This is a genomic window from Kitasatospora sp. NPDC001261, assembly GCF_042896795.1.
Classification (GTDB): domain Bacteria; phylum Actinomycetota; class Actinomycetes; order Streptomycetales; family Streptomycetaceae; genus Kitasatospora.
Genome location: NZ_JBIAXP010000004.1, coordinates 57080 through 169837 on the forward strand (window position 1 = coordinate 57080; position 112758 = coordinate 169837).

The 112758-nt window shown below is 73.7% G+C and carries 105 protein-coding genes, 2 pseudogenes and 1 riboswitch (2 of these 108 only partly in view); of the genes and pseudogenes, 75 read left to right on the plus strand and 32 right to left on the minus strand.

Annotation, left to right across the window (positions count from 1 at the left end; all coding sequences use genetic code 11):
- The 7 genes from ACFY4B_RS07120 to rpsD form a co-directional block, all read left to right on the plus strand.
- Positions 1-645: the 3' portion of an MBL fold metallo-hydrolase gene (locus ACFY4B_RS07120; protein ID WP_049651819.1), read on the plus strand. Its footprint begins 63 nt before the window's first position; 645 of the gene's 708 nt are visible here — the last part of the coding sequence; its start codon lies off the left edge, out of view; its stop codon occupies positions 643-645.
- Positions 646-656: 11 nt separating this feature from the next.
- Positions 657-1919 carry a histidine--tRNA ligase gene (gene hisS / locus ACFY4B_RS07125; protein WP_049651818.1) on the plus strand — a complete coding sequence of 421 codons (1263 nt, stop codon included), beginning with the start codon at positions 657-659 and terminating at the stop codon, positions 1917-1919.
- Positions 1916-3706 (plus strand): aspartate--tRNA ligase, encoded by a 1791-nt coding sequence (gene aspS, locus ACFY4B_RS07130; RefSeq protein WP_049651817.1) that lies wholly within the window; start codon positions 1916-1918, stop codon positions 3704-3706. The genes hisS and aspS overlap by 4 nt, the downstream gene beginning before the upstream one ends.
- A gap of 101 nt (positions 3707-3807) precedes the next feature.
- Positions 3808-4308 (plus strand): GNAT family N-acetyltransferase, encoded by a 501-nt coding sequence (locus ACFY4B_RS07135; RefSeq protein ID WP_259316510.1) that lies wholly within the window; start codon positions 3808-3810, stop codon positions 4306-4308.
- A gap of 136 nt (positions 4309-4444) precedes the next feature.
- Positions 4445-5263: a polyphosphate kinase 2 gene (gene ppk2 / locus ACFY4B_RS07140; protein ID WP_117487155.1), complete on the plus strand. Its 819-nt coding sequence runs from the start codon at positions 4445-4447 to the stop codon at positions 5261-5263.
- A 56-nt stretch (positions 5264-5319) separates the two neighbouring features.
- A complete protein-coding gene (locus tag ACFY4B_RS07145) occupies positions 5320-6774 on the plus strand; it encodes a replication-associated recombination protein A (protein ID WP_387966763.1) in 1455 nt (484 codons plus the stop codon).
- Between the two features lie 309 nt (positions 6775-7083).
- Entirely contained in the window at positions 7084-7698 is a 615-nt protein-coding gene (rpsD, locus tag ACFY4B_RS07150) for a 30S ribosomal protein S4 (protein ID WP_030240707.1), read from the plus strand.
- A 103-nt stretch (positions 7699-7801) separates the two neighbouring features.
- Here the strand turns inward: rpsD and ACFY4B_RS07155 are convergent, their stop codons facing one another.
- Both ACFY4B_RS07155 and ACFY4B_RS07160 read right to left on the minus strand, forming a co-directional pair.
- Complete coding sequence (locus ACFY4B_RS07155; protein ID WP_387966764.1) at positions 7802-8128, minus strand: tetratricopeptide repeat protein; 327 nt, start codon at positions 8126-8128, stop codon at positions 7802-7804.
- 48 nt (positions 8129-8176) lie between these two features.
- Entirely contained in the window at positions 8177-10405 is a 2229-nt protein-coding gene (locus ACFY4B_RS07160) for an ATP-binding protein (RefSeq protein ID WP_387966765.1), read from the minus strand.
- A gap of 220 nt (positions 10406-10625) precedes the next feature.
- Here ACFY4B_RS07160 and ACFY4B_RS07165 point away from each other — a divergent pair, with 220 nt between their 5' ends.
- From ACFY4B_RS07165 to ACFY4B_RS07235, 15 genes are all read left to right on the plus strand, one after another.
- A complete protein-coding gene (locus tag ACFY4B_RS07165; protein WP_387966766.1) occupies positions 10626-11105 on the plus strand; it encodes a DUF948 domain-containing protein in 480 nt (159 codons plus the stop codon).
- A 4-nt stretch (positions 11106-11109) separates the two neighbouring features.
- A complete protein-coding gene (locus tag ACFY4B_RS07170) occupies positions 11110-11535 on the plus strand; it encodes a DUF6167 family protein (protein ID WP_053112171.1) in 426 nt (141 codons plus the stop codon).
- Positions 11535-14204 carry an alanine--tRNA ligase gene (alaS, locus tag ACFY4B_RS07175; protein ID WP_049653992.1) on the plus strand — a complete coding sequence of 890 codons (2670 nt, stop codon included), beginning with the start codon at positions 11535-11537 and terminating at the stop codon, positions 14202-14204. Before ACFY4B_RS07170 ends, alaS begins: the two co-directional genes overlap by 1 nt.
- A complete protein-coding gene (ruvX, locus tag ACFY4B_RS07180; RefSeq protein ID WP_049653990.1) occupies positions 14204-14683 on the plus strand; it encodes a Holliday junction resolvase RuvX in 480 nt (159 codons plus the stop codon). The genes alaS and ruvX overlap by 1 nt, the downstream gene beginning before the upstream one ends.
- Positions 14684-14821: 138 nt before the next feature.
- A complete protein-coding gene (gene mltG / locus ACFY4B_RS07185) occupies positions 14822-16093 on the plus strand; it encodes an endolytic transglycosylase MltG (protein WP_387966767.1) in 1272 nt (423 codons plus the stop codon).
- Positions 16094-16281: 188 nt separating this feature from the next.
- Positions 16282-18195 (plus strand): endolytic transglycosylase MltG, encoded by a 1914-nt coding sequence (gene mltG, locus ACFY4B_RS07190; protein WP_387966768.1) that lies wholly within the window; start codon positions 16282-16284, stop codon positions 18193-18195.
- 79 nt (positions 18196-18274) lie between these two features.
- A complete protein-coding gene (locus ACFY4B_RS07195) occupies positions 18275-19105 on the plus strand; it encodes a shikimate dehydrogenase (protein WP_387966769.1) in 831 nt (276 codons plus the stop codon).
- A gap of 223 nt (positions 19106-19328) precedes the next feature.
- Positions 19329-20513 (plus strand): chorismate synthase, encoded by a 1185-nt coding sequence (gene aroC / locus ACFY4B_RS07200; RefSeq protein WP_117487152.1) that lies wholly within the window; start codon positions 19329-19331, stop codon positions 20511-20513.
- Positions 20510-21031 carry a shikimate kinase gene (locus ACFY4B_RS07205; RefSeq protein WP_049653982.1) on the plus strand — a complete coding sequence of 174 codons (522 nt, stop codon included), beginning with the start codon at positions 20510-20512 and terminating at the stop codon, positions 21029-21031. The genes aroC and ACFY4B_RS07205 overlap by 4 nt, the downstream gene beginning before the upstream one ends.
- The gene (aroB, locus tag ACFY4B_RS07210) at positions 21024-22115 is read left to right on the plus strand and encodes a 3-dehydroquinate synthase (RefSeq protein ID WP_074002384.1); all 1092 of its coding nucleotides are present in this window, start codon (positions 21024-21026) and stop codon (positions 22113-22115) included. Before ACFY4B_RS07205 ends, aroB begins: the two co-directional genes overlap by 8 nt.
- 8 nt (positions 22116-22123) lie before the next feature.
- Positions 22124-22552, plus strand: coding sequence for a type II 3-dehydroquinate dehydratase (gene aroQ, locus ACFY4B_RS07215; RefSeq protein ID WP_049653999.1), 429 nt, complete (start codon positions 22124-22126; stop codon positions 22550-22552).
- Between the two features lie 85 nt (positions 22553-22637).
- Entirely contained in the window at positions 22638-23540 is a 903-nt protein-coding gene (locus ACFY4B_RS07220; protein ID WP_387966770.1) for an AAA family ATPase, read from the plus strand.
- 79 nt (positions 23541-23619) lie between these two features.
- Positions 23620-24429: an Fpg/Nei family DNA glycosylase gene (locus tag ACFY4B_RS07225; protein ID WP_049656544.1), complete on the plus strand. Its 810-nt coding sequence runs from the start codon at positions 23620-23622 to the stop codon at positions 24427-24429.
- Positions 24430-24564: 135 nt separating this feature from the next.
- Positions 24565-24891 carry a putative quinol monooxygenase gene (locus ACFY4B_RS07230; protein ID WP_074002386.1) on the plus strand — a complete coding sequence of 109 codons (327 nt, stop codon included), beginning with the start codon at positions 24565-24567 and terminating at the stop codon, positions 24889-24891.
- A 71-nt stretch (positions 24892-24962) separates the two neighbouring features.
- Positions 24963-26969: an AAA family ATPase gene (locus tag ACFY4B_RS07235; RefSeq protein WP_387966771.1), complete on the plus strand. Its 2007-nt coding sequence runs from the start codon at positions 24963-24965 to the stop codon at positions 26967-26969.
- 61 nt (positions 26970-27030) lie between these two features.
- On the opposite strand, the gene ACFY4B_RS07240 is transcribed toward ACFY4B_RS07235, so the two are convergent.
- Positions 27031-28704 carry a hypothetical protein gene (locus tag ACFY4B_RS07240; protein ID WP_387966772.1) on the minus strand — a complete coding sequence of 558 codons (1674 nt, stop codon included), beginning with the start codon at positions 28702-28704 and terminating at the stop codon, positions 27031-27033.
- A gap of 122 nt (positions 28705-28826) precedes the next feature.
- Positions 28827-29210 (minus strand): metalloregulator ArsR/SmtB family transcription factor, encoded by a 384-nt coding sequence (locus tag ACFY4B_RS07245; RefSeq protein ID WP_049656554.1) that lies wholly within the window; start codon positions 29208-29210, stop codon positions 28827-28829.
- A gap of 82 nt (positions 29211-29292) precedes the next feature.
- A riboswitch (cobalamin riboswitch) is annotated at positions 29293-29506 on the plus strand.
- 30 nt (positions 29507-29536) lie between these two features.
- Here ACFY4B_RS07245 and ACFY4B_RS07250 point away from each other — a divergent pair.
- Positions 29537-30652 carry a HoxN/HupN/NixA family nickel/cobalt transporter gene (locus tag ACFY4B_RS07250; RefSeq protein WP_049656561.1) on the plus strand — a complete coding sequence of 372 codons (1116 nt, stop codon included), beginning with the start codon at positions 29537-29539 and terminating at the stop codon, positions 30650-30652.
- Positions 30653-30718: 66 nt separating this feature from the next.
- Here ACFY4B_RS07250 and rpmG read toward each other — a convergent pair whose 3' ends face one another.
- Positions 30719-30883: a 50S ribosomal protein L33 gene (gene rpmG / locus ACFY4B_RS07255; RefSeq protein ID WP_049656556.1), complete on the minus strand. Its 165-nt coding sequence runs from the start codon at positions 30881-30883 to the stop codon at positions 30719-30721.
- A 144-nt stretch (positions 30884-31027) separates the two neighbouring features.
- Between rpmG and rpmB the strand changes: the two genes are divergently transcribed.
- The 10 genes from rpmB (at position 31028) to ACFY4B_RS07305 (ending at position 37638) form a co-directional block, all read left to right on the plus strand.
- Positions 31028-31264 carry a 50S ribosomal protein L28 gene (gene rpmB / locus ACFY4B_RS07260; protein WP_074002388.1) on the plus strand — a complete coding sequence of 79 codons (237 nt, stop codon included), beginning with the start codon at positions 31028-31030 and terminating at the stop codon, positions 31262-31264.
- Positions 31264-31569: a 30S ribosomal protein S14 gene (gene rpsN, locus ACFY4B_RS07265; RefSeq protein WP_375875499.1), complete on the plus strand. Its 306-nt coding sequence runs from the start codon at positions 31264-31266 to the stop codon at positions 31567-31569. Before rpmB ends, rpsN begins: the two co-directional genes overlap by 1 nt.
- Before the next feature lie 5 nt (positions 31570-31574).
- The gene (locus ACFY4B_RS07270; protein ID WP_387966948.1) at positions 31575-32741 is read left to right on the plus strand and encodes a CobW family GTP-binding protein; all 1167 of its coding nucleotides are present in this window, start codon (positions 31575-31577) and stop codon (positions 32739-32741) included.
- 14 nt (positions 32742-32755) lie between these two features.
- Positions 32756-32992 carry a 30S ribosomal protein S18 gene (gene rpsR / locus ACFY4B_RS07275; protein WP_049661328.1) on the plus strand — a complete coding sequence of 79 codons (237 nt, stop codon included), beginning with the start codon at positions 32756-32758 and terminating at the stop codon, positions 32990-32992.
- Positions 32993-33040: 48 nt separating this feature from the next.
- Positions 33041-33214: a 50S ribosomal protein L32 gene (gene rpmF / locus ACFY4B_RS07280; RefSeq protein WP_049661326.1), complete on the plus strand. Its 174-nt coding sequence runs from the start codon at positions 33041-33043 to the stop codon at positions 33212-33214.
- Positions 33215-33429: 215 nt separating this feature from the next.
- Positions 33430-34536, plus strand: coding sequence for a Xaa-Pro peptidase family protein (locus ACFY4B_RS07285; protein ID WP_117487146.1), 1107 nt, complete (start codon positions 33430-33432; stop codon positions 34534-34536).
- Positions 34537-34612: 76 nt separating this feature from the next.
- Complete coding sequence (efp, locus tag ACFY4B_RS07290; RefSeq protein WP_049651352.1) at positions 34613-35176, plus strand: elongation factor P; 564 nt, start codon at positions 34613-34615, stop codon at positions 35174-35176.
- Positions 35177-35180: 4 nt separating this feature from the next.
- A complete protein-coding gene (gene nusB, locus ACFY4B_RS07295) occupies positions 35181-35618 on the plus strand; it encodes a transcription antitermination factor NusB (protein WP_049651353.1) in 438 nt (145 codons plus the stop codon).
- A 142-nt stretch (positions 35619-35760) separates the two neighbouring features.
- Positions 35761-36588 carry a thioesterase family protein gene (locus ACFY4B_RS07300; protein ID WP_049651354.1) on the plus strand — a complete coding sequence of 276 codons (828 nt, stop codon included), beginning with the start codon at positions 35761-35763 and terminating at the stop codon, positions 36586-36588.
- A gap of 135 nt (positions 36589-36723) precedes the next feature.
- Positions 36724-37638 (plus strand): hypothetical protein, encoded by a 915-nt coding sequence (locus ACFY4B_RS07305; RefSeq protein WP_387966773.1) that lies wholly within the window; start codon positions 36724-36726, stop codon positions 37636-37638.
- A gap of 148 nt (positions 37639-37786) precedes the next feature.
- Here ACFY4B_RS07305 and ACFY4B_RS07310 read toward each other — a convergent pair whose 3' ends face one another.
- Positions 37787-38290 carry a transcriptional regulator gene (locus ACFY4B_RS07310; RefSeq protein WP_030056198.1) on the minus strand — a complete coding sequence of 168 codons (504 nt, stop codon included), beginning with the start codon at positions 38288-38290 and terminating at the stop codon, positions 37787-37789.
- Positions 38291-38619: 329 nt separating this feature from the next.
- On the opposite strand from ACFY4B_RS07310, the gene pyrR reads away from it, so the two are divergent.
- From pyrR to ACFY4B_RS07380, 14 genes are all read left to right on the plus strand, one after another.
- On the plus strand, positions 38620-39243 hold the full coding sequence (gene pyrR, locus ACFY4B_RS07315; protein ID WP_049651356.1) for a bifunctional pyr operon transcriptional regulator/uracil phosphoribosyltransferase PyrR: 624 nt from the start codon (positions 38620-38622) through the stop codon (positions 39241-39243).
- A 5-nt stretch (positions 39244-39248) separates the two neighbouring features.
- Entirely contained in the window at positions 39249-40238 is a 990-nt protein-coding gene (locus tag ACFY4B_RS07320; protein WP_049651357.1) for an aspartate carbamoyltransferase catalytic subunit, read from the plus strand.
- Positions 40235-41536, plus strand: a complete 1302-nt coding sequence (locus ACFY4B_RS07325; protein ID WP_049651358.1) for a dihydroorotase — start codon at positions 40235-40237, stop codon at positions 41534-41536. The genes ACFY4B_RS07320 and ACFY4B_RS07325 overlap by 4 nt, the downstream gene beginning before the upstream one ends.
- Positions 41536-42099, plus strand: a complete 564-nt coding sequence (locus ACFY4B_RS07330; protein WP_049651359.1) for a hypothetical protein — start codon at positions 41536-41538, stop codon at positions 42097-42099. Before ACFY4B_RS07325 ends, ACFY4B_RS07330 begins: the two co-directional genes overlap by 1 nt.
- Positions 42096-43253, plus strand: coding sequence for a glutamine-hydrolyzing carbamoyl-phosphate synthase small subunit (gene carA, locus ACFY4B_RS07335; RefSeq protein ID WP_049651360.1), 1158 nt, complete (start codon positions 42096-42098; stop codon positions 43251-43253). Before ACFY4B_RS07330 ends, carA begins: the two co-directional genes overlap by 4 nt.
- A complete protein-coding gene (gene carB / locus ACFY4B_RS07340; RefSeq protein WP_117487143.1) occupies positions 43246-46554 on the plus strand; it encodes a carbamoyl-phosphate synthase large subunit in 3309 nt (1102 codons plus the stop codon). The genes carA and carB overlap by 8 nt, the downstream gene beginning before the upstream one ends.
- 89 nt (positions 46555-46643) lie before the next feature.
- A complete protein-coding gene (locus tag ACFY4B_RS07345) occupies positions 46644-47747 on the plus strand; it encodes a quinone-dependent dihydroorotate dehydrogenase (RefSeq protein WP_117487142.1) in 1104 nt (367 codons plus the stop codon).
- 44 nt (positions 47748-47791) lie between these two features.
- Positions 47792-48625 (plus strand): orotidine-5'-phosphate decarboxylase, encoded by an 834-nt coding sequence (gene pyrF, locus ACFY4B_RS07350; protein ID WP_387966774.1) that lies wholly within the window; start codon positions 47792-47794, stop codon positions 48623-48625.
- 349 nt (positions 48626-48974) lie between these two features.
- Complete coding sequence (mihF, locus tag ACFY4B_RS07355) at positions 48975-49301, plus strand: integration host factor, actinobacterial type (protein WP_030056187.1); 327 nt, start codon at positions 48975-48977, stop codon at positions 49299-49301.
- Between the two features lie 49 nt (positions 49302-49350).
- Complete coding sequence (gmk, locus tag ACFY4B_RS07360) at positions 49351-49908, plus strand: guanylate kinase (RefSeq protein WP_049651364.1); 558 nt, start codon at positions 49351-49353, stop codon at positions 49906-49908.
- Positions 49909-49945: 37 nt separating this feature from the next.
- Positions 49946-50212 carry a DNA-directed RNA polymerase subunit omega gene (rpoZ, locus tag ACFY4B_RS07365; protein WP_030056185.1) on the plus strand — a complete coding sequence of 89 codons (267 nt, stop codon included), beginning with the start codon at positions 49946-49948 and terminating at the stop codon, positions 50210-50212.
- 188 nt (positions 50213-50400) lie between these two features.
- Entirely contained in the window at positions 50401-51630 is a 1230-nt protein-coding gene (gene coaBC / locus ACFY4B_RS07370) for a bifunctional phosphopantothenoylcysteine decarboxylase/phosphopantothenate--cysteine ligase CoaBC (protein ID WP_387966775.1), read from the plus strand.
- 152 nt (positions 51631-51782) lie between these two features.
- Positions 51783-53006, plus strand: coding sequence for a methionine adenosyltransferase (gene metK / locus ACFY4B_RS07375; protein ID WP_049651366.1), 1224 nt, complete (start codon positions 51783-51785; stop codon positions 53004-53006).
- Positions 53007-53146: 140 nt separating this feature from the next.
- Complete coding sequence (locus tag ACFY4B_RS07380) at positions 53147-55231, plus strand: primosomal protein N' (RefSeq protein WP_380778437.1); 2085 nt, start codon at positions 53147-53149, stop codon at positions 55229-55231.
- Between the two features lie 430 nt (positions 55232-55661).
- On the opposite strand, the pseudogene ACFY4B_RS07385 reads toward ACFY4B_RS07380, so the two are convergent.
- Positions 55662-56129, minus strand: a pseudogene (locus tag ACFY4B_RS07385) (hypothetical protein); the annotation flags it as partial.
- A 312-nt stretch (positions 56130-56441) separates the two neighbouring features.
- On the opposite strand from ACFY4B_RS07385, the gene def reads away from it, so the two are divergent.
- The 5 genes from def to ACFY4B_RS07410 all read left to right on the plus strand — a co-directional run bounded on the left by def (position 56442) and on the right by ACFY4B_RS07410 (position 61136).
- On the plus strand, positions 56442-56987 hold the full coding sequence (def, locus tag ACFY4B_RS07390) for a peptide deformylase (protein ID WP_074002396.1): 546 nt from the start codon (positions 56442-56444) through the stop codon (positions 56985-56987).
- 118 nt (positions 56988-57105) lie between these two features.
- A complete protein-coding gene (gene fmt / locus ACFY4B_RS07395; protein ID WP_074002397.1) occupies positions 57106-58044 on the plus strand; it encodes a methionyl-tRNA formyltransferase in 939 nt (312 codons plus the stop codon).
- Between the two features lie 135 nt (positions 58045-58179).
- A complete protein-coding gene (locus tag ACFY4B_RS07400; protein ID WP_074002398.1) occupies positions 58180-59613 on the plus strand; it encodes an RsmB/NOP family class I SAM-dependent RNA methyltransferase in 1434 nt (477 codons plus the stop codon).
- A gap of 329 nt (positions 59614-59942) precedes the next feature.
- Positions 59943-60098 carry a hypothetical protein gene (locus tag ACFY4B_RS07405; protein ID WP_158077698.1) on the plus strand — a complete coding sequence of 52 codons (156 nt, stop codon included), beginning with the start codon at positions 59943-59945 and terminating at the stop codon, positions 60096-60098.
- Positions 60099-60164: 66 nt separating this feature from the next.
- Complete coding sequence (locus ACFY4B_RS07410; protein ID WP_387966776.1) at positions 60165-61136, plus strand: MerR family transcriptional regulator; 972 nt, start codon at positions 60165-60167, stop codon at positions 61134-61136.
- A gap of 79 nt (positions 61137-61215) precedes the next feature.
- Here ACFY4B_RS07410 and ACFY4B_RS07415 read toward each other — a convergent pair whose 3' ends face one another.
- From ACFY4B_RS07415 to ACFY4B_RS07460, 10 genes are all read right to left on the minus strand, one after another.
- Positions 61216-61665, minus strand: a complete 450-nt coding sequence (locus tag ACFY4B_RS07415; protein ID WP_049654244.1) for a hypothetical protein — start codon at positions 61663-61665, stop codon at positions 61216-61218.
- Between the two features lie 173 nt (positions 61666-61838).
- Entirely contained in the window at positions 61839-62174 is a 336-nt protein-coding gene (locus ACFY4B_RS07420) for a sulfurtransferase TusA family protein (RefSeq protein ID WP_387966777.1), read from the minus strand.
- On the minus strand, positions 62171-62857 hold the full coding sequence (locus ACFY4B_RS07425; RefSeq protein WP_117487137.1) for a class I SAM-dependent methyltransferase: 687 nt from the start codon (positions 62855-62857) through the stop codon (positions 62171-62173). The genes ACFY4B_RS07420 and ACFY4B_RS07425 overlap by 4 nt, the downstream gene beginning before the upstream one ends.
- A gap of 158 nt (positions 62858-63015) precedes the next feature.
- On the minus strand, positions 63016-63555 hold the full coding sequence (locus ACFY4B_RS07430; RefSeq protein WP_387966778.1) for a MarR family winged helix-turn-helix transcriptional regulator: 540 nt from the start codon (positions 63553-63555) through the stop codon (positions 63016-63018).
- Between the two features lie 73 nt (positions 63556-63628).
- A complete protein-coding gene (locus ACFY4B_RS07435; protein WP_387966780.1) occupies positions 63629-63985 on the minus strand; it encodes a DUF6204 family protein in 357 nt (118 codons plus the stop codon).
- 142 nt (positions 63986-64127) lie between these two features.
- Positions 64128-65057, minus strand: coding sequence for an aminoglycoside phosphotransferase family protein (locus ACFY4B_RS07440; RefSeq protein ID WP_387966781.1), 930 nt, complete (start codon positions 65055-65057; stop codon positions 64128-64130).
- 78 nt (positions 65058-65135) lie between these two features.
- Positions 65136-66371 (minus strand): serine hydrolase domain-containing protein, encoded by a 1236-nt coding sequence (locus ACFY4B_RS07445; RefSeq protein ID WP_387966782.1) that lies wholly within the window; start codon positions 66369-66371, stop codon positions 65136-65138.
- A gap of 331 nt (positions 66372-66702) precedes the next feature.
- Positions 66703-67392: an alpha/beta hydrolase gene (locus ACFY4B_RS07450; protein ID WP_049654234.1), complete on the minus strand. Its 690-nt coding sequence runs from the start codon at positions 67390-67392 to the stop codon at positions 66703-66705.
- A gap of 32 nt (positions 67393-67424) precedes the next feature.
- Positions 67425-67754 (minus strand): hypothetical protein, encoded by a 330-nt coding sequence (locus ACFY4B_RS07455; RefSeq protein ID WP_074002406.1) that lies wholly within the window; start codon positions 67752-67754, stop codon positions 67425-67427.
- 299 nt (positions 67755-68053) lie between these two features.
- On the minus strand, positions 68054-68851 hold the full coding sequence (locus ACFY4B_RS07460; RefSeq protein ID WP_387966783.1) for a hypothetical protein: 798 nt from the start codon (positions 68849-68851) through the stop codon (positions 68054-68056).
- Positions 68852-69002: 151 nt separating this feature from the next.
- Here ACFY4B_RS07460 and ACFY4B_RS07465 point away from each other — a divergent pair, with 151 nt between their 5' ends.
- Together ACFY4B_RS07465 and ACFY4B_RS07470 are read left to right on the plus strand one after the other, a co-directional pair.
- Complete coding sequence (locus ACFY4B_RS07465) at positions 69003-69611, plus strand: TetR/AcrR family transcriptional regulator (protein WP_074002408.1); 609 nt, start codon at positions 69003-69005, stop codon at positions 69609-69611.
- 41 nt (positions 69612-69652) lie between these two features.
- A complete protein-coding gene (locus ACFY4B_RS07470) occupies positions 69653-71173 on the plus strand; it encodes a carotenoid oxygenase family protein (protein WP_387966784.1) in 1521 nt (506 codons plus the stop codon).
- A 169-nt stretch (positions 71174-71342) separates the two neighbouring features.
- Here the strand turns inward: ACFY4B_RS07470 and ACFY4B_RS07475 are convergent, their stop codons facing one another.
- A complete protein-coding gene (locus tag ACFY4B_RS07475) occupies positions 71343-72119 on the minus strand; it encodes a class I SAM-dependent methyltransferase (RefSeq protein WP_387966785.1) in 777 nt (258 codons plus the stop codon).
- A gap of 218 nt (positions 72120-72337) precedes the next feature.
- Here ACFY4B_RS07475 and ACFY4B_RS07480 point away from each other — a divergent pair, with 218 nt between their 5' ends.
- The 3 genes from ACFY4B_RS07480 (at position 72338) to ACFY4B_RS07490 (ending at position 76310) form a co-directional block, all read left to right on the plus strand.
- Positions 72338-73849 carry a PQQ-binding-like beta-propeller repeat protein gene (locus ACFY4B_RS07480; RefSeq protein WP_387966786.1) on the plus strand — a complete coding sequence of 504 codons (1512 nt, stop codon included), beginning with the start codon at positions 72338-72340 and terminating at the stop codon, positions 73847-73849.
- Positions 73850-73934: 85 nt separating this feature from the next.
- Positions 73935-74744, plus strand: coding sequence for an alpha/beta fold hydrolase (locus tag ACFY4B_RS07485; protein WP_387966787.1), 810 nt, complete (start codon positions 73935-73937; stop codon positions 74742-74744).
- Between the two features lie 171 nt (positions 74745-74915).
- Positions 74916-76310, plus strand: a complete 1395-nt coding sequence (locus ACFY4B_RS07490) for an alpha/beta hydrolase (protein ID WP_387966789.1) — start codon at positions 74916-74918, stop codon at positions 76308-76310.
- An 88-nt stretch (positions 76311-76398) separates the two neighbouring features.
- Here the strand turns inward: ACFY4B_RS07490 and ACFY4B_RS07495 are convergent, their stop codons facing one another.
- Together ACFY4B_RS07495 and ACFY4B_RS07500 are read right to left on the minus strand one after the other, a co-directional pair.
- The gene (locus tag ACFY4B_RS07495; RefSeq protein ID WP_074002410.1) at positions 76399-76965 is read right to left on the minus strand and encodes a hypothetical protein; all 567 of its coding nucleotides are present in this window, start codon (positions 76963-76965) and stop codon (positions 76399-76401) included.
- Positions 76953-78095: a serine hydrolase domain-containing protein gene (locus tag ACFY4B_RS07500; protein WP_387966790.1), complete on the minus strand. Its 1143-nt coding sequence runs from the start codon at positions 78093-78095 to the stop codon at positions 76953-76955. Before ACFY4B_RS07500 ends, ACFY4B_RS07495 begins: the two co-directional genes overlap by 13 nt.
- A gap of 378 nt (positions 78096-78473) precedes the next feature.
- Between ACFY4B_RS07500 and ACFY4B_RS07505 the strand changes: the two are divergent.
- Positions 78474-79184 (plus strand): annotated as a pseudogene (locus tag ACFY4B_RS07505) (vWA domain-containing protein); the annotation flags it as partial.
- A 192-nt stretch (positions 79185-79376) separates the two neighbouring features.
- On the opposite strand, the gene ACFY4B_RS07510 reads toward ACFY4B_RS07505, so the two are convergent.
- Genes ACFY4B_RS07510 through ACFY4B_RS07520 form a run of 3 tightly spaced genes read right to left on the minus strand, consistent with a single transcriptional unit; the run spans position 79377 to position 81141 of the window.
- Positions 79377-79766 carry a roadblock/LC7 domain-containing protein gene (locus ACFY4B_RS07510; RefSeq protein ID WP_074002412.1) on the minus strand — a complete coding sequence of 130 codons (390 nt, stop codon included), beginning with the start codon at positions 79764-79766 and terminating at the stop codon, positions 79377-79379.
- The gene (locus ACFY4B_RS07515; protein ID WP_387966791.1) at positions 79763-80785 is read right to left on the minus strand and encodes a hypothetical protein; all 1023 of its coding nucleotides are present in this window, start codon (positions 80783-80785) and stop codon (positions 79763-79765) included. The genes ACFY4B_RS07510 and ACFY4B_RS07515 overlap by 4 nt, the downstream gene beginning before the upstream one ends.
- Complete coding sequence (locus ACFY4B_RS07520; protein WP_387966792.1) at positions 80782-81141, minus strand: hypothetical protein; 360 nt, start codon at positions 81139-81141, stop codon at positions 80782-80784. Before ACFY4B_RS07520 ends, ACFY4B_RS07515 begins: the two co-directional genes overlap by 4 nt.
- Before the next feature lie 141 nt (positions 81142-81282).
- On the opposite strand from ACFY4B_RS07520, the gene ACFY4B_RS07525 reads away from it, so the two are divergent.
- The 4 genes from ACFY4B_RS07525 (at position 81283) to ACFY4B_RS07540 (ending at position 85869) form a co-directional block, all read left to right on the plus strand.
- Positions 81283-81648, plus strand: a complete 366-nt coding sequence (locus ACFY4B_RS07525; RefSeq protein ID WP_049654214.1) for a hypothetical protein — start codon at positions 81283-81285, stop codon at positions 81646-81648.
- 370 nt (positions 81649-82018) lie between these two features.
- The gene (zapE, locus tag ACFY4B_RS07530) at positions 82019-83095 is read left to right on the plus strand and encodes a cell division protein ZapE (protein ID WP_387966793.1); all 1077 of its coding nucleotides are present in this window, start codon (positions 82019-82021) and stop codon (positions 83093-83095) included.
- Positions 83096-83552: 457 nt separating this feature from the next.
- Complete coding sequence (locus tag ACFY4B_RS07535) at positions 83553-84284, plus strand: hypothetical protein (protein ID WP_387966794.1); 732 nt, start codon at positions 83553-83555, stop codon at positions 84282-84284.
- Between the two features lie 208 nt (positions 84285-84492).
- Positions 84493-85869, plus strand: coding sequence for a pyridoxal-phosphate dependent enzyme (locus ACFY4B_RS07540; RefSeq protein ID WP_074002415.1), 1377 nt, complete (start codon positions 84493-84495; stop codon positions 85867-85869).
- Here ACFY4B_RS07540 and ACFY4B_RS07545 read toward each other — a convergent pair.
- Positions 85866-86651 carry a TetR/AcrR family transcriptional regulator gene (locus ACFY4B_RS07545; RefSeq protein WP_387966795.1) on the minus strand — a complete coding sequence of 262 codons (786 nt, stop codon included), beginning with the start codon at positions 86649-86651 and terminating at the stop codon, positions 85866-85868. The two genes, ACFY4B_RS07540 and ACFY4B_RS07545, sit on opposite strands and share 4 nt — an antisense overlap.
- Positions 86652-86755: 104 nt before the next feature.
- On the opposite strand from ACFY4B_RS07545, the gene ACFY4B_RS07550 reads away from it, so the two are divergent.
- The 6 genes from ACFY4B_RS07550 (at position 86756) to ACFY4B_RS07575 (ending at position 91786) form a co-directional block, all read left to right on the plus strand.
- Positions 86756-87742 carry an ATP-binding cassette domain-containing protein gene (locus tag ACFY4B_RS07550; RefSeq protein WP_259316506.1) on the plus strand — a complete coding sequence of 329 codons (987 nt, stop codon included), beginning with the start codon at positions 86756-86758 and terminating at the stop codon, positions 87740-87742.
- Positions 87742-88581, plus strand: coding sequence for an ABC transporter permease (locus ACFY4B_RS07555; RefSeq protein WP_387966796.1), 840 nt, complete (start codon positions 87742-87744; stop codon positions 88579-88581). The genes ACFY4B_RS07550 and ACFY4B_RS07555 overlap by 1 nt, the downstream gene beginning before the upstream one ends.
- A gap of 70 nt (positions 88582-88651) precedes the next feature.
- Positions 88652-89638 (plus strand): aldo/keto reductase, encoded by a 987-nt coding sequence (locus ACFY4B_RS07560; protein WP_049649295.1) that lies wholly within the window; start codon positions 88652-88654, stop codon positions 89636-89638.
- 155 nt (positions 89639-89793) lie between these two features.
- Positions 89794-90417 (plus strand): TetR/AcrR family transcriptional regulator, encoded by a 624-nt coding sequence (locus tag ACFY4B_RS07565; RefSeq protein ID WP_387966797.1) that lies wholly within the window; start codon positions 89794-89796, stop codon positions 90415-90417.
- 87 nt (positions 90418-90504) lie between these two features.
- Positions 90505-91050 carry a DUF4188 domain-containing protein gene (locus ACFY4B_RS07570; protein WP_387966798.1) on the plus strand — a complete coding sequence of 182 codons (546 nt, stop codon included), beginning with the start codon at positions 90505-90507 and terminating at the stop codon, positions 91048-91050.
- Between the two features lie 61 nt (positions 91051-91111).
- Positions 91112-91786, plus strand: a complete 675-nt coding sequence (locus ACFY4B_RS07575; protein WP_387823041.1) for a C39 family peptidase — start codon at positions 91112-91114, stop codon at positions 91784-91786.
- A gap of 70 nt (positions 91787-91856) precedes the next feature.
- Here ACFY4B_RS07575 and ACFY4B_RS07580 read toward each other — a convergent pair whose 3' ends face one another.
- Positions 91857-92708, minus strand: coding sequence for a hypothetical protein (locus ACFY4B_RS07580; protein ID WP_049649292.1), 852 nt, complete (start codon positions 92706-92708; stop codon positions 91857-91859).
- Between the two features lie 316 nt (positions 92709-93024).
- Here ACFY4B_RS07580 and rpe point away from each other — a divergent pair, with 316 nt between their 5' ends.
- The 5 genes from rpe (at position 93025) to ACFY4B_RS07605 (ending at position 103319) form a co-directional block, all read left to right on the plus strand.
- Positions 93025-93708, plus strand: a complete 684-nt coding sequence (rpe, locus tag ACFY4B_RS07585) for a ribulose-phosphate 3-epimerase (RefSeq protein ID WP_049649291.1) — start codon at positions 93025-93027, stop codon at positions 93706-93708.
- Positions 93709-93865: 157 nt separating this feature from the next.
- The gene (locus tag ACFY4B_RS07590) at positions 93866-94825 is read left to right on the plus strand and encodes a pirin family protein (RefSeq protein WP_387966799.1); all 960 of its coding nucleotides are present in this window, start codon (positions 93866-93868) and stop codon (positions 94823-94825) included.
- 178 nt (positions 94826-95003) lie between these two features.
- Positions 95004-95615 (plus strand): hypothetical protein, encoded by a 612-nt coding sequence (locus ACFY4B_RS07595; RefSeq protein ID WP_049649300.1) that lies wholly within the window; start codon positions 95004-95006, stop codon positions 95613-95615.
- A gap of 259 nt (positions 95616-95874) precedes the next feature.
- Positions 95875-101811, plus strand: coding sequence for a hypothetical protein (locus ACFY4B_RS07600; RefSeq protein WP_387966801.1), 5937 nt, complete (start codon positions 95875-95877; stop codon positions 101809-101811).
- Complete coding sequence (locus ACFY4B_RS07605; protein ID WP_387966802.1) at positions 101808-103319, plus strand: hypothetical protein; 1512 nt, start codon at positions 101808-101810, stop codon at positions 103317-103319. Before ACFY4B_RS07600 ends, ACFY4B_RS07605 begins: the two co-directional genes overlap by 4 nt.
- A 95-nt stretch (positions 103320-103414) precedes the next feature.
- Here ACFY4B_RS07605 and ACFY4B_RS07610 read toward each other — a convergent pair whose 3' ends face one another.
- The 3 genes from ACFY4B_RS07610 to abc-f form a co-directional block, all read right to left on the minus strand.
- Positions 103415-103978 carry a CGNR zinc finger domain-containing protein gene (locus tag ACFY4B_RS07610; RefSeq protein ID WP_387966803.1) on the minus strand — a complete coding sequence of 188 codons (564 nt, stop codon included), beginning with the start codon at positions 103976-103978 and terminating at the stop codon, positions 103415-103417.
- Positions 103975-105666: an ABC-F family ATP-binding cassette domain-containing protein gene (locus tag ACFY4B_RS07615; RefSeq protein ID WP_387966949.1), complete on the minus strand. Its 1692-nt coding sequence runs from the start codon at positions 105664-105666 to the stop codon at positions 103975-103977. Before ACFY4B_RS07615 ends, ACFY4B_RS07610 begins: the two co-directional genes overlap by 4 nt.
- A gap of 85 nt (positions 105667-105751) precedes the next feature.
- Positions 105752-107386 carry a ribosomal protection-like ABC-F family protein gene (abc-f, locus tag ACFY4B_RS07620; RefSeq protein WP_049649298.1) on the minus strand — a complete coding sequence of 545 codons (1635 nt, stop codon included), beginning with the start codon at positions 107384-107386 and terminating at the stop codon, positions 105752-105754.
- Between the two features lie 656 nt (positions 107387-108042).
- Between abc-f and ACFY4B_RS07625 the strand changes: the two genes are divergently transcribed.
- On the plus strand, positions 108043-109659 hold the full coding sequence (locus tag ACFY4B_RS07625; protein WP_387966804.1) for a DUF6351 family protein: 1617 nt from the start codon (positions 108043-108045) through the stop codon (positions 109657-109659).
- A gap of 159 nt (positions 109660-109818) precedes the next feature.
- Here the strand turns inward: ACFY4B_RS07625 and ACFY4B_RS07630 are convergent, their stop codons facing one another.
- Together ACFY4B_RS07630 and ACFY4B_RS07635 are read right to left on the minus strand one after the other, a co-directional pair.
- Positions 109819-110247 (minus strand): hypothetical protein, encoded by a 429-nt coding sequence (locus tag ACFY4B_RS07630; RefSeq protein ID WP_049649284.1) that lies wholly within the window; start codon positions 110245-110247, stop codon positions 109819-109821.
- A 142-nt stretch (positions 110248-110389) separates the two neighbouring features.
- Positions 110390-110746, minus strand: a complete 357-nt coding sequence (locus ACFY4B_RS07635; protein ID WP_387966805.1) for a hypothetical protein — start codon at positions 110744-110746, stop codon at positions 110390-110392.
- Between the two features lie 251 nt (positions 110747-110997).
- Here ACFY4B_RS07635 and ACFY4B_RS07640 point away from each other — a divergent pair, with 251 nt between their 5' ends.
- Positions 110998-111192, plus strand: coding sequence for a hypothetical protein (locus ACFY4B_RS07640; protein WP_049649282.1), 195 nt, complete (start codon positions 110998-111000; stop codon positions 111190-111192).
- Between the two features lie 117 nt (positions 111193-111309).
- Here ACFY4B_RS07640 and ACFY4B_RS07645 read toward each other — a convergent pair whose 3' ends face one another.
- The gene (locus ACFY4B_RS07645) at positions 111310-112251 is read right to left on the minus strand and encodes an ATP-binding cassette domain-containing protein (RefSeq protein WP_387966806.1); all 942 of its coding nucleotides are present in this window, start codon (positions 112249-112251) and stop codon (positions 111310-111312) included.
- A gap of 87 nt (positions 112252-112338) precedes the next feature.
- A protein-coding gene (locus ACFY4B_RS07650) for a cytochrome P450 (protein WP_049649278.1) crosses the window boundary here: on the minus strand, positions 112339-112758 show its end. 834 nt of this gene lie beyond the right edge of the window; the window shows 420 of its 1254 coding nt (coding positions 835-1254); its start codon lies beyond the right edge, outside the window — the gene reads right to left on this strand; its stop codon occupies positions 112339-112341.

Consider the following 112758-nt stretch of genomic DNA (forward strand, 5'->3'; position numbering starts at 1 on the left):
GCCGGCGAGGAGTGCGTCATCGTCGATCCCGGCCACCAGGCGGCCCGCGGCGTCGAGGAGATGGTCCGCGAGCACCGGCTGAAGCCCGTCGCCGTGCTGCTCACCCACGGCCACATCGACCACGTGGCCTCGGTGGTCCCGGTCTGCGGCGCCCGCGGCGTCCCGGCCTGGATCCACCCCGAGGACCGGTACATGATGTCCGACCCGGAGAAGGCGCTCGGCCGCTCCCTGGGCACCCAGCTGATGGGCGAGCTCACCGTCGGCGAGCCCGACGACGTGCGCGAGCTCACCGACGGCGGCGTGCTGGAGCTGGCCGGCCTGAAGCTCACCGTGGACCACGCCCCGGGCCATACCGGGGGGTCGGTGACCTTCCGGACGCCCGGTGCCGAGGACCTCCCCCCGGTGCTGTTCTCGGGCGACCTGCTGTTCGCCGGCTCCATCGGGCGTACCGACCTCCCGGGCGGGGACAGCGAGGCGATCATGAACTCGCTGGCCCGGGTGTGCCTGCCCCTCGACGACTCCACCGTGGTCCTCTCCGGCCACGGCGGTCAGACCACCATCGGCCGCGAGCGCGCCACCAACCCCTACCTCCGACAGGCAGCAGGGGCGGCAGGCGCCCCGGCTTTCCCGCGACGAGGAATGTGACGGAAGAGAAGTTGAGCACCTTCACCGCCCCCAAGGGCACCTACGACCTGCTGCCCCCCAGCTCCGCGACCTTCCTGGCGATCCGCGAGCGCATCGCCGCGCCCGCCCGCCGGGCCGGTTACGGCTACGTCGAGACCCCGGTCTTCGAGGACGTGAAGCTGTTCTCCCGCGGTGTCGGCGAGTCCACCGACATCGTCTCCAAGGAGATGTACACCCTCACCACCAAGGGCGGCGACGAGCTCGCGCTGCGCCCCGAGGGCACCGCCTCGGTGCTGCGCGCCGCGCTCCAGGCCAACCTCCACAAGCAGGGCAACCTGCCGGTCAAGCTCTGGTACTCGGGCTCGTACTACCGCTACGAGCGCGCCCAGAAGGGCCGCTACCGCCAGTTCTCCCAGGTCGGCGCCGAGGCGATCGGGGCCGAGGACCCGGCGCTGGACGCCGAGCTGATCATCCTGGCCGACGACGCCTTCCGCTCGCTGGGGCTGAGCGACTACTCGCTGCTGCTCAACAGCCTCGGCGACAAGCAGTGCCGCCCGGTCTACCGTGCCGCGCTGATCGACTTCCTCTCCGGCCTGGACCTGGACGAGGAGACCCGCCGCCGCGCCGAGATCAACCCGCTGCGCGTCCTCGACGACAAGCGCGAGTCGGTGCAGGCCCAGCTGGTCGGCGCCCCGATGCTGCGCGACTACCTGTGCGAGGCCTGCAAGGCGTACGACGAGAAGGTCCGCGAGCTGCTCACCGCGGCGGGCGTGGCCTTCGTGGACGACCCCAAGCTGGTGCGCGGCCTGGACTACTACACCCGCACCACCTTCGAGTTCGTGCACAACGGCCTCGGCGCCCAGTCCGCGATCGGCGGCGGCGGCCGCTACGACGGCCTGTCCGAGATGATCGGCGGCCCGGCGCTGCCGTCCGTCGGCTGGGCGCTCGGCGTGGACCGCACCTACCTCGCGCTGGAGGCCGAGGGCGTCGCCCTCGACCTGCCGGCGGCCACCTCCGTCTACGCCGTCGCGCTCGGCGAGGAGGCCAAGAACACCCTGTTCGCCAAGGTGGTCGAGCTGCGCCGGGCCGGCGTGGCCACCGACCTCGCCTTCGGCGTCAAGAGCATCAAGAACGCCATGAAGTCCGCCGACCGGTCCGGCGCCCGCTTCGCCCTGATCGCCGGGGACCGGGACCTCGCCGAGGGCGTCGTCCAGCTCAAGGACATGAGCACCGGCGAGCAGACCCCCGTCGCCCTCGACGCACTCGTCACCACCCTGAAGGAGAAGCAGCTGTGATCCGCACGCACGACGCGGGCACGCTCCGCCCGGAGCACGCAGGCACCACCGTCACCCTGGCCGGCTGGGTCGCCCGCCGCCGCGACCACGGCGGCGTCGCCTTCATCGACCTGCGCGACGCCTCCGGCACCGTGCAGATCGTGGTCCGCGACCTCGACTCGGTACACGGCCTGCGCGCCGAGTACTGCGTCAAGGTCGTCGGCGACGTCCGGGTCCGCCCCGAGGGCAACGAGAACCCCGACATCCCGACCGGCGCCGTCGAGGTCGTCGTCAGCGCGATCGAGGTGCTCTCCGAGGCCGCCCCGCTGCCCTTCCCGGTCGCCGAGTACGAGCCGGGCACGGTCAACGAGGAGGTCCGGCTGCGCTACCGCTACCTGGACCTGCGCCGCGAGGGCCCGGCCAAGGGCCTGCGCCTGCGCTCCAAGGTCAACAACATCATCCGCCGGGTGATGGAGGAGAACGACTACCTCGACATCGAGACGCCGTACCTCACCCGCTCCACCCCCGAGGGCGCCCGCGACTTCCTCGTCCCGGTCCGCCTCCAGCCCGGCCACTGGTACGCCCTGCCGCAGTCGCCCCAGCTGTTCAAGCAGCTGCTGATGGTGGCCGGCATGGAGCGCTACTACCAGATCGCCCGCTGCTTCCGCGACGAGGACTTCCGCGCCGACCGGCAGCCGGAGTTCACCCAGCTGGACATCGAGGCCTCGTTCGTCGACCAGGAGGACGTCCTGGCCCTCGGCGAGAAGATCGTCGGCTCCATCTGGCGCGAGGTGCACGGGTACGAGATCCCGAACCCGCTGCCCCGGATGACCTACGCGGACGCCATGGGCCGCTACGGCTCGGACAAGCCGGACGTCCGCTTCGGCCAGGAACTCACCGACCTGACCGAGTACTTCAAGGGCACCGAGTTCCGCGTCTTCCAGGCCCCGTACGTCGGCGCCGTGGTCATGCCCGGCGGCGCCTCGCAGCCGCGCAAGCAGCTGGACGCCTGGCAGGACTGGGCCAAGGCGCGCGGCGCCAAGGGCCTGGCCTACGTGCTCATCGACGCCGAGACCGGCGAGCTGCGCGGCCCGGTCGCCAAGAACCTCTCCGCGGAGCACCTGGCCGGCCTCGCCGCCGCCGCGGGCGCCAAGAACGGCGACGCGGTCTTCTTCGCGGCCGGCAAGGAGCGCGCCTCCCAGGAGCTGCTCGGCGCCGCCCGTCTGGAGATCGGCCGCCGCTGCGAGCTGATCGACGAGTCCCAGTGGGCCTTCCTCTGGGTCGTCGACTTCCCGATGTTCGAGCCGATCGAGGACGACAAGGGCCAGTTCCAGGGCTGGCACGCGGTGCACCACCCGTTCACCGCCCCGACCGCGGAGTCGCTGGCCACCTTCGACACCGACCCGGGCTCGGCGCTCTCCAACGCCTACGACCTGGTCCTCAACGGCTCGGAGCTGGGCGGCGGTTCGATCCGTATCCACCAGCGCGACGTGCAGAAGCGGGCGTTCGACGCGATCGGCCTCTCCGAGGAGGAGGCGGCCTCGCAGTTCGGCTTCCTGCTGGACGCCTTCAACTACGGCCCGCCGCCGCACGGCGGTGTCGCCTTCGGCCTGGACCGAATCGTCACCCTGCTGGGCGGGTACGACACCATCCGGGACGTCATCGCCTTCCCGAAGACGTCCACCGGCGGCGACCCGCTGACCGGCGCCCCGACCCCGATCACCCCGGCGCAGCGCCGCGAGGCCGGCGTGGACGCCAAGCCGAAGGTCCGCGAGGACGCCAAGGGCGAGGCCCAGCCCCAGTCCTGACACCGCGTCATCCGCTAACCTGCAACGGCCCCGGACGGCTCACCCGCCGTCCGGGGCCGGTCCACAACGGTGTGTGACACAGGGAGGGTTGACTCTTGCAGGTGACCACAAGAATCGAATGTCCGGAGGACGCCCCGGCGACCAGACGCGTCCACATGGCCGCGTTCCCCGGCCCGGACGAGGCGGACCTGGTGGACGCGCTGCGCCGCGATCCCGCCTGGCTGCCCGGGCTGTCCGTGGTGGCGGTCGACGGGGCCGGGCTGGTGATCGGCCACGCGCTGCTCACCCGGCTGCTCGTCGGCGACGGCAAGGCGCTGGCGCTCGGGCCGGTCGCGGTGGCGCCCGAGTGGCAGCGCCGGGGCGTCGGCGAGCTGGTCGTCCGGGCCGCGCTGGCGGCGGCCGAGGACGCGGGCGAGAAGCTCGTGGTCGTCCTCGGCGACCCGGAGTACTACGCGCGGTTCGGCTTCGCGCCGGCCGGGCGGCACGAGGTCACCGGCCCGTTCGAGGTGCCGGAGGCGTACTTCCAGGTGCTGCCGCTGCCGTCGTACGACGGCACCCCGCGCGGGCTCTGCCGCTACCCCGAGCCCTTCGTCGCCGTCTGACCTCTCCCGGCACCTCTCCCCAGGGCCGGTCCACGAGACCGGCCCCGGTCGCCACAGCCCCCGCCGACCTGCGGAACCGGCCGTGGGCGCCTACGGTGAGTGCTGATCAGCATTCAGCCGGACGGAGGAACCGAGGGTGGCCGAGCAGCAGCGGACCGGGAAACCGGCGCGACTGGCCAGGAAGCCGTACGAGCGGGAGCTGCTGCGCCTCCAGGAGGAGCTGGTGAAGCTCCAGGAGTGGGTGCGCGTCGAGGGCGCCCGGCTGGTGGTGGTCTTCGAGGGGCGCGACGCCGCGGGCAAGGGCGGGGCGATCAAGCGGGTGACGGAGTACCTCAACCCCCGCATCGCCCGGGTCGCGGCGCTGCCCACACCGACCGAGCGGCAGAAGACCCAGTGGTACTTCCAGCGGTACGTCGAGCACCTGCCGGCCGCCGGGGAGATCGTCCTGTTCGACCGCAGCTGGTACAACCGCGCGGGCGTCGAGCGGGTGATGGGCTTCTGCACCGACGAGGAGTACTGGCAGTTCCTGCACCAGTGCCCGACCTTCGAGCGGATGCTCACCGAGTCGGGCGTCCTGCTGCGCAAGTACTGGTTCTCGGTGAGCGACACCGAGCAGCAGCGGCGCTTCCGGGACCGGCTGGAGGACCCGATGAAGCGCTGGAAGCTCTCCCCGATGGACGTCGAGTCGATCACCCGCTGGGAGGACTACTCGCGGGCCAAGGACGAGATGTTCATCCACACCGACACCCCGGACTCGCCCTGGCACGTGGTGGAGAGCGACGACAAGCGCCGGGCCCGGATCAACATGATCGCCCACCTGCTGTCCACCGTGCCGTACCACGAGATCAGGGAGCCGCGGGTGCAGCTGCCGCCCCGCCCCGCCTCGCGCGGCTACGAGCGGCCGCCGCGGGACCTCCAGAAGTACGTCCCGGACCACGCCGCCGGGCTGGAGTAGGACGGGCCCCGCGCAGCTCTTGGCGGGCTGTCCGAGCCCTCGCATAGGCTTCCGGTGTGGACGAACCGGACCTCTTCACCGCCGCCGCCGAGGAACGCCAGACCAGGGAGCCCGGCCGGGCGCCCCTGGCCGTACGGATGCGTCCGCGCACCCTGGACGAGGTGGCCGGGCAGCGGCAGCTGCTGAAGCCCGGCTCGCCGCTGCGCCGCCTGGTCGGGAGCTCGCGCGGCCCGGCGGCGACCAGCTCGGTGATCCTCTGGGGCCCTCCCGGCACCGGCAAGACCACCCTGGCGCACGTGATCAGCCAGGCGGTCGAGGGCCGCTTCGTGGAGCTGTCCGCGATCACCGCCGGGGTCAAGGAGGTCCGGGCGGTGATCGACGGTGCCCGGCGGGCGGTCGGGATGTCCGGCCGGGAGACGGTGCTCTTCCTGGACGAGATCCACCGCTTCTCCAAGGCCCAGCAGGACTCGCTGCTGCCCGCCGTGGAGAACCGCTGGGTCACCCTGATCGCGGCGACGACCGAGAACCCGTACTTCTCGGTGATCTCCCCGCTGCTGTCCCGCTCGCTGCTGCTCACCCTGGAGTCGCTGACCGACGAGGACATCCGGGCGCTGCTGCGCCGCGCGGTGGCCGACGAGCGCGGGCTGGAGGGCGCGCTGGAGCTGACCGCGGAGGCCGAGGACCACCTGGTGCGCCTGGCCGGCGGGGACGCCCGGCGGGCGCTCACCACGCTGGAGGCGGCGGCCGGGGCGGCGCTGGAGAAGGGCGAGCCGAGCATCACGCTGGCCACCACCGAGACGGCGGTCAACCAGGCGGCGGTGCGCTACGACAAGGACGGCGACCAGCACTACGACGTGGCGAGCGCGCTGATCAAGTCGATCCGCGGCAGCGACGTGGACGCCACCCTGCACTACCTGGCCCGGATGATCGAGGCGGGGGAGGACCCGCGGTTCATCGCCCGCCGGCTGATGATCTCGGCCAGCGAGGACGTCGGCCTGGCCGACCCGACGGCCCTGCAGACGGCGGTGGCGGCGGCCCAGGCGGTGGCCCTGATCGGCTTCCCGGAGGCCCGGATCATCCTCTCCCAGGCGGCCATCGCGCTGGCCCTGGCGCCCAAGTCCAACGCCGCCTACCTGGCGATCGACGCGGCGCTGGCGGACGTCCGGCAGGGCCTGGCGGGCGCCGTCCCGTCCCACCTGCGGGACGCGCACTACGGCGGCGCGGGCAAGCTCGGCCACGGCAAGGGCTACCGCTACCCGCACGACCTGCCGGAGGGCATCGCCGCCCAGCAGTACGCGCCGGACGCGGTGCACGGCCGGGAGTACTACCAGCCGACCAGGCGCGGCGGCGAGGCGCGGTACGCGGAGGTCGTGGAGTGGACGCGCGGGCGGCTGCGCGGGGAGCGCAGGGTGGAGAAGAAGGCCGAGCAGAAGGCGGAGCAGAAGCCCGAGCAGAAGCCGCGGAAGGCGGCCGCGCCGGCCGAGGAGCAGCCCGGGGAAAAGGGCGAGTGATCCACCGGTATACTCGATCGGAGTGCCATGTCCCGGGACGGCGGCGGGGGAGACCCCACCGACCGGCCGCACCAGCGGGACACCGGCCGTAGGCCCCCTCGAGGGGCCCGCACCAGGAGCGTCGCGCACCGTTTCGGTGTCGCGGACGGGCCCGGATTCCGGGCCGGTCCGTGTGACCAGCACTTCCGTGCCCGGCTCCGGAGAGCGGCTGACCGCATCGCCTCGGCGATGGGTTGTCTCCGGGTCGCGAGATGCGACCTCCGTCAACACCTGGTGAAGCCGTATTCGTAAGCAAGGAAGGTTTGGTTCATGGCGAACCAGAAGCGTCCCAAGGTCAAGATCGCGCGTGCGCTCGGCGTGCCGCTGACCCCGAAGTCCGTCAAGTACTTCGAGGCCCGCCCGTACCCGCCCGGCCAGCACGGCCGTGGCCGCAAGCAGAACTCGGACTACAAGGTCCGTCTGCTCGAGAAGCAGCGTCTGCGCGCCCAGTACGACCTGAGCGAGAAGCAGATGGCGCGCGCGTTCGACCGCGCGAAGAAGGCCGAGGGCAAGACCGGTGAGGCGCTCGTCGCCGACCTGGAGACCCGTCTGGACTCCCTGGTCCTGCGTTCGGGCATCGCCCGCACCATCTACCAGGCCCGCCAGATGGTCGTCCACGGCCACATCGAGGTCAACGGCGGCAAGGTCAACAAGCCGTCGTTCCAGATGAAGCCGGGCTTCGTGGTCACCGTCCGCGAGCGCTCCAAGGAGAAGGTCCCCTTCCAGGTCGCCCGTGAGGGTGGCTACGCGGGTGAGGGCCAGACCCCGAAGTACCTCGAGGTCAACCTGAAGGCCCTGGCCTTCCGCCTGGACCGTGCGCCGCAGCGCAAGGAGGTCCCGGTGATCTGTGACGAGCAGCTGGTCGTCGAGTACTACTCGCGCTGACCCGGTTCCGCTCTTCGCGACACCACGAGCGAGCCCCCGCCGCCTTTCGAGGCGACGGGGGCTCGCCCCTTTTCCGCTGTTCCCGCGGTTCCTCCCGCTGCCGTCAGATGCTCTCGCCGGCCATCGCGGCGGCCAGCCGCAGGTGCGGGCGGGCCTCCTCGGCGCGGCCCTGGCGCTCCAGGGTGCGGCCGAGCATCAGCCGGGCGTAGTCCTCGGCCGGGTCGGCCTCCAGGATCCGCAGCAGCTCGGCCTCGGCGCGCCGCAGCTGGGCCGAGTGGAAGTAGCTGCGGGCCAGCAGCATCCGGACCGAGAGGTTGGTCGGCTCCTCGGCCAGGACGCCTTCGAGCATGCGGGTCGCGTCGGTGTACGCCTTGGAATCGAAGTAGAACTTCGCCATGCGGTACTCGTTGGCGGCGTTGTGGACGGCCATGGTGCTCCTTCCGAGCAGTTCCTTGCCTCCTCAAGCAATCGGCAAGTTTCAACTATTCCGCACCGCCGAGGGCGCCGGCGCGGGCGGCACCGCGCGGGGATCCGGCACCGGCTCCGCGCCCTCCGCCGTGCCCCCGCCGCCGAGCGCCCGGGCGACCGCCGCGTCCAGGTCCAGCAGGGTGCCGGCCTCGTAGCACTCCTCGTACTCCTGGGCGCTCAGCCCGGCCAGGGCCCGCTCCGCGCACTCCTGGTGCGGGCCGAAGAAGTTCCGCGAGCCCAGGAACGGGTTGCCGACCGCGCGCCAGATCCGGTGCGCGGCCCCCTGGAGCACCCGCGCCTCGCGCAGGTCGCCCGGCTCGCCCGGGCGGCTCGGCTCGGTCTCCAGCAGCGCCAGCAGGTCGATGCCCAGCACGATGCCGAGCAGGTCGCGGAAGAGGTGGTTCAGCCGCACGCACTCCCGGGCCAGCATCCGGGCGGGCTGGACGGCGCCGTCCAGCCAGTGCGAGTACGCCATCGCGTAGAGCACGTACCCGTAGGCCCACTGCTCGCCGTGCTCCTCGCACAGCTCGCGGGCCTGGCCGAACCAGAGCTCGCCGCTGTCCAGGTCGCCCTGGAACAGGTAGGCCAGGCCCAGCTCCAGCATGGCCATCACCACGTTGCTGTTGAGCTCGCCGATGGTCCGGTAGTGCCAGAGCGCCTCCTCGAACAGCTCGGCGGCCCGGTCGGGGTCGTCGCCGACCAGGGCGACGCAGCCCTGGCGGTGGACGGCGTGGGCCAGGGCCCGGTCGTCGCCGGTGTTCAGGGCCTGGCGGCGGCACTCCTCCAGCGCCGGGCGGGCGAAGCCGAGGTCGCCCTGGAGGGTGGCCGTGTAGCCGGTCACCCAGAGCGCCTTGGCCCGGGCCTCGGTGGGCTCGCGGTCCAGGGCGAGCGCCCGGTCCAGCCAGTGCCGGCCCTCGCCGAGGTGGCCGCAGCCGATCCAGTAGAACCAGAGGGTGCCGGCCAGCAGCAGGGCGATCTGCTCCTCGCCGGGCTCGGCGAGGCAGAACTCCAGCGCCGCGCGGAGGTTGCCGTGGGCCAGCTGGGTGCGCTCGGCGGTCTCCGCCTGCCGGGGGCCGAACCACTCGACCTCGCCCCAGGTGGCGACGCCCAGGTACCAGTCCCGGTGGCGGCGCAGCAGCCGCGGCTCCTCGCCGGCGGCCCGCAGCCACTGGCCGCCGTACTCGCGCAGGGTGTCCAGCAGCCGGAAGCGCACGCCGAAGGCGCTGTCCTCGCGCAGCACCACGGACTTGGCGACCAGCTCGTCGAGCAGGTCGAGCACCTCTTCGGCCTCGATGCCCTCGCCGGCGCAGACGTACTCGGCGGCCTCCAGGTCGAAACCGCCGGCGAAGACCGACAGGCGGGCCCAGAGTAAACGTTCCTGCACGGTGCAGAGCTCATGGCTCCAGCCGATCGTCGTGCGCAGCGCCCGGTGCCGGGGCAGGGCCGTCCGGGAGCCGCCGGTGAGCAGCCGGAAGCGGTCGTCCAGCCGGGCGGTGACCTGCTCCACCGACAGCGCGCGCAGCCGGCCGGCGGCCAGCTCCACGGCCAGCGGGATGCCGTCCAGCCGGCGGCAGAGCAGCGCGACCGCCTCCGCGTTGTCCGCCGTCACCTCGAAGGACGGCAGCACCGCCCGGGCCCGGTCGGCGAACAGCCGCACCGCGTCCGGCAGCGCGCCCGACCGCGCCGGGCCGGCGGGCGCCGGGCCGACCGGCAGCGGAGCGAGGGTCAGCAGGTGCTCGCCCGAGGCCCGCAGCGCGGTGCGGCTGGTGGTCAGCAGCCGCAGCTCGGGCAGCGCCCGCAGCAGCGCGTCGGCCAGTTCGGCGCAGGCCTCCACCAGGTGCTCGCAGCCGTCCAGCACCAGCAGCAGGCGCCGGCCGTCCAGCCGGTCGGTCAGGACGTCCAGCGGCGGACGGGCGCCGCCGTCGGTGAGCCGCAGCGCCTCCAGGACGGCGTGGCCGAGCAGCAACCGGTCCTGTACGGGGGCCACGTCCACCAGCCAGGTGCCGTCCGGGAACGCGTCGGCCGCCCGGGCCGCCGCGCGCAGCGCCAGCCGGCTCTTGCCCACGCCGCCGGGCCCGGTGACCGTCACCAGCCGGGCCGTGGCCAGCAGGCCGGCCAGCTCGGCCAGCTCGCCCCGCCGCCCGACGAAGCCGGTCAGCTCGGCCGGCAGCCGGCCGGGCTCCGGCTCGGGCGGCCCCGCCTCGGGCTCCCCGGGCTCCGCTCTCCAGTCCCCGGCCAAGGGCTGCTCCCCGTGCTCCAGGCCGGACCGTCGCGGTCCGGACGTGCGTCGGGCCGTACGGGCGACGGCCTGCCAGGCAGAACGAGGTGACCGGCCGGTAGGTTACGCGCGCCGATCGCACACCCGACCGGATCGCCGGGGAGAGAACCCGGTCCGGAAACCGGGCGTCGGCGCGATAGGGTTCCCTCTGAAGAGCTGCAAGGCGAGGGAGCGCGCAAAGGTGTCCGTGGGAGAGCTGGCCGGATTGCTCGTCGCCGTCTTCTGGGCGGTCCTGGTCACCCTGCTCGCCGTGGTGCTGGTCCGCCTCTCCCGGGTCCTCAAGGAGGCCGCCGTCCTGGTCTCCGCCGTCACCGAGCAGGCCGTCCCGCTGCTGACCGACGCGGGCGCCGCGGTGCGCAGCGCCAACGAGCAGCTGGAGCGGGTGGACGAGATCACCGCCAACGTGCAGGACGCCGCCGCCAACGCCAACGCGCTCTCCTCCACCGTGGCCGCCACCCTGGGCGGACCGCTGGTGAAGGTCGCGGCGTTCAGCTACGGCGTGCGCAAGGCCGTCGCCCGGCAGCAGGGCGGCGTGCCGCCGGCGCCCTCGCAGGCCGGCGAGCGCGAGGAGCTGGCCCGGCTGATCCGGGCCGAGGTCCGCGCCGCGACGGCGCCCAGGAACGGACTGTTCTCCCGGGTCCGGCGCGCGGTGAGGGGCTGACGGCATGGTGCGACGCATCTTCTGGATGGCGGTCGGCGCCGGCGCCACCGTCTGGGCCATGAACAAGGCCAACGAGGCCGTGCACCGGCTGACCCCGGACAGCCTCTCCGGCACCGCCGCCCGCGGTGCGCTGCACCTGGGCGACCTGGCCAAGCAGTTCGCCCAGGACGTGAAGGCCGGCATGGCCGAGCGCGAGGAGCAGCTGAAGGACGACCTCGGGCTGCACGGCACCGCCGTGGTGGAGCCCCGCGGCGACCGCCGGGTCCTGCGCGGCGAGCCGCAGTACCGAGCTATCTCGGCGGCGCCCGGTAGCCCGGCCGCCGCCCTGCCTCCGTCCCGCAGCGCCCGTACCACCCCCCAGACCACTGAAGAAACGCCCCGCCGCGCCCTGCCGCCGCGGGGCGGCACCCCGAACCGGAAGGACCACTAATGGAGTCGGCTGAGATCCGCCGCCGCTGGCTGCGCTTCTTCGAGGAGCGCGGCCACACCGTCGTTCCGTCGGCGTCCCTGGTCGCCGACGACCCCACCCTGCTGCTCGTCAACGCCGGCATGGTGCCGTTCAAGCCCTACTTCCTGGGCGAGGTCAAGCCGCAGTTCTCGCGCGCCACCAGCGTCCAGAAGTGCGTGCGCACCCTGGACATCGAGGAGGTCGGGAAGACCACCCGGCACGGCTCCTTCTTCCAGATGTGCGGCAACTTCTCCTTCGGCGACTACTTCAAGGAAGGAGCCATCAAGTTCGCCTGGGAGCTGCTCACCACTCCCGTCGCGGACGGTGGCTACGGCCTGGAGAAGGAGAAGCTCTGGATCACCGTCTACAAGGACGACGACGAGGCCGAGCAGATCTGGCGTGACGTCATCGGCGTGCCCTCGGAGCGCATCCAGCGCCTGGGCATGAAGGACAACTTCTGGTCGATGGGCGTCCCCGGCCCGTGCGGCCCGTGCTCGGAGATCAACTACGACCGCGGCCCCGCGTACGGCGAGGAGGGCGGCCCGGCCGTCAACGGCGAGCGCTACCTGGAGATCTGGAACCTGGTCTTCATGCAGTACGAGCGCGGCCACGGCGACGGCAAGGACGGTTTCGAGATCCTCGGCGACCTGCCGAGCCGGAACATCGACACCGGCCTCGGCCTGGAGCGCCTCGCCGCCATCCTGCAGGGCGTCGACAACCTTTTCGAGATCGACACCAGCCGGATGATCCTCGACCGCGCCGCCGAGCTCACCGGCCACACCTACGGCGCCGACCACAAGGCGGACGTCTCGCTGCGCGTGGTCACCGACCACATCCGCACCGCGCTGATGCTGATCGGCGACGGCGTCACCCCCGGCAACGAGGGCCGCGGCTACGTGCTGCGCCGCATCCTGCGCCGCGCCATCCGCAACATGCGCCTGCTGGGCGCCACCGGCGTGGTGGCCAAGGACCTCACCGACATCGCCATCAAGGCGATGGCCCCGCAGTACCCGGAGCTGGAGAGCGACCGCAAGCGCATCGAGACGGTCGTCGTCGGCGAGGAGGCGGCCTTCCTCCAGACCCTGAAGGCCGGCACCAACCTGCTGGACGCCGCGGTCACCGAGACCAAGCAGTCCGGCGGCGCGGTGCTCTCCGGCGACCAGGCGTTCAAGCTGCACGACACCTACGGCTTCCCGATCGACCTGACCCTGGAGATGGCCGAGGAGCAGGGCCTCCAGGTGGACGAGGCCGGCTTCCGCCGCCTGATGCAGGAGCAGCGGGACCGCGCCAAGGCCGACGCCAAGGCCAAGAAGATGGGCCACGCCGACGTCGCCGCGTACCGCGAGGTCGCCGACACGTCCGGCGCCAGCGTCTTCACCGGCTACTCGCTCACCGAGGGCGAGGCCACCGTGGTCGGCCTGCTGGTGGACGGCGTCCCGGCGCCGGCCGCCTCCGAGGGCGACGAGGTCGAGATCATCCTCGACCGCACCCCGTTCTACGCCGAGGGCGGCGGTCAGCTCGCCGACCAGGGCCGGATCCGGCTGGAGTCCGGCGCGGTGGTGGAGATCCGCGACGTGCAGCAGCCCGTCCCGGGCGTCATCGTGCACTCCGGCGGGGTGCTGTTCGGCGAGGTCGTGCTGGGCGCCTCGGCGTACGCCACGATCGACACCGAGCGCCGCCGGGCGATCGCCCGCGCCCACTCGGCCACCCACCTGACCCACCAGGCGCTGCGCGACGCGCTCGGCCCGACGGCCGCCCAGGCCGGCTCCGAGAACGCCCCCGGCCGCTTCCGCTTCGACTTCGGCTCGCCCGCCGCCGTTCCCGGCAGCGTGCTGGTCGACGTCGAGCAGAAGATCAACGACGTGCTGACCCGCGAGCTGGAGGTCACCGCCGAGGTCATGACGATGGACCAGGCCCGCAAGGCCGGCGCCATCGCGATGTTCGGCGAGAAGTACGGCGACGAGGTCCGGGTCGTCACCATCGGCGACTTCTCCAAGGAGCTGTGCGGTGGCACCCACGTCGGCAACACCGCCCAGCTGGGCCTGGTGAAGCTGCTCGGCGAGTCCTCGATCGGCTCCGGCGTGCGCCGCGTCGAGGCGCTGGTCGGCAGCGACGCCTACCGGTTCCTGGCCCGTGAGCACACCGTGGTCGCCCAGCTCACCGAGCTGGTCAAGGGCCGTCCGGAGGAGCTGCCGGAGAAGATCTCGGGCATGCTCGCCAAGCTCAAGGACGCCGAGAAGGAGATCGAGCGCTTCCGCGCCGAGAAGGTGCTGGCCGCCGCGGCGGGCCTGGCCGACTCGGCCGAGGACGTGCACGGCATCGCCGTGGTCGCCGCGCAGGTCGCCGACGGCGTGGGCGCGGACGAGCTGCGCAAGCTGGTCCTGGACGTGCGCGGCCGCCTCGGCTCGCGCCCGGCCGTGGTCGCCGCGTTCACCGTGGCGAACGACCGCCCGCTGACCGTGATCGCCACCAACGAGGACGCCCGCGGCCGCGGCATCAAGGCCGGCGAGCTGGTCCGGACCGCCGCCAAGACCCTCGGCGGCGGCGGTGGCGGCAAGGACGACGTCGCCCAGGGCGGCGGCTCCAACCCGGCCGCGGTCGGCGAGGCCATCGCCGCGGTGCTCGGCCTGGTCGCGGAGCGCGCCAGCTGATGGAGCTCGAGGAGAGGCCCTTCCGACGGGGTCGGCGGATCGCCGTCGACGTCGGGGACGCCCGGATCGGGGTCGCGTCCTGCGACCCCGACGGGGTGCTCGCCACGCCCGTGGAGACCGTCCCGGCCGGGGTGAAGTCGCAGGCCAGGATCGCCGCCATCGTCGAGGAGTACGACGCGATGGAGGTGATCGTCGGGCTGCCGCGTTCGCTCAGCGGCAAGGAGGGCCCGGCGGCGGAGAAGGTCCGGGCGTACGCGACCCGGCTGGCGAACCGGCTCTACCCGGTGCCGGTGCGGCTGGTGGACGAGCGGATGTCGACCGTCACCGCGACCCACGGGCTGCGCGCCTCGGGGGTCAAGGCGAAGAAGGGCCGCTCGGTGGTCGACCAGGCCGCCGCGGTGGTGATCCTGCAGACCGCCCTTGAGTCCGAACGGGTGAGCGGACGCCCGCCCGGTGAGAGCGTCGAGGCGGTCGGCTGACCGGTCTGATCTAACGTCCCGTTGAGGGGTCCGTGCGGACGCGTCCGCACGGACCCCTTTTCGTTCGCTTCCTTGTCTGTTTTGGATCGATTCATGTCGATCCGGATCGATCTGGGACCGCCGAAGGGGGCGCGAGCCATGACCGACCAGGACTTCCACCCGGGTCTCACGCCCGGGCATCTGGGCGCACCGGTGCTGGAACCGGAGGGCCGTCCGCCGGGTGCGCCCCGTCCGCGCTTCGATGCGCCCGATCCGCACCGACGGCGCAACGGGCTGGCCTGCGCGCTCACCGCGCTCGCGCTGATCGCGGTGTTCGGCGGGGTCGGGCTGACCGGGTACACCTGGATCCAGGCGCAGCGCAAACCCCCGGCCGCCGCCGACTTCGCCGGGCAGGGCACCGGCAGCGTGCAGGTCTCGGTGCCGGAGGGCGCCGGCCTCTCCCAGATCGCCTCCGCGCTGGTCCGCAACGGCGTGGTGGCCAGCTCGCTCGCCTTCACCCGGGCCGCGAAGGGCAGTGCGGCGGCGGCCGGGCGGATCCAGCCCGGGACGTACACGCTGAAGCAGCGGATGTCGGCCGCGGCGGCGCTGGCGGTCCTGATCGACCCGGCCAACGCCAACGGCCTGACCATCCCCGAGGGCTGGCGCGGCTACCAGATCTACGCGGCCATCGACAAGAAGCTGAACCTGCCCGCGGGCACCGCCCAGAAGACCGCCCAGGACCAGGGCGCCGAACTCGGCCTGCCGGACTTCGCCAACGGCAGCCCGGAGGGCTACCTGTTCCCGGCGACGTACAGCGTCACCGAGGGCACCACCGCCTTCGACCTGCTGAAGCAGATGGTGGACCGGGCCGGCCGGGAGTTCGGCCGGGACGACGCCACCGTGGTCGCGCAGAACCTCGGGCAGAGCGTGTACGGGCTGATCACCGTGGCCAGCATGGTCCAGGGCGAGGCAGACAACACCGAGGACATGGGCAAGGTGGCCCGGGTGATCTACAACCGGCTGGCCAAGGGCATGCCCCTGCAGCTGGACTCCACCATCAACTACGCGCTCGGCCGCTCGACCCTGAACACCTCGGTGACCGACACCAGGCTGGACTCCCCGTACAACACCTACCTGCACGCCGGGCTGCCGCCGAGCCCGATCTCCAACCCCGGGCGGCAGGCGATCATGGCCGCGCTGGACCCGACGCCGGGGGACTGGCTGTACTTCGTCACCGTGAAGCCGGGGGACACCCGCTTCACCGACAGCTTCGACGTCCAGCAACGCAACGTGGCGGAGTTCAACGCCAACCGGGCGGCGGCCAAGCCGAGCGGCCCGGCGTCGGGCGCGCCCTCCGACCCGGCGGCGACGGCCCCGGGGGCCTCGGGCGGGGCCGGTGCGCCTTCCGCTCCCGGTGCGGGGACGCCGTAACGGAGTTGTGTGCCGTCGGTGAGATCGCTCACTGACGGTGCGTCCGCCCGGCCGGGGGTAAGGCTGCGGTACGGTAACGTCTCCCTCCAGGCGCTGCGCTAGCACGCCGGTTCGAGAATCAGCCGGGACCGCGTCGTCCCGGACGGCCGGTTTGATCCTCCGGTCGTCACCGTCGGTTAAGGGGATCAATGACCGATCTGGGCGGGGGCTACAACCCCCAGGGCGAGCCGTGGCACCCCGGTGATCCCGGGTACGACGGCCGGCAGCCGGTCCCCGGCCAGCAGGACGGCCAGTGGCAGCAGCAGTACCCGCAGCAGGGCCAGCAGGTCCAGCAGCAGTACGGGGACGTGCAGCAGGGGTACGCGCAGCAGCAGATGGCGCCGCAGATGCAGCAGCAGATGATGGCGCAGCAGGGCTACCAGCAGCAGGCCCCCCAGCAGCAGATGCCGCAGCAGGGCTACCCGGGCGGTCAGCAGGGCTACCAGCAGCAGATGGCGCAGCAGCAGGCGCCGGTGCAGCAGCAGGGCTACCCCCAGCAGGGGTACGTGCCGCAGCAGCCGCAACCGCAGCAGCCGATGCAGCAGGGGTACGCGCAGCAGCAGGCGCCGGTGCAGCAGCAGGGTTACCAGCAGCAGGTCCAGCCCCAGCAGGTCCAGGCGCAGCAGCCGCTTCAGCAGCAGCCCCCGCAGCAGCCGGCCCCCGAGCAGCAGGCTCCGCAGCGGCAGGTGCCGAGACGCCGGGCCAAGCCGCAGCCGGCCCCGGAGCCGGTGCCGGCCTCCGGCCCCGGCCCGGACGGGATCGACTGGGAGGCCGAGGCCGCCGCGCTGGAGGCCGGCGCCGATCCGGTCGGCGCCGCGCGCGAGGGCGGGACGGACGAGTGGGACGGCCACGCGGACGGCGGCCGCCACGAGGACGACGGGTACCCCGACGAGCACGCCGAGGCCGGGGAGGCCGGCTTCCTCGGCGAGCAGGACGACTCCCGCGAGGCCCAGAAGAAGCGCAAGGAGAAGGGCAAGAAGTCGGGCCGCCGCAACGGCGGCGCCTGCCTGCTGGTCGCCGCGGTGCTGCTCGGCGCCGTCGGCGGGGCCGGCTGGTGGGGCTACGGCTTCTACCAGGACCACTTCGGCCCGGCACCGGACTTCACCGGCGAGGGCACCGGCTCCGTCCAGGTCGAGGTCAAGAAGGGCGCGGTCGGCGGGCAGATCGGCCTGGCGCTGAAGAACGCCGGCGTGGTCAAGAGCGTCGACGCGTTCAACACGGCCTGCAAGGCCGAGCCCAAGTGCGGCACCATCCAGTACGGCTTCTACGAGATGAAGAAGGAGATGCCGGCCGCGGCCGCGCTCAAGGAGCTGCTCGCCCAGGCGGGCGGCGCGGCGATCGTCGTACCGGAGGGCAAGAACTCCACCGAGATCTACACCCTCATCGACACCAAGCTGAAGCTGCCGCCGGGCACCACGGCGGGCGTCGCCAAGGCGCAGGTCAACGACCTCGGCCTGCCGGCGTACGCGAACGGCAACATCGAGGGCTTCCTCTGGCCGACCCGCTACAACGTCGCCGACGGCATGAAGCCCGAGGACCTGCTCAAGCAGATGGTGAAGAACGCCACCGAGAAGTACGCCGATCTGGACGCCCAGGCGGCCTCGGTGGGGCTGAAGACCGGCTACGAGGTGCTCATCGAGGCGAGCATCCTCCAGCGCGAGGGCAACAACCCGGAAGACTTCGCCAAGATGGCCAAGACCATCCAGAACCGGCTGGCGGCCGGCGGCGAGATCAACCACCGGCTCGGCATGGACACCACGCTCCAGTACTCGCTGGGCCGCAAGGACCTCGACAAGAAGGACATGGACGACGCGTCCAACAAGTACAACACCTACGTGAACCAGGGCCTGCCGCCCGGTCCGATCTCCAACCCCGGCGACGAGGCGCTCAACGCGACGCTGCACCCGGCGGACGGAAAGTGGCTGTACTTCATCGCGATGTCCCCGACCAAGACCCGGTTCGCCGAGACGAGCAAGGAGCACTACGCCAACGTCAAGGAGTACTGCCAGTCGGCCGGGCAGGGCTTCGACGAGGCGCGCGGCCACTGCACCACCAAGAAGTAGCCGCACCACCAGGAAGCAGCCGCGGCACCAGGAAGCAGCCGCGGCCGGACGACAGTTCGCCAGTTCGCGGAGAGAAGCGTTGACCAGCAAGCACCGGGCGGCCGTTCTCGGCTCGCCGATCGCCCACTCGCTCTCGCCGGACCTGCACCGGGCCGCCTTCGCGGCGCTCGGGCTGGACGGCTGGCGCTACGACGGCTTCGAGGTCGACGAGGCCGGGCTGCCCGGGTTCGTCGCCGCGCTGGACGAGGCCGAGTGGGCCGGGCTGTCGCTCACCATGCCGCTGAAGCGGGCGGTCATCCCGCTGCTCGACGAGGTCAGCGCGACGGCCCGCTCGGTGGACGCGGTGAACACCGTGGTGTTCACCGCCGACGGCCGGCGCACCGGGGACAACACCGACGTCCCCGGGCTGGTCAACGCGCTGCGCGAGCGCGGGATCACCGAGGTGCCCGAGGCGGCCGTCCTGGGCGCCGGGGCCACCGCCTCCTCGGCACTGGCCGCGCTCGCCCAGATCTGCACCGGCGAGGTGAAGGTCTACGTGCGCAGCGCCGAGCGGGCCCGGGAGATGGCCGAGCTGGGCGAACGGCTGGGCGTCGCCGTCCGCACCGCCGACTGGGAGCTCGGGGCGCAGGCGCTGACCCGGCCGCTGACCGTCTCCACCACACCGGTCGGGGCGACCGACGTCTTCGCCGAGGCGCTGCCCGCCGAGCCGGGCGCGCTGTTCGACGTGCTGTACCACCCGTGGCCGACGGCGCTGGCCGCCGCCTGCGCCGGGCGCGGGGCGACCGTCCTGGGTGGGCTGGACCTGCTGGTGCACCAGGCGGTGCTGCAGAACGAGGCCTTCACCGGGCGGACGCCCGGGCCGCTGGCGGCGATGCGCGAGGCGGGGGAGAAGGCGCTCGCCGGGCACTGAGCCCGGCCGCCGTCGGACCTGGACGGGCCCGGTCCCGCAGCCGGGTGCCCGCCCGCCGTCCGGTTTCCCGGGCGGTTCCCGGCCGGATCGTGGCCGGTTGCTGTCCGTCACGCGGACTGTGCCCCCGGGTGCCGCTGGGGCATGAAAGGATTCAGGTACAAAAGGCACGCCCGGGGCGGGCCCCGGCGGTGCCGTGGTCCGGTCCGCTGATGAAGGAGCTCCGTTGGGTACGTTGCGCTGGCTGACGGCGGGGGAGTCGCACGGCCCCGCACTCGTCGCGACGCTGGAAGGCCTGCCCGCCGGTGTACCGGTCACCACCGACGTGGTGGCCGACGCGCTGGCGCGCCGCCGGCTCGGTTACGGCCGCGGGGCGCGGATGAAGTTCGAGCAGGACGAGGTGACCTTCCTCGGCGGCGTCCGGCACGGTCTGACCATGGGCAGCCCGGTCGCGATCATGGTCGGCAACACCGAGTGGCCGAAGTGGGAGCAGGTCATGTCGGCCGACCCGGTCGACCCCGAGGTCCTGGCGGGCCTGGCCCGCAACGAGGCGCTCACCCGCCCCCGGCCCGGCCACGCCGACCTGGCCGGCATGCAGAAGTACTCGATCGACGAGGCCCGGCCGATCCTGGAGCGCGCCAGCGCCCGCGAGACGGCCGCCCGGGTCGCGCTGGGCGCCGTCGCCCGCGCCTACCTCCGCGAGGTGGCCGGGATCGAGATCGTCAGCCACGTGGTCGAGCTGGCCGCCGCCAAGGCGCCGGCCGGCGTGGTGCCGCTGCCCTCGGACGAGGCCAAGCTGGACGCCGACCCGGTGCGCTGCCTGGACGCCGACGCCTCGAAGGCGATGGTCGCCGAGATCGACCAGGCCCACAAGGACGGCGACACCCTCGGCGGCGTGGTCGAGGTGCTGGCGTACGGCGTGCCGGTGGGCCTCGGCTCGCACGTGCACTGGGACCGCCGGCTGGACGCGCGGCTGGCCGCCGCGCTGATGGGCATCCAGGCGATCAAGGGCGTCGAGGTCGGCGACGGCTTCGACCTGGCCCGGGTGCCGGGCTCCCAGGCCCACGACGAGATCGTCCCGACCGCCGAGGGCGTCAAGCGCACCTCCGGCCGCTCCGGCGGCACCGAGGGCGGCCTGTCCACCGGCGAGCTGCTGCGGGTGCGCGCCGCGATGAAGCCGATCGCCACCGTGCCGCGGGCGCTCCAGACCCTGGACGTGCGCACCGGCGAGCCGGCCAAGGCGCACCACCAGCGCTCGGACGTCTGCGCGGTCCCGGCCGCGGGCATCGTCGCCGAGGCGATGGTCGCTCTGGTGCTGGCGGACGCGGTGAACGAGAAGTTCGGCGGCGACAACGTCTCCGAGACCCGCCGCAACGTGCAGGGCTACCTCGACAACCTGATCATCCGATGACGAACCCCGTTGTCGTGCTGGTCGGTCCGCCCGGCAGTGGCAAGTCCACCGTCGGGCGGATGCTGGCCGAGCGCCTGGGCGTCGGCTTCCGGGACACCGACGCCGACGTCGAGGCGACGGCCGGCAAGCCCATCCCGGAGATCTTCATCGACGAGGGCGAGCCGCACTTCCGCGCGCTGGAGGCGGCCGCCGTGCGCGCGGCCGCCGAGGGGCACGACGGGGTCCTGGCGCTCGGCGGCGGCGCGGTGATGGCCGAGGCCACCCGCGCGCTGCTGCACGAGCTGCCGGTGGTCTTCCTGGAGGTCCCGCTCGCCGACGCGGTCAAGCGGGTCGGCCTGGACGCCCCGCGCCCGCTGCTGGCCGTCAACCCGCGGGCCCGCTGGCGCGAGCTGATGGAGGCCCGCCGCCCCCTCTACCTGGAGGTGGCCACCGCCGTGGTCGACACCGCCGGGCGCACCCCGGAACAGGTCGCGGACGCCGTACTGGAAGCACTGGAGCTGAAGACCCCCCATGACTGACACCACCGTCAGGATCCACGTCGGCGGCAGCGCCGGCCACGACCCGTACGACGTGCTGATCGGGCACCAGCTGCTCGGTGAGCTGTCTCCGCTGATCGGGACCCGCGCCAAGCGGGTGGCGCTCATCCACCCGGAGGCGCTCGCCGCCACCGCCGACGCGATCCGCGAGGACCTGCTCGGCGAGGGCTACGAGGCCATCGTGCTCCAGGTGCCCAACGCCGAGGACGCCAAGAGCGTCGAGGTCGCCGCGTACTGCTGGTCGGTGCTCGGGCAGACCGGCTTCACCCGCAGCGACGTCATCGTCGGCCTCGGCGGCGGCGCCACCACCGACCTGGCCGGCTTCGTCGCCGCGACCTGGCTGCGCGGGGTGCGCTGGATCTCCATGCCCACCACGCTGCTCGGCATGGTCGACGCGGCCGTCGGCGGCAAGACCGGCATCAACATCGCCGAGGGCAAGAACATGGTCGGCGCCTTCCACCCGCCGGTGGGCGTGCTGGCCGACCTCGACACCCTGGAGACGGTGCCCAGGCACGACTACGTCTCCGGCCTGGCCGAGGTCATCAAGTGCGGCTTCATCGCCGACCCGGCCATCCTCGACCTGATCGAGGCCGACCCCGAGGGCGCCAAGACCCCGTCCGGCCCGCACACCGTCGAGCTGATCCGCCGCGCCATCCAGGTCAAGGCCGACGTGGTCTCCGGGGACCTCAAGGAGTCCGGCCGCCGCGAGATCCTCAACTACGGCCACACCCTCGGCCACGCCATCGAGCGCAACGAGCGGTACAAGTGGCGGCACGGCGCCGCGATCTCCATCGGCATGGTCTTCGCCGCCGAACTCGGCCGCCTGGCCGGGCGGTTGGACGACGAGACGGCCGACCGGCACCGCACCGTGCTGGCCTCGGTCGGCCTGCCGCTGAGCTACCGGGCGGACGCCTGGCCGAAGCTGCTGGACGCGATGAAGATCGACAAGAAGTCGCGCGGCGACCTGATCCGCTTCATCGTGCTGGACGGCCTCGGCAAGACCTCCGTACTGGAGGGCCCCGACCCGTCGCTGCTGGTCGCCGCGTACGCGGAGGTCTCGGCGTGACCAGGGTGATGGTGCTCAACGGCCCCAACCTGGGCCGGCTGGGCAGCCGCGAGCCGGACGTCTACGGCGCCACCTCGTACGCCGGGCTGGTCGAGCGCTGCACCGCGCTGGGCAAGGAGTTCGGCTTCGAGGTCGAGGTGCACGAGACCAACTCCGAGCAGCAGATGGTGGAGTGGCTGCACGAGGCGGCCGACGGGCAGGTGCCGGTGGTGATCAACCCCGGTGCGTTCACCCACTACTCGTACGCGATGCGGGACGCCGCGGCCCAGCGCACCGCGCCGCTGATCGAGGTGCACATCTCCAACCCGTACGCCCGGGAGACCTTCCGGCACACCTCGGTGATCGCCGCGGTGGCCTCCGGCACCATCGCCGGTTTCGGGCTCGGCTCCTACGAGCTGGCGCTGCGCGCGCTGGCCGAGCGGCTCACCACCCGCTGAGGGTACGGGCGGTGGCCCGGCGGCGGACTGTGCCCGCTGCCGGGCCGCCGTGTAGTGTCCCCGCTGAGAAGTGTCGGGAGGTGCCGTGACGCAGTACACCGGAGGCGGGCAGGTCCCGCCGCGTCCCGTCGCCCCGCCGGTGGCGCCGGGGGGCGGAACGCGGGGGACGTCGTCGGGGGCGCAGCCGCCCTCCCCGCAGCCTCCGCCGTCCCCGCCGCCGGGCCGGCCGGCGCCGGCGGCGCCCGTCACTCCCGGGCCGACCGGCCCCGGGCCCGCCGCCCACCCCGTTCCCGCCCACCCGGCTCCGGCCCCCGCGGCCGTACCCGTGCCGAGCGCGCCGCCCGTACCCGCCGGGGGCACCGGGCACTTCGTGCTGCCGTCCGGCGCACCCGTCCAACTGCCCGCCCACCCACCGCGGCAGCACGCGGCCACCGGGCCGATAGCCGTCCTACTGATCGGACCGGCCGGGGCCGGCAAGACCACCGTCGCCCGCCACTGGGCCGAGCGGCGGCCCACCCCGACCGCGCACATCAGCCTGGACGACGTCCGCGAGTGGGTGCAGGCGGGCTTCGCCAACCCGCAGTCCGGCTGGAACAACGCCTCCGAGGCGCAGTACCGGCTGGCCCGCCGCACCTGCGGCTTCGCCTGCCGCAACTACCTGGCCAACGGCATCTCCTGCATCATCGACGACGCCGTCTTCCCGGACCGCCCGGCGATCGGCCTCGGCGGCTGGAAGCGGCACATCGGCCCCGGCATGATCCCGGTCGTGCTGCTGCCCAGCCTGGACTCGGTGCTGCACCGCAACGCCCGGCGCAGCGGCAACCGCCGGCTCGGGGACGAGGAGGTGGCCCGCATCCACGGGCGGATGGCCGGCTGGTACAACTCCGGGCTGCCGATCATCGACAACTCCGCCCTGGACGTCGCCGGGACGGCTGCCGAGCTGGACCGCGTCATCCTGGCCCGGCTGATGGGCGTCCCGGTCCGCTGACCCGCGGCGGCACGGGGCTGTCGGTGCCGGCTGCGATGATGGACGGGTCCAGTCGCCGAGCCCGGAGGAGCCGACGCCCGTGCCCGAAGGCCACATCATCCACCGCCTCGCCACCGAGAACCGCGAGGCCTTCGGCGGCCGCCCGGTGCGGGTCTCCAGCCCGCAGGGCCGGTTCGCCGACGAGGCCAAGGTGATCGACGGGCAGCTGCTCACCGGCGCGGAGGCCACCGGCAAGCACCTCTTCCTCGGCTTCGAGGAGGGCGCCTGGGTGCACGTCCACCTCGGCCTCTACGGCGGCTTCACCTTCGGCACCGGCCCGGCGCCCGCGCCGGTCGGGCTGGTCCGGCTGCGGCTGGAGAACGAGGACGGCTACGCCGACCTGCGCGGGCCCAACACCTGCGCGCTCGTCACGGACGACCAGAAGGCCGCCGTCGCCGCCCGGCTCGGCCCCGACCCGCTGCGCGCCGACGCCGACCCGGAGGCCGCCTGGCGCCGGATATCGGGCAGCCGGACGACCGTCGCGGCGCTGCTGATGGACCAGAAGGTGCTGGCCGGGGTGGGCAACGTCTACCGGGCCGAGGTGCTGTTCCGCCACGGCATCGACCCGCACCGGGCCGGGCGCGACCTCACCCGCCGGGAGTGGGACGCGATCTGGGCCGACCTGGTCGCCCTGATGCGCGAGGGCGTCACCGCGGGCCGGATCGACACCGTCCGCCCCGAGCACACCCCCGAGGCGATGGGCCGCCCGCCCCGGGTGGACGACCACGGCGGCGAGGTGTACGTCTACCGGCGGGCCGCCATGCCCTGCCTGGTCTGCGGCACCGACGTGCGGACGGAGGAGCACGCCGCCCGCAACCTCTTCTGGTGCCCCGCCTGCCAGGCGGCGTGACCGGCCCCGGCCGGGACGCGCGACGCCCCCGTCTCGTGGAGGGCCCTTCTGACCTGCGACGATGGACGGGTGCCCGCCGAGCGGCGGGCACCTGTCCGCACGGCCACGTGTGAACGTGGAAGGGAAGGAAGTCCCATGATCTTCATTACGGTCAAGTTCGCGGTCCGCCCCGAGCGCGCCGACGAGTGGCTCGACCTGGTCGACGGTTTCACCCAGGCCACCCGCAGCGAGCCCGGCAACCTCTTCTTCGAGTGGTCCCGCAGCGTCGACAACGCCAACGAGTTCGTCCTGGTCGAGGCGTTCCGCGACGGCGACGCCGGCAAGGAGCACGTGGAGTCCGCACACTTCACCAAGGCCATGGACGAGATGTCGTACGCCGTGGCCGCCAAGCCGCAGATCGTCTCGATCGAGATCCCCGGCATGGACGGCTGGGGCGAGATGGGCGAGATCACCCCCCGGTGACACCCGAGCGCCCCTCCGGCCGGGTGCCCAGCCCGTAGGCTGGGGCCCGGGCGGCCGGAGGGAGCAGGCGGATGGAGCGGCACGAGGTGGCCAACACCGTGTCAGGCGCCACGGTGGGCGGCCATGTGGTGCAGGCCGGGAGCATCGGGTCGGTGCACCTCCACCAGCCGCCGACGGTGCCGACGCCCCGTCAGGTACGCGCGCCGCACGGCCCGTTCGTCAACCGTGAACCGGAGTTCGCCGCACTGGCCGGCGCGCTGGACCGGGTCGAGGAGGGCGGACTCGGGGTCGTGGTGTTCACCGGCCTCGGCGGGGTCGGGAAGACCGAGCTGATCGCCAAGTTCACCGAGCGCCACCGGGAGCGCTTCCCCGGCGGGGACCTCTACGCCGACCTGAAGGCCTACCGGCACCAGGGCGGGGTGGACCTCCCCGGGCTGCTGGCCGGCTTCCTGCGCGCCCTGGGCGCCGAGCCCCCGGCCGTGGAGGCCGAGCGGTTCACGGCCTTCCGCACCGCCACCGCCGGGCGCCGGTGCCTGTTCTTCCTGGACAACGTCGAGCACGCCGCGGAGGTCCGGGCGCTGCTCCCCGCCTGCGGGCTGGTGGTGGTCGCGAGCCGGCGGCGGCTGCCCGCGCTGCGGATGGACGGCGCCGAGGTGCGCCGACTCGGGCCGCTGAGCGCGGCGGCGGGCGCCGAACTGGTGCGGGGCTGGGTGGGCTCCGGGCGGGGAACCGACGGGGAACTGGCCGAACTGGTCGAGCTGTGCGGCGGGTTGCCGCTCGCGCTGAACGCGGTCGGGAGCCAGCTGCTGGACCGGGACAGCCTGCCGGTCGGCCGGGTGGTGGCCGAACTGCACGACCGGGAGGGCAGGTTGGCGATGCTGGAGGACGAGGAGAGCGATGTCGGCGCGACGTACGACCTGGTCCACGAGCGGCTGTCGGCGCCGGGCCGGGCGCTCTACCAGCTGATCGGCGTGCACCCCGGCCCCTTCGTGTCCGCCGAACTGGCGCGGGCGGTCGGCGTCGAGCGCGCCGAGCAGGCGGTCAGGGAGCTGCGTGGCGTCCACGTGCTCGACGAGGTGGTGGACGACGACGGCGAGGACCGATTCCGGGCCCACGACGTGGTGCGGCTGCACGCCTACGGCCGGACGCGGGAACTGCCCGACCGCGCCGGGCTCCTCGCCGGCGTCGTGGCGTACTTCCGGGGCCGTGCCTCGCTCGCCGACCGGACGATGGGCAGGGACCGGCTCCGGCTGCAGGACCCGAGCGGCGACGACCTGCCCGGCTTCGCCTCCGACGCCGCGGCCCTGGAGTGGCTGTACGCCGAACGCGCCGACTTCCGCGCGGTGGTGGAGGAGGCGGCCGCGCAGGGGTGGCACGGCGAGGTGTGGCGGCTCTGCGAGTCGCTCTGGCCGCTGTACCACGGCCGCAAGCTCTACGACGACTGGATCGCCACCCACCGGCTCGGCATCGAGTCGGCCCAGTGGGACAACCAGCCGGCCGCCGTGGTCAAGATGCGCAACCAGCTCGCCCGCGCCCACCAGGAGCGCGAGGAGTACCGGCTCGCCGCCGAGCAGCTGGCGCTCGCCACGGAGCTGGTCCCGCTGGTGACGAACCGCCGGGTGGTCGGGGTGCTCTACGAGACCGACGGCCTGCTCTGCCTGGCCGACGGCCGCCCGGGCGACGCGGTGGAGCGCTTCACCCTGGCCCTGGCGGAGAACCGGGGCGACGACCACGGCGAGATCGTCCAGAGCTACAACCTGGCGCAGGCGCTGATCGCCGACGGCCGTCCGGAGGAGGCGCTGACCCTGCTGGCCGAGGCCACCGCCCGGGCCGGGCGGACGCGGGACAACGACATGCTGATGAAGCTGCCGCTGGTCCGGGCCCGGGCCCACCGGGCCCTCGGGCAGCTGGACCTCGCCGTCGCCCACGCGGACGACTGCGCCCGGCAGGCCAAGGAGCGGAACCAGTACGCGAAGGAGGCGCAGGCCCACACCCTGCTCGTCACCCTCGCCGAGGAGCTGGACGACGCGGAGCTGGCGGAGCGCAGTCGCGAGCGGCTGCGGCAGCTGGCGGGCTGAGGGGCGGTCCGGGCTGAGGGGCGGTCCGGGCCGAGGGGCGGTCCGTAGCGGGCGGGCGGGGTCAGGGCCCGGTACGGAAGGACACCCGGGTGCGGTCCCCGCCGGTGCGGACGGTGAGTCCGTGCTCGGGGAGGCCGGCCGGGTCGCCGCCGTCGGCGAGCCAGCAGGCCACGGCGGAGCCGAGCAGCAGCGGGTCGACGGCGGGGTCGGGGCGGCCCCAGTCCGGTTCGGCGTGGGCCTCCAGCAGCCGGCCGCCGTGCAGCCGGAGCAGGTGGCGGGCCGGGCCGAGGGCGGCCACCGCGACGGCGAGGCCGGGCAGTTCGGCGGCGGTGTCGGCGAGCCAGCGGGTGGCGGGGCGTTCGGCGTGGGCCTCGGTGCGGGCGATCACCTCGGCCGTGTAGCGCAGGGCGTCGCCCGGGTGCTCGTCGGTGAGGGCGTGGAAGCCGCGCGGGGTGTGGTCGTCCGGGTGGAAGGGGTAGCGCCGCAGGCTCACCTCGGTCCCCTCGGTGCTGCCCTCGACGTCGTACGCGGTGGGCCACTCGGCGGCCCCGGGGCAGGGGACGGGCCTGGGGTAGGGCGGCAGGGCCGGTTCGTCCCCGGGCTCGTCCAGGCCGTCCAGGAAGGAGTAGAGCAGCGGGCGCAGCAGCCGGGCGGATTCGCCGCGGTGGGCGAGCGAGCGGTCGGTGATCTCGCGCAGGCCGGCCGGGGCCTCGGCGAGGGCCTGTTCGAGCTGGGCGGCGAGGTCCCCGTCCGGGTCGAGGACGGGGGCGGCCTGGCCGAAGGCGTAGCTGGGGGAGCGCGGGTCGAGTTCGGCGGCGCCGGTGGCGACGAGCATGGTGCGGTGTTCCAGGGCGGCGCCGTAGACGGTGACCGAGCCGTGGTCGCCGATCACGCAGTCGGCGGCGACGAGCGCGGCCTGCCAGCCCTGGTGGGGCGGGATCAGGCGCAGGCCCATCCGGCGGGCGTCGTCGAGCAGCGCCCCGGGGGCGTGGCGGCTCCACACGTTGGGGTGCAGCACGACGGCCACCGTGTACTCGTCGGCGGGCAGTTGGCGGACGAGCCGCCGGGGCAGGTCGGGGTGGCGGCCGAATAACGAGTGCTCGCTCCAGGTGGAGCTGACGACGACGAGCCGTCGGCCGCCGACGGCGCCGAGCGCGGCGCGGTAGCCGTCCCGGGAGCGCCGGCTGGCGAGCATCCGGTCGAAGCACGGGTCGCCGACCACCCGGGCGACGTCCAGGGCCTCGGGGCAGGAGGTCCGCAGCCGGTCCAGCTGTTCGGGGTGGGAGAGCCCGAGGACGTCCACGAACACCCGCCCGCGGTGGGTGAGTTCGTTGCGGGACAGGCCGGCGGCGCTGACCGTGTCGCCGGTGGACTCGGTGACCAGGCGGTTGTAGCCGGCGCCGTGCGGCAGGACGACGAGGCGGGCGTCCAGGCGGTGCATGGAGGAGTGGACGGCGCAGGCGACGGCCAGGTCGAAGCGGTGGCGGACGGCGTCGTCCCAGTCCAGCACGGTGAAGCCGGACAGGCCGTGCAGGTACTCGTCCAGGGCGCGGTCGGCGAAGACGGAACCGGGGTTGACGGTGAAGTACCACTCGATGCCGTGCGGGCTCAGCAGGGAGAGGACGTCCAGCACCCGGGTGGCCGAGGTGAGGGTGCGGGCGACCGCCAGCACGCGGGCCTTGACCGGGTCGGTGTTCCAGCGGTCGGCGGGCCAGGCATGGGGGTGGGACGGCACATCATGATCGTACTGGCCGGGGCCGTTCACGGCGCGCCTTCCCGAGCGGGAGTCAGCAGCCCGGGCGGGAGTCGGCGGACCGAGCATGAGTCAGCAGGTCGGGCAGGCGTCGGCGGGAGGGGTCAGCCCACTGCCGCGCTGGGCTCGTGGTGCTCGGCGGCGGCGCACTCGTCGAGGAGGGGGCGCATGGCCTCGTCCACGAGCCGGTAGCGCACCACTCGTCCGTCCCGGTCGCCGGTGACCACGCCGGCCGTGCGGAGCAGCCGCAGGGCCTGGGAGACGGCGGGGTCGCGCATGCCGGTGGCCACCGCGAGGTCGCTGACGGCGAGCGGGCCGGCCCGGTGGAGGGCGAGCAGCAGGGCGAGCCGTCCGGGGTCGGCGAGCAGGGAGAACCGCTCGGCCCAGGACCGGACGTGCGCGGGGTCGCCGATCGCGGCGATGGCCTCGCAGACCCGGTGCCCGTCGATGGTGCGGTGGCCCGCGCGGTCGGCCGGTACGAGATGCATGCGGACATTCTTGCAGGCGGCCGCCTGTGATCCTGGACACCTGCGCAGGTGCGCAGCCTTGCACGGGTCGGGGCGCGGCCCCTACGGTGTTCCCCGCCGTGGTGCTCGGGAAGACCGGTGACGGACCCTCAGGGGTCCCAGCCCGGAGCGGCCCTCGCCACTGTGATCGGGTCGTTCCTCCGCCTGCGGAGGAACGTCGTCCGTGCCCACGGAGCCACTGGGTGCCTCGCGCACCTGGGAAGGCGGGCACGGGTATCCCGTCAGCCAGGAGACCGGCCACGGCATCTCACGAGGTTTTCCACGAGGTGCTGGAGCGTGATCCGCAGATGACCCTGCCCGAAACCGTTGCCGCCGGCGCGAAGCCGGCCCCTTCCGTGCTGCCCAGCTTCAGATGGCGGCGCGAGGACACCGTCCGTACGGCCGGGCTGATGGCGGTGATCGTGGCCATGCACGTGGTGGCCTTCGGCACGCTGATCTTCCTGGTCGCGCCCGAGCGGTACGCGGTCGGTACCCAGGTCTTCGGGGTGGGCCTCGGCATCACCGCGTACACCCTCGGCATGCGGCACGCCTTCGACGCCGACCACATCGCGGTGATCGACAACACCACCCGCAAGCTGATGGCGGACGGCAAGCGGCCGGTCTCGGTGGGCTTCTGGTTCGCCCTCGGGCACTCCTCGATGGTGGTGCTGATGGCCGCCCTGGTGGCGGGCGGCGCGCAGCTGGCGAACACGCTGATGGACGACGAGTCGGCCACCCACAAGTGGCTGGGCGTGATCGGGACGACCACCTCCGGCGTGTTCCTCTACCTGATCGGCGCGCTCAACCTGGCGGCGCTGCTCGGCATCCTCAGGGTGTTCCGCTCGATGCGGGCCGGGAAGTTCGACGAGAAGGAGCTGGAGGCGCACCTCGACTCGCGCGGCTTCATGGCCCGGGTGCTGAACCGGGCGACCCGTTCGATCACCCGGCCGGGGCAGATGTTCCCGGTGGGCATGGTGCTGGGCCTGGGCTTCGACACCGCGACCGAGGTCACCCTGATGGTGATGGCCGGCTCGGGCGCGGCCTCCGGGCTGCCCTGGTACGCGATCGTCTGCCTGCCGCTGCTGTTCGCGGCGGGGATGAGCCTGTTCGACACCCTGGACGGGACGTTCATGAACTTCGCGTACCAGTGGGCCTTCGCCAACCCGGTCCGGAAGGTGTACTACAACCTGACCATCACTGGTCTGTCGATCGCGGTGGCCTTCATCATCGGCACCATCGAGCTGGTCGGGGTGCTGCACGAGAAGCTCGACCTGACCGATCCGGTCACCGGGTTCGTCGCGGACATCTCGCTGGACAACGTGGGCTACGCCATCGCCGGGCTGTTCGTGGTGGTCTGGGCGATCGCGATCGGGTACTGGAAGCTCGCCCGGGTCGAGCAGCGCTGGACGCCCGAGGGCTCCTGAGCCGAGCGGCCAGGCCGCGAACGGCGCCTCCCCGAGTCCGGGGAGGCGCCGTTCGCGCGTCCGGGGTCAGCGCTCCTCGCGGAAGTCGACGTGCCGGCCCGCGGCCGGGTCGTACTTGCGCAGGACCATCCGGTCCGGGTCGTTGCGGCGGTTCTTGCGGGTCACGTACGTGAAGCCGGTGCCGGCGGTGGAGCGGAGCCTGATCACCGGGCGCAGTTCGCTGCGGGCCATGGGACGTCCTCCTGGGGTCTGGGGGTCGGGGTCTCGGGGTCCGGTCCGAGGGGTTGGCTCGAACCGTACATCGAAATGGAAGTCATTTTCATCTGGTGTAACGTGAGCCCGGTCCTGCCCATTCCCGGACGCCAGGGAGCACCCATGTCCGCCCGCTGCCAACTCACCGGCCGCCGGCCCGGCTTCGGCAACGCGATCTCGCACTCGCACCGCCGCACCGGCCGCCGCTTCGACCCCAACATCCAGCGCAAGCGCTACTGGCTGCCCGGCGAGGGCCGGTACGTCCGGCTGGCGCTGAGCGCCAAGGGCATCCGCACCGTCGACGCGATCGGCATCGAGGCCGCCGTCGCCCGCATCCGCGCCCGGGGGGAGAAGGTCTGATGGCCAAGCAGAGCAAGATCGCCAAGAACGAGCGGCGGCGCGCCGTCGTCGCCCGCCACGCCGAGCGCCGGGCCGAGCTCAAGCGGACCATCGCCCACCCCGGCACCGGCCCCGCCGAGCGCGCCGCCGCCCAGGCCGAGCTCGCCCGCCAGCCGCGCGACGCCAGCGCCACCCGGGTCCGCAACCGGGACGCCGTGGACGGCCGGCCCCGCGGCTACCTGCGGGCCTTCGGCCTCTCCCGGGTCAACCTGCGCGCCCACGCCCACGCCGGGCACCTGCCCGGCGTCCGCAAGGCGAGCTGGTGAGCGCCGTGGACGGGACCAGGCTGCCGGTGGTGGTCGTCGCCGGCCTGCACGCGGAGCAGCGCCGGGCCGCCGTCGAGGAACTGGCGGCGGCCGCGGTGGACGCCGTGGTCCTGCACCACGACCTGCGGGACGCCGCGCTCGGCACCGTCCGCCGCGAGCTGCGCGACGCCGCCGGGGCCTTCGACGCGGCCGACGTCCCGCTGGCGAACGACTGCCCGTGCTGCGCCCTGCGCGAGGACCTGCTGCCCCGGCTGCTGGAGATCGCCGACGGCGGCCGGTACGGACTGGCGATCGTCGAACTGTGGGGCGGCAGCGACCCGCACCCCGCGGTCGAGGTGATCGCCGGGGGAGAGGTGGACGGGCGGCCGCTCGACGACGCCGTCGAACTGGCGGGCGTGGTCACCGCCGTCGACCCGGACCGGCTGGTCGGCGAGCTCTCCGTCCCGGACGACCTGGCGGAGCACGGCGAGCAGACCGCCTCGCGCGACGACCGGACCCGCGCCGAGGCGCTCGCCCACCAGATCGAGTACGCCGGCACGCTCGCCGTGCCGCGCGCCGCGGCGCACGCGCCGGGGCTCGCCCTCCTGCGCCAGCTGCACGCCACCGCCCGGACCGTCCGGCTCGGCACCGGCGCGCTCACCCGGGCCGCGCTCGGCGGCTTCGACGTGGCCGCCGCCCGCGACCGGGTCAACCCGGCGCTCGCGCTGCTGCCGCAGGAGCGGGACGAGGCGGGCGTCGCCACCCTGCTGTGGGAGCGCCGCCGACCGCTCCACCCCGAGCGGCTGCACCGGGCGCTGGAACTGCTCGTCCCGGCGGCGCAGCGCAGCCGCGGCCGGTTCTGGCTGGCCAACCGGCCCGATCTGATACTCGCCTGGGACGCCGCCGGGGCGAACCTCGCGGTCGAGGAGTGCGGGCCCTGGCTCACCTCCCTGCCCGACGCGGCCTGGGAGCTCTACCCGCCCGCGCGCCGGGCCGCCGCCGCCCTCGACTGGCACCCCCGGCACGGCGACCGGGTGCAGCAGCTCAGCTTCACCGCCGAGGGGCTGGACGTCGACGGCATCACCGACCTGCTCGACTCCTGCCTGCTCACCGACGCCGAACTCGCCGCCGGCGAACCCGGCTGGAAGGCCCTGCCGGACGCCTTCCAGGACCTGCTCGACCCCGTCCACTGAAGGAGCGCCCTCCCGTGCGCAAACGATCCGCCCCGCCGAAGCCCCGGCCCAACCCGCTGCTCGCGGCGGGCATCGAGTACATCGACTACAAGGACACCGACCTGCTGCGCCGCTTCGTCTCCGACCGCGGCAAGATCCGCGGCCGCCGGGTCACCCGGCTCACCGCCGAGCAGCAGCGGGCGGTGGCCCGGGCGATCAAGAACGCCCGGGAGACGGCCCTCCTGCCGTACGCCTCGGGCGCCACCCGCTAGCGCCGCCCGACGACGCGTTCGACCACACCACCCGAGAAGGAGCCCGCGATGGCCGTACCCAAGCGCAAGACCTCCCGCAGCAACACCCGGCACCGCCGGGCCCAGTGGCGGGCGACGCCCCCGAAGCTGGTCGCGATCACCCTGAACGGCCGGGAGATGCTCGTCCCGCAGAACCTCGTCCCGGCGTACCGGCGGGGTCTGCTCGACCCGGACGGGCAGTAGGCGCGACGGGAGGAAGCCGCCGCCGAGGGGATGTGGGCCCCTCGGCGGCGGCGCGCGTCCGAGCGGCAGGTGGGGGAGCGGCGGGTGGGGGCGGGGGCCCCGGCGCGGGCCGGAGGGCGACGGCGCGGTCGCGCGGGGGGCGCGCAAGGGGCACCGGGGGTTCTGGCGGGGGTGCTCGGCGGGCGCTTCGGGCCGGGGGTTCGTAGGCTCGACGCATGGCGGATGCGTACGCGGGGCGGCGGGAGCGGGTGAGGGAGCACTGCAGCGCGGCCGGGGCCGATGCGGCGCTGATCACCCGTGCGGCGAACGTGCGGTACCTGACGGGCTGCGCGCCCTGCGGGGCGAGCCTGTTGCTGACCAGGGAGCGGGCGCTGCTGGCGCTGCCGGACGACCTGCCGCCGGACGACACCGGGGAGCACCTGATCGCCCCGGACGTCACCCGGCTGCCGGTGGCGGCCGGCTCGGACACCGCGCTGGCCGCCGCGGCCGCGGCCACCCGCTCCGGGGTGTCGGGCCTGGCGGTGGAGGAGCACGACCTGACCGTCAGCCGGCACCGGGCGGTGGGCGACCTGATAGCGGGGACCCGGCTGGTGGACCTCGGCCGGACGGTCGAGCGGCTGCGGGTGGTCAAGGACGAGCACGAGATCGCGGACCTGCGGATCGCCGCCGAGATCGCCGACCAGGCGCTGGGCGAGCTGCTGGAGTCGATCCTGGTCGGCCGCACCGAGCGGCACCTGGCGATGGAGCTGGAGCGCCGGATGATCGACCACGGCGCCGACCGGGCGGCCTTCCCGGTCTCGGTCGGCACCGGCAGCCACTCCGGCCAGGCCGCCCACCAGCCGACCGACCGCCGGGTGGAGGAGGGCGACTTCCTGACCGTGGTGATGGGCGCCCAGTACCGCGGCTACGGCGTCTCCACCGCCCGCACCTTCGTGATCGGCGCCGCCCCCGCGCCCTGGCAGGTGGAGCTGCACCGGCTGGTCTTCCGGGCCCAGCGGGCCGGGCGGGAGGCGCTCGGACCAGGCGTGGAGCAGTGCGTACCCGACCGGGCCGCCCGGCAGGTCCTGGAGGCGGCCGGCCACACCGAGCCCTCCCCGCACCCGGTGGGCCACGGCATCGGGCTGGAGATCCGGGAGGCGCCGCGCCTCGGTCCGGCGGACATGGGTAAACTGGACAGCCGCGTGCCGGTCACCGTCGGTCCGGGGGTTCACCTCCCGGGCAGGGGCGGCGTCCGGATCGAGGACACGCTCGTCGTGCGCCCCCTTGAGGAGGGCGGGCCCGAGCTGCTCACCATCACCACCAAGGAGCTCCTCGCCCTGTGACCGCGGCCCCCGGGGCCGTGGGCGGCAGGACGCAATCCCTTGGTTCCTTGACAGCTATACAGGAGTAAGTGCGCCCGTGGCTTCCACGAACGATCTCAAGAACGGCATGGTCCTCAAGCTGGAGGGCGGCAAGCTCTGGTCCGTCGTCGAGTTCCAGCACGTCAAGCCCGGCAAGGGCCCGGCCTTCGTGCGTACCAAGCTCAAGGAGGTCCTGACCGGCAAGGTCGTCGACAAGACCTTCAACGCGGGCACCAAGGTCGAGACCGCCAACGTCGACAAGCGCGGCATGCAGTTCTCGTACAAGGACGGCGAGAACTTCGTGTTCATGGACATGGACACCTACGACCAGCTGACCATCGAGCCGTCGGTCGTCGGCGACGCCGCCAAGTACCTGCTGGAGGGCTTCGAGGCCCTCGTCGCGCAGAACGAGGGCTCGGTCCTCTACATCGAGCTCCCGGCCGCGGTCGAGCTGACCATCGCCGAGACCGAGCCGGGCGTCCAGGGCGACCGCTCGACCGGTGGCACCAAGCCGGCCACCCTGGAGACGGGCGCCGAGATCCAGGTGCCGCTCTTCGTCACCACCGGTGAGAAGGTCAAGGTCGACACCCGCGACGGCAGCTACCTCGGCCGGGTGAAGTAAGTCCGTGTCGGCCGCACGCAGCAAGGCCCGCACGCGGGCCTTCCAGATCCTCTTCGAGGCCGACCACCGTGGGGTAGACCCGCAGCAGGTCCTCGCCGACTGGGTGGCCCGCGCCCGCGAGCCCAAGCCCGACGAGGGCACCCCGCAGGTCGGTGAGTACACCATGGAGCTCATCGAGGGGTACGTCCAGCACGCTCGTCGCATCGACGACCTGATCGAGCAGTACGCCGTGGGCTGGACGCTCGACCGGATGCCGATCGTGGACCGCAACGTCCTGCGGCTCGGTGCGTACGAGCTGATCTGGGAGGACGGCGTCCCGGACGCCGTCGTCCTGGACGAGGCCGTCGAGATCGCCAAGGAGTTCTCCACGGACGACTCCCCGGCCTTCGTCAACGGCCTGCTCGCCCGCTTCCTCGAGCTGAAGCCGAGCATCCGCCGCTGAGTGGTCGAATCCCGCGAACGGCCGTCGGACCCGAACAGGTGTCCGGCGGCCGTTCCGCGTTTCATCCGGGCGGCGTAGGGTGAGGGCCTACTTGTCAGTAACTTGACGTCCGGAAGCACGCGTGAAGGGCAGGTCCCCCCACATGACCACGGCGATCCGCAGCGAGTTCGACCAGGGCATCGCCCTGACCAGGCACCCCGAGGAGGCCGGCCGGTACGAGGCCGAGCTCGGCGCCGGCTGGCAGATCGGCGGCGGGGTGAACGGCGGACTGCTGCTCGCGGTGGCCGGACACGCGCTGTCGCTGGAGCACGGCACCCACCCGGACCCGGTGTCGATCAGCGGTTACTACCTGTCCGCCTCCACGCCCGGCCCGGCCACCGTCCGCACCGAGGTGCTGCGCACCGGCCGCGGCCTGTCCACCGGCACCGCCTCGCTCAGCCAGGACGGCGTCGAGCGGCTGCGCGTGGTGGCCAGCCACGGCGACCTCGCCACCGCCGACGGCGAGGTGCGCACCAGCGCGCTGCCGCCGCAGCTGCCGCCGCCGGACCAGTGCATCGGCGTCGAGCACGCGCCCAAGGAGCTGATCGCCCAGGCCGCCCTGCTGGAGCGGTTCGACCTGCGGCTGGACCCGGCCACCATCGGCTGGGCGCTCGGACAGCCCTCCGGCAACGGGCGGATCCAGGGCTGGTTCCGGCTCGCCGACGGCCGCGAGCCCGACCCGCTGCTGCTCCTGCTGGTCGCCGACGCGCTGCCGCCGGTCACCTTCGACCTCGGCCTGCCGGGCTGGGCCCCCACCGTCGAGCTGACCGTCCACCTGCGCGCCAGGCCGGTGCCCGGCTGGCTGCGGGTCACCCACGCGACCCGCAACCTGGCCGGCGGCTACTTCGAGGAGGACGCGGAGGTCTGGGACGAGTCCGGCCGCCTGGTCGCGCAGTCCCGCCAGCTGGCCCGCGCGCCCCGCTCCGCCTGACGCCCGCGCGCCCCGCATTACCGGTGGTTACATTCCTGTGACACGCCGTACGTGTGCGACGCGCGCGGATGGGGAGGAAGACGGTCAGCGGCACGCCTGCCGCCGACCGTCCTCCCCTGAAGCCAGGAGCCACCGATGAGTCATTTGGGGCGCGCCCGCCGTAACTCCGACTGCACCGCCGGCGGCTCGCGGCCCGTGGTGCGGTCGCACCGGCCGCGGCGGGTCGAGGGCGCCGAGCAGGCGTTCGTCATCGGAGTGCTCACCAATGCCGCGGACTTCGCCCGGGCCCGCGCCTGGGGGATCTCCGACGCCCCCGACCACGAGCGCTACCTGGCCGACACCGCCGACCTGCTGGCCGAGGCGCTGGAGCGGTTCGACACCGTCCGGGCCCGGACGTTCCACCCGCAGGACTTCGAGGAGTTCTGCCTGCTGAACGGGCTGGACCCGGCCGAGCCCGCGGCCCGCGACCGCTACCTGGTCAACCCGGCCCTGCAGACCCAGCTGCTGGCCTATCAGGGCGAGGAGCTGGCCGGGGACTTCGTGCCGCGCCTGGTGCGCGCCCGGGAGAACGGGCTGACGCTCTGCCACGCCGACCTGCTGCTCGACGGGGGCCTGTACGGGGGCGCGGGCGCGTCCGACGAGGAGCACGCCGCCTGGGTGCGCGCCGCCTACGAGCGCGGGGGCGAGGTGTTCCGGCGGATGCTGGTCGGCGCGGGCGCCGGCGTGTACGAGCTGCGCCTGCGGGTGGACGCGCCCGGCGGCGGGCTGACCGCCGCGGCCCGGGTGCTCCAGTGGGAGGACGGCGTGGTCCGGATCAACGACGAGGACCTGGAGCTGGTCTGCGCGGTGCTCTGCACCGGGCTGGCCCTGGAGCTGCCGGGCGTCGCGGTGCTGCACGGCTCGCAGGGCTCGGCGGCCTCCTGCGGGGAGTACCTGTCGGCCTCCTGGGCCTGGTCGAGCGGCGGGCAGGAGTGGGCCCCGGCCGACCGGCCGGTCCGGCTGGACGGCGTGGCGGCGCAGCCCGGCTACAGCCTGGGGACGGTCTGCTGACGCCTCTGCCGCCCCGGGGTGGTGTGGCTACACCGCGGCGCGGCCCCCGGTCTGGGGAGCCGCGCCGTGACGTTTCTGCTTGCCAGCACTAGTGGCGCGAGTGCTGGGTTGTGCCTGGATCCGCTGGCGGGAGCCGGTGCGGTGAGCCTCAGCTCGCATCCTCCTCGCGCACCGCACGGCGCGCGTCGGGGTTCAGCACGCCCCAGGAGATCAGCTGCTCGGTGAGGATCGACGGGGACTGGTCGTAGATCACGGCCAGGGTGCGCAGGTCGTCCTGGCGGATCGACAGCACCTTGCCGTTGTAGTCGCCGCGCTGGCTCTGGATGGTCGCCGCGTAGCGCTGCAGCGGGCCGGCCTTCTCGGAGGGGACCTGGGTCAGTCTCTCCAGGTCGAGGACCAGGCGCGGCGGCGGCTCGGCCGCGCCGCCGGGCGTACCGCCGGGCAGCAGCTCCTGGACCGGGACGCCGTAGAACTCCGCCAGTTCGGCCAGTCGCTGCACGGTGACCGCACGGTCACCACGCTCGTACGAACCGACGACGACTGCCTTCCAGCGCCCCTGGGACTTCTCCTCGACACCGTGCAGGGAGAGACCCTGCTGAGTGCGGATCGCTCGGAGCTTGCCTCCGAGTTGCTTCGCGTAGTCGCTGGACATTGATCTCCCCGGACGAGATTGCTTCGCGTTCAGTGGTGGGTCACGGGCGATTGCCGACGCCGTTACCGGTGGGTCCGACGTCCGTCTCGTAACTCACTGTGAGGTTACGTAGAGTAAGGTAGTTGCGTCAAGCCGAATGGGGCAGTCGTGCGAATGGCCCGCATCGGCGGCGCGTCCGGAGTGTTAACCCGGGGAAGCGGAATGGTGGACGTCTGTTTGCCGTCCGGCGCGCTGGTAGGATGACCGAAGCCCGCGCCCGGTCGGCGGGGGCCATCCCAGACATCCTTTAAGGCCCGTCCAGTGAGGCGGGGAAGGAGGTCCGCTTCGGCATGACCACACACCACGAACCCACGCCGCGGCCGCCGCACCAGGTGCTCGACGGCACGGACATCGCCCGGGTCGTCACCCGGATAGCGCACGAGATCGTCGAGCGCGCCAAGGGCGCGGAGGACGTCGTGCTGCTCGGCATCCACACCAGGGGCGTCCACCTCGCCCGCCGCCTGCACGACCGGCTGGCCCAGATCACCGGGCGCGAGATCCCGCTGGGCTCCCTGGACATCACCATGTACCGGGACGACCTGCGGCTGAAGCCCGCCCGGGCCCTGGAGCACACCGAGATCCCGCCCGGCGGCATCGACGGCAAGCTCGTCATCCTGGTCGACGACGTGCTCTTCTCCGGCCGCACCATCCGCGCCGCGCTCGACGCGCTGAGCGACATCGGCCGCCCGCGCGCCGTCCAGCTCGCCGTCCTGGTCGACCGCGGCCACCGCGAGCTGCCGATCCGCGCCGACTACGTGGGCAAGAACCTCCCCACCTCGCTGCGCGAGGCCGTGCAGGTGCGCCTCGCCGACCGCGACGGCGTGGACGCCGTCCTGGTCGGCGACCGCGACTTCGCCCAGCGCTCCTCGCAGGCCCTGGCCCCCCAGTCTTCCGAACCGCACCTCCCGGAGTAGCCCGCGTGAAGCGCCACCTCGTCTCCGCCGCCGATCTCAGCCGCGACGACGCGCTGCTGATCCTGGACACCGCCGAGGAGCTCGCCCAGCTCTCCGGCCGGGCCGTCAAGAAGCTGCCCACGCTGCGCGGCCGCACCGTCGTCAACCTCTTCTTCGAGGACTCCACCCGGACGAAGACCTCCTTCGAGGTCGCCGAGAAGCGGCTCTCGGCCGACGTCATCAACTTCTCCGCCAAGGGCTCCTCGGTCTCCAAGGGCGAGAGCCTCAAGGACACCGCGCTGACCCTCCAGGCGATGGGCGCCGACGCGGTGGTCATCCGCCACCACGCCTCCGGCGCCCCGGCCCGGCTGGCCCAGTCCGACTGGCTGCACGGCAGTGTGATCAACGCCGGTGACGGCACCCACGAGCACCCCACCCAGGCGCTGCTCGACGCCTTCACCATGCGCCGCCACCTCAACCCGGGCGCCGGCCAGGACCTCGCGGGCCGCCGGGTGACCATCGTCGGCGACGTCCTGCACAGCCGGGTCGCCCGCTCCAACGTCCACCTGCTGAACACCCTCGGCGCGCAGGTGACCTTCGTCGCCCCGCCGACCCTGCTGCCGATCGGGATCGAGAACTGGCCCTGCGAGGTCAGCTACGACCTGGACAGCGTGCTGCCCAAGACGGACTCGCTGATGATGCTGCGGGTGCAGCGCGAGCGGATGAACGCCGCGTTCTTCCCGACCGAGCGCGAGTACAGCCGCCGCTACGGCATGAACGGCCGCCGGATGGCCCAGCTGCCGGACCACGCGATCGTGATGCACCCCGGTCCGATGGTCCGCGGCATGGAGATCACCGCCGAGGTCGCCGACTCGCCGCGCTGCACCGCGATCGAGCAGGTCGCCAACGGCGTCTCCGTCCGGATGGCCGTCCTCTACCTGCTGCTCGGCGGCGCCGTCTTCGCCGACGCGCCCACCGACACCCCCCGTACCGACTCCGTGGAGACCGCCCAGTGACCAGCTACCTGATCCGCAACGCCAAGATCCTGGGCGGCGCCCCGCAGGACCTCCACCTCGCCGACGGCGTCGTCCAGGCGATCGGCACCGGCCTGACGGTCGAGGCGGACATCGAGATCGACGCCACCGGGCTGATCGCCCTGCCCGGCCTGGTCGACCTGCACACCCACCTGCGCGAGCCCGGCCGCGAGGACGCCGAGACCGTGCTCACCGGCACCCGGGCCGCCGCGATGGGCGGCTTCACCGCCGTGCACGCGATGGCCAACACCACCCCGGTGGCCGACACCGCCGGCGTGGTCGAGCAGGTCTGGCGGCTCGGCCAGGAGGCCGGCTACTGCGACGTGCAGCCGGTCGGCGCCGTCACCGTCGGCCTGGAGGGCAAGCAGCTCGCCGAGCTCGGCGCGATGCACGAGTCCGCCGCCGACGTCCGGGTCTTCTCCGACGACGGCAAGTGCGTGGACGACGCGGTGCTGATGCGCCGCGCCCTGGAGTACGTCAAGGCCTTCGACGGCGTCGTCGCCCAGCACGCCCAGGAGCCGCGGCTGACCGAGGGCGCCCAGATGAACGAGGGCCAGGTCTCCGGCGAGCTCGGGCTCGGCGGCTGGCCGGCCGTCGCCGAGGAGTCGATCATCGCCCGCGACGTGCTGCTCGCCGCGCACGTCGGCTCCCGGCTGCACGTCTGCCACCTCTCCACGGCCGGCTCGGTCGAGATCGTCCGCTGGGCCAAGTCCAAGGGCTGGGACGTCACCGCCGAGGTGACCCCGCACCACCTGCTGCTCACCGACGAGCTGGTCCGCACCTACGACCCGGTCTACAAGGTGAACCCGCCGCTGCGCACCGCCGAGGACGTCCGGGCACTGCGCGAGGCGCTCGCCGACGGCACCATCGACGCCGTCGCCACCGACCACGCGCCGCACCCGGCCGAGGACAAGGACTGCGAGTGGGCCGTGGCCGCGATGGGCATGGTCGGCCTGGAGACCGCGCTGTCGGTCGTGCAGCAGACCATGGTCGACACCGGCCTGCTGAACTGGGAGGGCGTCGCGGACCGGATGTCGCACCGCCCGGCCCGGATCGGCCGTCTCACCGGCCACGGCCGGCCGATCTCGGTGGGTGAGCCCGCCAACCTGGTGCTGTTCGATCCCGCGTACCGTGGTGCCGTGAACCCGGACAGCTTCGCCACCCGCAGCCGCAACACCCCCTACAAGGGCCTGGACCTGCCCGGACGGGTGCACGCCACCTTCCTGCGCGGGCGCGCCACCGTGCTGGCCGGCGAGCTCGCCGAGCGGGGCGAGGCGTGATGGACCGCGCCACGCTCGCCCAGGAGCAGGCGAAGGTCACCGACTGGCCCGGGTACATCGGCTGGTCCATCGGCCTGCTGATCGTGATCGGCCTCGTCTACTGGCTGATGCGCCAGGGCTGGAACTGGCGGCGCACCCTGCAGTCCGGGATCCCGCCGCTGCCGGCCGTGCCGGCCCGCGCCGGGCGCACCATCCTGGAGACCAGCGGCCGGTACCACGGCACGACCACCGCCGGGAACTGGCTGGACCGGGTCGTCGCCCACGGCCTGGGCACCCGCAGCCGCGCCGACCTCACCCTCGGCGAGGACGGCCTGCTGGTGCAGCGCCCGGGCGACGTCGACTTCTGGATCCCGGCCGAGCACCTGACCGGTGCCCGTACGGACTCCGGGATCGCCGGCAAGGTCGTCCCCTCCGGGCTGCTCGTCGTCACCTGGACGCACGAGGGCGCCGAGCTGGACTCCGGTTTCCGGGCCGACCACCCCGATGAGCACGCCGCCTGGGTCGAGGCGGTCGCCCAACTCGCAACACGTACGAAGACGAAGACGGAAGAGGCCGCGCAATGACCGCACCTGCCCCCACCACGCAGCGCCAACGGCGGGAACGAGTGCCTGCCGTGCTCGTCCTGGAGGACGGCCGGACGTTCCGCGGACAGGCCTACGGCGCCATCGGCGAGACCTTCGGCGAGGCGGTCTTCAACACCGGCATGTCCGGCTACCAGGAGACCCTCACCGACCCGTCGTACCACCGCCAGGTGGTCGTGATGACCGCCCCGCAGATCGGCAACACCGGCTGGAACGACGAGGACGACGAGTCCAAGCAGATCTGGGTCGCCGGCTACGTGGTGCGCGACCCCGCCCGGGTCGCCTCCAACTGGCGCTCCCGCCGCTCGCTCGACGAGGAACTGGTCGACCAGGGCGTCGTCGGCATCAGCGGCATCGACACCCGCGCGCTGACCCGCCACCTGCGCGAGCGCGGCGCGATGCGCTGCGGCATCTTCTCCGGCGAGGCGCTGGCCGACCAGGCCGCCCTGCTGGCCCGGGTGCAGCAGTCGCCCGAGATGAAGGGCGCCGACCTGTGCGCCGAGGTCGCCACCACCGAGGCGTACGTGGTGCCCGCGATCGGTGAGAAGAAGTTCACCGTCGCCGCGCTGGACCTCGGCATCAAGGCGATGACCCCGCAGCGGATGGCCGAGCGCGGCATCGAGGTGCACGTGCTGCCGGCGAACTCCACCCTGGAGGACCTCTACGCCGTCAACCCGGACGGCGTGTTCTTCTCCAACGGCCCGGGCGACCCGGCCACCGCCGACCACCAGGTCGCCGTGGCGCAGGGCGTGCTGGAGCGCAAGACCCCGTTCTTCGGGATCTGCTTCGGCAACCAGATCCTCGGCCGCGCCCTGGGCTTCGGCACCTACAAGCTCAAGTACGGCCACCGCGGCATCAACCAGCCGGTGCAGGACCGCACCACCGGCACGGTCGAGGTGACCGCCCACAACCACGGCTTCGCCGTGAACGCCCCGCTGGACAAGGTGAGCGACACCCCCTACGGGCGGGTCGAGGTCTCCCACGTCTGCCTCAACGACGACGTGGTCGAGGGCCTCCAGGCACTCGACGTCCCCGCCTTCAGCGTGCAGTACCACCCCGAAGCGGCCGCCGGTCCGCACGACGCCGCCTACCTGTTCGACCGCTTCGTGAAGCTCATGGAGGGCCAGCGTGCCTAAGCGCTCTGACATCAAGTCCGTCCTGGTGATCGGCTCCGGTCCGATCGTGATCGGCCAGGCCGCCGAGTTCGACTACTCGGGTACGCAGGCCTGCCGGGTCCTCAAGGCCGAGGGCCTGCGGGTCGTGCTGGTCAACTCCAACCCGGCCACGATCATGACCGACCCGGAGATCGCCGACGCCACCTACGTCGAGCCGATCACCCCGGAGTTCGTCGAGAAGATCATCGCCAAGGAGCGCCCCGACGCGCTGCTGCCGACCCTGGGCGGCCAGACCGCGCTCAACACCGCGATCTCGCTGCACGCGGCGGGCACGCTGGAGAAGTACGGCGTCGAGCTGATCGGCGCCGACGTCGAGGCGATCAACAAGGGCGAGGACCGCGAGCTCTTCAAGGGCGTCGTCGAGGCCGTCAACGCCAAGATCGGCCACGGCGAGTCCGCCCGCTCGGTCATCTGCCACACCATGGACGAGGTGCTGGCCGGCGTCGACACGCTCGGCGGCTACCCGGTCGTCGTCCGCCCCTCCTTCACCATGGGCGGCGCCGGCTCCGGCTTCGCCCACAACGAGGAGGACCTGCGCCGCATCGCCGGCCAGGGCCTGACCCTCTCGCCGACCACCGAGGTGCTCCTGGAGGAGTCCATCCTCGGCTGGAAGGAGTACGAGCTGGAGCTGATGCGCGACAAGAACGACAACGTCGTGGTCGTCTGCTCCATCGAGAACTTCGACCCGATGGGCGTCCACACCGGTGACTCGATCACCGTCGCCCCGGCGATGACGCTCACCGACCGCGAGTACCAGATCCTGCGCGACATCGGCATCGCCGTCATCCGCGAGGTCGGCGTGGACACCGGCGGCTGCAACATCCAGTTCGCCGTCAACCCCGAGGACGGCCGGGTCATCGTCATCGAGATGAACCCGCGCGTCTCCCGCTCCTCGGCGCTCGCCTCCAAGGCCACCGGCTTCCCGATCGCCAAGATCGCCGCCAAGCTGGCCGTCGGCTACACCCTGGACGAGATCCCCAACGACATCACCGAGCAGACCCCGGCCTCCTTCGAGCCGACCCTCGACTACGTCGTCGTCAAGGTGCCGCGGTTCGCGTTCGAGAAGTTCCCGAGCGCCGACGCCACGCTGACCACCACCATGAAGTCGGTCGGCGAGGCGATGGCCATGGGCCGCAACTTCCCCGAGGCCCTGCAGAAGGCGCTGCGCTCGCTGGAGAAGAAGGGCTCCCAGTTCAACTGGACCGGCCCGCTCGGGGAGAAGACCGAGCTGCTGGTCAAGGCCACCGTGCCGACCGACGGCCGGATCAACACCGTGATGGACGCCATCCGGGCCGGCGCCACCCCGGAGGAGGTCTTCGAGTACACGAAGATCGACCCGTGGTTCGTCGACCAGCTCTTCCTGCTGGACGAGATCGCCGGCGAGCTGGCCGAGGCCGAGGAGCTCACCCCCGAGCTGCTGCGCCACGCCAAGCGGCACGGCTTCTCCGACCAGCAGATCGGCGAGATCCGCGGCCTGAAGCCGGACGTCGTCCGCGAGGTGCGGCACGCCCTCGGCATCCGCCCGGTGTTCAAGACCGTCGACACCTGCGCCGCCGAGTTCGCCGCCAAGACCCCGTACTTCTACTCGTCCTACGACGAGGAGAACGAGGTCGCCCCGCGCACCAAGCCCGCCGTGATCATCCTGGGCTCCGGCCCGAACCGCATCGGCCAGGGCATCGAGTTCGACTACTCCTGCGTGCACGCCTCCTTCGCGCTCGCCGACGCCGGGTACGAGACCGTCATGGTCAACTGCAACCCGGAGACCGTCTCCACCGACTACGACACCTCCGACCGGCTCTACTTCGAGCCGCTCACCCTGGAGGACGTGCTGGAGATCGTCCACGCCGAGCAGCAGGCCGGCCCGCTCGCCGGCGTGATCGTCCAGCTCGGCGGCCAGACCCCGCTCGGCCTGGCCCAGGCGCTCAAGGACAACGGCGTGCCGATCGCCGGCACCCAGCCCGAGGCGATCGACCTCGCCGAGGAGCGCGGCGCCTTCGGCCGCGTCCTGCGCGACGCCGGCCTGCCGGCCCCCAAGCACGGCACCGCCTTCTCCTTCGAGGAGGCCAAGGCGATCGCCGACGAGATCGGCTACCCCGTGCTCGCCCGCCCGTCCTACGTGCTCGGCGGCCGCGGCATGGAGATCGTCTACGACGAGGCCTCGCTCGCCTCCTACCTGGAGCGCCACGCGGGCCTGATCTCCGAGCACCCGGTGCTCATCGACCGCTTCCTCGACGACGCGGTGGAGATCGACGTCGACGCCCTCTACGACGGCACCGAGCTCTACCTCGGCGGCGTCATGGAGCACATCGAGGAGGCCGGCATCCACTCCGGCGACTCCGCCTGCGCGCTGCCCCCGATCACCCTCGGCGGCTACGACATCAAGCGCCTGCGCACCTCCACCGAGGCCATCGCGCGCGGTGTCGGCGTCCGCGGCCTGATCAACATCCAGTTCGCCATGGCCGGGGACATCCTCTACGTGCTGGAGGCCAACCCGCGCGCCTCCCGGACCGTCCCGTTCACCTCCAAGGCGACCGCCGTGCCGCTGGCCAAGGCCGCCGCCCGGATCTCGCTCGGCGCCACCATCGCCGAGCTGCGCGCCGAGGGCCTGCTCCCGGCCGAGGGCGACGGCGGCACGCTGCCCGCCGACGCGCCGATCGCGGTCAAGGAGGCCGTGATGCCGTGGAGCCGCTTCCGCGACATCCACGGCCGCGGCGTGGACACCGTGCTCGGCCCGGAGATGCGCTCGACCGGTGAGGTCATGGGCATCGACAAGGTGTTCGGCACCGCCTACGCGAAGGCGCAGTCCGGCGCGTACGGCGCGCTGCCGACCAAGGGCAAGGTCTTCGTCTCGGTGGCCAACCGGGACAAGCGCAACCTGGTCTTCCCGGCCCGGGCGCTGGTCAACCTCGGCTTCGAGGTGCTCGCCACCGCCGGCACCGCCGAGGTGCTCCACCGCGGCGGCATCCCGTCCACGCTGGTGCGCAAGCACAGCGAGGGCGAGGGCCCGAACGGCGAGCGGACCATCGTCCAGCTGATCCACGACGGTGAGGTCGACCTCATCATCAACACGCCGTACGGCACCGGCGGCCGCCTCGACGGCTACGAGATCCGCACCGCGGCCGTGGCCCGCGCGGTGCCCTGCCTGACCACCGTCCAGGCGATGGGCGCGGCCGTGCAGGGCATGGACGCGCTGCTGCGCGACGAGGTCGGGGTGATGTCGCTCCAGGAGCACGCCGAGCTGATCAACGCCGGCCGCAAGTAGCACCACCGCAGTGGGGGGCACCGGAGCCAGCCGGGTGCCCCCCACTTCCATGAGCAAGCCCGTTATCCGCTCCGGGAGTTGAACCACCCTTGTACAAGCTTCTGTTCGACCTGCTCTTCAAGAGGATGGACCCCGAGAAGGCCCACCACCTCGCCTTCTTCTGGATCCGCCTCGCCTCCTCGGTGCCCGGCCTGCGCACCCTGGTGCGGCTGGTGCTCGCCCCGCGCGACCGGGCCCTGCGCACCCGCGCCCTCGGCCTCGACCTGCCCGGCCCGTTCGGCCTGGCGGCCGGCTTCGACAAGAACGGCGTCGGCATCGACGGCCTGTCGATGCTCGGCTTCGACTACGTCGAGATCGGCACCGTCACCGGCGAGGCCCAGCCCGGCAACCCGGCGCCCCGGCTGTTCCGCCTGGTCGAGGACCGCGCGCTGATCAACCGGATGGGCTTCAACAACCAGGGCTCGGCCCGGGTCGCCGCCCGGCTGGCCGCCCGCCCGCACACCAGCTCCACCCCGGTGCTCGGCGTCAACATCGGCAAGACCAAGGTGGTCGAGGAGGCCGACGCCGTCGCCGACTACGTGAAGTCCACCGAGCGGCTCGCCCAGTACGCCGACTACCTGGTGGTCAACGTCAGTTCGCCGAACACCCCCGGGCTGCGCAACCTCCAGGCCGTGGACCACCTGCGGCCGCTGCTCTCCGCCGTCCGCGAGGCCGCCGACCGCACCACCGCGCACCACGTGCCGCTGCTGGTCAAGATCGCCCCCGACCTGGCCGACGAGGACGTCGACGCGGTCGCCGACCTCGCCCTGGAGCTGGGCCTGGACGGCATCATCGCCACCAACACCACGATCGGCCGCGAGGGCCTGCGCGCCGACGCCGCGCGGGTCGAGGAGATCGGCATGGGCGGCCTGTCCGGCGCCCCGCTCAAGGCCCGCGCCCTGGAGGTCCTCCAGCGGCTGCGCGCCCGCACCGGGGGCCGGCTGACCCTCGTCTCGGTCGGCGGCATCGAGACCGCCGAGGACGCCTGGCAGCGGATCGTCCACGGCGCCGACCTGGTCCAGGGCTACAGCGCCTTCATCTACGAGGGCCCGTTCTGGTGCCGGCGGATCCACAAGGGCCTGTCCGCCAAGGTCCGCGCGGGCGGCTTCCGCAGCCTGGCCGACGCCGTCGGCAGCGCCGTCCGCGGCTCGTGAACACCCCCATCGGTTCTGGACCCACCGGTCCTGGAAAGGACGACATGACCCTCGCCCCGTTCGGCGCCCGGCTGCGCCAGGCCCTCGACACCCGCGGCCAGCTCTGCGTCGGCATCGACCCGCACGCCTCCCTGCTCGCCGCCTGGGGGCTCGGCGACGACCTCGCCGGGCTGGAGTCCTTCAGCCGCACCGTGGTCGAGGCGCTGGCCGACCGGGTGGCCGTGCTGAAGCCGCAGGCCGCCTTCTTCGAGCGCTTCGGCAGCAAGGGCGTCGCGGTGCTGGAGCGCACCGTCGAGGAGGCCCGGGCGGCCGGCGCGCTGGTCCTGATGGACGCCAAGCGCGGCGACATCGGCTCCACCATGGCCGCGTACGCCGAGGCCTTCCTGTCGCCGGGCAGCCCGCTGTTCTCGGACGCGGTGACGGTCAGCCCGTACCTGGGCTTCGGCTCGCTGCGCCCGGCCCTGGACCTGGCCCGGGAGCAGGGCTGCGGCGTGTTCGCGCTGGCGCTCACCTCCAACCCCGAGGGCGCCGAGGTGCAGCGCGCGGTGGGCGCGGACGGCGAGCCGGTCGCGGCCTCGGTGCTGCGGCAGCTGGCGGCCGAGAACGAGGGCGCCGCGCCGCTCGGCTCCTTCGGCGCGGTGGTCGGCGCGACGCTGGCCGACGCGGGCGTGGACCTGGCCATCAACGGCCCGCTGCTGGCCCCCGGGATCGGCGCCCAGGGCGCGACCATGGCGGACCTGCCGCGGGTCTTCGGCGCCTCGGTGATGAACGTGGTGCCGAGCGTCAGCCGCGACGTGCTCAAGCACGGTCCCTCGGTGCCGGCGCTGCGCGCGGCGGCGGAGCGCTTCGTCGGGGAGTTCGCGGGGGCCGTCAAGTAGCGGAACCCGTCCTTCAGGTAGCGGGGTGGTGACCCTGCGGAGTGTCCGCAGGACCGCGCGGTGGCCGCCGAGTTGACGTGAGCGCCGTCACATCGGCCCCGCCAAAGTCTCGCAATCGCGGTCATTTTGCCCTGGAAAGTCCTGGTCGGCCTTGGCTGACCAGGACTTTTCGTGTTCTTTTCCTGACGTGGCGCCGCAATCCGGGTAGTGTCCGGCGATAGGTCATCGGCGAGCCGCGATTTCCGTGGCTCCCGCAGGTCAGGGCCTTGTGGTTCCCCTTGCGGACGGTGTCCTCGGTACCGAACCAGTCCTAGCTCAATCCATCCATCCACACCCTGAGGTGAACGGCGTGGCCCTTCCGCCCCTTACCCCTGAACAGCGCACCGCCGCGCTCGCCAAGGCCGCCGAGGCTCGCCGGGAGCGCGCCGAGGTCAAGAACCGGCTCAAGCACTCCGGCGCCTCCCTGCACGAGGTGATCAAGGCCGGCAAGGCCGACAACGACGTGATCGGCAAGATGAAGGTCTCGGCTCTGCTCGAGTCCCTTCCCGGCGTCGGCAAGGTCCGCGCCAAGCAGATCATGGAGCGCCTCGGCATCAGTGAGAGCCGGCGTGTCCGCGGCCTCGGTACGAACCAGATCGCTTCCCTGGAGCGGGAGTTCGGCGGTGGCGCCGCCTGACCGTGCCCCCGTGGTCCCAGGATCCCCCGCGATCCGGGATAATCGGTGCATGAGTGAGCGTCCGCGGCTGACCGTGCTCTCCGGCCCTTCGGGGGTCGGCAAGAGCACGGTCGTCGCTCATATGAGGAAGATGCACCCCGAGGTCTGGCTCTCGGTGTCGGCGACGACCCGGCACCCGAGGCCCGGCGAGAAGAACGGGGTCCAGTACCACTTCGTCGACAACGACGAGTTCGACAAGCTGGTCGCCAACGGCGAGCTGCTGGAGTGGGCCGAGTTCGCCGGGAACCGTTACGGGACCCCGCGTGCGGCCGTGCAGGAGAAGCTGGAGCGCGGCGAGCCGGTGCTGCTGGAGATCGACCTCCAGGGCGCCCGGCAGGTGCGCGAGTCGATGCCCGAGGCGCAGCTGGTCTTCCTGGCCCCGCCGAGCTGGGACGAGCTGGTCCGCCGGCTGACCGGCCGGGGCACCGAGTCGCAGGACGTGATCGAGAAGCGGTTGGCGGCGGCCAAGATCGAGCTCGCGGCCGAGCCCGAGTTCGACACGACCCTTGTCAACACCTCGGTCGAGCAGGTAGCGGCCGAACTGCTAGCCTTGCTCGGTGTAGCCTGACCTGTCTGTCTTTTCCACCCTTTCGGAAGGTTTTAGCGTGTCCTCTTCCATGACCGCGCCCGAGGGCATCATCAACCCGCCGATCGACGAGCTGCTCGAGGCCACCGACTCCAAGTACAGCCTCGTGATCTACGCCGCCAAGCGCGCGCGCCAGATCAACGCTTACTACTCCCAGCTCGGCGAGGGCCTGCTGGAGTACGTCGGCCCGCTGGTCGACACCCACGTGCACGAGAAGCCGCTGTCGATCGCGCTGCGCGAGATCAACGCGGGCATGCTGACCGCCGAGGCGGTCGAGGCTGCCTGAGGCGGTCGCTGAATTTCCGGGAGGGCCCGGCGGAATCGTTTCCGCCGGGCCCTCCGGCGTTCCCGGCGCCGGAGCGCGGTGCGGAGCGCCGTACGGGGTCGGGCCGGGGCGCTGTGCGGGGCGGGGCCGGGGGGCCGTAGGGTGGGCGCGTTCCCGATGCGGAGCCCGATGCGGAGAAAGGCCGGTAGATGACTCTGAGTGCGGACGCCCCCCGCGTGGTCCTCGGCGTGAGCGGCGGGATCGCCGCGTACAAGGCGTGCGAGCTGCTGCGCCGCTTCACCGAGTCCGGCCACCAGGTCACCGTGGTGCCGACCGCGGCCGCGCTGCACTTCGTCGGCGAGGCGACCTGGGCCGCGCTGTCCGGCCGCCCGGCCGCCACCGAGACCTGGGAGCGCGTGCACGAGGTGCCGCACGTGCGGATCGGGCAGCAGGCCGACCTGGTCGTGGTCACCCCGGCCACCGCCGACCTGATCGCCAAGGCCGCCCACGGCCTCGCCGACGACCTGCTGACCAACACCCTGCTCACCGCCCGCTGCCCGGTGGTGCTGGCGCCCGCCATGCACACCGAGATGTGGGAGCACCCGGCCACCCGGGACAACGTCGCCACGCTGCGCCGCCGGGGCGTGATCGTGCTGGAGCCGGCCGTCGGGCGGCTGACCGGCAAGGACACCGGCAAGGGCCGGCTGCCCGAGCCCTCCGCGATCTTCGAGGCGTGCAAGGCCGTGCTGCGCCGCGGCGGGCCGGTGCCGACCGACCTGGCCGGCCGACACGTGGTGGTCTCGGCCGGCGGCACCCGGGAGCCGCTGGACCCGGTGCGCTACCTCGGCAACCGCTCCTCCGGCAAGCAGGGCTACGCGCTCGCCGTGACGGCCGCGGCGCGCGGGGCCCGGGTGACGCTGCTCTCGGCCAACGCCGAGCTGCCGGACCCGGCCGGGGTGGACGTGGTGCACGTCTCGACCGCGCTGGAGCTGCGCGAGGCGGCGCTGGAGGCGGTCAAGGACGCGGATGCCGTGGTGATGGCCGCGGCGGTGGCGGACTTCCGGCCCGCCGAGTACGCCACCGGCAAGATCAAGAAGGTCGAGGGGGTCGAACCGGCCGCGGTCGCGCTGGTCCGCAATCCGGACATCCTGGCCGAGCTCTCGGCCCACCGGGCCCGTTCGGGCCAACTCGTGGTGGGTTTCGCGGCGGAGACGGACGACGTGCTCGCCAACGGCCGCGCCAAGCTCGCGCGCAAGGGCTGTGACCTGCTGGTCGTGAACGAGGTCGGCAACGGCAAGGCCTTCGGCACGGACGTCAACGAGGCCGTGGTGCTGGGCTCGGACGGCAGCGAGACGGCCGTTCCGGTGGGCCCGAAGGAGGCGCTCGCGGACGTGGTCTGGGACCTGGTCGCAAAGCGGCTGGAAACAGGCGGCAACTGATCGGATTCGCTCGCGCGGCGGTCGAGAAATCCTGAAGCGGGTGACGTTCGGCGGAACCAGACCGTTAGACTCCAGGAATCAAGTCTTTCCGGAGTTCCCCGGTACGAGCCGGGGAACTTCAGTCAGCAGCCGCTGCAACCCCAGGGAGCGCTGTGTCTCGCCGCCTGTTCACCTCGGAGTCCGTGACCGAGGGACACCCCGACAAGATCGCTGACCAGATCAGCGACACCATCCTTGACGCTCTCCTGCGGGAGGACCCGACGTCCCGGGTCGCCGTGGAGACGCTCATCACCACCGGCCAGGTGCACGTGGCCGGCGAGGTGACCACCAAGGCGTACGCGCCGATCGCCCAGCTCGTCCGGGACAAGATCCTGGAGATCGGCTACGACAGCTCCAAGAAGGGCTTCGACGGCGCCTCCTGCGGCGTGTCGGTGTCCATCGGTGCCCAGTCGCCCGACATCGCGCAGGGCGTCGACACCGCGTACGAGGCACGGGTCGAGGGTTCCACCCAGGGGGACGGCGCTGACGACCTGGACAAGCAGGGCGCCGGTGACCAGGGCCTGATGTTCGGCTACGCGTCCGACGAGACGCCCGAGCTCATGCCGCTGCCGATCACCCTGGCGCACCGCCTCTCCCGCCGCCTGACCGAGGTGCGCAAGAACGGGACCATCCCCTACCTGCGCCCCGACGGCAAGACCCAGGTCACCATCGAGTACGACGGCGACAAGGCCGTCCGCCTCGACACCGTGGTCGTCTCCACCCAGCACGCCAGTGACATCGACCTGGAGTCGCTGCTCACCCCGGACATCCGCGAGTTCGTCGTCGAGCCGGAGCTGAAGGCGCTGGCCGAGCAGGGCATCAAGCTGACCACCGAGGGCTACCGCCTGCTGGTCAACCCGACCGGCCGCTTCGAGATCGGCGGCCCGATGGGCGACGCCGGCCTCACCGGCCGCAAGATCATCATCGACACCTACGGCGGCATGGCCCGCCACGGTGGCGGCGCCTTCTCCGGCAAGGACCCGTCCAAGGTGGACCGCTCGGCCGCGTACGCGATGCGCTGGGTGGCGAAGAACATCGTCGCCGCCGGCCTCGCCCGCCGCGCCGAGGTGCAGGTCGCGTACGCGATCGGCAAGGCCGAGCCGGTCGGCCTGTTCGTGGAGACCTTCGGCACCGAGTCGGTGCCGGTCCTCGCGATCCAGAAGGCCGTCTCCGAGGTCTTCGACCTCCGCCCGGCCGCGATCATCCGCGACCTGGACCTGCTGCGCCCGATCTACTCCCAGACCGCCGCGTACGGGCACTTCGGCCGTGAGCTGCCGGACTTCACCTGGGAGCGCACCGACCGCGTGGAGCAGCTGAAGGCCGCCGTCCAGGACTGACGTCCTGAGCCCGGTGCCCGAGCGCCGGCCCGTAGCGTTCTGACGCTCGGCCCGTAGCGCCCGGAAGCGGCGCCCGTCCCCGTTCGGGGGTGGGCGCCGCTTCGTGCATTGTCGGTGTGACCTGGTAGTACTTGGTGGCGATGAGCAGCACAGGGGAGAACGGGGCCGCCGAGCCGGAGCAGCTGGCGTTCATCCGGGAGACGGTCAAGCGGGCCAAGCCGCGTACCTGGCACGGGGCCAAGCGGGCCGAGCACCTGCCGGTGGCCCGGGTCGTGGTGGACAAGGGCGTGCTCACCATCGACAAGTTCTTCGACTACGCGGTGCCGGCCGCCATGGCCGAGGAGGCCCAGCCCGGGGTGCGGGTGCGGGTGCGGTTCGGGGCGCGGGTGGTGAAGGGCCAGCGCGAGGGCGGGGAACTGCACGACGGGTTCATCGTCGCCCGGCTGGAGAAGAGCGACTTCGCCGGCCCGCTCGCCCCGCTGGCCCAGGTGCTCTCGCCCGAGCCGGTGCTCACCCCGCAGCTGCTGCGGCTGTGCCGGACCGTCGCCGACCGGTACGCCGGGACACTGGCCGACGTGCTCCAGCTGGCCGTCCCGCCCCGGCACGCCAAGGCCGAGGCCGAACCCTCGCCGCCGCCGCTGCCGCGCCCGGCCGCCCCGGCCCCCGGCGGCTGGCAGCGCTACCCCGCGGGGCCCGACTTCCTCGCCTCGCTCACCGCCGGCGGCTCGCCGCGCGCGGTCTGGGCGGCGCTGCCCGGGCCCGGCTGGCCGTACGAGATCGCGCGCGCCGTGGCCGCGACCCTGGCGGGCGGGCGCGGGGCGCTGGTCGTGCTCCCGGAGGGGCGCTCGGTGGCCCGGGTCGACCAGGCGCTGACCGAACTGCTCGGCCCCGGGGCGCACGTGGCGCTGGAGGCCGACCTCGGCCCGCGCGAGCGGTACAAGCGCTGGCTCGCGGTGAGCCGGGGCTCGGTGCGGGCCGTGATCGGGACCAGGGCCACCATGTTCGCGCCGGTCCGGGACCTCGGGCTGGTCGTCGTCTGGTCGGACGGCGACGGCAGCCACAGCGACCCGCGCGCCCCGCACCCGCACGTGCGCGAGGTGGCGCTGCTGCGGGCCGCCGACGAGGGCGCCGCGGTGCTGCTCGGCGGGCACGCGGTGACGGTGGAGGGCGCGCAGCTGGTCAGCACCGGCTGGGCGCGCCCGCTGGTCGCGGACCGCGAGACGGTGCGGCAGGCCGCGCCCCGGGTGCGGACCGTCACCGACCAGGACCAGCACCGGGACGCCGCCGCCCAGGCCGCCCGGCTGCCCTCGGTGGCCTGGGAGGCCGCCCGGGAGTCGCTGGCCGCCGGGCACCCGGTGCTCATCCAGGTGCCCCGGCGCGGCTACGTGCCCCGGCTGGCCTGCGGGCGCTGCCGGACCCCCGCCCGCTGCCGGCGCTGCGAGGGGCCGCTGGAGGCGCCCTCGGCGGACGCCACGCTGTGCTGCGCCTGGTGCGGGGAGCCGGAGAACGACTGGCACTGCCCCGAGTGCGGGTCCTTCCGGCTGCGGGCCCAGGTGGTCGGGGCCCGGCGGACGGCGGAGGAGCTGGGCAAGGCGTTCCCGCGCATCCCGGTGCGGACCTCGGGCCGGGAGGCGGTGCTGGCCACCGTGCCGGACGAACCCTCCCTGGTGATCTCCACGCCCGGCGCGGAACCGGTGGTCGAGGGCGGCGGCGGGTACGGGGCCGTACTGCTGCTGGACGGCTGGGCGCTGCTCGGCCGGCCGGACCTGCGGGCGGGGGAGGAGACGCTGCGGCTCTGGCTCACGGCGGCCGCGCTGGCGCGGCCCTCGACGGAGGGCGGGACGGTGGTCGTGGTCGCCGAGCCCTCGGCCCGCCCGGTGCAGGCACTGGTCCGGTGGGACCCGCTGGGGCACGCCGGGCTGGAACGGGACGAACGGGCGCAGCTGCACTTCCCGCCGGTGTCCCGGATGGCCTCGGTGAGCGGCAGCCCCTCGGCGGTCGCGGACCTGCTGAACCTGATCCGGCTGCCGGAGGAGGCGGACGTGCTCGGGCCGGTGCCCTCGCCGGCGCTGCGGGGGGAGGAGCAGGAGCGGGCGCTGCTGCGGGTGCCGCCCGGGCAGGGGGCCGCGCTGGCGGCGGCGCTCAAGGCGGCGCAGATCGCGCGGATCGCGCTGCGGACGGCGGAGCCGGTGCGGGTGCGGGTGGATCCGACGGACATCGGCTGAGACGGACATCGGCTGAGGGGCGGGGGTCGGGGGCTTCGGGGGCTCGCGGGTGCGTGCGTCGCGTTCGGGGGCTTCGGGACCGGCGGCCCGGCGGGGCGGGGTGAGTGGGCCACCCCGCCCCGGACGGCCCGGGTGCGTGGCTCGGTCAGCCGCGCAGCGGGATGCCGGGTCGGTCCGCCTGGGGGCGGTCGACGGGGGTGCTGCGGTCGGTCGTGGCGCGGTCGACGGGGGTGCGGTCGATCGTGGTGCGGTCGATGCCGGGGCGGTCCAGCGGGCCCCGGTCCAGTGCGCCCCGGTCGATGCCGGCGCGGTCGATGCCGGTTCGGTCGATGGGCGTGCGGTCGATCGTGGTGCGGTCCATCGGCGTGCGGTCGATGCCGGTGCGGTCGATCGTGGCGCGCTCCAGGGCGCGACCGTCCAGTCCGCCCTGGCGGGCCGCCGGGACGGTCGTGGCCAGTCCGGTGCGCTCGGTGCCCGTGGGCAGCTCCTCGGAGCGGTCCGGACGGGCCTGGCCCGGGACGGTGCCGCTCGCGGCGAGGAGTTCGCTGGTCGGCCGGCGCATCCCGTAGCGCCGGTGCACCGCCTGCTTGGTGACCCCGAGGGCAGAGCCCACCGAGTCCCAGGAGAACCCCAGCGCCCGGTCGAACTCGACCGCCGCCGCCACCAGGGTCTCCACGCTCTCCCGCAGCTCCTGTGCCAGGCGCACGGTCGGCGCCGGCGCCCGCCCGTACACCACGAAGCCGGCCGAGGTGCTCGGTCGGCGCGGACGGTAGACGTTGCCCAGTTGAGCGGTGAGCGTCCGCAGCGCGTCGACCTGCCGCCTCACCCGCTCGATGTCCCGCACCAGCAGGTGCAGGCTCGCCCGCGCCCGGGCGTCGTGGTTGATCTGCTCGGCCATGGCCTACGTGCCACCTTCCGTACGGTTCAGCTCGGCCGGGACGCGGTGTCCCGTTGCGCCCGGCCCCGGTCAATCTCTCTTGACCAACGCCGAAGCGGGGGCCGGGGTAACGCGGCTCGGCACAGTCGGGGCGTGCCGGGCGGCGATCCGGTGCTGATCCGGCGCCGGTCCGGGCCCTGAGGCGGTGCCGGTCCGGTGCCGGTCCGGGCTCCGGGGAAGCCCTCGGCGGGCGGCCGCGCGGGTTGCATAGACTGGCGGGTGAACCAGCCGCCGACCGCAGCCCGCGCCCCTACGGACAGGAGCCCGTACCCCGTGGCGATCCAGCCGATCCGTCTCTTCGGAGACCCCGTCCTGCGGTCCACCGCCCAGCCGGTGACCACCTTCGACAAGGAACTGCGCAAGCTGGTCGGCGACCTCACCGACACCATGCTGGACGCCCCCGGCGCCGGCCTCGCCGCGCCGCAACTCGGCGTCTCGCTGCGGGTGTTCACGTACCACGTGGACGGCGTCACCGGGCACCTGATCAACCCGGACCTGTCGCTGAGCGAGGAGGAGCAGGACGGCCCCGAGGGCTGCCTGTCGCTGCCGGGCCTGCGCTACGACACCACGCGCGCGTACGGCGTGGTGGCCAAGGGCTTCAACATGTACGGCGATCCGGTGACGGTGGAGGGCACGCAGTTGCTCGCCCGGTGCATCCAGCACGAGACCGACCACCTGGACGGCATCATCTTCATCGACCGACTGGACCGCGAGCAGCGCAAGGCCGCGCTGAAGGCGATCCGGGAGGCGGACTGGGGCGCCGGGCCGGCCCCGGTGGTCAAGGTCTCGCCGCACAGCACCTTCGGCTCCGCTCGCTGAGTTCGGCCGGTTCCTTCGGTCCCGGCGCTGCCGGCGGTCCTGGTGGCCCCGGTGGTCTTCCCCGGTCGTTGTCGGTCTTCGTTGGTTTCTTGAACTTCCGTTTGCAGAAAGGCACTTGATGCGTCTCGTCTTCGCCGGCACCCCCGAGGTCGCCGTTCCCGCCCTGGACGCCCTGCTCGCCTCGGACCGGCACGAGGTCGTCGCCGTGGTCACCCGCCCCGACGCCCCGGCCGGGCGCGGGCGCAAGCTGGTCGCCAGCCCCGTCGCCCAGCGCGCCGAGGAGGCCGGGATCGAGGTCCTCAAGCCGGCGAAGCCCAGCGACCCGGACTTCGTCGCCCGGCTCACCGAACTCGCCCCCGACTGCTGCCCGGTGGTCGCCTACGGCGCGCTGCTGCGCCCCGGCACCCTGGAGATCCCCAAGCACGGCTGGGTCAACCTGCACTTCTCGCTGCTGCCCGCCTGGCGTGGCGCGGCCCCGGTCCAGCACGCGGTGCTGGCCGGCGACGAGGTCACCGGCGCGTCCACCTTCCTGATCGAGCAGGGCCTGGACTCCGGCCCGGTCTACGGCGTGATCACCGAGGAGATCCGCCCGACCGACACCAGCGGCGAGCTGCTCACCCGGCTCTCCCTCTCCGGTGCGCGGCTGCTCGCGGCCACCATGGACGGCATCGAGGACGGCTCCCTGCACGCCGTGCCGCAGCCCGCCGAGGGCGTCACGCTCGCGCCGAAGATCAGCGTCGAGGACGCGCGGATCGACTGGAGTCACCCCGCGCTGCGGATCGACCGGGTGGTGCGCGGCTGCGCGCCGGCGCCGGGGGCCTGGACGGAGTTCCGGGGTGAGCGGCTGAAGGTCACCGGGCCGGTCAGGCTGCTGCCGGACTCCACCGAGCTGGCGCCGGGCGAGGTCGCGATGGCGGGCAAGAACAGTGTCCGGGTCGGGACCGGCAGCCACGACATCGAGCTCGGGGAGGTGCGTCCGCAGGGGAAGAAGGAGATGCGGGCCGCCGACTGGGCCCGGGGCGCGCGCCTGGAGGCGGGGGAGCGCTTCGGGGGCTGACGCTCCGGTTTGGCGCTACTGTTCGTTTGAGATCGTCCGTGTTCGTTCGACTTCGTTGTCGTCCGATTGTGTTGTCGTCCGAGTTCGTTGCTAACCACCGTTCGTTGATAACCACCGCAGCACCTTGAGGCACCTGTGACCACCCCCAGCGCCAAGCGCGCCCCCCGCCCGCACCGCCGCCCGAAGAAGGACCCGGCCCGGATCGTCGCGTTCCGCGCGCTGCGTGCCGTCGACGAGCGCGACGCGTACGCCAACCTGATCCTGCCCTCGCTGCTCCGCGAGGCCGAGCAGAAGGGCATGGACCGGCGCGACGCCGCCCTCGCCACCGAGCTGGTCTACGGCACCCTGCGCCTGCAGGGCACCTACGACGCGGTCATCGCCGCCTGCATCGACCGGCCGCTCGGCAAGGTCGACCCGCCGGTGCTGGACGTGCTCTCGCTCGGCGCCCACCAGCTGCTCACCACCCGCATCCCCAGCCACGCGGCCGTCTCGGCGACCGTCGAGCTGGCCCGGGTGGTGCTCGGCGACGGCAAGGCCAAGTTCGTCAACGCCGTGCTGCGCCGGATCAGCGCCCACGACCTGGACGCCTGGATCGAGAAGGTCGCCCCGCCGTACGACAAGGACGCCGAGGACCACCTGGCGGTCGTGCACTCGCACCCGCGCTGGGTGGTCTCCGCGCTCTGGGACTCGCTCGGCCGCTGGCAGCCGGACGCCTCCGGGCGCGCCGCGATGGAGGAGCTGCTGCGGGCCGACAACGAGCGGCCCGAGGTCACCCTGGTCGCCCGACCCGGCCGGGCCACCGTCGACGAGCTGGCCGACGCGCTGCCCGAGGCCGAACCGGGCCGCTGGTCCCCGTTCGCCCTGCGGCTCGCCGAGGGCGGCGACCCGGGCGCGGTCGCGGCGGTCCAGGAGAACCGGGCGGGCGTGCAGGACGAGGGCAGCCAGCTGGTCGCGCTGGCACTGGCCGCGGCGCCGCTGGACGGGCCGGACCGGCTCTGGCTGGACGGCTGCGCGGGCCCCGGCGGCAAGGCCGCGCTGCTCGGCGCGCTGGCCGCCGAGCGGGGCGCGGCGCTGGTCGCGAGCGAGAAGCAGCCGCACCGGGCCCGGCTGGTGGCACGGGCGCTGGCGGGCAACCCCGGCCCGTACACCGTGATCGCGGCCGACGGGACGCGCCCGGCCTGGCGGTCCGAAGGCTTCGACCGGGTGCTGGTCGACGTGCCGTGCTCCGGCCTCGGCGCGCTGCGCCGCCGCCCGGAGGCGCGCTGGCGGCGCCGGCCGGCGGACATCGCGGCCTTCGGCCCGCTCCAGCGGGACCTGCTGCGTTCGGCCATCGAGGCCACCCGGGTCGGTGGCGTGGTCGGCTACGCGACCTGCTCGCCGCACCTCGCGGAGACCCGGGCGGTCGTGGACGACGTGCTGCGGGCCGAGGGCGGCCGGGTCGAGTGGATCGACGCGCGCCCGCTGCTGCCCGGCGTCCCGGCGCTCGGCGACGGGCCGGACGTGCAGCTGTGGCCGCACCTGCACGGGACGGACGCGATGTACCTGGCGCTGCTGCGGCGTACCGCCTGACGGCGGGGTGCCGATGCCGCCTCCCCGGCCGGGGTTGACGCGGCGTCGGATGTCGGCTTCCATGGCTGCTGTGTAGCCGCTCGGCTGCATGATCTTTGGGGGGCAGGCTTCGTCGCGTCGAGCGGCGGAAGCCGGGGAAGCAACCCCACAAGACATGCGGCGCGATGCGGCTGTTTCGTTGTGTGGAGTCGGATCCTCGGCGCTGCCCTCCCCGGCCGTGGGAGGCGGCAGTGTCATCGGAGATTCGACGTTCGACGGGGGAGCCTGCCGGTTCGCGGGGTGACGGTGGTGCCGGGACGGACGGCCGCGCGCTCGATCTGATCGCCCTGATGTCGATCCTGGCGGTGTGCACCCTGATCTGCCTGCTGGCCGGTACGGGGGCGCTCCAGGCGGTCATCGGCGCGGCGGGCATCCTGTTCGCCGCCTGGCGGACACCGCGGCGCTCCGGGCGGGAGGAGGGGCGTCGGCGCGGGCCCCGTGGGTGAGACGGGGGCGGCCGCGGCCGTGGGCGGCTTGCATCTCCCGTAGGGGGAGGTAGCAGGGTGGTGGCCATGAACGGCGACGCGCTCTGGACGATCGGTGAGCTGGCCCGGCGCACGGGGCTGACGGTCAAGACCGTCCGCTTCTACTCGGACCAGGGGATCGTGTCGCCGGCCGACCGCAACCCGGCCGGCCACCGGCGGTACGGCCCCGAGGCCGTCGCGCGCCTCGAACTGGTCCGCACCCTGCGGGAACTCGGGCTCGGACTGCCCGCGATCCGACGGGTGGTGGAGCGTGAACTGACGCCGGCCGACGTCGCCGCCGCGCAGGCGGAGGCGATCGACCTCCAGATCCGGGTGCTGCGGCTGCGGCGGGCGGTGCTCGGGGCGGTGGCCCGGCTCGGTTCCACACCTGAGGAGTTGACGCTCGTGCACCGGTTGGCCCGGCTCACGGAGGATGAACGGGGACGCCTGATCGGGGAGTTCCTGACAGTGGTGTTCGGCGGGATCGGGGACGGCGGGATCGAAGACGGCGGGGTCGGGGCCGGCGGGGCCGGGGGCGGCGGGCGGTTCGCCGCGGTGGCGCGCTCGTTGACGCCGGAGCTGCCGGAGGAACCGTCGGTCGAACAGGTCGAGGCCTGGGTGGAGTTGGCGCAGCTGGCGGGGGACGCCGGGTTCCGGGCGCTGCTGCGCGGGCTCGCCGAGGCGGAGGCCGCGGAGGCGGCCGGAACGGGGCTGCCGAGGCCCGGACTGGCGGTGGCGGTGCGGGAGTTGGCCGGGCCGGCGGTCGCGGCCGGGGTGGAGCCCGGGTCGGCGGAGGCGGCGGCGGTCGTCGCGGTGCTGGTGGAGCGGTACGGGCGGTGCTGCGCGGGGGCGGTGCCGGGGGAAGCCGGGGCGGTGCGCGACCGGTTGGCGGAGCGGCTGGGGGCGATGGCCGATCCGCGGCGGGAGCGGTACCTGGAGCTGCTGGCGGTGGTCAACGGTTGGGCCGCGCCGGAGAGTTGGGCGGCCGAGGTGGACTGGGCGGTGCGCGCGGTGGCGTGAGTCGGGGCTGCTCGGCGGCGAGGTGGCGAGGTGGCGAGGTGGTGGGGCCGTGGGGCCGTGGGGTGGTGGGTCTGTACGGCTACCGGCGGGTGGGGCCGGAGAAGGTGGTGAGGAAGGCGTGGGCCTGGGCACGGAGGTGGTCGACCGGCGGGTCCTCGCAGATCACCTCCAGGCCGAGTCCGGTCGCCCGGCCCAGGTCGTAGTAGGACTGGTAGGCGAGGTACGGGCGGTGGTCGTCGGTGGGGTCGAGGCCGACGGCGAAGGTCGCGAAGTGGGGCTGCGGCCCACCCGGGGCGGGGGCCGGCCCGCTGCGGGAGAGCTGCCACTCGAACTCGTACGGCTCGGGTTCGGCGGGCAGGTCCAGCAGGGCCTGGGCGAGCCGGCGGACCTCGTCCGGGTTCGCGAAGGGGATCGACTCCGACGAGGAGGGGGCCGAGGCGAGCAGTTCCCAGGCGTCGCCGTTGTGGCCGACGGTCAGGGCCCACTCGCCGCTCGGGTCCTGCCAGCGGCAGCTGATGATCGGGTCCACGGCGGTCAACCTCCCTGTGGCGCTGGATCGTTCGTACCTCATCATGGTGGCACACCGGTCGCTGCGGGGGCCTCGGCCGCGAGCCGTCCTCGGGCCCGTTGCCAGGCTTCCTGGAGCGTGCGGCAGCCGTGGCCCGCTCCGGGTGCGCCCTGCGGGGCGGGTCGGTCAGCCGGTCAGTCGGTGACGGGTGCCGGGTGCCAGGGGCGGTCGGGGCGCGTCTGGACCGGGGCGGAGGTGAGGCGCAGCGCGTACACCTCGCGGTCGGTGGCCTCGTACGGGACCTGGCCGAGGTACTCGTGGCCGGTCAGGTGGCACCAGGCGGGGAGGTCGAGCGGGGCGGCGGGGTCGGTGGTGTGGATGTGGACCACCGCGCCGGCGGGGAGGTGCGCGATCCGGGCGCGCAGCCGGAGCAGGAGCTGGACGCAGAGCAAGCCGGTGCCGTCGATGGTGAGGTCGGGGGCGTTCGGGGCGTTCGGGGCGTCGGGGGCGGCGGTTTCGGGGGCGGTCATCGGGGCGTCTCCTGGGTGATGCGCCAGAGGCGGCGGGGCAGTTCGCCCTCCTCGAAGGGGTGGACGTCGGTCAGGTGCCAGCCTTCGGCGAGCCTGTCCACCAGCTCGCGGGGGAAGAAGTGGACGGCGAAGCCGCCGTGCTCCCAGATGTCGTCCCCGTGGCCGGTGCCGGCGCCGTAGTGGGCGTCGCCGGTGTGGCGGACGGTGTGGACGAGGGTGCCGCCCGGGCGCAGGACCCGGCGGACCTCGGCGACGAGCGCCTCGATCTCCCCGGTGGAGAGCGCCATGCAGAGCAGCATGTGGGCGAAGACCGCGTCGACGGAGGCGTCGGGGAGGGGCAGCGGGTCGCGGACGTCGTGGGCGAGGACCGAGAGCCGGTCGGCCAGGCCCTGGTCCGCCGCGGTGGCGCGCAGCTGCTCCAGGCCGGTCGGGCTGAAGTCGGCGGCCAGCACGCGGAAACCCGCCCGGGCGAAGTGCAGCGCGTCGCGTCCGTGGCCGGCGCCGAGTTCCAGCACCTCCCGGGCCCCGGCGGCGGCGAACACTCCGGCGGCGTACTCGGCGGGGGCGGAGGGCCGCTCGCCGTACATCCCCGGGTTGGCGGTGTAGGTCTGCTGCCAGTGCGCGCGTTGGGCGTCCGCGAGGGCGCGCTCTGGGCCGGGCCCGGTGTCGGGGGTGTCGGTCATGGTGCGGCCCTTCGCGGGGGTGGGGTGGTGCGGGTGGTGCCAGTGGTGCCAGATGGCACGGAGGTGCCCGTGGTGCGGGGCCAGCCTAGGACGTGGGCTCGGGTGGAGGGTGTGGCGGGGCGCGGAAGGGCGTGCGCGGGGGCGGTGAGGCGGGCGGATCAGCCGAGGTGCCGGCCCGGGGCGGTGCCGCCGAGGCGGGTGAGCAGGGTGGACAGCCGGCCGAGGTCCTCGGCGCTCCACTGCTCCGCCGCGAAGTGCTCGGCGGCGACCTTGCGGGCGGTGTACAGCATCTCGGCGAGCCGCTCGCGGCCGGTCGGGGTGAGGGCGGCGTAGGTGACCCGGGCGTCGCGGGCGGCGGCCTCGCGGGCGACCAGGCCGATCCGCTCCAGCGGTGCGAGGCCGCGGGTCACGCCGGAGGCTGTGAGCCCGAGGGCCTCGGCGAGGTCGACCCGGCGCATCCGGCCGCCGGGGGCCTGGGAGAGGTGGAGCAGCATGGTGAAGTCGGCCAGGCTGACGCCGTGCAGGCGGCTGAGGCCCGCGTCGAAGCGCTTGACCACGGCCGTCTGGGCGCGGACCAGCCGCAGGGCGGTGTCCAGGGGGTCGGGGTTCGGGCCCGTTGCGGCCGGTGCGGTCGCGGCCCGGTCCACCTGGTCCGGCTGCTGCTGGTCTGAACGCTGATGGTCTGGACGCTCTGTCATTGCCACCTCCTTGACTGCTCAAGTATAGCGCTAGGGCGAGCCGTCAAGGAGGTGGCGGAGGGGGAGGGGTGGGTCAGTGCGCGGTGTTGGCGGCGCGGCGCTGACGCTTGCCGAGCGGGGCCTGGGAGAGGTCCTCGGCCTGGGAGCGGAGGTTCTTGTAGCCGTAGCCGCGTTCGGTGAGCCAGTCCCGCGCCGACTGCTCGGCCCGCTCGGTGGCCTCCAGGATGTCCTCCTTGGCCTCGCCCTCGTCGAGGAAGCGGAAGGTGAAGGCGGCCCGGGCGGAGAGGTCGTAGCTGAGGTGGCCCTCGCGGGTGAAGGCGGCGCGCAGCACGTCGTGCTCGGGGGCGGCGGCGAGCAGTTCGGCACGCTGGTCGGCGGTGAGGCCGTCGAAGACGCCGCGCACCATGATGCGGAAGGTTCGAGTGGTCATCCCCCGACCATAGGCAGTGCGGGCCGCCGACCGCCAACGTGATTCCTGGGCCGGGCGCTTCTCGGTGACGGTCGGTGGTCGCGGGCCTCCTTGGGTGCCCGTAGGTGGTCGTCGGGTGGTCGCCGGTGGTGGTGGGCGCCGGTCAGGCGGGGGTGAGTACTTCGGCGAGCTCGTCCGCGTACCGGGTGAGCCGGTCGAGCCCGGGGCCTCCTCGGGCGCGCCGGAAGCCGCGCCGCCGACCGTGGAAGGCGGCCTGGACGGCGTGGAGTTGGGTCCAGCGGCGGAGGCGTTCGCGGTCCAGCTCGGCGGCCTCGGCGAAGACGTCGAGCGCGCGGAGGAGGGCGCGCTGCCGGTCCGGCGCGTCGAGCAGCGTCAGGGCATGGACCTTGAGCAGGGTACCGCCGTCGTAGGCGCGGTCTCCCACGTACCCCTTGGGGTCCACGGCCAGCCAGGGTTCGCGCTCCGCCCGCAGGATGTTGCGGGGGTGGAGGTCCCCGTGGACGAGCACGTCCGGCTGGGTGCGGGCGAGTTCGCGGACGGTCGCGAGGGCGGCGCCGACCGTGCGGGCCGGCAGGGGGTGGGAGAGGGAGGCCGCGTCGGCGCGCAGGCCGGCCTCCCATTCCGCGGCCTGCTCGCTCAGCCGGGGCAGGCCCGGGGGCGCCGGGACGGCGAGCCGCCGGCTGAGCCGCCCGGCGACCGTCGGCACCTCGTCGGTGTCCCGGGCCTCCGCGAGCGTGGTCGGGCTCGCCCGTTCGAGCAGCATCGCGAAGCGCTCGTCGTCCCGTGCGTAGAGCCGGACGGCGCCCCGGCCCGCCCACACCGCGAAGGCGTCCGGCTCGTGGACGTTGCCCGGGTGGGGGAACGAGACCTTCAGTACGGCCACGCGCTCGGTCGCCTGCCGGACCGGGAGGATCAGGCCGACCCCGCCGTGGGTGGCGGCGCCGTCCGGCACGCAGCCCCAGCGTTCCAGCAGCTCGGCGGCGAGGCCGGGGAGTTCGGCGATCCAGGCCGCGCCGGGGGCTCCCTCACGGTCGATGGTGGTGCGGGCGAGCCCGCCGGGGATGCTGATCATCTGCTTCCTTTCGACGGTGGGGGGAGGGCGCTGGTGTGGCTTGCCGGTTCGGTCCGGTTCGGTCCGGTCCGGTCGGGCTCAGGGGGCGAAGGGACCGAAGGTCGTGACGGCGAGGCGGAGCACCGGTGCCGGGGTGCCGCTCCCGGCGCCGACGGAGTAGACCAGCCGCCTGCGCAGGTCCGAGGTGGTGAAGAAGCCGTCGGAGTACCCGAGGTCGTGCCCGGTCTTGCCCCAGAGCACCGTGCCGTCCCGCAGCGGGACGGCCATCAGTCCGGCGCTGTAGCAGGCCCGACCCTTGTCCGGACCGAACGGGCACTCGCCCGCTCCGCGTACGGGCACCAGCCGCCCGGAGGCGTCGCGCGGCAGGGTGAGGAGGTCGTGCAGCTGCTGCGGAGGCAGGAGTTCGCCGTCGAGCAGGGCGCGCAGGAACCTGTCCAGGTCGGCCGGGGTGGACACCATCGACTCCGGGTTGCCGCCCTGCTCGGAGACGTCCGTCGGGGTGTCGGCGCTGTCGGGGACGTAGCCGGCCAGGTGGGGCTCGGGCATCGCGGGCCTGCCCTCCGTCACCTCGGTGTGCCGCAGGCCGAGCGGCTTCAGGATGCGGGCCGTCACCTCCTCCCTGATCGTGTGCCCCGTCACCTGCTCGATGATCCGGCCCGCCACCCGGTAGTTGAAGTTGTTGTACTCCTGCTCGCTGCCCGGATCGAAGGCCGGGCCGGCCTCGGGCAGGCCGCGCTCCGGGTGGGGCCGAAGCGTCCGCTGGACGACCAGGTCGAGCGTCTCGATCGCGAAGCGGTTGGCGATCAGGCCGTCGCGCTTCTCCAGCTCGGTGCCCTCGAGTTCCGGGCCCTCGACGGCCTGCGGAAGTCCGCTGGTGTGGTCGAGGAGTTGACGGACGGTGATCGGCAGCGTGAAGCTCGCGGGCAGCGTGCCGGGCAGGTACTGCTGGACGGTGCCGTCCAGGGAGATCCGCTGCTCGGCGGCGAGTTGGAGCAGCACCGCGGCGACGAAGGTCTTGTTGATGCTGCCGATCCGGAACGCCGCGTCCGGCGCCACCGGCCGCCCGCTCACCGGATCGTCGGCGCTGCCGCGCCAGACCAGGCCGTCGGCCGTCACCCGGGCGACCGCGCCCGCCACCGGGTCGCCCGGCCGGGCGGCGATCGCGGCGTCGAGGGCGGCCGGATCGAGGACAGCCGGACCGAGAGCGGCCGGAGCAGGCGTGGCGGCGAAGGCGGGTGCGGTGGATGCGGACGCCGCCGCGAGGAGCAGGGCGGCGAGGCCCCGCGCGAGGGTGGCGGGTTTGCTGACGGCCATGTGCCCTCCGAAGCGGGTGGGACGGCTGTGGGGCGGAGCGATCCGCCCTGGAGAACACGCGGCTGACGGTCATTCAGTTGCACACGACCGGTGCGAAGGCGGAGAGCGCGGGCACGGAACACGGTGGGGACTCCCTTCCACGGTGGCCCGGGTGGCCACCGTCGCGATGCCCCCAAGAGTGATCGCCGGAAGCCCCTTCGCGCATGTGCCGTTCGGTAGGAATCCGGCGGGAAAGCGACCGGGCCTCCCCTGCCGATCGGCAGGGGAGGCCCGGGGTGCGGACGCGGACCACACGGGAGGCGGGACGCGACAGCGGTTGGGGGAGCGCCGGCTACACCCGCGCCGGCAGCCGGGTGCAGACCGCCCCCGCCACCAGCGGAGCGGGCTCGGCGCCCAGGACGCCGAGGGTGAAGGCGGTGGTCAGCGCGCTGATGTCGCGGGACTCGCGGAGCAGCAGGTGGTTGGCGCCCGGGGCCTCGTACCGCGCGAGGTCCGGGACGACCCGCCGGGCGCGCAGCGCGTACTCCAGGGACTGGGTGGCGCTGGCCGAGCTGTGGTCCCCGGTGCCGTGGACGATCAGCACCCGCCGCCCGGCCAGCTGGTCGACCGGGTCGCCGCTGGGCAGCCACGGCGCGATCCCGGCCACGCCGACCACCGAGGGGTGCCCGGCGCACCAGAAGGCGGCGCGCCCGCCCAGCGAGTTGCCGATCAGCACGACGGGTGCGCCCGGGTAGAGCCGGGCCAGCTCGTCGAGCGCCCAGCGGGTGTCGACGGCGGTGTCGGCGTCCGCGTCGTTCCAGCCGCCGTGGCGGTAGCGCAGCAGGTGCACCGCGAGGCCGTGCGGCCGGCCGCGGTCGGTGAGTTCGGTGGCCAGGTCCCGCAGGCCCAGCTCGGCGACCCGCATCGGTGCGCGCCGACTGCGGAGGAACCCGCCCGGCAGCAGCAGGGCGACGCCGGTGACCGGCTCCTCGCCCCGTCGTGGGGTCAGCTCTGCGGTGCGCGGACGCTGCGCTCGGAACACGCGAATTCCCTCCTGATGTGTACAGGCGGATTCTACGGTTCCGAGGAGGGGTCGCGGTGCGCGAGCAGGGACCACAGGACCCAGCCGGAGACCCGGGTGCGCTCCACCATGACCTTCGCCCAGCGGGCGCCGAGCGGTGAGGTCCAGGTGTCCACGACCTCGACCCGGTCACCCGAACGGGCGAGTCCGATGACGGTCTCCTCGCCGAAGTGGTCGACCCGGACGTTGGCGGCGTTGGCCGACACCTCCCACCAGCCCGCACCGGGCTCGGGCGGCAGGTCGGTGCCCGCCGTGACGGCCGTCGGGATCAGCAGGATGCCCAGCGCGACCACGGTGGCCGCCGCACGGCCGATCACGGCCACGGGGACCTCCGTACGGTGGTCCGCGCGGTGCCGCGTACGGGCAGCGGTGAGGGCATCGGGATCAGGGGAGGCATATACAGCAGAACGAGCCGACCGGGCGTGCGCGTACAGTCCGGCGCCGAGGTTGACCCGGTCGGCGCAGCACGACGTGCGGACCCGGTGTCGCCGGTGCCCCGGCGGATGTCAACTGTCCGGCCGTAGCGCGGGGTTGGCGCGCCCTGGCGGACGGCCGTCGAGTCGGCCGGCCGCGGCTCGGGGTGCGGTCAGGGCCGGTAACACGGCCCGGTCACAAGGGGCGGTCACTCCGGGCGCTGCTCCGCCAGGAGCTTCGCCCGGGTCTCCCGGACGAACGCCGCGACGACGTCCGCGTCGGTGAGCACACGGGTGACGACCCGTCCGCCCCGGCCCGGTCCGGTGCGCTCCGTGATCCGCAGCTCGCGCGTGTCCTCGGCGCTGATGTCCTGGAGGTCGCTCCACGGCAGCGGGGCCGTGGGGTGGTCGTCGTCGGGGTCGAGGAGAAGACCCGCGGGCAGCACGGCGAGCACCGTCCCGAACAGGACGTGTCCCTCCTCCTCGAACCGCTCGTGCAGCGGCGCGGTGTAGCGCGGCAGCAGGCCCGCGCGGATGGCCTCGGCCAGCCCCGGTTCGTAGCGGCCCGCCAGTTTCGAGACCACGAAGGGGGTTTCGCGGCCGCGCGCCAGGATGAGGACGCGGCCGAAGTGCTCGACGCTCAGGTTGCCGCGGAACTCCATCCGGGAGGGTATGTACTCGTAGCTCTCGATGGCGTCCCAGGGCAGGGCGCGGAAGTCGCCGCCGGCGTGGTGGAGGACGAGGCCGCCCTGGTAGCGCGCCACGGCGACCAGCCCGGAGCGCGGCGGGACCTTCTGGTAGGCCACGGCGGCCGCTGCCACGGCGGCGACCGCGAGGGCAGCACCCCACCAGGTCCAGCCGGAGGCGGCGAGGACGAGGATGCCGGGCAGCCCCAGGCCCCACTTGCCCACGCCGTCGCCGATCCGGCGGCTCGTCCGGTACAGCCGCCGCCGTTCGCCCAGGCCCGCCTCGGCCGCGACCTCGTCGCAGCGGGTGGCACCACTCATCGCTGACTCCCCTCGGCTGTGGAGCGCGCCAGTCTAGTCAGGGTGGTCGGACAGCCGGTCGGGGCGGCCGGGTGGTCGGGCCGGGTGGGTGGTGAAATCCCTTGCCCGCAAAGGCTGGTAACACTGTTTCTGATCGGTTACGTTGTTACCCATGAGCACGCCCTACCAGGACGCGCAGCGGGTCGGCCAGGATGCCGTACGCGCCGTGATCCTCGACCGCGCCATCTCCCTCCTCGTCGCCGAAGGCCCCGCCGCGCTGACCGTGCGCCGGATCGCCGCCGAGATCGGCTCCTCGACCAAGGTGCTGTACACGATGTTCGGCGGGAAGGAGGGGCTGCTCGACGCGCTGTACCGGGAGGGCTTCGCACGGTTGCGCCGGGCGCAGGAGCAAGTCCCGCGCGGGAGCGACCCGTTGGAGTACCTGACCGAGCTCGGCCGCGCCTACCGGGAGCGGGCCGTCGCCGAACCCGCCTACTACCGCGTGATGTTCGAGCAGCCGGTGCCCGGATTCCGGCCCAGTGCCGAGGCGTTGGCCCTGGCCGACGGCGCGTTCGGCGCCTCGGTGGCCGCCGTCGAGGCCTGCATGGCGGCCGGGGTCTTCCGGCCCGGCGACGCCCTGGAGGTCTCCAACCTCTTCTGGGCGGCCACCCACGGCGCGGTGAGCCTGGAGCTCGCCGGCCACTTCGCGTCGGCCGAGGCCGGGGCGCGCTACGAGGCGCTGATGGCCGCACTGGGGCGGGCGTTCGGCGCCGGTTCGTGAACGAGTCCGGACACCCCATCACCTGACGAGAGGCCGAGACGATGAGCCCAGGCGACCCGATCCGCAACAGCACGATCGGCAAGAGCAACGGCAACGGCGCGATCAGCAACAGCAACAGCAACAGCAACGGCAACAGCAACAACGGTACGAGGCGCAGCCGCTACGTCTCCGGGAATTTCGCCCCGGTGACCGAGGAGGTCACCGCCTACGACCTGCCCGTCACCGGCCGGATCCCCGCCCACCTCGACGGCCGCTACCTGCGCAACGGCCCCAACCCGCTGGGCATCGACGACCCGGGCGCACACCTGTGGACCCTCGGCGCGGGCATGGTGCACGGCGTGCGGATCCGGGACGGGCGCGCCGAGTGGTACCGCAACCGCTGGGTCCGCTCCGGCGCGGTCGCCGACCGGCTCGGTGAGCCCCGGCGCGGCACGCCCGTCGACGAGCGGATGGACATCTCCCCCAACGTGCAGGTCGCGGGCCTCGCCGGGCGCACCTACGCGCTGCTCGAAGGCGGCATCCGCCCGTACGAACTCACCTACGAGCTGGACACGGTGGGGCCGTGCGGGCTGGGCGCCACGCCGGAGGGGTACAGCGCCAACGCCCACTCGGTCGTCGACCCGCACACCGGGGAACTGCACTCGCTGGCCTTCCGGTACGGCTCCGAGCAGGTGCAGCACATCGTGATGGACGCGGCCGGCACCGTCCGGCGCAGCACGCTGATCGAGGTGCCCGGGAACCCGTACATGCACGACTTCGCGCTCACCGAGCGGTTCGTGCTGCTGTACGACACCCAGGTGGTGTTCAGCCCGGCGCACCTGGCCGCCGGGGTGCCCTTCACCTGGGACGAGCGGCGCGCCGCCCGGGTCGGGGTGATGCCGCGCGAGGGCGGCGCGGTGCGGTGGTTCGAGCTCGCGCCGCACCTGGTCGGGCACACCCTCAACGCGTACGAGCGGACGGCGGACGAGCTGGTGGTCGACGTCGTGCGGCACCCGCCGGGCATGGACCTGCGGAACATCGGCGCGAGCCGCCCCACGCTCGACCGCTGGACGGTCGACCTGGCGGCGGGGACGGTCCGGGAAGAGCGGCTGGACGACCGGGTGCAGGAGTTCCCGCGCCTCAACCCGCGGCACACCGGCCGCCCCTACCGCTACGGCTACGCGGCCGCCGTCGAGCTCTACGCGCCGCCGACCGGCCCCGGGGACGACCGCCCGGACGAGGGCTTCAGCAACGCCCTGCTCAAGCACGACCTGAGCCGGGGGACCGTCGAGGCCCACGAGTTCGGGCGCGACGGGGCGGTGGGCGAGGCGGTGTTCGTCGCCGCCGAGTCGCCGACGGCGGAGGACGACGGGTACCTGATGGCGTACGTCCACGACCCGGACCGGGGAGCGGCGGACCTGGTGGTCCTCGCCGCCCAGGACTTCACCGGCGAGCCCCTGGCCCGTATCCACCTGCCGGTGCGGGTGCCCCTGGGCCTGCACGGCAACTGGGTGCCGGGCGGGGACAGGGTGCCTGGCGGGGACCGGACCGCGGGCAGGGGCGGGGACACGGGCTGGAGCTGAGGGGCCAAAATGTGCCCGCTGCGAGCACGGGCGGGATCGCGCCCGGCGGCACCGCGGGGGAGGGCGTCGGCGTAGGGGACGGGGGTCTCGACGGCGGCGAGGGTGGGGAGGGCGGCGAGGGCGGCGAGGGGGAGGCCCTGGGAGCCGGGGCGGAGCCGCCCCGGCGGGGTCATCGGGGCCGGGTGGCGCGGAGGGAGTAGGTCTGCGGGGCGGGGGCGCCGGCGGGGACGCGGAAGTGGGCGTGGGCGTGCTCGTGGAGGAAGTCCAGGCGCAGGCCCGCGTCGGCCAGGGCGGTGACGACCTCGCCGAGGCCGTGCTGCCACTGGACGGTGACGGTGGAGTCGAGCCGGGCGTCCGGGTCGGCGTACGTGCCGGGGTAGTCGACGACGATCGGGGTGCGCTCGAAGTAGTCCTCCGCGAAGCCGCGCCCGTCGTCGGCGAGGACGTCGGCCACCGGGTGGTACTCGGCGAGGTAGAGGAAGCCGCCGGGGGTGATGAGCGAGGCGACCGTCCGGGCCCAGCGGGTGAGGTCGGGGAGCCAGCAGAGCGCGCCGAAGCCGGTGTAGACGATGTCGTACGTCCGGCCGTCGAGCGCCTCGGCGGCGGCGTAGACGTCGGAGGTGACGAAGCGGGCGTCGGCGGCGCCGATCCGGGCGGCGAGGTCGGTGGCGGCCGCGACGGCCGGGGCGGAGAAGTCGAGCCCGGTGACGACGGCGCCGCGGCGGGCCCAGGAGAGGGTGTCGAGCCCGAGGTGGCACTGGAGGTGGAGCAGGGTGCGGCCGGTGACGTCGCCGACCTCGGCGGGCTCGTAGTCCTGGAGGGTGTCACGGCCCGCGACGAAGCCGGGCAGGTCGTAGAAGGGGCCGGCGGCGTGGACGGGGACGCGCTCGTCCCAGTTCGCGCGGTTGGCGGTGCGCCAGTCGGGGGTGGTGGATGGCGTGGTCATGCCGGGCAACGCTAGTCAGCGGCCCAGGGGCGGGCAATCGATTTCCGCGCCCGGCGCGCGCCGTGGACAGCAGGTGCCACCGGCGCCCCGGGCCCGGTATGTGCGGGTCATGGCCGGGGTTTTCCCTGCTCTTTGTTCCGGATCATGGCGCGCTCTGCGACGATCCGATGATCGTCGCCCCGACGCGGTGGGCGGCGCGTCGCAGGGGAGAGACCGGCATGGCCGTTCGGCCCGAGGACAGTGTCGTCCGGGCGAAGTGGGGAGTGTGGTCCGCCTGGGACCGGGAGACCTGGATGGTGGTCTCCGGCGGGGTGCTGGGGGCGCTGTTCGCGAGCATGGGGCTGGCGGTGCTGTTCGGCCCGGCGAACGGGTTCGGCGGCGACAGCCTCGCGTACATGGGGATCGTCAGCATCCTGGGGCTGATGCCCTGCGGTGCGGGCTTCGTCTGGGCGCTGATCCACCCGAGGGCCGGGTTCCCGTCGGCCGCCGTCGGGGCGGTACTGGGGCTCGGGATCTTCGTCGGCTTCGCCGGGGACGGCCTCAACGACTCCTGGAAGGCGCCGCTGGACCGGCCGTCGACGATCCGCGCGGTGGGCAGCTGGACCAGCGGGGACCTGGTGGTCCGGGCCCGGCCGGACCTGGTGGTGGCGTACCGCCGGACGAGCGGGGCCGTCGCCTGGCACTGGGCCCCGCCCGGGGAGGACACGGTGTGCGCGATGAGCCGGACGACCGGGCCTGACGGCACGGGCCGCGGCGGCGCCCTCGGCCTGATCGGCCACGCGCCGCACGACAAGCCGTGCTCCGCCGTCACCGCGCTCGACCTCTCCGACGGCAGGGAGGGCTGGACCGCCGCCGTGGACGCGCCCGCCCGGGACGGGGACGACGCGACTCCGGACGTGGTCGCGGTGGCCGGGCAGCAGGCCCTCCTCCAGGAGAAGGCCGGCTGGCGCGCCGTACGGCTGGCCGACGGCCGGGACGTCTGGCGCGGCGCGGCCGACCCGGGCTGCACCCCGCTGCAGGTCGCGGGCGGGCCCGGGGACGCCGTCACGGTCGCGCAGTGCGGCGCCGCGCCGCCCGTGCTGCGCTCGCTGGCCCCGGCGGACGGCCGGGAGCAGCAGCGGATCGCGCTGCCCGCGGCGGGCGGGCTGAAGAACCTCGCGGTGGTCTCGGTCGACCCGCTCGCGGTGTGGGTGGACGCCCAGGCCGAGCGCGGCACCCACGCGGTGCTCAGCTACGACCGGACCGGCCGGCAGCGGGCGGTGATACCGGTCGCCGGGGACGAGTACGACCTGGACGTGATGCTGGGCGGGCTGCACGCCTTCGACGAGTTCAGCGCCCGGCCGCTGTTCGGCGGGGTGGTGGTCGGGGACCTGTTCGTCGTACCGGGGGAGAAGCCCGGCGACATCGGCATCAGCGGCGGCAAGCACCCGAGCCGCACCGCCACCGGCCGGCTGCTGGCGTACTCGCTGACGGACGGCGGCAAGCGGTGGACGGCGGGGCTGGACGACCAGGTGACCGGCCTGGTGGTGGACGGCGGCTCGGTGTGGGCGATGACCCGGGGCCGGGTGACCAGGGTGGAGGCGGCGACCGGGCGGCAGAGCGCCGTGCTGGACGTCAACGACACCGCGTCGCTCTATCCGGTGGACCTGTCGGTGTCGGACGCGGAGCGGTTCACGGTGGTCGCGGAGGACGGGACGCGGGACGAGCCGCCGGTGCGGGCGATGAGCTGACGGGGTCCGCCGCCGACGGACCTGACCCTTTCGGGTGGTTGTGTCAGTCTGGTGGGGGAGCACCGCCGAGACCGGGAGACTCGTGATGGCCGAGATCAGGGTGAACGGGGTGGCGCTGCACTACGAGGCCCGTGGCGAGGGCCCCGGCGTCGTCCTGGTGCACGGTTCCTGGAGCGACGCGGACTCCTGGGCGCGGGTGCTGCCCGGCCTGGCGGAGTCCACCACCGCGGTCGCCTACGACCGCCGGGGGCACAGCCGCAGCGAGGACCCGCTCACCCAGGGTTCGGTGCACGAGGACGCGGCCGACCTGGCCGGGCTGATCCATGAGCTGGGCCTCGCGCCCGCCTTCGCCTACGGCGACTCCTACGGCGCCCTGGTCGTCCTCCGGCTCGCCGCCGCCCGGCCCGACCTGCTGCGCGGGATCGCCGTGCACGAGCCGCCGGGCACCGGCATCCTGCTCGCCGACCCGGACCTGCGACCGCTCGGCACCGGCTTCGCCGACCGGATCGCCGCCGTCCGGGAGCTGCTGGAGCAGGCCGAGTCGGCGGCCGCCGCCGAACTGTACGTGGACAGCCTCGCCTTCGGCCCCGGCGCCTGGGAGCAGTTGCCCGCGCCGGTCCGGCACAGCTACATCCGCAACGCGCCCACCTACCTGGACGAGCTGCGCGACCCGGCCGCGCTCGACCTCGACCTCATCGGGCTCGCCCGCTTCGGCGAGCCCGCGCTGCTCACCCAGAGCGACGAGAGCGCGCCGATGTTCGGCGAGGTGCTGGACCTCATCGACCTCACCCTGCCCAAGGCGGAACGCCACCTGTACGGCGGCGCCGGGCATGCCCCGCACCTGTCGCAGCCGGAGGAGTGGGTGCGGGTGGTGCTGCCGCGGGCGCTGCTCTGAGACTGCCGCGGCTTCCGCGATTGATGTGACGGTGCGTCACCGTCGCTGGCTCCGTCGGGGATTCGCCCCTGGTCGAATCCCCGGATAACCGCTCGCCTTCGCCGTCGTCCCGGGCGCAGGCTACTTCCGTGCCCGCGTCAGTACGGACGCGGTGCGAGCGGAAGGACTCACATGACGAGCACGCGCGGCCGCATCGCCGCCCTGCTGGGCGCCGTCGCGGTGGTCGCCGGCACCACGCTGGCCACTCCCGCGGCCGCCACGGCCGACACACTCGCCACGGCCAGGCCAGGCGGCGGGATCGCCGGGCAGGCGCCCTGCCCGGACGCGCCCGAGTTCACCTGCGGGACCCTCACCGTCCCGCTCGACCACAGCGGCGCCGTCCCCGGCACCCTCGACCTCGCGGTGGCCGTCGCCGGGAACACCGCGGCCCCCAAGGGCGACCTGCTGTTCCTCACCGGCGGCCCCGGCCAGCCCGGCGTCCCGCTGATGAAGCGGATCGCCGGCAAGATGGCGCCCGTCCTCAAGGACTACCGCCTGGTGATGTACGACCAGCGCGGCACCGGCGCCCGTGCGCTCCAGTGCCCGGGCCTCCAGGAGGACATGGGTTCCTCCGACCTCGCTGTGCCGCGCAAGCAGTCGATCGCCGACTGCGCCGCCACCCTCGGACCGAACGCCCGCTTCTACAGCACCGCGGACACCGTCGCCGACATCGACCGGCTGCGCGGGGCCCTCGGCGACCGGCGGCTGACCCTCGACGGCGTCTCGTACGGCACCCTCGTCGCCGAGCGGTACGCGCTCGCCCACCCGGCGCACGTGGCCCGGCTGGTGCTCGACTCGGTGGTGCCGCAGCAGGGCTACGACCCGCTCGACCTGGCCGCCCTGCCCGCCAGCGCCCGGGTGCTGCGGGCCGCCTGCCAGGCCACCGGCTGCACCACCGACCCGGCCGCCGACCTCGCCGCCACCGTCCGGCGGTACGGCAACGGGGCGCAGGTCCTGGACGCCCTCACCAGCTACGAGTTCACCGACCCGAACTACGGCGAGGTCCCGGAGGCGCTGCACGAGGCCGCCGCCGGGCAGCCGGAGAAGCTCCAGGCCTTCATCGAGACCGTCCACCGGGACGACGCGGCCCCGGCCGAGGCGCTCAGCCAAGGCCTGCACGCCGCCACCGTCTGCGCGGACTCGCGCTTCCCGTGGGGCAGCACCGACACCCCGGTCGCGGGCCGGGCGGCCGCGCTGGAGCGCACCCGGCAGCGGCTCACCGCCGAGCAGACCTGGCCGTACGACGCGGCGACCGCGACCGGGCTCGGCAGCCAACTGGTCTGCCTGGACTGGCCGCGCGAGCAGGTGCCGCCGATCCCGTCGGCGCACCGCAGGCTGCCGAACGTGCCGGTGCTGCTGCTCGGCGGCGACCGGGACCTGTCCACGCCGAACGAGTGGCTGTACCAGCAGGCGGAGCTGGCGCACGACCCGCAGGTCGTGATCGTCCCGGGTGCGGCGCACTCGGTGCAGACCCGGGCGGCCGACCCGGCCGGGCGGCAGGCGGTGTACGACTTCCTGCTCAAGTAGCGGGGGCCGTCGGCGGGTTGCGTCCGACGGTGGACCGCCGCCGGCGGTGGGCCGTTCCGAGCAGGGGACGGAACGGCTCGCCGCCGCGCTACGGCCCGGCCGCGCCCCAGCCGTCGTCGGGCAGGGAGCGGTCGGGCTCGGGGCAGTCGAGGTGTTCGTAGCCCCACAGCAACGCCTTGTGCAGCGCCCACGCCTCCAGCGGCGGCCCGTCCTGGGACGCCCGGTTCGTCAGGACCAGCTCCACCCGGACCTCCTCGGCCGGCGAGAACAGCAGGTTCCGCTGGTCCGGGAGGTTCTCGTACGTCACCGTCTGCCAACTGTGGCCGGTGGCGGTCAGCGCCGCCATCAGGTCGGCCTCGGAGACGTGGGTGTCGAGCGTCGCCGAACCGCCGCCCGGCTGCGGGAGGTCGAGCTCGCCCTGCCAGACCGGCAGGGAGAGCGAGTGGAGCCGGCGGCAGCGGCAGAACACCGTCCGCACGTCGCCCCAGCAGAAGGCGTGCGGCCACCGGTCGCCCCGGTGGATGCCGCCGCCGTCCCACGGATCGCCGTAGTGGACGGCGAGTTCGGGCAGCGAGGCGCCGTAGCGCAGCTCGCCGAGGCCGCCGGTGGTGGCCAGGACGGTGACGAGCGGGAGGAAGCCGGTCAGCCCAGGCACTCGCGCACCGCCTCGATCAGGCGGTTCGCCCGGGCGTCGCCGTGGCCGATCATCCGGTTGGCGACATAGGCGAAGCCGACGCCGAACTCGTCGTCCCCGAAGGCGAACTGGCCGCCGGCGCCGTCGTTGCCGAAGCTGCGCGCGCCGAGCAGCGGGCGGAAGGCCGGGGAGTCGAGCAGCAGCCCGGAGCCCCAGCGGGCGCCCATGTCGAAGCCCAGGAAGCCCGCCCCGGAGGAGACTTCGCGCACCGCGCCGGTCACCGTGTCGGGCGAGAGCAGGCGGGGCGCGCCGTCCAGTCCGGTGGCCGCCGCCGCGTAGAGGCCCGCCAGGCCGGTGGCGGAGGCGACGGCGCCCGCGCCGGGCAGCTCGATCGCGTGCAGCGCCGGGTCGTTCCAGCCGTGCGGCACGTCCAGGCCGGGGAAGACCAGGGCGCCGTTCATGGTGACGATCCGGGTCAGCAGGTGCTCCGGGCCGGGCATCGGACGGCGACCCTCGGCCTCCACCAGCCGGGCCAGGCGGGGGAGTTCGCTCTCCGGCAGGCCGATCCAGACCGGCAGGCCGAGCGGCTCGGCGATCTCCTTGCGCAGGAACGCGCCCGGGGTCAGCCCGGTGATCCGGCGGATCACCTCGCCGACCGCGAAGCCGAGCACATGGCCGTGGTACTCGTACGCGGTGCCCGGCTCCCAGAGCGGCTGCTGCGCCTCGATCGCCCGGACCACCGGATCCCAGGCGGCGACCTCCTCGAAGGAGAGCACCGCGTCCAGGGCGGGGATGCCGGCCCGGTGGCCGAGGATCATCCGGGTGGTGATGTCCTGCTTGCCGTTGCGGGCGAACTCCGGCCAGTAGCGGGCGACCGGCGCGTCCAGGTCGAGCCGGCCCCGCTCGGCGAGCAGGTGGGCGCTGATGCTCACCGGGCCCTTGGCACAGGAGAAGACGGGCACGAGGGTGTCCTGCGTCCAGGCCCGCCCGGTGCGCTCGTCGGCCGTGCCGCCCCACAGCTCGACCACCTTCCGGCCCCCGACGAACACCGTGACGGCGGCGCCCAGCTCGGGGAACCCGGCGAAGTTGGCGGCGAAGACGTCCGCGACGGCGCCGAAGCGCTCGTCGGCCCAGCCCTGGTGCTGCTGCATGATGTGGTGCCCCGTTCTGCCCAGTTCCGCCCTCAAGATCGACCGAACCACGCTACGGGAGCCCGGCGCCCCTGACGAGGGGATTTCACCAGGCCGGGACGGGTGGGACGGATGTGGCAGACTCGCCGGCCCCGGCCTGCGGCGGCTGTACCACCCGTACGACGGCGGGGCGGACGTCTACCTGGCGTCGACGGAGGAGCGGGACCGGCTGAAGGGGCGGTACGCCGGGTGGCTGTCGGGGCACCCGAACGGCCTGTGAGCGGCCGCGCCGGGCGGACGGCTTGCCCTCACCGCCGTCCGCCGCGCACAGTGTCCGGAGCGCGTTGACGATCACGCGCCCCGGCAGCCCGGCTGCCGCAGTGAGCGAGGGAGCGACACATGGCCGTCAGTCTGAGCAAGGTCGAGCAGAGCGCGCCCGCGCTGGTGAGCCTCTACAAGACGGCCGGCGCCTCTGTGGAGCGGCGTGGGCTGAACGGCCAGCGGGTGGCGGTGTACCTGGTGGTCGACTACTCCGGCTCGATGCGGCCCTACTACAAGGACGGCAGCGTCCAGGCGTTCGCGGACCGGGTCCTGGGGCTGTCGGCCCACCTGGACGACGACGGGACCGTGCCGGTCGTCTTCTTCTCCACCGAGGTCGACGCCCAGGCCGAGATCGCCCTGGAGGACCACGCGGGTTGGATCGACCGGATCGTCGCGGGCCTCGGCCACATGGGCAGGACCAGCTACCACCTGGCGATGGACGCGGTCATCCGGCACTACCGGGAGAGCGGAGCAACGGACCCGGCCTTTGTGCTGTTCCAGACGGACGGCGGCCCGATCAGCAAGCCCGCGGCGGAGAAGAAGCTCTGCGAGGCGGCGACGCTGCCGATCTTCTGGCAGTTCATCGGCTTCGGCGACCCGGACAGCCGGCAGTTCGACTTCCTGCGGAAGCTGGACGAACTGCCCGTCCCGGAGAAGCGGCCGATCGACAACGCGGGCTTCGTCCACCTGGGGCGCGACCCCCGGACGGTCTCCGACGACGAGCTGTACGACCTGCTGCTCACCGAGCTGCCGAGCTGGCTGGTGGCCGCCCGGGCCCAGGGCATCGTCCCGGACGGCCCGGCGCTGCGGGCGCCGGTCGATGCCGCGGCCGAGAAGCAGCCGCAGCGCCGGGGCTTCTGGGCCACGCTGACCGAGGGACTGGGGAAGCGGGGCCGCCGCGGTCGGTAACCCGACGGCGTCGGGACCAGGCGCTCTCTTCCGGATCACGCCGCGCGCCCGGCATGATCCGAAAGAGAGGGCCTAGACCGCGGGGACCATCCCGAGCAGCTCGCTCAGGCGGCGGACCGTGGCGGGCGACTCGCGGTGCAGGCCGGCGATGTCGAGGCCCTCGTCTCCCAGAATCATCAGCAGCGCCTGCTCCCCGATCGCCAGCACCACGACGTAGCCGCTGGTGCAGCGGGTGACCACGTCGCGCAGGCCGCCCACGCCGACCTCGGCCGCGGTGCGCCGGCCGAGGCCGAGCATGGCGGCGGACAGGGCGGCGGCCGACTCGGGGTGGACGGCGGCCGTGTCGGCGGCCACCAACAGGCCGTCGGTGGTGGAGATGACACTCTCCGAGATGCCCATGACCCGGTCGCGGAGGGACTTCAACTCGTCGACCAGCACGGCGGTCGGTGTCTGGCTGCTCATGGTGCGCTCTTCTCGCTCTGCTCGGTCGTCTCGGTACGCGCGGTGTGCTCGGCGCGGTGTGCGTTCGGTGGACCGTCGGAAGCGGCCGCCGCTCCCTCGGATCGGGCGGGCAGGCCGCCGGGGCCGCCCGGACCACCCGCGCCGCGTCCGCTGCGGACGCGGCGCGGCAGCGGCCCGGTGTCGGCCGGCGGCGGTTCGCTCGTCGGCGTGCGCGGGGCCACGCTCGGTGCCAGGGGCGCCGGGTGAGCCGGTTCCCGGTGGAGCAGGTGCCGGGCGTCCATCCGTACGACGTCGAGGAGCACGGCGAACACACCGCGTCCCAGGGCGAAGCCGAGGTCGCGCGCGGTGCGGCGGCCGGTGGCGGCGGCCAGGATCTCCCGGTAGCGGACCGGGATCCGCAGCGCGCCGGACTCGGCCCGGGCGGCAGGACGGATCCGGATGCGGGCCAGTTCGCCGGGCGGTCCCCAGAGGCGGGTCAGCAGGGCCGTCCGCCGGGCGGTCTCCTCGAAGAGCCGCTCCGGCTCGATGCCCGGGCGCAGCGCGATCCTGGCAGGCGGCGCCGCCTCGGCCGTCTCCCAACTGCCGGGCGGGCTCAGCACCAGGGCGAAGGCCCCGTCGAAGGCGGCGGCGGCGCAGACGGCTTCGAGCTCGGCGGCGCCGATCGACCCCTGAGCCACCAGGGCCGCGCCGAGGTCGCCGCCCCAGGTCGGGGGAGCGTCGGTCGGTCGGCCGATGGACGCGGCCGTCTCGGCGGACGCCCACTCCTCCTCGCCGACGCGCCGGGACTTCAGCAGCAGGGTCGCGGCGGTCGGGGCCCCGGGGGTCTCGATCGCCACGACCAGACCCTGCTCCAGGTGGATCGTGCCGCCCGGTGCGCTGGAGACGGTGACCGAGCCGGTGAACTCCGTCCGGCGCAGCGCGAGCAGCAGCGCGGGCACGTTGCGCGCGGTGGGTGGAGCCGGCGTCGTGGGAGTCGCGGGCACGGCGGGCGGCGCCGTGCCGTGGGACGGGTCGGTCATGCCAGCAAGTCCTGCGCGCGGTCGGCGGTCTGGCGGAGGGCCAGTGCCAGGTTGGTCCGTTCCCGGTCCAGCACGGTGGCCAGCAGCAGGGGGTCGCCCTTCCGGGACACCACCTGGACGACCTGGTGATGGCGGGTGCTGGTGACCACCAGGCTCTCCAACTCGCTCTCCGCCCCTGCCTCGTACAGCCGCTCGCCGATCAGGTTGGTCAGCTCGGCGAGTTCGGCCCCGGTCCCGAGCAGTCGGTGGTCCCCGGCGGACTGGTAGCTGAGACCCGTGACGGCGTCGACGAGCGCGGCACCGACCACTCCGGGGGAGCCGAGCACATCGGAGAGGGAAGCGTCGAGTGCGCGCACCAGTACCCCTTCACGTTCTGAACCCCGGTAGCGTACTTTATTCCATCATTTTCACGAGGCGACCACAACCGGCGGCTTCTTGCTATTTTGTTCCCGCACACGGGAGTTCTGCCCGGAAGTCACGCAAAGGACGAACAGCGCATGAACATTGACGAGGCACTCAAGGACGCGATGGCCATCGAGGGGGCCATCGGAGTGGCCGTGGCCGACCACGAGAGCGGTATGTCACTCGGGTTCCTCGGCGGGGGGCAGCAGCTCGACCTGGAGATTGCGGCCGCCGCCAACACCGAGGTCGTTCGTGCGAAGATACGCGCCCTGGCCGCGCTGTCGATCGATGATGTCATCGAGGACGTCCTGATCACCCTCGGCACCCAGTACCACCTGATCCGCCCGCTGACCCGCGGTCACGGCTCGCTCTTCCTCTACCTGGCGCTGGACCGCTCGCGGGCCAACCTCGCGCTCGCCCGGCACGGTCTCAAGCGCATCGAGGCCGCTCTCGACATCTAGCGGGGCCGGGCCGGCCGCCCGGGTGTCCGCGCCCCGTCCGGACGCCCTGCCCGGACGCCCTGCCCGAAGGCCCGCGCGGGCCGCGTTTCGCGCGCGGAATTCCGGACGGAGCGAATGCGCGGCGTGACGAAGCGGCTACGGAGATCCGTCCGCGGGAATCGGGCCGCGAATATCGCGGGTGTGCGCCCGGCACGGAAATGCGTGACTTTCCGATGACTGGGCGTCATATTCGCCCCGGCTGTTCCGGCCGGCGGCGGAGCGCCGGAATACCGTGGTCGAACCGCCGGAGCGCCGGTGTTTCGGCGGCGCCGCGGACCGGGCAACTCCCGGTGATCCCGACGGTTCTGATGCCCTGCTATGGTCCGGACCCGTGACGGACGGGGTGCGGAACCAGTACGAGGCGATGCGCGGGCACTTCCACCGGGCCGCGGGGCAGCAGGGATTCACGCTCGACCCCGCCCAGGAGCTCCCGGTCGAACGACTCAGTCGGCTGGCCGGCGAGCTGGCCCACCCGGCCTGGCGGCTGCGCCGCAGTCCGCGGCACCTCTACCTCTGGGGCCCGGTCGGCCGCGGCAAGAGCTGGCTGGTGGACACCTTCCTCGAGGGGCTGCCGACCCCGCGCAAGCGGCGGCTGCACTTCCACGACTTCTTCCGCCGACTGCACGAGGGTGTCGCCCACCACTCCGAGAGCCGGAGCGCGGACGGCGCGGCGGTGGACCGGGCCGTGGACGAGCTGCTCGGCAACTGCCGGATCCTCGTCTTCGACGAGTTCCACGCCCACGACGCGGGTGACGCGATGCTGGTCGCCCGTCTCCTCCGCACCCTGCTGGACCGGCGGATCACCCTTGTCACCACGTCCAACTACCCGCCCGCCGGGCTGATGCCCGACCCGCTGTACCACCACCTCTTCGAGCCGACGATCAGGCTGATCGAGGAGCGGATGGACGTGCTCGACGTCTCCGGGCCGGTCGACTTCCGGCGGCAGCCCCGGTCGGAGCGCGCTCACGGGTTCGACCTCGGCGCCCGTCTCCGCCCCGGCGACGAGCCCTCGGCCGGTCTCACCCCGCCCCGGCCCGAGGAAGCGGGTCCGGTGGCCGCCCACCGCCGTGAGCTGTCGGCCCGGGCGGTCCGCGAGGACCACGTGTGGTTCGGCTTCCAGGAGCTGTGCGAGGGCCTCACCTCCGTCGCGGACTACCTCGCACTCGTCGACCGCTTCCCCACCGTCGTCCTCGACGGTGTCCCACCGCTCGCCGAGGCGTCCCCCGACGGCCGTCGGCGCTTCGCCAACCTGGTCGACGTCTGCTGCGACCGCGACGTCCGCCTGGTCCTGATCGGCGCCGATCCGCTCGCCGGCCTCGCCACCGGCTCCACCCTCATGCGCGACCTCGACCGCACCGCCAGTCGCCTCGCCCTCCTCCGCCCGCCGGTTCGGGAGGCCGCCGGCTGAGCGCCCGCCGGGCGACCGGCGGGAACGGAGAAGTCCCTGCCGAAGTGCCAGGACTTGCCCGGTCGATCGCGCCGGCCCTGGAGGGGGGTTGCTCGCCCGGCGCCTTGGCGAACCGGCGTGCCAGGCCGGGTCGGAGTCCGGTAGCGTGCGCGAAGGAGTGCCGGGAAGCCTGGTCGGCGATCGAGGGACAGCTGTGTCCGCGAGCCGGTCCGGGGGTGGTGTGCGTGGCGCTCGACGCGAGGTCCGCCGCCGCGCCGCCGCCCCCCGCGCGGACCCGCTCAGGCCGTACGCAGCGCTCACGGGGCTTCGGCGAGCTCCGGACAGACTCCGAGACCGCGACACCGTCCGGCGTTCCGGCCGCCCGGTACCGTCCGACCCCGGAAGGGGCGGGGCGGCACGCCCCGGCGACGGCGACCCGGGGGTTCCGGCCGCGCACCGGACCGGGGGGAGAACCGTCATGACCCACCGTCCCTCACCATGGACCCGCACCGGCGGCGCGCTGCTCGCCGTCGCGGCGCTGGCCCCGGCGGCGGCCGCCTGGTACGTGTTCACCGTCGTGCTGCCGGACGACGCCGAGCGGTACCGCTCGTACACGGCCGCCGTGACCTGCCCGGCCGGGAGCCCGGGCGCGGGGGTCGAGGAGTGCGTGCGCACCGTGCCGTTCACCGTCAGCGGCACGGTCGTCCGCAACGCGGGCAAGAGCTCCGAGTTCCGGGCGACGCTGGACGGGGCGCCGTTCTGGACCGGCGAGGTGGGGTTCGCGGACGGCGGGCCGCTGCTGGACGCACTGAAGCCCGGAGACCGGGTGGACGGCACGGTGTGGCGCGGCCGGGTGATGCGCCTGGAACGGGCCGGTGTCGCGCAGGCCTCGTACGACGAGCCCCGCGACGAGGGGCAGTTCACCGCCGGGGTGGGCGCGTTCGCCGCGCTGCTGGCGGTGCTCGCCGCCGTCCTGGGCGCGCTGCGGTTCACCGGCCGCCCCGGCGACGTCACCCTCGACCTCGCCCGGTCGCTCGTCCTGTGGACGCTGCTCGCCTGCGGAGTGCCCGCGGTGCTCGCGTCCGTGACCGGCCTGCCGTGGTGGACGGTGCCGGCCGCGGCCGTCCCGGCGGCGCTGCTCGCGGCGGAGGCGGTGCGGCGCCGGAACCGGGGGAGGACCCCGGGGGGACCCCGCCGGCTGCCCGCTTGATCGACGACCGTCCCCGTTTGCGCCCGACCGTCCCCGCGTGCGCTCGCCCGTCCCCGCGTGCGCTCGCCCGTCCCTGCTCGCACCGGCCCGTACCCGATCCCGGCCGTCGGACAATGTTTCGGCCGGATGAGGAACGGTGTCGCTACCGTCTACCGAGCCCGTGGCCTGGGCAGGCTCGGGCTGACAGTGCTAGCGAAAGGGGCCGACGATGGCCGCAGTTCACGAATCCGTCCTCGACGCGATCGGCGGGACGCCGCTGATCCGCCTGGCCCGGCTCGGCGCCGGGATCGCCGCGCCGATCTACGCCAAGGCCGAGTTCCTCAACATCGGCGGCAGCGTCAAGGACCGCGCCGCGCTCTCGATGGTGCTGGCCGCCGAGCGGGACGGCCTGCTGAAGCCGGGCGGGACGATCATCGAGGCGACCTCCGGGAACACCGGCATCGGCCTGGCGATCGTCGGGCGGCAGCGCGGGTACCGGGTGATCGCCGGGGTGGCCGACAAGTCGTCGGCCGAGAAGTCGGACATCCTGCGGGCGTACGGGGCGGAGGTCGTCCTCGCGCCGACCGCCGTGCCCGCCGAGGACCCGAGGCACCTGTTCAACGTCGTGCAGCGGCTGGCCGAGGAGATCCCCGGTGCCTGGCTCGCCAACCAGTACGACAACCTGGCCAATCCGGACGCCCACATCCGGACCACCGGCCCCGAGATCTGGGAGCAGACCGGCGGCCGGGTGACCCACTTCGTCGCCGGCGTCGGCACCGGCGGCACCATCACCGGCACCGGCGGCTTCCTCAAGGAGACCTCCGGCGGCGCCGTGACCGTGGTCGGCGCGGACCCGGAGTCCTCCACGTACGGGGGCGGCGACGGCAGCCCGTGGTACGTCGAGAGCATCGGGCACTACCTCCACCCCGACACCGTCGAGGACCGCATGCCGCAGGCCCTGCGTACGGAGCTGATCGACTCCTACGAGCGGATCCCGGACCGCGAGGCGCTGCTGGCCGCCCGTCGCCTCTCCCGCGAGGAGGGCCTGCTGGCCGGCCCGTCCTCCGGCGCGGCGGTGGCGGCGGCGCTGCGGGTGGCGCGCCGGCTCGGGCCGGACGACCTGGTCGTGGTGGTGCTGCCGGACTCGGGGCGCTCCTACCTGTCCAAGGTGCACAGCGACGCGTGGATGCGGGAGTGGGGCTTCCTGGAGGAGGCGGCGGACGGCCTGCGGCCGCTGCTCGACGCCGCCGCGCCGCTGGTGACGGTGGCCGCCGGCGCGACCGTGGGCGAGGCGCTGGAGGCGCTGGGCGATGCGCCGGGCGGCGTGGCCCCGGCGGTGCTGGCGCGGGCGGCGCGCCCGTACGGGGTGGCCGCGACGGAGGTGGTCGGCTCGGTCTCCCGGGCCGCGCTGGCGGCGGCGCTCGCGGACGGCGCGGCCAAGCCGGGCGACCCGCTGGGCGGGCTGATCGGGCCGGCGCTGCCGACGGTCGGCGTCGGGCAGTCGGCGGCCGATGCGCGGACGGTGCTCGGGAAGACGCACCGGGCGGTCATGGTCCTGGTGGACGGTCGGGTGGCCGGGGTGCTGCCGAGGGAGGCGGTGGCCTAACCCCCTTCGACTGTCTCCTGGGCGCCCCCTTCGGCGGGCGCCAGGATCGCCGAGATCACCCGGTCCAGGGTGCGGTCGAAGGCCCGGTCCGGGTCGGCGGGCGGACCGGTGGTGGCGAACGCCTGGGCCAGGTGCGGGAATTCGCCGCTCGCCGCCGCCTGGCCGAGGTAACCGACCAGCTCCGCCTGCCACTTGGTGCCCGCCGCGGCCGTCTGCTCGTACTGGGCGAACTGGCCGACGAAGCCGTTGAACAGCGCCATCGCCTCCATCCGGGCGCCCCCGCCGAGGCCGGTGGGGGCGGTGACGGCGAGGAAGTGGTCGGTGTAGCGCAGGGCGTTGGGGCCGATGCTGGGGCGGACCAGCACCAGTGCGGGCAGCCAGGGGTGGCGGCGGGAGAGGCCGAGCTGCTGGTGGGCCAGGTCGGCGAGGTCGGCCCGGACGTCACCGCTCGGCGCGGGCGGGAAGCGGTACTCGCCGGCGACCGCGTCGAGCATCAGGTCGAGCAGGTGCTCCTTCTTCGGCACGTAGTTGTAGAGCGACATGGTGCCCGCGCCGAGCGCCGCCGCGACCCGGCGCATGGAGACCGCGTCCAGGCCCTCGGCGTCGGCGATCGCGATGGCCGCGGCGGCGATCGAGTCCCGGCTGTGGGCCGGGCGCGGGCCGCGGCCGGTGCGCTCGGGGCGCAGCCAGATCACTTCGGGGGCCTCGGGGGGCGTGGGCCTGTCGGGCTGTTCCGACTGTTCCGGCTGGTCGGGGCCGGTGGGGGACTTGCTGGACGGCACTGGAAGATCACCTCGCCCTCCCATCTTAGATACGTACGGCGTACGTAGTACGATGACGCCCAAGCGCGCTTCTACGTACGCTGTACCTAGAGAAGGGCAGAGCCATGTCCGACACCGCCCGACCCGCCGCCGGCGCGGCGCCCGCCATCGAGATGACGGGCGTGCGGAAACGCTTCGGCGCCACCGAGGCCCTGCGCGGCCTCGACCTCACCGTCCCGGCCGGCACCGTCTGCGGCCTGCTCGGCCCCAACGGCGCCGGCAAGACCACCGCCGTCCGCGTCCTCGCCACCCTGGTCGCCCCCGACCGCGGCACCGCCCGGGTCGCCGGACACGACGTCGTCCGCGCCGCCGAGGACGTCCGGCGCGCCATCGGCCTCGCCGGGCAGCACGCCGCCGTCGACGAGGGCGTCACCGGCCGCGACAACCTCCGGCTGTTCGGCCGGCTGCACCACCTCGGCGCCCGCCGGGCCCGGGAGCGCGCCGACGAACTGCTCACCCGCTTCGGCCTCACCGAGGCCGCCGACCGGCTCGTGCGCACCTACTCCGGCGGCATGCGCCGGCGCCTCGACCTCATCGCCAGCCTGGTCACCAGCCCGCCGGTGCTCTTCCTGGACGAGCCCACCACCGGGCTCGACCCGCGCAGCCGGCAGGCGATCTGGGACACCGTCAAGGAGCTGGCGGACGCCGGCACCACCGTGCTGCTCACCACCCAGTACCTGGAGGAGGCCGACCGGCTCGCCGACGACATCGTGGTGATCGACCACGGCGCCGCCATCGCCACCGGCCCGCCGGACCGGCTCAAGGCCGCGATCGGCAGCCAGGTCTCCGTCACCCTGGCCGACCCCGGGCAGCTCGCCGCCACCGCCGTGGTGCTGTCCTCGATGACCGGCGGCGACGCGCGGGTGGACGTCGCCGAGCGGACCGTCACGGTGCTGACGACGCCCGGCGTGTCCGTCCTGCTGCCCTCGCTGGTACGGGAGTTGGACGGTGCGGGGGTCGTCGCCGAGGACGTCGCGGTGCGGGCGCCCTCGCTGGACGACGTGTTCCTCGCGCTCACCCAGGAGTCCGCGGACGCCGGGAGGGCCGCCTGATGACCGCCTCCGCACTCGCGCCCCCGCGCCCGTCCGCCGTCCCGCGCCCGTCCACCGCCCGGCGGCTCGCCTCCGGCACCTGGACCTCGATGCTCCGCGTCCTGCTCAACTACCGCCACTCGCCCGGCCTGTTGGCCGCTTCGCTGGGCGTGCCGGTGGTGATGGTGGTGGTCTTCGGGTACGTCTTCGGCAGCGCCATGCAGGTCCCCGGGGGCGGCGGCTACCGGGAGTTCCTGATGCCCGGCCTGTTCGCCATGGTGGCCACCAACGGCGTCATGCCCACCATGGTCGGCGCCGCCCGCGACGTCGGGCGCGGGGTCACCGACCGGCTGCGCTCCATGCCCGTCTCCCGCACCGGACTGCTGCTCGGACAGGCCCTCGCCGACCTGCTGGTCAGCGTCGTCGTCCTGGCGCTGCTGGCGCTGGTCGGGCTCGCCACGGGCTGGCGCGTCCGGCACGGACTCGCCGACGCGGCAGGGGCGTTCGCGCTGCTGCTGCTCTTCCGCTTCGTGATGACCTGGGTCGGCACCGTGCTCGGCCTGACCATCGGCAAGGAGGAGGCGGCCGGCCAGCTGTCCGCCGCGGTGATCCCGTTGGCGATGGTCACCAACGCCTACGTGCCGACCGGCGGCATGCCCGGCTGGCTGCGGTTCCTCGCCGACTGGAACCCGGTCAGCTCCGTCGTCCAGGCCTGCCGGGAGCTGTTCGGCAACCCCTCGGCGGCCGGGTCCGCCTGGCCGACGCAGCACGCCGTGCTCGCCGCGCTGCTCTGGAGCGCCGTGCTGCTCGCGGGCTGCATGCCGCTCGCCGTACGGAAGTTCGCCACCCACGGGCGGTGATCCGCCAGCTTGCGGCACGCCCCCCAAATGTGCTGGACAGCGGGGCCGGTGTGGTCTTGGGTGGGGCGCCATGGAGTACACCCACCTCGGCCGCACCGGCCTGACCGTCTCCCGCCTCTGCCTCGGCACCATGAACTTCGGCCCCCACACCGAGGAGGCCGAGGCCCACCGCCTCATGGACGCCGCCCACGAGCACGGCATCAACTTCTTCGACACCGCCAACACGTACGGCCGCGACCGCGAGGGCCGGCTGCGCGGGCGTACCGAGGAGATCATCGGCCGCTGGTTCGCCAAGGGCGGCGGCCGCCGCGAGCGCACCGTCCTCGCCACCAAGGTCTACGGCGACATGGGGGACTGGCCCAACGAGAGCAGGCTCTCCGCCGTCGCCGTCCGCAAGGCCGTCGAGGCCAGCCTGCGCCGCCTCCAGACCGACCACATCGACCTCTACCAGATGCACCACATCGACCGGGCCACGCCCTGGGAGGAGATCTGGCAGGCGATGGAGGTCCTGGTCGCCCAGGGCAAGATCGTCTACGTGGGCTCCAGCAACTTCGCCGGCTGGCACATCGCCCAGGCCCAGGAGACCGCCCGCGCCCGCCACTTCCTCGGCCTGGTCAGCGAGCAGTCCCTCTACAACCTGCTCGACCGGGCGGTCGAACTCGAGGTCGTCCCCGCCCTCCAGCACTACGGCCTCGGGCTGATCCCGTGGTCCCCGCTGCGCAGCGGCCTGCTCGGCGGCGTCCTGCGCAAGGAGCGCGAGGGCACCCGGGACCGCAGCGGCATGGCCCTCGCGAGCGAACTCCTCGCCAAGCACCGCGACCGCATCCAGGCCTACGAGGACCTCGCCGCCGAACTCGGCGCCGACCCCGCCGACCTCGCCCTCGCCTGGCTCCTCTCCCGCCCCGTCGTCACCGCCCCCATCATCGGCCCCCGCACCCGGGCCCACCTCGACGCCGCCGTCGGCGCGCTCGACCTCAAGCTCGACCAGAAGACCCTCGACCACCTCGACGAGCTCTTCCCGGGCCACCGCCCCGCCCCGGAGGACTACGCCTGGTAGCCCGCCCGCGCCCCGGCGTCGGCCCGGGCCTCAGCCGGTGCCTCCGTCGCGGCCCCCCCGGCCCGGGGGGGGGGGCGGGGCGGGGGGGGCGCGGGGGGGGGGGGGGCGGGGGGGCCGGGGGGGGGGGGGGCCGCGGCTGTGGTAGCAAGGCAGGCATGAGGGAGCGGGAGCGGGGCGGGGGCCGGGGGTCGTACCACCACGGGGCGTTGCCGGAGGCGTTGGTGGCGGCGGCGTTCGAGGTGCTGGACGAGCAGGGGCAGGAGAAGGTCAGCGTGCGGGAGGTGGCGCGCCGGGCCGGGGTGTCGGCGGGGGCGCCGTTCCGTCACTTCGCCGACCGGCAGGCGCTGTTGACCGCGCTGGCGGACCGGGTGCTGGCGGACTTCGTACGCTGGCAGGAGGCCCAGGTGGCGGCCGCGGGGCCGGACGGCAGGTCGGTGATGCGGGCGATCGGGCTGGGGGTCGTCCGGTACGTGCTGCGCCATCCGCGGCGGTTCGAGCTGGTGCGCTCGCGGGTGTTCGCCGCCGCGCGGGACCCGGAGCTGAGCGAGCGGCTGGACGGCATCGACCGGGTGTTCACGGACCTGATCGTCGCGGACCAGGAGGCGGGCCTGCTGCGCCCCGGGGATCCGGCGCTGGTCGGGCTGGCCGGGCAGGCGCTGGTGTACGGGCTGGCGCAGATGATCCTGGACGGCTACCTGCCGGCCGCGGCGGCGGAGGAGCTGGCCTGCCAGGTGATGGACACCTTCGGCCAGGGGATCGCCAACCACCCTTCGCCGTAACCGAATTGTGCGCCGGACGAGCCTTGACCGGGCCATTCCGCGCTGATGTAATCACCGATTACATCGGCACGGGCACGGGAGGCAGAGATGTCCTTGTTCGCCAAGCCGCAGCCGGGCTACACCACGGCCGCCGCCACCGGCGACACCGTGGTGGTGCTGATCGGCATGCGGATCAACCGCTTCTGGGCCGTGCACCACTGGGGCCCGGTGATGTTCTCGATGCTCCGGATGCTGTACGAGCTGGGCCGCGCCCCCGAGCGCGGCCTGCGCGGCCGCATCCTGCTGACCGCCTCGCCGCGCACCTACTACGTCGTCCAGTACTGGGAGTCGAAGGAGAAGCTGTACGGCTACGCGAGCGCGCCGGACGGCTTCCACCACACCGTGTGGGGCATCGTCAACCGCAAGCTGCGGCAGGGGAAGACGCGCGGCCACGTCGGGCTCTGGCACGAGACGTACATCGTGCCGCAGGGCGGGTACGAGGCGATCTACTTCGACATGCCGCCGTTCGGCCTGGCCGGTGCCACCGGCTCGCTGCCGCTGGAGGCGCGCGGCCGGCGGGCGTCCCAGCGGCTGGCCTACCGGGAGCCGGAGTCCGGTGGGGTGGAGCCGGCCGAGGCCGGGCCCGGCGCCTGAGTACGGCCGCGCAGGGAGTGTCGTGAGCCGCCCGGCCGCCGTGCCGTGAGAGCGTCGGGGGATGGTGGATCGGGGCGACGCGCGGCCGGAGGCGCCGGCGCGGCCGGTACGGGTGGTGCACGAGGTGCCGTACCGCGCGCAGTGGGAGTCGGCGGAGCTGGTGCGGGAGATCGTCGACGGGCGGCTGGACGCGTCCGCCGACCCGCGCTGGGGGCAGTCCGGAGCGGCCACCGCGGAGGAGTACGCGTGGTGGTCCTGGCGGCTGTGCGGGGTGGCCTGCCTGAGGATGGCACTGGCGCACTGGTGGGGCGTGAACCCGGCGGCGATGGCGCTCGCGGAGGAGTGCCTGGCGGCCGGCGCGTACCTGCGGGACGGCGACGGCCTGCGCGGACTGATCCACGCGCCGTTCGCCGGGTACGTCGAGCGGCGCTGGGGACTGGCCGCGCGGGCCCGGGAGTTGACGCCCGAGGAGGTGTCGGCCGAGGTGGTCGGCGGCCGGCTGGTGATGGTCTCGGTGCACCCGTCGATCCGGGAGCCGTACGGGCCGGAGCCGGTCCGGCGCGGCGGGCACCTGGTGCTGGCGGTGGGCGCCACGGACACGGCGCTGCTGGTCCACAACCCCTCCGGGTTCCCGGGGGAGTCGCAGGCCTTCGCGCGCGTGCCGTGGCGGTCGTTCGGGCGGTTCTACGCCGGGCGGGCGATCGTGCTCGGCCCGCCCGGGGCGCTCTCGTCCTGAGGCCGCGGACGGGCCGTGGCGGCGTCCTCGGCCCGACGTCGCGGACCGGGCGGGCCGGGCGGGCCGGCCGTCACTGGTTGTCGGGCAGCCCCATCGGGTTGATCGGCAGCTCGCTGCGACAGAGCGCCGAGATCGGCTTCAACGCCGCCGCCAGCCGGTCGAGTTCGGCGCGCGGGTAGTCGTCCCAGACCCGGGCGGCGGCCAGGTCGGTGGCGGCCTCCAGGGTCTGGTGGCGGATCCGGCCGAGCTCGGTGACCGTCCCCTCGGCGGTCAGCCAGCCGCGCTCGACCAGGCGCTCGGCGGCCGCCTCCCACTCGGCGTCCGTCCACCCGCGCAGCGGCTGGATCATCTCGCGCCGCATGTCCATCGCGCAGCGGACCACCAGCGCCTCGCAGCCGTCCAGCCCGGCCGCCACCAGGGCGGCCACGTGGCCGTCGCCGCGGTGCTCGCGCATCACGGTGGCGGCCTGCCAGAGCCGCTCGTAGAGGCCGCTCGGGCGGGGGAGCGCGGCGTTGGCGGCGGCCAGCACCCGGCCGGCGCAGTCCAGCCGGGTGGCGGCCTGCTCCAGGGTCTCGGCGACCAGCTCCACCTGGTTCTTGTCCACGTGCTCCAGCAGCCGGCCCAGGATCGTCGCCGAGGCCTTCAGCCGAACGGCCAGCGCCTCCTCCGGGCTCGCGTGGTTCCACACCTCCGGCAGGGCCCGCTCGACCATCGCCGGAGCGAAGTTGAAGAACGCGGCGGTGACCGGCGGGGCGTCCACCGCGCCGAGCGGGGCCGCGCGGGTGGCGAAGTAGCCGTGCAGGCGGCCGTGCAGACCGGCCTCCTCGAAGGCGGATCGGCCCTCGGGCAGGAAGTAGGTGACGGCGTGCACCGGCTCGAAGAGCCACCACAACGCGCGGGCGGGGTGGACGAGATCGGTCATCGAGGGACCTTCCTCGGACGGAGCCCCGGGCGGGCCGGGGCGCTCGGCTGGTCGGGACGACGGCCCGGCGGGAGCCGCGGCGGATGCGTGGACCGTTCACGCGGCAGGAGCGTGGACCGTTCACCTGGCAGGTGCGTGGACCGTACAAGGGCTGATGACCACGGGGAAGGCCCCGGTAACCCCCGAGGGGGTGTGATGACGGTCACGCGGAGGCGACGCCGTGCGGTCGGCGGCGGCACGGCACGGGATGATGGGATGAGGTGCCCGCTCCGGGGGCGCCGAGCCCTCGCAAGCCCTCGTACGAAGGTAGTCGGTCATGGCCCAGATCAACCCCAGCATCCTGTCCGCGGACTTCGCCCGGCTCGCCGACGAGGCCGAGGCCGTCCGGGGTTCCGACTGGCTGCACGTGGACGTCATGGACAACCACTTCGTGCCCAACCTCACCCTCGGCGTCCCGGTGGTCGAGTCGCTCGCCCGCGCCACCGACATCCCGCTCGACCTCCACCTGATGATCGAGGACCCGGACCGCTGGGCCCCGCAGTACGTCGAGGCCGGCGCCGGCTCGGTCACCTTCCACGTCGAGGCCGCCGCCGCGCCCGTCCGCCTCGCCCGCGAGATCCGCGCCAAGGGCGCCCGCGCCTCGATGGCGCTCAAGCCCGGCACCCCGATCGAGCCGTACGAGGACCTGCTGCCCGAGCTCGACATGGTGCTGATCATGACCGTCGAGCCCGGCTTCGGCGGCCAGGCCTTCCTGGACATCATGCTGCCGAAGATCCGCCGCACCCGGGAGCTGATCGCCAAGCACGACCTGGAGCTGTGGCTCCAGGTGGACGGCGGCGTCGCGGCCAGCACGATCGAACGCTGCTCGGAGGCCGGCGCGGACGTGTTCGTGGCCGGCTCGGCGGTGTACGGGGCCGAGGACCCGGCCGAGGCGGTCCGCAACCTGCGGGGGCTCGCCGAGAAGGCGGCGGCCGACGCCTGGTGGGCCTGCGGGCACTGAGCGCCCCGGGGTCCGGCGGCCCGTCGCCGGTGACGGCGCCGCCGGATGGCCGGGCACAGGTGGAGGAACCCCGCACCGTGGCGGATGATCGGTGACGGTGTCCTCCGAGGAGCCGAGGACCCCGCCCGGCCCCTCTCCGTACGGTGGTGGAACCGCGATGAGCAACCTCGACCTCAAGCCGGCCCCGACCAGCTGCGGCCGCGAGGCCGGCACCGGCCCGGCGAAGGACCTGCTGACGGCCCGTCAGTTCCCGCTCGGCGCAGGCACGGTGGTCCGCCGCCTGCTGCCCAACCTCGGCCGCCGGATGGTCGGAGCCTGGTGCTTCGTGGACCACTACGGCCCCGACGACATCGCCGACGAGCCCGGCATGCAGGTCCCGCCGCACCCGCACATGGGCCTCCAGACGGTCAGCTGGCTCCACCAGGGCGAGGTGCTGCACCGCGACAGCCTGGGCAGCCTCCAGACCGTCCGGCCGTACGAGCTGGGCCTGATGACCTCCGGCCGGGCGATCTCCCACTCCGAGGAGTCCCCCCGCCCGCACGCCCGCCACCTGCACGGCGCCCAGCTCTGGGTCGCCCTCCCGGAGGCCGGCCTCCACCTCGCCCCCACCTTCGAGCACCACCCCGACCTGCCCGTGGTCACCGCCCCGGGCCTGCGCGCCACCGTCATCCTCGGCACCCTCGACACCGCCACCTCGCCCGGCACCACCCACACCCCGCTGGTCGGCGCCGACCTCGCCCTCACCGGCGGCGCGGACCTCCGCCTCCCGCTCGTCCCCGACTTCGAGTACGCCGTCCTCGCCATGTCCGGCCGCGTCGACGTCGACGGCGTCCCGGTCGAGCCCGGCTCCATGCTCTACCTCGGCTGCGGCCGCCCCGACCTCCCCCTCCGCGCCGACGGCGACGCCGCCGTCCTCCTCCTCGGCGGCGAGCCCTTCGACGAGAAGATCGTCATGTGGTGGAACTTCATCGGCCGCACCACCGACGACATCGCCCAGGCCCGCGCCGACTGGATGACCGGCACCCGCTTCGGCGAGGTCCACGGCTACGCCGGCGCCCGCCTCCCCGCCCCGGAACTCCCCACCGTCCCCCTCAAGGCCCGCGGCCGCGAGCGCTGACCCGGCGGTTCACGCGGTCGGCGAGGGCGCCGTTCGCGGCCGGAACCGACGGGGACGGCGTCGGCTTGGGGGTGCGGGCAGCCTGATTTCCGTCGGCCGACTACTACAATGCGGAATCCAAGAACGCGGATATCAGGATCAGGGTGGGGGACGAATGGCGGCAACGGAAGACTCGGTCATGGTCGATCGCGACGCCTACCTCGATGTCCGCTCCCGCAGCGCGTCCGTCTTCGACCTCGACGCCAGACTGCCCGGCCAGGTTTTCCGGAAGAACGCGGGGGATTCGCTGTTCTGCGAGTTCGACGCGGTCCTCACCCGGGAGTTCTGGCCGGCGCTCTGCGCGATGGCCCGGTGGCACGGCGACGACCGCATCGACCTGCTGGTTCTCAAGCCCGGTGCCGACGAGTTCTACCTTCCGGAGTGTGGGACGTACCCGGCGGTGTCGCTGTCCGTCGACGCGGGCATGGACGACTACTGGGAGAGGATCGGCTTCACGTCGGACGATGATTTCGCGGAGTCGATCGCGGTTTCCGCCAATGTCATCGCGGTGACCGGCCCTTCCGGACGGTGGGGGTGCTGGGGCGAGAGGGATCCCGAGGTCGCGGTTTTCCGGGGTTTTCCGGATGCGGCCACGCGGAACGAATGGCGCGAGCGGTTCGGGCCCTTCCTCGAGGTGTCGGGCGCACTGGAGTCGTATGTCTCGATGGCCTTTTGGCTCCATGGCATCCCGGACGCCTTCGCGGCGGCCCTGACCGCCAACTACGGACCTCCCGACGGTAGGACGCCGTAACGTCACGGGGTTCCAGCGGAGTTGCGGTGACGCTTCACAGTGTCCCGGGCAGGGCTCCTGTCGGCCCGGGGATGCGGGCGGGGGACGATGCCGCCCGACCACGCGGGTGGTGCGTCGGCCGGTGGCGGGGGCCAGGCCGGGCATGAGCTCCTTCGTCTGCGCGACCGCCTGGCAATCCTGATGTTTGAAAGCCGGGAGATACCGCTGTACTGCCCGATTCCCCTGCGGGCGGGGCAGGGGCCGTGTGAGGATGTGCGGCGTGCCGCCAGCTCCCGAGCTCCGCCGTTGGCTCTCCAGCCAGCCGCCGGACGCCGTTCAGCATCTGCTCGCCTTCCTCGCCGTCGTGCACGGCCAACCCTTCGGTTACAAGGGTGAACCGACCGGACAGGTCCGTGCGAGTGCCGCGGGTATGCGCTCCTGGGTCGCCAAGGCCCCCGCGGATCTGCTCCTCCACATAGCCGACGTCGGGCGCGGGGTCGCCGACAAGATGGCTCGTCAACACGGCTTTGCGAAGCAGGGCTTACGGGACGCGGACGCCGAGCGCCTGAGGTCGGCGTTGACGAGCCTGCCGCCGTCGCTCGCCTGCCTCGCCCTCCACTGGTATCCGCTGTCCGATGAGGACACGCCCGAACGCGGCCGTGTCCTGGAGCATTGGGACACCCTGTGGGAGGCCGCTGTGACATCGGCGGACTGGCCCGAGCCGAAACGCGGCCGCCGTGCGAGCAAGGCGGAGACGACCGCGCCCGGCGCGGCCTCGGAGGAGGCCCGGTACGGCGACCCGCACAGCACGCGGCCCGAAGCCGCAGACAGGGGGAACGTGGTGTCCGGCGACCTGGCGGAGCAGCTTGAGTCCGCTGCGCAGCGCCTACGCGGGGAAGGCGAGGCGCTGGCCGAGCGGCTGGAGGGCCTGGCGGTGGACGTCCGCAGAGGAGTGGGGCGGCGGGACGCCGACCTGTCCGCGGCCGTGGACGCCTGGTTCGGTCTGCGGGCCGCCACCGCCGAGTTGGCGCTGGGACTCGGCGGCGACGTCCAGTGGGCGGTCGCGCAGACCCACGATGACCTCGACCGGATCCTGGCGGACGTCCGCTCGGCCAAGGTCGGCGAGGAGATCGCGGCGGCCCTGGTGGAGCGCGAGAGGCTCGTCGCCATGCTGGGCGCGGTGACCTATCCGGGTGTGCGGACCGCGCTGCAGGTGGAGGTCGACGCCATCGACGCCCGGCTCCAGGAGCTGCGGTCGCTCGGTGGAGCGCAGCTCGGGACCCGTCCGGCCGACGCCACCCCTCCGGCCGACGCCACCCGCCCGGAGGAGTCCGTCGAGCCGGCCGTGACCGGCGGTGCCGCCGGCGGGGAACCGCCCGCGTCGGCAGATGCGGGTGCGGTCCCCGCCGCGGTCGAGGTCGAAGCACAGGCGTCGGACGCCGTCTTCGACGGGCCCGGGCAGTTCACCGACACCCTCGACACGCCGGTCCCCGAGGAGGACCGGGAAGGCCCGGAAGCCGTACGGGCGGAGCCCGCGGCGGGCGGCAGCGCGACCGGGCCCGAGCGGGCGCCGGTCGGTGCGACCCTCACGCCGGTGGGCCCGGCCGCGGCTCCGCGGACGGCGGACGAGCAGGGCGGCCGCCCCAGGCCCGCCGCCACGGCCACCGCCGCCGCCACCGTTGGAACCAACCAACTGCCGAGTCCGTCAAGGCCGTTGGCGGAACCGCGCGTCGTCCGCCCGATCGGCATCCCGAAGCAGGCGTCGGCCGAGGCCGAGCCGAAGACCGCCAAGGTGGTCGAGGCACCGGTGGCCGTCGAACCGACCACCGACGTCTGGACCCGGACCGGCGACTGTCCCTCCCCGGTCGAGCAGATGGTGGCCGAGGGCAGGTTGGCCGAGGCGTACTGGCTGACCCGGGCCGCCCGGGAGCGCCAGGAGCGGTGCCAGTCCCTGGCCTTCGCCACGTCGGCGTTCGGGCTGGCCCCGGGGCAGCAGGCGGCGATAGCCCTGCAGGTCGGCGTCGAGGACAAGGCGCTGCCGACCGCCGAGGACCGGGACGGCTACCTCATCGCCCTGGCCGCCGCGGTGCGCAGCGGACTGCAGGCCGGCTGGGCACTGCCGATCGTCAACGACTTCGCACAGCTCCCCGGCCTGCCCGAGGTCTGGAACGAGCTCTTCCGGACGCTGGCGCTGGAGATCCGCAGGGGGGTCTCCGTCCAGCCGGGCGACGAGGTCCGGCTCGGGCAGGACGACACCGTCGATCCGGCGGACCTGCGCGATCGGGCGGAGGCCCTCAGGGCCCGTCTGGGGACCAGCAAGACGGCGTACCAGCTCGCGTCCCGGGTGCTCCAGACCCTGCTCAAGGACGACGCGGAGCTCGGGCACACCCTCAACCTGATCGTGGCGTGGTCGGTGGGCGGCGCCACCTCGGAGCAGCTTCGTCAGGACCTGGAGGGCACCTACGGGGAGGCCGACGCGATCGATCGGATCATCAAGGAGACGACGCGCCGGGTCAGTTCGCCCAACCAGCGGAAGACCAAGATCATCGCCACCGCCCTGGACCAACTGCGGGGACGGATCGGGGAGGTGACGACGCTGCTGCGCGAGGCGGTGCAGGTCGCCGAGATGCCGCCGCGCGGCGACAACCGGCGACTCGGGAGCGAACTGCTCGTCGCGCTCCGGGCGGCGGGGAAGTCGGCCCTGCTGCCGGGCCCCGGCGGCGAAGCGGTCCGGCTGCTGCTCGACTGGATCGGCGACGGAGTCTCCCGGGGCGCCTCACGGGCCCTGCCCGGTCTGCCCGGCACCGACGCGCTGCTGGTCCTGCCGCGCCTGGCCTGGACCGCGGCGGCCGACGGCCAGGACACGCCGGACCTCGCCGCACCGGACGTCCTGGACGCCCTGCTGGAGGTCCTGAAGCCGGCCGACCCCGGAAAGGCGTTCGGCGCCCACCTCGACCGCGGTGACCTGCACATCGCCGCGCGGCTCCTCGACCTCGCGGGAGCGGGTCGGCTGGGCGCCCTCCCCGCACCCGAGGTGAACCAGCCGGACGCGTGGCGGCGCCGGCTCGGTGACGCCGAGGCCCAGTGGCGGCTCAGGGCCGAGACGGCCCTGCGCAAGGCCGACGACCTCTTCGCGCACGTCCGGCTGCAGAACCTGCTCACCCCCGAGCAGGAGAGCCATCTGGCGGCCCGGCTCCTCGACCTCAAGACCTCGGACCGGAGCCTGCGGTTCCGTCATCTGCTGGAGCGGGTGCGGGACGTCGTCGCCCTGCTGGACGAGCGGGTGTCGGAGAAGACGGACCAGCTGCGCGAGCAACTGGTCGACCTGAACCTCGACGGGGCGGACCTCGCCCGGATCAGCGCCCTGATCGACCGCGGCGACGTCGCCACCGCGGAGGAGCTGCTCTCCTTCGCCCGCAAGGGCGACCGCATCCCGGAGCAGGTCGCGGAGACCGGCACCGAGCTGGCGGCCTTCCTGGAGGGCGTGCGCCACCCGGAGTCGCCCAGGGCCAGCAGCACCGGAGTCGACGCGCGGTGGTGGTTCGACCACTACGCGCGCGGGCGCTCCGGTCAGGCGGAGACCGACGCGGTCACCGGCGCCCTGGAGGCCTGGGAGTCGCTCGGGCGGCTGAACGAGCGCCGCAACTCCTTCCAGAAGCACGTCCCCAGCGTGCTGCGGATGCTCGGCCTGAGCGTCAAGGCCCCGGTCCGGCTGGTCGACCAGGACCGCAAGGACTGGCAGGTGATGACGCTCTCGGTCACCGCGGAGATAAGCGACAACGTCCCGGGCTACGTGTCCCGGATCGGCTCCCGGGCCAAGGGCAGTTACCGGGTCCTCATCGTCGGCACCGAGGAGCTCGGCCCCGACGCCCTGCTGCGCCACCTGCCCGAGTCCGCGCTCGGCGCCAACATCATCCTCTACCTGCAGCCGCTCGGCATCAGCGGGCGCCGGCGCCTCGCCCAGGCCTCCCACCAGAAGCCGCAGCAGGCGATCGTCGTCGACCCGGCCGTGTTCGGCTGGATCGCCGCCGGTGAGGCCCGGTCCTTCCGCGCGGTGCAGCGGGTGACGCTGCCGTGGGCCGCGTACCGACCGTACGAGCCGTTCCAGGCCGGCCAGGTCGCCGCCGAGGTGTTCAAGGGCCGCGACGACGAGAAGCGCACGATCATGGCCCGTGAGGGCGGCCTCTTCCTCTACGGCGGGCGGCAGTTGGGCAAGTCCTCGCTGCTCCGGCAGGTGGCCGAGAGCTTCCGGGCGGGGCACGGCGGCAACCAGGTCGCGGTCTACACCGACCTGCGGTTCGCCGAGATCGGGCTCAGCCGGCTCCCGCAGGAGATCTGGAGCGTGCTGGCCCAGCAGTTGAAGGCCGCCGGGGTGCTCGACCGCAGCGTCTCGGAGCACGCCAGCGCCACCGCCATCGGCGACCAGATCCAGCAGTGGCTGAACGAGAGCGAGGAGCGCCGCATCCTCTTCCTCGCCGACGAGGCGGACGCGTTCCTCAACGCGGACGCCCGGCCGGTCGAGACGGCGGGGGCGCAGTCGACCTTCCGGACCCTCACCGGCCTGATGAAGCTGATGGCCGACACCGAGCGCCGCTTCAAGATCGTGTTCGCGGGCCTGCACCAGGTGCAGCGCTACAACCGGCTCACCAACTCCATCACCGGTCACGGCGGCGAGCCGGTCCTGGTCGGGCCGCTGCGCGCGAAGGCCGCGATCGACCTGGTCGTCGAACCGCTGGCCGCGGCCGGGCTGTTCTTCGAGAACCCCGATCTGGTCTGGAGCATCCTGGCGCTGACCAACAACCAGGCCAACCTCGTCCAGATCGTCTGCGAGGGACTGGTCGAGGAGATGCAGGGCCGAGCCCTCTCCACCGAGGGCGGGCGCCCCCGGATCACCAACGCCGACGTGCAGAAGGTCGTCGCGAAGGGAGGCATCCGGGACAAGATCCGCGACCGGCTCCGCCTGACCATCGACCTGGAGGACCGGTACCGGGTCCTGACGCTGATCCTGGCCCTGCGCAGCCTCACCCTCACGGACGGCTACGCCCGCGGCTACACGCCCCAGGAGCTGCAGGAGGAGGCGCACCGGGTGTGGCCGGACGGGTTCCCGGAGCAGAACGGCGTGGACGAGGTCCGCACCGACCTGGTGGAGATGGAGGGCCTCGGGCTGGTGCTCCCGCTCCCGGGCCGGAGCAACAGCTTCGTCATGCGCAGCCCGAACCTCGTCAACATGCTCGGCACCCGCGACGAGCTCGAAGCGGAGCTGCGCACCAGCGAGTTCACCCAGAAGTACGACTACAACCCGCGCGTCGCCCGCCGGTCCATCGGCGTCGACAGCGGACGGGTCATGCGGATGAGCCCGCTGACCGACGAGCAGTGGCATGACGCGCTGTCCCGGCGCGCCGCGGTGATCACGGCCTCGGCGGCGCTCGGTGCCGACTCCCTGGCCAAGGCGGCGGAGCAGCACGTCGGGAGGGAGTGCCAGGTCGTGTCCGCGGCACCCGCGGAGCTGACCCAGACCGTCACCAGGTGGGCCCGGGAGCGCTCGCCGCACCTGATCTTCGTCGACCTGCGGGGTGTGCCCGCGGCGGACGTGCGGGCCGCCGTCGAGCGGCTCGCCAAGTACGCCTCGGCGGCGGAGGAGGAGGGCAAGGAGATTCCGCGCCGGCGCGCGCTGGCCGTCGTCGACCCGTTGACCGCGCTCGGCCCCGACTTCCCGGAGGTGTCCCGGGCGCAGCCGCAGCGCTGGAACGCGACCAGCCTGCGGGCCTGGCCGGAGCAGCCGTTCGTCTCGGTCGAGGAGCGCCGCAACCTGATCGAGGTGACCGGCGGCTGGCCCGCCTTCGTCGAGCGGGCCATCGCCCAGTACCTCCAGGGCGCTCCCCGGGAGCGGCTCTTCGACGCGACGCGGGCCCTGACGGACGACCCCGATTTCGCCCGGAGCCACCTGCGGCGGGTCGGCCTCTCCGACCGCCGGGTCGAGCAGATGGCCGGCTGGGCCGACATGTTCAGCCCGGAGGAGCACCGACAGGGCAGGGCCCACGCCGTCCCGCAGGACCTGGCGGTGGTGCTCGACGACGACCTGGACGAGGCCGAGGCGCTGCTGGCGGATCTGGAGGCGCTCGGGGTCCTGGACGACGACGGCGAGGTCCTCACCGTCGACAGCGTCACCTTCCGCGCGCTCAAGGCCGTGGCGGGCGCGCAGGGCGGGCCGGTGTGACCGAGCTCGTCGATCCGGTCGGCGGGCTGTCCCCGGAGGCGGTCCGGTACCTGCCGGGCGCGCGGCGCCACTGCGCCGGGGTGCTCGCCGACCTGCGCGCCGGGCTGACCTGCGTCTGGCTGTTCCCGGACGCCGAGGTGGAGTCGGAGCGCGCGGACCGGGCCGTGGAGGAGGTGGTCCACGGCCTGGACGACGTCGTGGACGTTCCCGGCAAGGAGACGGGGCCGCGCCCGGCCGCGGCCCCGCCGGAGCCGCGGGTGCCCTGGGAGCCGCCCGGCGGCGGGGGTGGGTCGGCCGCCCACCACACCGGGGAGCACCCCGAGGACACGTTCGACGTCGACGACGGCTTCGGGGACTGGGACCCGTTCGGGATCTTCGGCGGTGGGGGTCTCCGGGCGTCCGAGGGCCTGCCGCCCCCGGCCGTCGACTCCCGGTTCCCGGACGGTCCGGACGGCCCGGGCACCGACGTCGCCGCGCGCCTGGCCCGCAGCCTCGGCCTGGACGGGGACCTGGTCACCGAGCTGGTCGGCGACGCGGACGGCCGGGCGCCCGTGCTCGTCGTCCGGGCCTGGACCGAGGCGGACCCGCACGGGGTCTCCCGGCTGCTGCGCCGGTTCCAGGCCGCCGTGAAGGAGGCCGGCCTCAGGCCGAGCGATCGTCCGCGGCTGCTGGTGGCCTCCCGGCTCCAGGACCTGGAGCCGGACACCACGGTGCTCCTCGACGGAACGGTGTCCAGAGCGCACTGGTGGTGGGGGGTGTGGAACCACCTCGACACCGCCACCGTGGTCGCCGAGGCGATTCCGCACGCGGGCTCCGGGCAGGCCCACGACCGCATGACGCCGACCAAGCTCATCCGGCACGCCCTGCGCCGCGAGACCGTGGTCCAGACGGCCGGGCCCGATCTGGGACTGGCGGTGGAGCTGGCCAGGGTCTGGAGCGGCAGGACCGGGGAGCTGGCTTCCGCCCTGGGCGAGTGCTGCCCCGGGGATGGCACCGTCGGGCCGGGCTCCCAGGGCCGGAGCACGCCCGGAGCGGCGTACGCGCCGCTCCCCGAGAACGGCCTGCGCGAGGCGTGGTCGGCCGGGCTGGTCGACAGCTGGGAGGGGCAGATCCGGCACAGCCCCCGCTCCGGTGCGGGCGGATCCGGTGGCACGGAGCTCGACAAGCTGGTCTGGCAGGCCCAGAACCGCGTCCTGCTGCCCCTCATCGACGACGCCCGCGTCGGCTTCGTCGAGCTGCTTCCGCGCATAGCGGTACGCGGTGTCACCCGGCTCGTCGACACCTACGTCCGGCGGTCCCTGCGCGACGCCAACGGATCGTCGGCGGATCCGGCGTCCATGGAACTCGGTGAGCTCTACGACGCGGCGGTGCACCGGGACATCACCCTGACCGACGACCAGTTCGGCCGGCTGCGCACGCTCCGGCTGGCACGCAACAAGCTCGCCCATCGCACGCCGATAGCCGATGCCCTGCTCCACGACCTGCTGGACGCGCTCTCCGGCCCCTGACACCCGCGCTGTCGGACAGCCCAGTCGGCGCGTTCGACGCCGAACGGCCACGGGCCCGCGCTGCGGGGCCGTGGCCGGAGGGGGTTCGGAGGGGGCTATCGGGCGGTCGTGGCGGACGGGGTCTTCTTCCGGGCGCGGTAGGCGGCGGCCTTGATCTTGTTGCCGCAGGAGTCCATGCCGCACCACTGGCGGCGCATGCCCCGGGAGCGGTCGATGTAGACCCGGGTGCACTCCGGGTTGCCGCACTCCTTCAGCAGGGGGACGTCCGGGCCGCTGAGGAGCTCGACCGCCTGGCGCGCGACGGTTGCCAGCGCCTGCTCGGGGGTCGCCTCGTTGTGCCGTCCGGTCAGGGTGAGCTGCGGTGTCACGGGCGGTTTGCGCGCGGCGCCGTTGAGTACGGCGAGTGCCTCGCGGTCGAAGGGCTCGCCGAGGCGGCGGTTGGTGATCAGCCGGTAGACGGCCTCGCGGACGGTGGTCGCCTCGTGGACGTCCTGGTCGTCACCGGGAGTGATCGTGTCCACCAGGCCGCAGTCCAGGTACCAGGCGTTCAGGCGCTCCGGCGTCACGAACATCTCGAACCGGACCGTGCGCCGTGCACGGAGCGTAGCGGCGAAGTCCAGGGCGGGGTGCCCGCAGACGAAGACATGGTCAAGGTTCACATCACCATGCTGGCAGGTGACTGTGTCGGGGGGCAATGACGGGTGGCGCCCGCCGGATCGAGCCGCAGCTCGCGGCCCTGCCAGCGTCGGCGCAGCCAGCGGTCGTGGCTCGCGAGGACGATCGCGCCGGGACCGGTGCCGAAGGCCTCCTCCAGTTCGTCGCAGAGGCGCGGGGAGAGGTGGTTGGTGGGTTCGTCGAGCAGCAGCAGCCGGGGCGGTTCGGCCACCAGGAGCGCCAGTGCGAGCCGTCGGCGCTGCCCGACGGACAGCCGGCCGACGGGCTTGTCCAGGTCCGCCGCGTGCAGCAGGCCGAGCGATCCCAGCGGCACCCGCTCGGCGCGCGCCGCGCCCAGCGCCTGCTCGTAGGTGTCGCGGACGGTGCGGTCGGGCCGGTCGAACTCGGTGTCCTGGGTGAGCAGTCCGACCGTCAGTCCGGGGTGCCGGTGCACCGTGCCCTCGGCCGTGAGGTGGCCGGCGAGTACGGCGAGCAGCGTCGACTTGCCCGTCCCGTTGTCGCCCGTGACCAGCAGACGGTCGTCCGGGGCGACGTCCAGGCCGTCCAGTACGAGTCGGCCGGGCACCCGGAGGTCCCGGAGCGACACCAGGGGCCGGAGGCCCTCGCCGGTGTCGGACGGCGTGTGGGCGTCCGCCGCCAGGGATTCGACGGCGAACCGCAGCGGGCGCGGCGGCTCGGGGACCTGCGCGCGCTCCAGCTCCTCCAGTCGGCGGGCGGCGTTGCGCACCCGTCGGGAGACCTGGTTCTGCACCCGGCCCGCCCGGTGGCCGTAGCCCATCTTCTCGTTGTCGCGCGGCCCCCGGTCCGGTGCGACCAGGTGCGCGGTCACGCCGGCCGCGTGGCGCAGCTGCGCCAACTCCTGCTGCTCCTCGGCGAATCGCCGCTCCCAGCGGTCCCGCTCGGCGCGCCGCTCGCCCAGGTAGGCGCTGTAGTTGCCGCCGTAGCGGACCGGTCCGTCCACCGCCGGGTCGAGGTCGATCAGGTGGGTGCAGACGGCGTCGAGGAACGCCCGGTCATGGGCGGCGACGACCACGGTGCCGGGTAGTGCGCGGACCTGCTCCTCCAGGAAGGCGGCGGCGCCGTCGTCGAGGTGGTTGGTCGGCTCGTCCAGCAGCAGCGCGGACGGCCGTCGGACCAGCAGCGCCGCGAGGGCCAGCCGGCCGCGCTGCCCGCCGGACAGCGAGCCGAGCGTGCGGTCGTGCCCGAGCGGGCCGAGGCCCAGCCCGTCGAGGACCAGGGCGGCACGGCGGTCGGCGTCCCAGGACTCCCGGTACCGGGCCTGTTCCAGCCGCCTGCCGTAGGCGTCCAGGAGTTCCGGGTGACCGGGGTCGGACTCCGGGAGCCGGGCGATCTCCGCGCCGAGCCGGTCCAGTTCCACCAGGTCCTCGCGGGCCTCGCGCAGCGCGTCGTCCAGGACGGCGGCGACGGTCGCGGCGGGGTCGAAGGGCATCTCCTGGTGCAGGAAGCCGAGGTCATCGGGGCGGGAGACGCTTCCCGCGTCGGGTTCGTCCACGCCGGCGAGCACCCGCAGCAGGGTGGACTTGCCGGCGCCGTTCTCCCCGATCAGGCCGATCCGGTGGCCGGGGGCGGCGGTCAGGCCGACGCCGTCGAGGACGCGACGACCGCCGAGGACGCGGACGAGGTCATGGGCGAGCAGGGCGTTCTGGGACAGGGGGAACATGGGAAACCTTCCGACGTGAGGGGGTGGGCCCGCCCGGGCACCGAGCCTCGGGCGGGCCGCGGCACACGGCGTCGGGTCACACTGCGGGCGCCCCCGTCTCCCGCAGCGTGCCGTCGGCCAGCCGGAGCCAGCGGTTCACCCCGATCTCGGCGAGGAAGCGCTCGTCGTGACTGACCACCAGGAAGGCGCCCTGGTACGAGTTCAGCGCGCTCTCCAACTGCCCGGCGCTGACCAGGTCGAGGTTGTTGGTCGGCTCGTCGAGCAGCAGCAGCTGCGGGGCCGGCTCCGCGCACAGCACGCAGGCCAGGGTGGCGCGCAGCCGCTCGCCGCCGGAGAGCACCCCGACCGGCAGATGGGCGCGGGCGCCGCGGAACAGGAAGCGGGCGAGCAGGTTCATCCGCTCCGTCTCGGGCCGCTCGGGGGCGAACGCGGCGAAGTTCTCCGCCACGGTGCGGTCGAGGTCCAGCAGGTCCAGGCGCTGCGAGAGGTAGGCGATCCGCCCGTCGTTGCGCTTGATCTCCCCGCTGTCCGGGGTGAGTTCGCCGGTGACCAGGCGCAGCAGGGTGCTCTTGCCCGCGCCGTTGGGCCCGGTCAGCGCGATGCGCTCGGGGCCGCGGACGCTCAGGTCGACGCCGCCGTCGGCGAACACCGGGCGGCCGGCGTGGTGGACCTGCAGGCCCTCGCCGAGGAAGAGGTTGCGCCCGGCGGGCACCTGGGTGTCGGGCAGCTCCAGTGAGAGCCGCTGCTCCTCGCGCAGGGCGCGCCCGGCCTCGTCCAGCCGGGCCTTGGCCTCGCCGACCCGGGCCGCGTGCATCTGGCCGGCCCGGCCCGCGGACTCCTGGGCGCCGCGCTTCATGTTCCCGGCGAAGATGCGGGGCAGGCCGGCGCTCTTGAGGTTGCGGGCGGCGTTGCTCTGACGGCGCTCGGCGCGTTCGCGGGCCTGCTGCATCTCCCGCTTCTCCCGCTTCAGCTCCTGCTCGGCGTTGCGGACGTTCTTCTCGGCGACCTCCTGCTCGGCCCGGACGGCCTCCTCGTACGCGGTGAAGTCGCCCCCGTAGAAGCGCAGTTCGCCGTTGCCGAGCTCGGCGATGTGCTGCATCCGGTCGAGCAGAGCGCGGTCGTGGCTGACCAGCAGCAGGCAGCCGTTGAATTCCCCCAGCACGTCGTAGAGCTTGTGCCGGGCCTCCGCGTCGAGGTTGTTGGTCGGCTCGTCGAGCAGCAGCACGTCGGGGCGCTTGAGCAGCTGGGCGGCGAGGCCGAGGGAGACGATCTGGCCGCCGCTGAGCGTGCTCAGGCCGCGGTCCAGGGTGAGGTCGGTCAGGCCGAGGCGGTCGAGCTGGGCGCGGGTGCGCTCCTCGATGTCCCAGTCGTCGCCGATGGTGGTGAAGTGCCGCTCGTCGACGTCCCCGGACTCCACGGCGTCGATGGCCCGGATGACCGCGGCGACGTCGAGCACCTCGGCGACGGTGAGGTCGGAGGTCAGGGGCAGGCTCTGGCGGAGGTAGCCGAGCCGCCCGGTGACCGACACCGAGCCGGTGGCGGGCTTGAGATCGCCGGCGATCAGCTTGAGCAGGGTGCTCTTGCCGGCGCCGTTGGGGGCGACCAGGCCCGTCCGGCCCGCGGGCACGGTGAAGGACAGGTCCTGGAAGACCGGGGTGTCGTCGGGCCAGGCGAAGGAGAGGTTCGAGCAGACGACGGCGGCGTTGGACACGTTGGACACGGGGATGACCTCGAAGGGATGAGGGCAGGAAGGTAGACCTCTGCCCTGGGCAGACGTGCGGAGAAGGGGTACGACGAAACGGACCACCTCGGCGGCGCTCCTGAAGCACCGGCCGGTGGCCGTCAGATCCGGATCTCACCCGGAGATGTCGTCGTCACCCGCCACGTCTGCCACTCCTCGATCACACGACTACAGGTCGCTGCGACTGTAGCAGGCACCGCCGACAGCCGGCAGCGGATAAGTGCGCGCCCAGCGGGCGGCGGCCGGCAACTGCCCTCTGCCACGGCTCCTTTCGCTCCGGCTCCCGCGCCGGCCGGTGCCGCTGGGGCCCCTTCGCCGTCTCGTTGACAGGCCGGGCGCGACCGTGCCAGCATCGTCACCGGCTGAACCGGTGACGGACATGAGAACAGCCTGACCCGGCGTACCTGCGAGAGCCACCCGTACGCACCGGCTGCTTGAGCCGAACCTGGGCTGAGAACCGCCACTTGCGGCGACTGCCCGAGGGGCGTCGGCCCGCGGCTGTCACCGGTCGGATCGTCACCATCTCGACCGGAAACACCTTGTCCTTTGACCAGCCCTGCCCGGCCGCCCCGCACACGCTCCTTCGCGGCCGGGCGCATGCCCACCTTTTTCCTGGACGGATACCCATGAAGAGATTCCTGATCGTGCTCGCGACCGGCGCGGCACTGGCCGCGGTGCACCTGCCGGCGGCAGTGGCGGAGACCCCGTACGGCTCCCTGCCCGCGCCGTCCGGCTGTTCGGCGCCGGCCGTGTCGGCCCCCGCCGGTACGGCGGTGGAGTCCGTGACGGCGGCCCGCCGGGAGGGCGGGACCATCGACGGAACCGGGGTGGTGGGCGGCACGGTCACCGGTGTCCCCGCCTTCTGCGAGGTGACCGTCACCCTGACCCACCCGGGCGACAACGACCATGCGAGGGTGCGGACCTGGCTGCCAATCAGCGGCTGGAACGGCCGCTTCCAGGCGCTCGGCGGAAGCGCCTTCGCCGCCGGGGACAATGGCGTCGGGATGGGTACCGCGGTCAAGAACGGCTACGCCGCGACCACCACCGACGGCGGGCTCGCCGATGCCGTGGACGCCGGCTGGGCGCTGAACGCGAAGGGCGAGGTCGACACCGCGCTGCTGAACAACCTCGCGTCCCGCTCCCAGCACGAGGCGGCGATCGTCGGCAAGCAGGTGGTCGCCACGCACTTCGGCAGTCCGGCCTCCTACTCCTACTTCAACGGGTGCTCCACCGGCGGGCGCCAGGGTTACATGGAGGCCCAGCGCTACCCCGACGACTTCGACGGCATCCTCGCCAACGCGCCCGCCGTCGGCTGGGACGAGTTCGAAGTCGCCACCCTGTGGCCGCAGGTGGTCATGAACAACGAGAGGACCTACCCGTCCGCCTGCGCGTTCAAGGCCTTCACGGACGCCGCCGTCGCGGCCTGCGACCCGCTCGACGGCGCCGAGGACAAGCTGGTCAACGACGCGTCGCGGTGCGACTTCGACCCGCGCCGGCTGATCGGCACCACGGTGGTCTGCGACGGGAAGGAGCTGACCATCACGGCCGCCGACGCCGCCGTCGTCCGCAAGATCTGGGACGGTCCGCGCACCGCCACGGGCCGCAGGCTCTGGTCCGGCGTCCCGGTCGGTGCCGACCTGGCGGGGCTGGCCGGCACCACCGCGCCCGACGCGGACGGCCAGGTGCGGGGCGCGCCGTTCCCGGTGCCCCGGCTCTGGGTCACGAACTGGCTGAAGAAGCAGCCCTCGTTCGACGTCTCGACGATCACCTACGACCAGTTCACCCGGTTGTTCGAGCAGTCGCGGACCGAGTACGGCCGGATCATCGGCACCGACGACCCCGACCTGTCCGCCTTCCGCGACGCCGGCGGCAAACTCCTGACCTGGCACGGCCAGGCCGACCAGTTCATCCCCGCCCAGGGCACCGTCGACTACCGCCGGCAGGTCGAGCGGACGATGGGCGGCGGCAAGCGGGTCGACGACTTCTACCGCCTCTTCCTCGCCCCGGGCACGGCCCACTGCGGCCTCAACAAGGGCGGCGGCACGACCGACGACCTCGCCGCCCTGACGGCCTGGGTCGAGCAGGGCAAGGCGCCGCGGACGCTGCCCGCCACGCTGCTCGACGCCACCGGGCGGAGCGTCGACCGCGACCTGTGCCGCTACCCCGAGGTGTCCCGCTACCGGGGCCACGGCGATCTGGCCGCCGCCTCCAGCTTCCGTTGCGTCCTCCCCTCCCGGCACTGATCCCCTCCGGTGCCGGTTCCCTCCGGTGCCGCCCCGGCCCGCGCCCGACGGCGCGGGCCGGGCCTTCGTGCGTCGCGCGAGGGGCGGGCGGGGGACGGCGAAGGGGCCGACAGCGGGTGCTGTCGGCCCCTTCGGGAGTGGATCAGTCCGTGCGATGGATCACCGGACCCGCAGCGGCCCCGCGAAGGACTTGCGCAGGGCCGGCGGAGCGGCGACGGGAAGCAGCGCGGCGAGCATCCTGCCCTTGAGGGTGCTCGGCTGCCGCGTCAGCTGGACGTCGACCCGGGTTCCGTCGCCCTCGGGGGTCATCCGGAAGACCCAACCGCCGCCCGGGCCGAAGAGCTTGGAGTCGAGGGTGGTGACGGTGACGGTGCGGCCGCCCGGCTCCCACTCGTAGCGGGCGCGCTCCCAGGCGGCGGCGGTTCCCTCGGTGACCTCGGCCCAGGTGTCGCCGAGCGCGTGGACCTCGAAGTGTTCGGCGTCGATCGTCGGCCAGGCCTCGGCGCGGGAGGGGCCGAAGTCGGTCAGCACCGCCAGGACGTCCTCCGTGCCGAGCGTGGAGACGAGATGGAAGCGTACGACTGCCATGGTGGGTGTCCTCATCGGTAAGTAACTGCTCCAGCCGGTGACGACAGGTTTCCACCCGCTTGCGTCACCTGTCAAAGGGGTGACGAAATGAGGACATGCGTGGGCGCGGCGCCCGAGGGGGAGGGCGCCGCGCCGGGAGGTGTTACGCCTGGAGGACCCGGTAGCTCAGGGCGGTCCGCGGGAGGTTGGCCTGGGCCAGCGTTCCGCTGAGCCACCCGGGACCGTTGCAGTCGGCCTCGGCGTACAGCGCCAGCGTGGCGCCCCCGTTGGCGATCTGCACCGAGCGGGCGCCGGGCCACAGGGTGTGGCAGGTGCCGAGGTCGGTGAGGTCGACGGTGGTGGCGAACCCCTGCCCGTAGGTGGAGGAGTAGAGGCGCGCGCCCGGCTGCAGGGGCGGCCAGCCCGCGGCGCCGGCCGTCCCGGCGCCGAGGCCGACCAGGGCCGCGGCCAGGGCGGCGGTGACGGCTGCGCCGCGGAGTTTCGTCTCGGATGTGAACATGCGATCCGCCTTCTCGGGTGGGAGGGAACTGCCGGATCGGCCGGTGGCTCGCCGGGCGGTTCCGGCTCGAGGGAAGATCATTGCATCTTCAACAAAGCGCCGCGAGGGCAGAATCGGCCAAGCGCGCGCAGGCGGGAGCGATGGGCGCGTTCTCGTCACCGCCTTGACAGGTGACGGTGCGGAATGCACCCTGAAAGCCGCCTCCGGCGCCGAGAAGGCGCCGCCCGCGATCGCCGATGAGGAGAGTGGCCATGGCCGAGCGGCCCGCAGTCGATCCCGCCGCCGAAGCGCGGCACGCACGCTACGGAACCCTTCCCGAGCGCATCCGCTTCGAGGACATGACCGAGGAGGCGGCAACCGGCCCGGGCGGCGCCGCGAACACGGCCCACGACCCCGAGCGCTCCTGGACCTTCTACAACTGCCTGGCCGTCGACCTGGCCCCGTAGCTCCGCAGCCCCGACATCCCGCAGGCGGACGTGTGGACCGACCACACCCACCGTGGCGGTGATCAGCGAGATCCACCGGGGGGTGCCCGAGGCGGAGTAGTGCCCGAGGCGGGGTGGTCAGGGGGCGGGGTGGCCGGTGAGGTGGGCGAAGACGTCGTCGAGGGTGGGGCGGCGCATGGTGAAGTCGGCGACGGGGATGTCGGCGCGGCGCAGGACGGCGGCGACGGTGGCGATGTCGTTGAGGCCGTCGTCGAGGGGGATGGAGAGCCGGCCCTTCTGGGTGTCGACGGTGGGTTCGGCGGTGAGGGCGGGGCGGAGGGCGGCGAGGGCCGGGGTGACGTCGGCGGGGGAGGCGACGGTCAGCTCCAGCCATTCGCTGCCGACCTTGCGCTTCAGTTCGTCGGGGGTGCCGTCGGCGATGACGCGGCCGGAGTCGACGACCACGATCTGGTCGGCCAGGTAGTCGGCCTCCTCCAGGTACTGGGTGGTGAGGAGCACCGTGGTGCCGCCGTCGACGAGTTCGCGGACCTGGCCCCAGAGTTCCATCCGGCTCACCGGGTCGAGGCCGGTGGTGGGTTCGTCGAGGAAGAGCACCGGGGGTGCGGTGATCAGGCAGCTGGCGAGGTCGAGGCGGCGGCGCATGCCGCCGGAGTAGGCGCGGGCGGGGCGGTGGGCGGCGTCCGCGAGGCGGAAGCGCTCCAGGAGTTCGTCGGCCCGGCGGCGGGCCTCGCGGCGGCCGAGGTGGAGCAGGGTGCCGAGCAGGACGAGGTTCTCGCGGCCGGTCAGGACCTCGTCCACGGCGGTGTACTGGCCGGCCAGTCCGATCCGGCGCCGGACCTCGTGCGGTTGGCGGACGACGTCGTAGCCGGCCACCTCGGCGTGGCCGCCGTCCGGGGTGGTGAGGGTGGTGAGGATCTGCACGGTGGTCGTCTTGCCGGCGCCGTTCGGTCCGAGCAGGCCGAGGACGGTGCCGGTCCGGACGCCGAGGTGGATGTCGGCGATCGCCACGACGTCCCGGTGGCGCTTGTGCAGGCCCTCGGCGCGGATGGCCATGTCCATGTGGGGCTCCCGGTCGGTGGCGAGGAGGGGCAAGGGAGGAGGGGTGGGGAGGAAGGGGCAAGGGAGGAAGGAGAGGGGGAGGGAGGGTCAGGCGGTGAGGCGGACGGGGAGGCTGCTGTAGCCGTGGACGAAGTTGGAGTAGAGCCGGACCGGTTCGCCGAGCAGCTCGATCCCGCCGACGGTGCCGCGCAGGGCGGCGAGCATCGCCTCGACGTGGGTCCGGCCGAGGAAGGCGCCCAGGCAGAAGTGCGGGCCGTAGCCGAAGGCGACGTGCTTGTTCGGGGTGCGGGCCAGGTCGAAGCGGTTCGGCTGGTCGAAGACCTCCTCGTCGAAGTTGGCCGAGCTGTTCCAGAGCGTCACGACGTCGCCGGCCCGGATCGTCCGGTCGCCGAGTTCGACGTCGGTCAGGGCGCGCCGGCCGAAGTGCATGGCCGGGGTGGTCCAGCGCATGACCTCCTCCACGGCCGGCTCCAGCCCGACCGAGCCGTCCTTCAGCGCCCGCCACTG

Excerpts from the sequence above, each read along its gene's own strand:
- rpsD (WP_030240707.1), top strand. The coding sequence starts at position 7,084 with ATGGCGAACCAGAAGCGTCCCAAGGTCAAGATCGCGCGTGCGCTCGGC.
- ACFY4B_RS07155 (WP_387966764.1), bottom strand. The coding sequence starts at position 8,128 with ATGGCCGTCCACAACGCCGCCAACGAGTACCGCATGGCGAAGTTCTAC.
- ACFY4B_RS07170 (WP_053112171.1), top strand. The coding sequence starts at position 11,110 with ATGGTGCGACGCATCTTCTGGATGGCGGTCGGCGCCGGCGCCACCGTC.
- alaS (WP_049653992.1), top strand. The coding sequence starts at position 11,535 with ATGGAGTCGGCTGAGATCCGCCGCCGCTGGCTGCGCTTCTTCGAGGAG.
- ruvX (WP_049653990.1), top strand. The coding sequence starts at position 14,204 with ATGGAGCTCGAGGAGAGGCCCTTCCGACGGGGTCGGCGGATCGCCGTC.
- mltG (WP_387966767.1), top strand. The coding sequence starts at position 14,822 with ATGACCGACCAGGACTTCCACCCGGGTCTCACGCCCGGGCATCTGGGC.
- mltG (WP_387966768.1), top strand. The coding sequence starts at position 16,282 with ATGACCGATCTGGGCGGGGGCTACAACCCCCAGGGCGAGCCGTGGCAC.
- ACFY4B_RS07205 (WP_049653982.1), top strand. The coding sequence starts at position 20,510 with ATGACGAACCCCGTTGTCGTGCTGGTCGGTCCGCCCGGCAGTGGCAAG.
- aroB (WP_074002384.1), top strand. The coding sequence starts at position 21,024 with ATGACTGACACCACCGTCAGGATCCACGTCGGCGGCAGCGCCGGCCAC.
- aroQ (WP_049653999.1), top strand. The coding sequence starts at position 22,124 with ATGGTGCTCAACGGCCCCAACCTGGGCCGGCTGGGCAGCCGCGAGCCG.
- ACFY4B_RS07230 (WP_074002386.1), top strand. The coding sequence starts at position 24,565 with ATGATCTTCATTACGGTCAAGTTCGCGGTCCGCCCCGAGCGCGCCGAC.
- ACFY4B_RS07235 (WP_387966771.1), top strand. The coding sequence starts at position 24,963 with ATGGAGCGGCACGAGGTGGCCAACACCGTGTCAGGCGCCACGGTGGGC.
- ACFY4B_RS07245 (WP_049656554.1), bottom strand. The coding sequence starts at position 29,210 with ATGCATCTCGTACCGGCCGACCGCGCGGGCCACCGCACCATCGACGGG.
- ACFY4B_RS07250 (WP_049656561.1), top strand. The coding sequence starts at position 29,537 with ATGACCCTGCCCGAAACCGTTGCCGCCGGCGCGAAGCCGGCCCCTTCC.
- rpmG (WP_049656556.1), bottom strand. The coding sequence starts at position 30,883 with ATGGCCCGCAGCGAACTGCGCCCGGTGATCAGGCTCCGCTCCACCGCC.
- rpmB (WP_074002388.1), top strand. The coding sequence starts at position 31,028 with ATGTCCGCCCGCTGCCAACTCACCGGCCGCCGGCCCGGCTTCGGCAAC.
- rpsN (WP_375875499.1), top strand. The coding sequence starts at position 31,264 with ATGGCCAAGCAGAGCAAGATCGCCAAGAACGAGCGGCGGCGCGCCGTC.
- rpmF (WP_049661326.1), top strand. The coding sequence starts at position 33,041 with ATGGCCGTACCCAAGCGCAAGACCTCCCGCAGCAACACCCGGCACCGC.
- ACFY4B_RS07285 (WP_117487146.1), top strand. The coding sequence starts at position 33,430 with ATGGCGGATGCGTACGCGGGGCGGCGGGAGCGGGTGAGGGAGCACTGC.
- ACFY4B_RS07300 (WP_049651354.1), top strand. The coding sequence starts at position 35,761 with ATGACCACGGCGATCCGCAGCGAGTTCGACCAGGGCATCGCCCTGACC.
- ACFY4B_RS07305 (WP_387966773.1), top strand. The coding sequence starts at position 36,724 with ATGAGTCATTTGGGGCGCGCCCGCCGTAACTCCGACTGCACCGCCGGC.
- ACFY4B_RS07310 (WP_030056198.1), bottom strand. The coding sequence starts at position 38,290 with ATGTCCAGCGACTACGCGAAGCAACTCGGAGGCAAGCTCCGAGCGATC.
- pyrR (WP_049651356.1), top strand. The coding sequence starts at position 38,620 with ATGACCACACACCACGAACCCACGCCGCGGCCGCCGCACCAGGTGCTC.
- ACFY4B_RS07330 (WP_049651359.1), top strand. The coding sequence starts at position 41,536 with ATGGACCGCGCCACGCTCGCCCAGGAGCAGGCGAAGGTCACCGACTGG.
- carA (WP_049651360.1), top strand. The coding sequence starts at position 42,096 with ATGACCGCACCTGCCCCCACCACGCAGCGCCAACGGCGGGAACGAGTG.
- pyrF (WP_387966774.1), top strand. The coding sequence starts at position 47,792 with ATGACCCTCGCCCCGTTCGGCGCCCGGCTGCGCCAGGCCCTCGACACC.
- gmk (WP_049651364.1), top strand. The coding sequence starts at position 49,351 with ATGAGTGAGCGTCCGCGGCTGACCGTGCTCTCCGGCCCTTCGGGGGTC.
- coaBC (WP_387966775.1), top strand. The coding sequence starts at position 50,401 with ATGACTCTGAGTGCGGACGCCCCCCGCGTGGTCCTCGGCGTGAGCGGC.
- ACFY4B_RS07380 (WP_380778437.1), top strand. The coding sequence starts at position 53,147 with ATGAGCAGCACAGGGGAGAACGGGGCCGCCGAGCCGGAGCAGCTGGCG.
- fmt (WP_074002397.1), top strand. The coding sequence starts at position 57,106 with ATGCGTCTCGTCTTCGCCGGCACCCCCGAGGTCGCCGTTCCCGCCCTG.
- ACFY4B_RS07405 (WP_158077698.1), top strand. The coding sequence starts at position 59,943 with ATGTCGATCCTGGCGGTGTGCACCCTGATCTGCCTGCTGGCCGGTACG.
- ACFY4B_RS07410 (WP_387966776.1), top strand. The coding sequence starts at position 60,165 with ATGAACGGCGACGCGCTCTGGACGATCGGTGAGCTGGCCCGGCGCACG.
- ACFY4B_RS07420 (WP_387966777.1), bottom strand. The coding sequence starts at position 62,174 with ATGACCGCCCCCGAAACCGCCGCCCCCGACGCCCCGAACGCCCCGAAC.
- ACFY4B_RS07425 (WP_117487137.1), bottom strand. The coding sequence starts at position 62,857 with ATGACCGACACCCCCGACACCGGGCCCGGCCCAGAGCGCGCCCTCGCG.
- ACFY4B_RS07430 (WP_387966778.1), bottom strand. The coding sequence starts at position 63,555 with ATGACAGAGCGTCCAGACCATCAGCGTTCAGACCAGCAGCAGCCGGAC.
- ACFY4B_RS07435 (WP_387966780.1), bottom strand. The coding sequence starts at position 63,985 with ATGACCACTCGAACCTTCCGCATCATGGTGCGCGGCGTCTTCGACGGC.
- ACFY4B_RS07440 (WP_387966781.1), bottom strand. The coding sequence starts at position 65,057 with ATGATCAGCATCCCCGGCGGGCTCGCCCGCACCACCATCGACCGTGAG.
- ACFY4B_RS07445 (WP_387966782.1), bottom strand. The coding sequence starts at position 66,371 with ATGGCCGTCAGCAAACCCGCCACCCTCGCGCGGGGCCTCGCCGCCCTG.
- ACFY4B_RS07460 (WP_387966783.1), bottom strand. The coding sequence starts at position 68,851 with ATGAGTGGTGCCACCCGCTGCGACGAGGTCGCGGCCGAGGCGGGCCTG.
- ACFY4B_RS07465 (WP_074002408.1), top strand. The coding sequence starts at position 69,003 with ATGAGCACGCCCTACCAGGACGCGCAGCGGGTCGGCCAGGATGCCGTA.
- ACFY4B_RS07470 (WP_387966784.1), top strand. The coding sequence starts at position 69,653 with ATGAGCCCAGGCGACCCGATCCGCAACAGCACGATCGGCAAGAGCAAC.
- ACFY4B_RS07475 (WP_387966785.1), bottom strand. The coding sequence starts at position 72,119 with ATGACCACGCCATCCACCACCCCCGACTGGCGCACCGCCAACCGCGCG.
- ACFY4B_RS07480 (WP_387966786.1), top strand. The coding sequence starts at position 72,338 with ATGGCCGTTCGGCCCGAGGACAGTGTCGTCCGGGCGAAGTGGGGAGTG.
- ACFY4B_RS07485 (WP_387966787.1), top strand. The coding sequence starts at position 73,935 with ATGGCCGAGATCAGGGTGAACGGGGTGGCGCTGCACTACGAGGCCCGT.
- ACFY4B_RS07490 (WP_387966789.1), top strand. The coding sequence starts at position 74,916 with ATGACGAGCACGCGCGGCCGCATCGCCGCCCTGCTGGGCGCCGTCGCG.
- ACFY4B_RS07500 (WP_387966790.1), bottom strand. The coding sequence starts at position 78,095 with ATGCAGCAGCACCAGGGCTGGGCCGACGAGCGCTTCGGCGCCGTCGCG.
- ACFY4B_RS07510 (WP_074002412.1), bottom strand. The coding sequence starts at position 79,766 with ATGAGCAGCCAGACACCGACCGCCGTGCTGGTCGACGAGTTGAAGTCC.
- ACFY4B_RS07515 (WP_387966791.1), bottom strand. The coding sequence starts at position 80,785 with ATGACCGACCCGTCCCACGGCACGGCGCCGCCCGCCGTGCCCGCGACT.
- ACFY4B_RS07525 (WP_049654214.1), top strand. The coding sequence starts at position 81,283 with ATGAACATTGACGAGGCACTCAAGGACGCGATGGCCATCGAGGGGGCC.
- ACFY4B_RS07535 (WP_387966794.1), top strand. The coding sequence starts at position 83,553 with ATGACCCACCGTCCCTCACCATGGACCCGCACCGGCGGCGCGCTGCTC.
- ACFY4B_RS07540 (WP_074002415.1), top strand. The coding sequence starts at position 84,493 with ATGGCCGCAGTTCACGAATCCGTCCTCGACGCGATCGGCGGGACGCCG.
- ACFY4B_RS07550 (WP_259316506.1), top strand. The coding sequence starts at position 86,756 with ATGTCCGACACCGCCCGACCCGCCGCCGGCGCGGCGCCCGCCATCGAG.
- ACFY4B_RS07555 (WP_387966796.1), top strand. The coding sequence starts at position 87,742 with ATGACCGCCTCCGCACTCGCGCCCCCGCGCCCGTCCGCCGTCCCGCGC.
- ACFY4B_RS07560 (WP_049649295.1), top strand. The coding sequence starts at position 88,652 with ATGGAGTACACCCACCTCGGCCGCACCGGCCTGACCGTCTCCCGCCTC.
- ACFY4B_RS07565 (WP_387966797.1), top strand. The coding sequence starts at position 89,794 with ATGAGGGAGCGGGAGCGGGGCGGGGGCCGGGGGTCGTACCACCACGGG.
- ACFY4B_RS07570 (WP_387966798.1), top strand. The coding sequence starts at position 90,505 with ATGTCCTTGTTCGCCAAGCCGCAGCCGGGCTACACCACGGCCGCCGCC.
- ACFY4B_RS07575 (WP_387823041.1), top strand. The coding sequence starts at position 91,112 with ATGGTGGATCGGGGCGACGCGCGGCCGGAGGCGCCGGCGCGGCCGGTA.
- ACFY4B_RS07580 (WP_049649292.1), bottom strand. The coding sequence starts at position 92,708 with ATGACCGATCTCGTCCACCCCGCCCGCGCGTTGTGGTGGCTCTTCGAG.
- rpe (WP_049649291.1), top strand. The coding sequence starts at position 93,025 with ATGGCCCAGATCAACCCCAGCATCCTGTCCGCGGACTTCGCCCGGCTC.
- ACFY4B_RS07590 (WP_387966799.1), top strand. The coding sequence starts at position 93,866 with ATGAGCAACCTCGACCTCAAGCCGGCCCCGACCAGCTGCGGCCGCGAG.
- ACFY4B_RS07595 (WP_049649300.1), top strand. The coding sequence starts at position 95,004 with ATGGTCGATCGCGACGCCTACCTCGATGTCCGCTCCCGCAGCGCGTCC.
- ACFY4B_RS07625 (WP_387966804.1), top strand. The coding sequence starts at position 108,043 with ATGAAGAGATTCCTGATCGTGCTCGCGACCGGCGCGGCACTGGCCGCG.
- ACFY4B_RS07630 (WP_049649284.1), bottom strand. The coding sequence starts at position 110,247 with ATGGCAGTCGTACGCTTCCATCTCGTCTCCACGCTCGGCACGGAGGAC.
- ACFY4B_RS07635 (WP_387966805.1), bottom strand. The coding sequence starts at position 110,746 with ATGTTCACATCCGAGACGAAACTCCGCGGCGCAGCCGTCACCGCCGCC.
- ACFY4B_RS07640 (WP_049649282.1), top strand. The coding sequence starts at position 110,998 with ATGGCCGAGCGGCCCGCAGTCGATCCCGCCGCCGAAGCGCGGCACGCA.
- ACFY4B_RS07645 (WP_387966806.1), bottom strand. The coding sequence starts at position 112,251 with ATGGACATGGCCATCCGCGCCGAGGGCCTGCACAAGCGCCACCGGGAC.